The 112,492-nt window shown below is 69.2% G+C and carries 109 protein-coding genes and 3 tRNA genes (2 of these 112 cut by a window edge); 53 read left to right on the forward strand and 59 right to left on the reverse strand.

Translation table 11 applies throughout. The features are described from left to right. Positions 1-1,107 carry the beginning of an AfsR/SARP family transcriptional regulator gene (locus ASF30_RS17105; protein WP_055909464.1) on the reverse strand. The gene continues 1,629 nt to the left of window position 1, outside the view, so the window shows 1,107 of its 2,736 coding nt (coding positions 1-1,107); it begins with the start codon at positions 1,105-1,107; its stop codon lies off the left edge, out of view. Positions 1,108-1,360: 253 nt separating this feature from the next. On the opposite strand from ASF30_RS17105, the gene ASF30_RS17110 reads away from it, so the two are divergent. Both ASF30_RS17110 and ASF30_RS17115 read left to right on the forward strand, forming a co-directional pair. Further along, positions 1,361-1,432: transfer RNA gene (locus ASF30_RS17110), tRNA-Thr, on the forward strand. A 35-nt stretch (positions 1,433-1,467) separates the two neighbouring features. Next, positions 1,468-1,541, forward strand: a tRNA-Met gene (locus ASF30_RS17115). Positions 1,542-1,678: 137 nt separating this feature from the next. On the opposite strand, the gene ASF30_RS17120 is transcribed toward ASF30_RS17115, so the two are convergent. Together ASF30_RS17120 and ASF30_RS17125 are read right to left on the reverse strand one after the other, a co-directional pair. Continuing rightward, entirely contained in the window at positions 1,679-2,485 is an 807-nt protein-coding gene (locus tag ASF30_RS17120) for an anti-sigma factor (RefSeq protein WP_082467999.1), read from the reverse strand. Continuing rightward, positions 2,466-3,020 (reverse strand): sigma-70 family RNA polymerase sigma factor, encoded by a 555-nt coding sequence (locus tag ASF30_RS17125; protein ID WP_235480374.1) that lies wholly within the window; start codon positions 3,018-3,020, stop codon positions 2,466-2,468. The genes ASF30_RS17120 and ASF30_RS17125 overlap by 20 nt, the downstream gene beginning before the upstream one ends. A 382-nt stretch (positions 3,021-3,402) precedes the next feature. Here ASF30_RS17125 and ASF30_RS17130 point away from each other — a divergent pair, with 382 nt between their 5' ends. After that, entirely contained in the window at positions 3,403-4,002 is a 600-nt protein-coding gene (locus tag ASF30_RS17130; RefSeq protein ID WP_055909471.1) for a fasciclin domain-containing protein, read from the forward strand. Between the two features lie 86 nt (positions 4,003-4,088). Here ASF30_RS17130 and ASF30_RS17135 read toward each other — a convergent pair whose 3' ends face one another. The 4 genes from ASF30_RS17135 to ASF30_RS17150 all read right to left on the reverse strand — a co-directional run bounded on the left by ASF30_RS17135 (position 4,089) and on the right by ASF30_RS17150 (position 8,660). Then, positions 4,089-4,523 (reverse strand): DUF1801 domain-containing protein, encoded by a 435-nt coding sequence (locus ASF30_RS17135; RefSeq protein WP_055909474.1) that lies wholly within the window; start codon positions 4,521-4,523, stop codon positions 4,089-4,091. A gap of 7 nt (positions 4,524-4,530) precedes the next feature. Beyond that, entirely contained in the window at positions 4,531-5,802 is a 1,272-nt protein-coding gene (locus ASF30_RS17140; RefSeq protein ID WP_327063147.1) for an AI-2E family transporter, read from the reverse strand. Positions 5,803-5,856: 54 nt separating this feature from the next. Further along, positions 5,857-7,533, reverse strand: a complete 1,677-nt coding sequence (locus ASF30_RS17145) for an alpha-amylase family protein (protein ID WP_055909477.1) — start codon at positions 7,531-7,533, stop codon at positions 5,857-5,859. A gap of 83 nt (positions 7,534-7,616) precedes the next feature. Continuing rightward, positions 7,617-8,660 (reverse strand): NAD(P)-dependent alcohol dehydrogenase, encoded by a 1,044-nt coding sequence (locus ASF30_RS17150; protein WP_055909480.1) that lies wholly within the window; start codon positions 8,658-8,660, stop codon positions 7,617-7,619. A gap of 232 nt (positions 8,661-8,892) precedes the next feature. Between ASF30_RS17150 and ASF30_RS17155 the strand changes: the two genes are divergently transcribed. Further along, positions 8,893-9,897: an adenosine deaminase gene (locus tag ASF30_RS17155; RefSeq protein ID WP_082468000.1), complete on the forward strand. Its 1,005-nt coding sequence runs from the start codon at positions 8,893-8,895 to the stop codon at positions 9,895-9,897. Positions 9,898-10,178: 281 nt separating this feature from the next. Here the strand turns inward: ASF30_RS17155 and ASF30_RS17160 are convergent, their stop codons facing one another. Continuing rightward, complete coding sequence (locus ASF30_RS17160; RefSeq protein ID WP_055909486.1) at positions 10,179-11,633, reverse strand: phytoene desaturase family protein; 1,455 nt, start codon at positions 11,631-11,633, stop codon at positions 10,179-10,181. Beyond that, the gene (locus ASF30_RS17165; protein ID WP_055909488.1) at positions 11,630-12,109 is read right to left on the reverse strand and encodes an SRPBCC family protein; all 480 of its coding nucleotides are present in this window, start codon (positions 12,107-12,109) and stop codon (positions 11,630-11,632) included. The genes ASF30_RS17160 and ASF30_RS17165 overlap by 4 nt, the downstream gene beginning before the upstream one ends. A 130-nt stretch (positions 12,110-12,239) precedes the next feature. Here ASF30_RS17165 and ASF30_RS17170 point away from each other — a divergent pair, with 130 nt between their 5' ends. Next, entirely contained in the window at positions 12,240-13,112 is an 873-nt protein-coding gene (locus ASF30_RS17170; protein ID WP_055909492.1) for an LLM class flavin-dependent oxidoreductase, read from the forward strand. 130 nt (positions 13,113-13,242) lie between these two features. Beyond that, positions 13,243-16,533, forward strand: a complete 3,291-nt coding sequence (locus ASF30_RS17175) for an Ig-like domain-containing protein (RefSeq protein WP_055909494.1) — start codon at positions 13,243-13,245, stop codon at positions 16,531-16,533. Here ASF30_RS17175 and ASF30_RS17180 read toward each other — a convergent pair. Then, on the reverse strand, positions 16,497-17,462 hold the full coding sequence (locus ASF30_RS17180) for a LysR family transcriptional regulator (RefSeq protein ID WP_082468002.1): 966 nt from the start codon (positions 17,460-17,462) through the stop codon (positions 16,497-16,499). The two genes, ASF30_RS17175 and ASF30_RS17180, sit on opposite strands and share 37 nt — an antisense overlap. Before the next feature lie 120 nt (positions 17,463-17,582). Between ASF30_RS17180 and ASF30_RS17185 the strand changes: the two genes are divergently transcribed. Together ASF30_RS17185 and ASF30_RS17190 are read left to right on the forward strand one after the other, a co-directional pair. Continuing rightward, positions 17,583-18,992 (forward strand): MFS transporter, encoded by a 1,410-nt coding sequence (locus tag ASF30_RS17185; protein WP_055909498.1) that lies wholly within the window; start codon positions 17,583-17,585, stop codon positions 18,990-18,992. Further along, positions 18,985-19,746 carry a 3-hydroxybutyrate dehydrogenase gene (locus ASF30_RS17190; RefSeq protein ID WP_055909501.1) on the forward strand — a complete coding sequence of 254 codons (762 nt, stop codon included), beginning with the start codon at positions 18,985-18,987 and terminating at the stop codon, positions 19,744-19,746. Before ASF30_RS17185 ends, ASF30_RS17190 begins: the two co-directional genes overlap by 8 nt. Positions 19,747-19,780: 34 nt before the next feature. Here ASF30_RS17190 and ASF30_RS17195 read toward each other — a convergent pair whose 3' ends face one another. The 6 genes from ASF30_RS17195 to ASF30_RS17220 all read right to left on the reverse strand — a co-directional run bounded on the left by ASF30_RS17195 (position 19,781) and on the right by ASF30_RS17220 (position 23,981). Then, entirely contained in the window at positions 19,781-20,584 is an 804-nt protein-coding gene (locus tag ASF30_RS17195) for a YidC/Oxa1 family membrane protein insertase (protein WP_055909504.1), read from the reverse strand. Positions 20,585-20,656: 72 nt separating this feature from the next. After that, positions 20,657-20,968: a DUF6412 domain-containing protein gene (locus ASF30_RS17200; RefSeq protein ID WP_055909506.1), complete on the reverse strand. Its 312-nt coding sequence runs from the start codon at positions 20,966-20,968 to the stop codon at positions 20,657-20,659. A 19-nt stretch (positions 20,969-20,987) separates the two neighbouring features. Further along, positions 20,988-21,572 carry a hypothetical protein gene (locus ASF30_RS17205; RefSeq protein WP_055909509.1) on the reverse strand — a complete coding sequence of 195 codons (585 nt, stop codon included), beginning with the start codon at positions 21,570-21,572 and terminating at the stop codon, positions 20,988-20,990. Positions 21,573-21,683: 111 nt separating this feature from the next. After that, on the reverse strand, positions 21,684-22,040 hold the full coding sequence (locus tag ASF30_RS17210) for an iron chaperone (RefSeq protein ID WP_055909512.1): 357 nt from the start codon (positions 22,038-22,040) through the stop codon (positions 21,684-21,686). A 38-nt stretch (positions 22,041-22,078) separates the two neighbouring features. After that, complete coding sequence (locus tag ASF30_RS17215) at positions 22,079-22,996, reverse strand: PfkB family carbohydrate kinase (protein ID WP_055909514.1); 918 nt, start codon at positions 22,994-22,996, stop codon at positions 22,079-22,081. Then, positions 22,983-23,981, reverse strand: a complete 999-nt coding sequence (locus ASF30_RS17220) for a LacI family DNA-binding transcriptional regulator (RefSeq protein WP_055910437.1) — start codon at positions 23,979-23,981, stop codon at positions 22,983-22,985. The genes ASF30_RS17215 and ASF30_RS17220 overlap by 14 nt, the downstream gene beginning before the upstream one ends. Before the next feature lie 167 nt (positions 23,982-24,148). Here ASF30_RS17220 and ASF30_RS17225 point away from each other — a divergent pair, with 167 nt between their 5' ends. From ASF30_RS17225 to ASF30_RS17240, 4 genes are all read left to right on the forward strand, one after another. After that, entirely contained in the window at positions 24,149-25,243 is a 1,095-nt protein-coding gene (locus tag ASF30_RS17225; protein ID WP_055909516.1) for a substrate-binding domain-containing protein, read from the forward strand. 117 nt (positions 25,244-25,360) lie between these two features. Continuing rightward, positions 25,361-26,407 carry an ABC transporter permease gene (locus tag ASF30_RS17230; protein ID WP_055910441.1) on the forward strand — a complete coding sequence of 349 codons (1,047 nt, stop codon included), beginning with the start codon at positions 25,361-25,363 and terminating at the stop codon, positions 26,405-26,407. Next, positions 26,404-27,207, forward strand: a complete 804-nt coding sequence (locus tag ASF30_RS17235; protein WP_055909519.1) for an ATP-binding cassette domain-containing protein — start codon at positions 26,404-26,406, stop codon at positions 27,205-27,207. The genes ASF30_RS17230 and ASF30_RS17235 overlap by 4 nt, the downstream gene beginning before the upstream one ends. Then, on the forward strand, positions 27,204-27,524 hold the full coding sequence (locus ASF30_RS17240; protein ID WP_235480375.1) for a putative quinol monooxygenase: 321 nt from the start codon (positions 27,204-27,206) through the stop codon (positions 27,522-27,524). Before ASF30_RS17235 ends, ASF30_RS17240 begins: the two co-directional genes overlap by 4 nt. A 21-nt stretch (positions 27,525-27,545) precedes the next feature. On the opposite strand, the gene ASF30_RS17245 is transcribed toward ASF30_RS17240, so the two are convergent. Continuing rightward, entirely contained in the window at positions 27,546-29,129 is a 1,584-nt protein-coding gene (locus ASF30_RS17245) for a molybdopterin-dependent oxidoreductase (protein ID WP_055909522.1), read from the reverse strand. Between the two features lie 140 nt (positions 29,130-29,269). Continuing rightward, positions 29,270-29,623, reverse strand: coding sequence for a hypothetical protein (locus ASF30_RS17250; RefSeq protein WP_055909525.1), 354 nt, complete (start codon positions 29,621-29,623; stop codon positions 29,270-29,272). A gap of 131 nt (positions 29,624-29,754) precedes the next feature. On the opposite strand from ASF30_RS17250, the gene ASF30_RS17255 reads away from it, so the two are divergent. After that, complete coding sequence (locus ASF30_RS17255; protein ID WP_055909527.1) at positions 29,755-30,246, forward strand: FBP domain-containing protein; 492 nt, start codon at positions 29,755-29,757, stop codon at positions 30,244-30,246. A 73-nt stretch (positions 30,247-30,319) separates the two neighbouring features. On the opposite strand, the gene ASF30_RS17260 is transcribed toward ASF30_RS17255, so the two are convergent. Further along, on the reverse strand, positions 30,320-31,789 hold the full coding sequence (locus tag ASF30_RS17260; RefSeq protein ID WP_082468004.1) for an HNH endonuclease signature motif containing protein: 1,470 nt from the start codon (positions 31,787-31,789) through the stop codon (positions 30,320-30,322). A gap of 187 nt (positions 31,790-31,976) precedes the next feature. Then, positions 31,977-32,999, reverse strand: a complete 1,023-nt coding sequence (locus tag ASF30_RS17265; RefSeq protein WP_055909533.1) for a LacI family DNA-binding transcriptional regulator — start codon at positions 32,997-32,999, stop codon at positions 31,977-31,979. Between the two features lie 157 nt (positions 33,000-33,156). On the opposite strand from ASF30_RS17265, the gene ASF30_RS17270 reads away from it, so the two are divergent. The 6 genes from ASF30_RS17270 (at position 33,157) to ASF30_RS17295 (ending at position 41,806) form a co-directional block, all read left to right on the forward strand. After that, entirely contained in the window at positions 33,157-35,199 is a 2,043-nt protein-coding gene (locus tag ASF30_RS17270; RefSeq protein WP_055909536.1) for a beta-galactosidase, read from the forward strand. Then, complete coding sequence (locus ASF30_RS17275) at positions 35,196-36,098, forward strand: carbohydrate ABC transporter permease (protein WP_055909539.1); 903 nt, start codon at positions 35,196-35,198, stop codon at positions 36,096-36,098. The genes ASF30_RS17270 and ASF30_RS17275 overlap by 4 nt, the downstream gene beginning before the upstream one ends. Further along, positions 36,095-37,024, forward strand: a complete 930-nt coding sequence (locus ASF30_RS17280; protein WP_082468006.1) for a carbohydrate ABC transporter permease — start codon at positions 36,095-36,097, stop codon at positions 37,022-37,024. The genes ASF30_RS17275 and ASF30_RS17280 overlap by 4 nt, the downstream gene beginning before the upstream one ends. 93 nt (positions 37,025-37,117) lie before the next feature. Next, entirely contained in the window at positions 37,118-38,446 is a 1,329-nt protein-coding gene (locus ASF30_RS17285; protein ID WP_055909542.1) for an ABC transporter substrate-binding protein, read from the forward strand. 4 nt (positions 38,447-38,450) lie between these two features. Next, a complete protein-coding gene (locus ASF30_RS17290) occupies positions 38,451-40,571 on the forward strand; it encodes an alpha-galactosidase (protein WP_055909544.1) in 2,121 nt (706 codons plus the stop codon). Between the two features lie 62 nt (positions 40,572-40,633). After that, complete coding sequence (locus ASF30_RS17295; RefSeq protein WP_055909547.1) at positions 40,634-41,806, forward strand: hypothetical protein; 1,173 nt, start codon at positions 40,634-40,636, stop codon at positions 41,804-41,806. A gap of 57 nt (positions 41,807-41,863) precedes the next feature. Here ASF30_RS17295 and ASF30_RS17300 read toward each other — a convergent pair whose 3' ends face one another. Beyond that, positions 41,864-42,637, reverse strand: coding sequence for an SGNH/GDSL hydrolase family protein (locus ASF30_RS17300; protein ID WP_235480376.1), 774 nt, complete (start codon positions 42,635-42,637; stop codon positions 41,864-41,866). A gap of 131 nt (positions 42,638-42,768) precedes the next feature. Between ASF30_RS17300 and ASF30_RS17305 the strand changes: the two genes are divergently transcribed. From ASF30_RS17305 to ASF30_RS17315, 3 genes are read left to right on the forward strand one after another with little or no spacing between them, the layout of a single operon-like run. Next, positions 42,769-43,215, forward strand: a complete 447-nt coding sequence (locus ASF30_RS17305) for an FAS1-like dehydratase domain-containing protein (RefSeq protein ID WP_200918474.1) — start codon at positions 42,769-42,771, stop codon at positions 43,213-43,215. Beyond that, on the forward strand, positions 43,215-43,631 hold the full coding sequence (locus ASF30_RS17310; RefSeq protein ID WP_055909564.1) for a MaoC family dehydratase: 417 nt from the start codon (positions 43,215-43,217) through the stop codon (positions 43,629-43,631). The genes ASF30_RS17305 and ASF30_RS17310 overlap by 1 nt, the downstream gene beginning before the upstream one ends. Before the next feature lie 3 nt (positions 43,632-43,634). Beyond that, positions 43,635-44,813 carry a UDP-N-acetylmuramate dehydrogenase gene (locus ASF30_RS17315; RefSeq protein ID WP_055909567.1) on the forward strand — a complete coding sequence of 393 codons (1,179 nt, stop codon included), beginning with the start codon at positions 43,635-43,637 and terminating at the stop codon, positions 44,811-44,813. Positions 44,814-44,910: 97 nt separating this feature from the next. Here ASF30_RS17315 and ASF30_RS17320 read toward each other — a convergent pair whose 3' ends face one another. After that, positions 44,911-46,506: a PucR family transcriptional regulator gene (locus ASF30_RS17320; protein WP_055909572.1), complete on the reverse strand. Its 1,596-nt coding sequence runs from the start codon at positions 46,504-46,506 to the stop codon at positions 44,911-44,913. Between the two features lie 70 nt (positions 46,507-46,576). Between ASF30_RS17320 and gabT the strand changes: the two genes are divergently transcribed. The 8 genes from gabT to ASF30_RS17360 all read left to right on the forward strand — a co-directional run bounded on the left by gabT (position 46,577) and on the right by ASF30_RS17360 (position 57,943). Continuing rightward, positions 46,577-47,959 carry a 4-aminobutyrate--2-oxoglutarate transaminase gene (gene gabT, locus ASF30_RS17325; RefSeq protein WP_055909575.1) on the forward strand — a complete coding sequence of 461 codons (1,383 nt, stop codon included), beginning with the start codon at positions 46,577-46,579 and terminating at the stop codon, positions 47,957-47,959. Continuing rightward, complete coding sequence (locus tag ASF30_RS17330; RefSeq protein ID WP_055909579.1) at positions 47,956-49,434, forward strand: NAD-dependent succinate-semialdehyde dehydrogenase; 1,479 nt, start codon at positions 47,956-47,958, stop codon at positions 49,432-49,434. The genes gabT and ASF30_RS17330 overlap by 4 nt, the downstream gene beginning before the upstream one ends. 145 nt (positions 49,435-49,579) lie before the next feature. Then, entirely contained in the window at positions 49,580-50,938 is a 1,359-nt protein-coding gene (locus tag ASF30_RS17335) for a flavin monoamine oxidase family protein (protein ID WP_055909583.1), read from the forward strand. After that, positions 50,935-51,810 (forward strand): universal stress protein, encoded by an 876-nt coding sequence (locus ASF30_RS17340; protein WP_055909585.1) that lies wholly within the window; start codon positions 50,935-50,937, stop codon positions 51,808-51,810. The genes ASF30_RS17335 and ASF30_RS17340 overlap by 4 nt, the downstream gene beginning before the upstream one ends. An 11-nt stretch (positions 51,811-51,821) precedes the next feature. Next, a complete protein-coding gene (locus ASF30_RS17345) occupies positions 51,822-53,405 on the forward strand; it encodes an APC family permease (protein WP_082468008.1) in 1,584 nt (527 codons plus the stop codon). A gap of 189 nt (positions 53,406-53,594) precedes the next feature. After that, positions 53,595-54,608, forward strand: coding sequence for a LacI family DNA-binding transcriptional regulator (locus tag ASF30_RS17350; RefSeq protein WP_055909588.1), 1,014 nt, complete (start codon positions 53,595-53,597; stop codon positions 54,606-54,608). A gap of 213 nt (positions 54,609-54,821) precedes the next feature. Then, positions 54,822-56,312: an APC family permease gene (locus ASF30_RS17355; RefSeq protein ID WP_055909591.1), complete on the forward strand. Its 1,491-nt coding sequence runs from the start codon at positions 54,822-54,824 to the stop codon at positions 56,310-56,312. Next, complete coding sequence (locus ASF30_RS17360; protein WP_055909594.1) at positions 56,309-57,943, forward strand: amidohydrolase; 1,635 nt, start codon at positions 56,309-56,311, stop codon at positions 57,941-57,943. The genes ASF30_RS17355 and ASF30_RS17360 overlap by 4 nt, the downstream gene beginning before the upstream one ends. Before the next feature lie 114 nt (positions 57,944-58,057). Here the strand turns inward: ASF30_RS17360 and ASF30_RS17365 are convergent, their stop codons facing one another. Both ASF30_RS17365 and ASF30_RS17370 read right to left on the reverse strand, forming a co-directional pair. Then, positions 58,058-58,411: a hypothetical protein gene (locus tag ASF30_RS17365; protein ID WP_055909596.1), complete on the reverse strand. Its 354-nt coding sequence runs from the start codon at positions 58,409-58,411 to the stop codon at positions 58,058-58,060. Next, positions 58,408-60,150, reverse strand: a complete 1,743-nt coding sequence (locus tag ASF30_RS17370; protein ID WP_055909599.1) for a PspC domain-containing protein — start codon at positions 60,148-60,150, stop codon at positions 58,408-58,410. Before ASF30_RS17370 ends, ASF30_RS17365 begins: the two co-directional genes overlap by 4 nt. A 114-nt stretch (positions 60,151-60,264) precedes the next feature. Here ASF30_RS17370 and ASF30_RS17375 point away from each other — a divergent pair, with 114 nt between their 5' ends. From ASF30_RS17375 to ASF30_RS17385, 3 genes are all read left to right on the forward strand, one after another. Further along, positions 60,265-61,530: an ATP-binding protein gene (locus ASF30_RS17375; RefSeq protein ID WP_235480377.1), complete on the forward strand. Its 1,266-nt coding sequence runs from the start codon at positions 60,265-60,267 to the stop codon at positions 61,528-61,530. Continuing rightward, positions 61,523-62,188, forward strand: coding sequence for a LuxR C-terminal-related transcriptional regulator (locus tag ASF30_RS17380; protein WP_055909602.1), 666 nt, complete (start codon positions 61,523-61,525; stop codon positions 62,186-62,188). The genes ASF30_RS17375 and ASF30_RS17380 overlap by 8 nt, the downstream gene beginning before the upstream one ends. An 84-nt stretch (positions 62,189-62,272) precedes the next feature. Further along, complete coding sequence (locus ASF30_RS17385; protein ID WP_055909605.1) at positions 62,273-62,659, forward strand: DUF1304 domain-containing protein; 387 nt, start codon at positions 62,273-62,275, stop codon at positions 62,657-62,659. Positions 62,660-62,763: 104 nt separating this feature from the next. Here the strand turns inward: ASF30_RS17385 and ASF30_RS17390 are convergent, their stop codons facing one another. The 9 genes from ASF30_RS17390 to ASF30_RS17430 form a co-directional block, all read right to left on the reverse strand. After that, a complete protein-coding gene (locus tag ASF30_RS17390) occupies positions 62,764-63,678 on the reverse strand; it encodes an endonuclease domain-containing protein (protein ID WP_055909608.1) in 915 nt (304 codons plus the stop codon). A gap of 157 nt (positions 63,679-63,835) precedes the next feature. Beyond that, the gene (locus ASF30_RS17395; RefSeq protein WP_055909611.1) at positions 63,836-64,486 is read right to left on the reverse strand and encodes a response regulator; all 651 of its coding nucleotides are present in this window, start codon (positions 64,484-64,486) and stop codon (positions 63,836-63,838) included. After that, positions 64,483-65,820, reverse strand: a complete 1,338-nt coding sequence (locus ASF30_RS17400; RefSeq protein WP_055909614.1) for a sensor histidine kinase — start codon at positions 65,818-65,820, stop codon at positions 64,483-64,485. Before ASF30_RS17400 ends, ASF30_RS17395 begins: the two co-directional genes overlap by 4 nt. A 55-nt stretch (positions 65,821-65,875) precedes the next feature. Further along, on the reverse strand, positions 65,876-66,685 hold the full coding sequence (locus ASF30_RS17405) for an ABC transporter permease (RefSeq protein ID WP_055909615.1): 810 nt from the start codon (positions 66,683-66,685) through the stop codon (positions 65,876-65,878). Beyond that, positions 66,682-67,569: an ABC transporter ATP-binding protein gene (locus ASF30_RS17410; RefSeq protein WP_055909617.1), complete on the reverse strand. Its 888-nt coding sequence runs from the start codon at positions 67,567-67,569 to the stop codon at positions 66,682-66,684. The genes ASF30_RS17405 and ASF30_RS17410 overlap by 4 nt, the downstream gene beginning before the upstream one ends. 199 nt (positions 67,570-67,768) lie before the next feature. Beyond that, complete coding sequence (locus ASF30_RS17415; RefSeq protein ID WP_235480378.1) at positions 67,769-69,103, reverse strand: RNA polymerase sigma factor; 1,335 nt, start codon at positions 69,101-69,103, stop codon at positions 67,769-67,771. Further along, on the reverse strand, positions 69,100-69,447 hold the full coding sequence (locus tag ASF30_RS17420) for a YciI family protein (RefSeq protein ID WP_055909619.1): 348 nt from the start codon (positions 69,445-69,447) through the stop codon (positions 69,100-69,102). The genes ASF30_RS17415 and ASF30_RS17420 overlap by 4 nt, the downstream gene beginning before the upstream one ends. Then, positions 69,447-69,821 carry a YciI family protein gene (locus ASF30_RS17425; protein WP_327063149.1) on the reverse strand — a complete coding sequence of 125 codons (375 nt, stop codon included), beginning with the start codon at positions 69,819-69,821 and terminating at the stop codon, positions 69,447-69,449. The genes ASF30_RS17420 and ASF30_RS17425 overlap by 1 nt, the downstream gene beginning before the upstream one ends. An 87-nt stretch (positions 69,822-69,908) precedes the next feature. Continuing rightward, positions 69,909-70,649, reverse strand: a complete 741-nt coding sequence (locus ASF30_RS17430) for a LysE/ArgO family amino acid transporter (protein WP_082468100.1) — start codon at positions 70,647-70,649, stop codon at positions 69,909-69,911. Positions 70,650-70,679: 30 nt separating this feature from the next. Between ASF30_RS17430 and ASF30_RS17435 the strand changes: the two genes are divergently transcribed. Continuing rightward, positions 70,680-71,573, forward strand: coding sequence for a LysR family transcriptional regulator ArgP (locus ASF30_RS17435; protein WP_055909624.1), 894 nt, complete (start codon positions 70,680-70,682; stop codon positions 71,571-71,573). 147 nt (positions 71,574-71,720) lie between these two features. On the opposite strand, the gene ASF30_RS17440 is transcribed toward ASF30_RS17435, so the two are convergent. Continuing rightward, positions 71,721-72,434: a DUF4386 domain-containing protein gene (locus ASF30_RS17440; protein ID WP_055909627.1), complete on the reverse strand. Its 714-nt coding sequence runs from the start codon at positions 72,432-72,434 to the stop codon at positions 71,721-71,723. A gap of 89 nt (positions 72,435-72,523) precedes the next feature. Here ASF30_RS17440 and ASF30_RS17445 point away from each other — a divergent pair, with 89 nt between their 5' ends. Together ASF30_RS17445 and ASF30_RS23230 are read left to right on the forward strand one after the other, a co-directional pair. Next, complete coding sequence (locus tag ASF30_RS17445; RefSeq protein WP_055909630.1) at positions 72,524-73,213, forward strand: TetR/AcrR family transcriptional regulator; 690 nt, start codon at positions 72,524-72,526, stop codon at positions 73,211-73,213. A gap of 164 nt (positions 73,214-73,377) precedes the next feature. Beyond that, positions 73,378-75,177: a hypothetical protein gene (locus ASF30_RS23230; protein WP_055909633.1), complete on the forward strand. Its 1,800-nt coding sequence runs from the start codon at positions 73,378-73,380 to the stop codon at positions 75,175-75,177. Between the two features lie 107 nt (positions 75,178-75,284). Here ASF30_RS23230 and ASF30_RS17455 read toward each other — a convergent pair whose 3' ends face one another. From ASF30_RS17455 to ASF30_RS17485, 7 genes are all read right to left on the reverse strand, one after another. Continuing rightward, positions 75,285-76,484 (reverse strand): pyridoxal phosphate-dependent aminotransferase, encoded by a 1,200-nt coding sequence (locus ASF30_RS17455; protein WP_055909635.1) that lies wholly within the window; start codon positions 76,482-76,484, stop codon positions 75,285-75,287. A 48-nt stretch (positions 76,485-76,532) separates the two neighbouring features. Further along, positions 76,533-76,838 carry a hypothetical protein gene (locus tag ASF30_RS17460; RefSeq protein WP_055909638.1) on the reverse strand — a complete coding sequence of 102 codons (306 nt, stop codon included), beginning with the start codon at positions 76,836-76,838 and terminating at the stop codon, positions 76,533-76,535. 4 nt (positions 76,839-76,842) lie between these two features. Further along, a complete protein-coding gene (locus ASF30_RS17465; RefSeq protein WP_055909641.1) occupies positions 76,843-77,136 on the reverse strand; it encodes a hypothetical protein in 294 nt (97 codons plus the stop codon). Positions 77,137-77,331: 195 nt separating this feature from the next. Further along, positions 77,332-77,673, reverse strand: a complete 342-nt coding sequence (locus ASF30_RS17470) for a hypothetical protein (protein WP_055909644.1) — start codon at positions 77,671-77,673, stop codon at positions 77,332-77,334. Positions 77,674-77,678: 5 nt separating this feature from the next. Beyond that, positions 77,679-78,920: a hypothetical protein gene (locus ASF30_RS17475; protein WP_055909646.1), complete on the reverse strand. Its 1,242-nt coding sequence runs from the start codon at positions 78,918-78,920 to the stop codon at positions 77,679-77,681. Between the two features lie 2 nt (positions 78,921-78,922). Further along, positions 78,923-79,249: a hypothetical protein gene (locus ASF30_RS17480; RefSeq protein ID WP_055909649.1), complete on the reverse strand. Its 327-nt coding sequence runs from the start codon at positions 79,247-79,249 to the stop codon at positions 78,923-78,925. Further along, complete coding sequence (locus ASF30_RS17485; RefSeq protein WP_055909652.1) at positions 79,246-79,680, reverse strand: YbaB/EbfC family nucleoid-associated protein; 435 nt, start codon at positions 79,678-79,680, stop codon at positions 79,246-79,248. The genes ASF30_RS17480 and ASF30_RS17485 overlap by 4 nt, the downstream gene beginning before the upstream one ends. A gap of 166 nt (positions 79,681-79,846) precedes the next feature. Between ASF30_RS17485 and ASF30_RS17490 the strand changes: the two genes are divergently transcribed. The 7 genes from ASF30_RS17490 to ASF30_RS17520 all read left to right on the forward strand — a co-directional run bounded on the left by ASF30_RS17490 (position 79,847) and on the right by ASF30_RS17520 (position 83,472). Next, a tRNA-Trp gene (locus ASF30_RS17490) sits at positions 79,847-79,919 on the forward strand. Between the two features lie 43 nt (positions 79,920-79,962). Beyond that, positions 79,963-80,235 carry a preprotein translocase subunit SecE gene (gene secE, locus ASF30_RS17495; RefSeq protein ID WP_055909657.1) on the forward strand — a complete coding sequence of 91 codons (273 nt, stop codon included), beginning with the start codon at positions 79,963-79,965 and terminating at the stop codon, positions 80,233-80,235. An 88-nt stretch (positions 80,236-80,323) separates the two neighbouring features. Next, complete coding sequence (nusG, locus tag ASF30_RS17500; RefSeq protein WP_055909659.1) at positions 80,324-81,313, forward strand: transcription termination/antitermination protein NusG; 990 nt, start codon at positions 80,324-80,326, stop codon at positions 81,311-81,313. A gap of 129 nt (positions 81,314-81,442) precedes the next feature. Further along, entirely contained in the window at positions 81,443-81,871 is a 429-nt protein-coding gene (rplK, locus tag ASF30_RS17505) for a 50S ribosomal protein L11 (protein ID WP_055909661.1), read from the forward strand. 73 nt (positions 81,872-81,944) lie between these two features. Continuing rightward, positions 81,945-82,634, forward strand: coding sequence for a 50S ribosomal protein L1 (rplA, locus tag ASF30_RS17510; protein ID WP_055824575.1), 690 nt, complete (start codon positions 81,945-81,947; stop codon positions 82,632-82,634). 115 nt (positions 82,635-82,749) lie between these two features. Then, on the forward strand, positions 82,750-83,103 hold the full coding sequence (locus ASF30_RS17515; RefSeq protein ID WP_055909664.1) for an iron chaperone: 354 nt from the start codon (positions 82,750-82,752) through the stop codon (positions 83,101-83,103). A gap of 159 nt (positions 83,104-83,262) precedes the next feature. After that, positions 83,263-83,472, forward strand: a complete 210-nt coding sequence (locus tag ASF30_RS17520; RefSeq protein WP_055909667.1) for a hypothetical protein — start codon at positions 83,263-83,265, stop codon at positions 83,470-83,472. A 120-nt stretch (positions 83,473-83,592) separates the two neighbouring features. Here the strand turns inward: ASF30_RS17520 and ASF30_RS17525 are convergent, their stop codons facing one another. Beyond that, positions 83,593-85,098: an APC family permease gene (locus ASF30_RS17525; protein ID WP_055909670.1), complete on the reverse strand. Its 1,506-nt coding sequence runs from the start codon at positions 85,096-85,098 to the stop codon at positions 83,593-83,595. A 241-nt stretch (positions 85,099-85,339) separates the two neighbouring features. Here ASF30_RS17525 and ASF30_RS17530 point away from each other — a divergent pair, with 241 nt between their 5' ends. Genes ASF30_RS17530 through ASF30_RS17540 form a run of 3 tightly spaced genes read left to right on the forward strand, consistent with a single transcriptional unit; the run spans position 85,340 to position 87,597 of the window. Further along, positions 85,340-86,140 carry an amino acid ABC transporter substrate-binding protein gene (locus ASF30_RS17530; protein ID WP_055909673.1) on the forward strand — a complete coding sequence of 267 codons (801 nt, stop codon included), beginning with the start codon at positions 85,340-85,342 and terminating at the stop codon, positions 86,138-86,140. Between the two features lie 34 nt (positions 86,141-86,174). After that, on the forward strand, positions 86,175-86,840 hold the full coding sequence (locus ASF30_RS17535; RefSeq protein ID WP_055909676.1) for an amino acid ABC transporter permease: 666 nt from the start codon (positions 86,175-86,177) through the stop codon (positions 86,838-86,840). Then, complete coding sequence (locus ASF30_RS17540) at positions 86,827-87,597, forward strand: amino acid ABC transporter ATP-binding protein (RefSeq protein WP_055909679.1); 771 nt, start codon at positions 86,827-86,829, stop codon at positions 87,595-87,597. Before ASF30_RS17535 ends, ASF30_RS17540 begins: the two co-directional genes overlap by 14 nt. A 180-nt stretch (positions 87,598-87,777) precedes the next feature. Here ASF30_RS17540 and ASF30_RS17545 read toward each other — a convergent pair whose 3' ends face one another. From ASF30_RS17545 to ASF30_RS17555, 3 genes are all read right to left on the reverse strand, one after another. Further along, positions 87,778-89,145 (reverse strand): NAD-dependent succinate-semialdehyde dehydrogenase, encoded by a 1,368-nt coding sequence (locus ASF30_RS17545; protein ID WP_055909682.1) that lies wholly within the window; start codon positions 89,143-89,145, stop codon positions 87,778-87,780. 117 nt (positions 89,146-89,262) lie between these two features. Further along, complete coding sequence (locus tag ASF30_RS17550) at positions 89,263-89,997, reverse strand: cache domain-containing protein (protein ID WP_055909685.1); 735 nt, start codon at positions 89,995-89,997, stop codon at positions 89,263-89,265. Beyond that, positions 89,966-90,775, reverse strand: coding sequence for a FadR/GntR family transcriptional regulator (locus ASF30_RS17555; RefSeq protein ID WP_055910459.1), 810 nt, complete (start codon positions 90,773-90,775; stop codon positions 89,966-89,968). Before ASF30_RS17555 ends, ASF30_RS17550 begins: the two co-directional genes overlap by 32 nt. 89 nt (positions 90,776-90,864) lie before the next feature. On the opposite strand from ASF30_RS17555, the gene ASF30_RS17560 reads away from it, so the two are divergent. The 3 genes from ASF30_RS17560 to ASF30_RS17570 are packed head-to-tail and all read left to right on the forward strand — an operon-like array spanning position 90,865 to position 94,783. Continuing rightward, positions 90,865-92,127 (forward strand): CaiB/BaiF CoA transferase family protein, encoded by a 1,263-nt coding sequence (locus ASF30_RS17560; protein ID WP_082468010.1) that lies wholly within the window; start codon positions 90,865-90,867, stop codon positions 92,125-92,127. After that, positions 92,124-93,314, forward strand: a complete 1,191-nt coding sequence (locus tag ASF30_RS17565; protein ID WP_055909688.1) for an acyl-CoA dehydrogenase family protein — start codon at positions 92,124-92,126, stop codon at positions 93,312-93,314. Before ASF30_RS17560 ends, ASF30_RS17565 begins: the two co-directional genes overlap by 4 nt. After that, positions 93,311-94,783, forward strand: a complete 1,473-nt coding sequence (locus ASF30_RS17570) for an aldehyde dehydrogenase (NADP(+)) (protein ID WP_055909692.1) — start codon at positions 93,311-93,313, stop codon at positions 94,781-94,783. The genes ASF30_RS17565 and ASF30_RS17570 overlap by 4 nt, the downstream gene beginning before the upstream one ends. A gap of 298 nt (positions 94,784-95,081) precedes the next feature. Here ASF30_RS17570 and ASF30_RS17575 read toward each other — a convergent pair whose 3' ends face one another. The 3 genes from ASF30_RS17575 to ASF30_RS17585 form a co-directional block, all read right to left on the reverse strand. Then, on the reverse strand, positions 95,082-95,417 hold the full coding sequence (locus tag ASF30_RS17575; RefSeq protein WP_055909695.1) for a hypothetical protein: 336 nt from the start codon (positions 95,415-95,417) through the stop codon (positions 95,082-95,084). 124 nt (positions 95,418-95,541) lie between these two features. After that, complete coding sequence (locus ASF30_RS17580) at positions 95,542-96,954, reverse strand: aspartate aminotransferase family protein (protein WP_055909698.1); 1,413 nt, start codon at positions 96,952-96,954, stop codon at positions 95,542-95,544. 112 nt (positions 96,955-97,066) lie between these two features. Next, positions 97,067-98,551, reverse strand: coding sequence for a CoA-acylating methylmalonate-semialdehyde dehydrogenase (locus ASF30_RS17585; RefSeq protein ID WP_055909700.1), 1,485 nt, complete (start codon positions 98,549-98,551; stop codon positions 97,067-97,069). Between the two features lie 92 nt (positions 98,552-98,643). Here ASF30_RS17585 and ASF30_RS17590 point away from each other — a divergent pair, with 92 nt between their 5' ends. Further along, a complete protein-coding gene (locus ASF30_RS17590; protein WP_055909704.1) occupies positions 98,644-100,293 on the forward strand; it encodes a PucR family transcriptional regulator in 1,650 nt (549 codons plus the stop codon). A gap of 10 nt (positions 100,294-100,303) precedes the next feature. Here the strand turns inward: ASF30_RS17590 and ASF30_RS17595 are convergent, their stop codons facing one another. The 11 genes from ASF30_RS17595 to ASF30_RS17645 form a co-directional block, all read right to left on the reverse strand. Further along, complete coding sequence (locus ASF30_RS17595) at positions 100,304-100,654, reverse strand: cupin domain-containing protein (RefSeq protein WP_055909707.1); 351 nt, start codon at positions 100,652-100,654, stop codon at positions 100,304-100,306. Between the two features lie 2 nt (positions 100,655-100,656). Further along, positions 100,657-101,586 carry an ABC transporter permease gene (locus ASF30_RS22860; RefSeq protein ID WP_235480379.1) on the reverse strand — a complete coding sequence of 310 codons (930 nt, stop codon included), beginning with the start codon at positions 101,584-101,586 and terminating at the stop codon, positions 100,657-100,659. Then, positions 101,583-102,569, reverse strand: a complete 987-nt coding sequence (locus ASF30_RS22865; RefSeq protein ID WP_327063150.1) for an ABC transporter permease — start codon at positions 102,567-102,569, stop codon at positions 101,583-101,585. The genes ASF30_RS22860 and ASF30_RS22865 overlap by 4 nt, the downstream gene beginning before the upstream one ends. Continuing rightward, entirely contained in the window at positions 102,566-103,729 is a 1,164-nt protein-coding gene (locus ASF30_RS17610; protein ID WP_055909710.1) for a polyamine ABC transporter substrate-binding protein, read from the reverse strand. Before ASF30_RS17610 ends, ASF30_RS22865 begins: the two co-directional genes overlap by 4 nt. Continuing rightward, the gene (locus tag ASF30_RS17615; RefSeq protein WP_082468012.1) at positions 103,729-104,868 is read right to left on the reverse strand and encodes an ABC transporter ATP-binding protein; all 1,140 of its coding nucleotides are present in this window, start codon (positions 104,866-104,868) and stop codon (positions 103,729-103,731) included. Before ASF30_RS17615 ends, ASF30_RS17610 begins: the two co-directional genes overlap by 1 nt. Positions 104,869-104,911: 43 nt before the next feature. Further along, positions 104,912-106,345, reverse strand: coding sequence for an NAD(P)/FAD-dependent oxidoreductase (locus tag ASF30_RS17620; RefSeq protein WP_055909715.1), 1,434 nt, complete (start codon positions 106,343-106,345; stop codon positions 104,912-104,914). A gap of 129 nt (positions 106,346-106,474) precedes the next feature. Next, positions 106,475-107,959, reverse strand: coding sequence for a helix-turn-helix transcriptional regulator (locus tag ASF30_RS17625; protein ID WP_055909718.1), 1,485 nt, complete (start codon positions 107,957-107,959; stop codon positions 106,475-106,477). Positions 107,960-108,146: 187 nt separating this feature from the next. After that, a complete protein-coding gene (locus tag ASF30_RS17630; RefSeq protein ID WP_055909721.1) occupies positions 108,147-108,479 on the reverse strand; it encodes a hypothetical protein in 333 nt (110 codons plus the stop codon). A gap of 134 nt (positions 108,480-108,613) precedes the next feature. After that, complete coding sequence (locus ASF30_RS17635) at positions 108,614-109,159, reverse strand: cysteine hydrolase family protein (protein ID WP_055909724.1); 546 nt, start codon at positions 109,157-109,159, stop codon at positions 108,614-108,616. A 104-nt stretch (positions 109,160-109,263) separates the two neighbouring features. Next, on the reverse strand, positions 109,264-109,734 hold the full coding sequence (locus tag ASF30_RS17640) for an SRPBCC family protein (protein ID WP_055909727.1): 471 nt from the start codon (positions 109,732-109,734) through the stop codon (positions 109,264-109,266). 163 nt (positions 109,735-109,897) lie between these two features. Next, positions 109,898-110,143 (reverse strand): hypothetical protein, encoded by a 246-nt coding sequence (locus ASF30_RS17645; protein ID WP_055909730.1) that lies wholly within the window; start codon positions 110,141-110,143, stop codon positions 109,898-109,900. Between ASF30_RS17645 and ASF30_RS17650 the strand changes: the two genes are divergently transcribed. The 3 genes from ASF30_RS17650 to aceB form a co-directional block, all read left to right on the forward strand. Then, on the forward strand, positions 110,142-110,459 hold the full coding sequence (locus tag ASF30_RS17650; RefSeq protein WP_055909733.1) for a hypothetical protein: 318 nt from the start codon (positions 110,142-110,144) through the stop codon (positions 110,457-110,459). The genes ASF30_RS17645 and ASF30_RS17650 overlap by 2 nt on opposite strands. A gap of 174 nt (positions 110,460-110,633) precedes the next feature. Beyond that, a complete protein-coding gene (gene aceA, locus ASF30_RS17655; RefSeq protein ID WP_055909736.1) occupies positions 110,634-111,971 on the forward strand; it encodes an isocitrate lyase in 1,338 nt (445 codons plus the stop codon). A 141-nt stretch (positions 111,972-112,112) separates the two neighbouring features. Further along, positions 112,113-112,492 carry the beginning of a malate synthase A gene (gene aceB / locus ASF30_RS17660; protein ID WP_082468016.1) on the forward strand. 1,339 nt of this gene lie beyond the right edge of the window, so only the first 380 of its 1,719 coding nucleotides appear in the window; its start codon is at positions 112,113-112,115; its stop codon lies off the right edge, out of view.

Here is a 112,492-nt window from a genome sequence, read left to right on the forward strand (position 1 = left end):
GATGAGCGCGCGGGCCCGTGCTGCGCGCAGCAGCGGATCCCGCAGCACGCGACCGGACAGAGCCAGCGCCCACGGTGCGCTCCCCGGGGTGGCGAGAACGTCGGACTCCCTCCGTAGAAGTGCGGCGACGTCGTCGCAGCATCCGGAATCGTGAAGGGCAGCCAGTGCGCCGATGGTGTCGCCCTGGCCGGCGAGCAGGCTGGCCGTCGTCACGGCGAGTTCGTGGCGTTGCTCGGGTGGAAGGTGCCGCAGCAGGTGCCGCCTGAGGGCTTCGGGAAGACGCCGGTCGGCACCAGCCCGCTGGTCGGTCAGAATGGTGCCGTTCTCGACGGCGGCGATGAGCGCTGATGCCGCCTCGACGCCGGCGATGGCAGCGGCGTGGTCGAAGGTCAGGCTCGCCAGTGGGGCGCACCCGGATGCCGCCGCTCTCAGCGCCGGCGGCAGCTCGGAGGTCACCCGCGCGAGGTAGGTCTCGGCGAAGTCCCCGCCGATCGTGGCCAAGACGGCGTCATCGAGGCCGCCGGGTGCATACCCGTGGACCGTCGCGGCGAGCAGCCGCACGAGGGCCGGCCATCCGGCGGTCTCGGCCAGCACGGCACTCGCCTGCTCCAGCCCCAGGCGGCTGCCGTGGATCGAGTGGAAGAGTTCGGGGATCTCGTCGAGGCGCAGAGCGAGATCGCGTCCTGTGATGAACTCGGCGGCGCCGGCACGCGTCGTCGCGAAGTCAGCCGCCGTGCGCGTGCACACGACGACCGATGTGGCGCCTGCGGCGGCTCCGAGGAACCGGTCGATCGCCTGCTCGGCCGCCGTGCCGTCCACCAGCTGCGCGTCGTCGATGACGACTGTTGTGGGAGCCGCGGCGACAGCCACCCTCAGGGCATCGTCCAGCACCTCCGGTGACCGATGCGATGGGGTGAGGGTGAGCCATTCGACGGGTCGGGATGCCTGGGCCGCCCAGGCGCGAACCACTGCCGTCTTGCCTGTGCCCGCCGGACCTGTCACGAAGACGAGGGGGGCGGCGAGGCGATCGGCGAGGCGGCCGACGGCGCGAACGGCGGGCTGCTCCGAGTCGCGGCTCGGTGCGAGGTGATTCGAGTCCGGATCCATGGGGTGGGTTCCGTCGGTAGGGCGCTGAGTAGGGTCGTGGTGTGGCATTCGCGGTGCTCCGGCACGGGGGTTCGGGCGACGTGCGAGCAAGCTACAGCTCGATGGTATGCATCCGGTCTTCCCGGGGGATCCGTGACAGCACCCAATCCCGGGCGCATCCACGAGGGTGCCGCGCGGTCAGAGCGGGCCTCAGCGGATGCTATTCTCTACTGGTGCCAAAAACGTGGCGCGCCTTCCGGCGCCCCACACTTTGGCCCCCTTAGCTCATTGGTAGAGCACTTCCTTGGTAAGGAAGAGGTAGTGGGTCCGATTCCCACAGGGGGCTCAGACTCTGACGTACGTGAGTGCGTCGCAGTCCGCGGCGGGGTAGCTCAGGTGGTTAGAGCACACGGCTCATAATCGTGGTGTCGCGGGTTCAAGTCCCGCTCCCGCTACACAGAAATCGCGTTCGACCAGGGTTTCTTGTCCTCAATGAATGGCAAGGATTCGAGAGTTCGACGTGTGTCCACCACGTTGTCTGCGGCGGCCGTGCGCCCACCTGAAGAGGTGGACGTGGACTGCCTCGCACAGATCAGGGCTGGCGCAGCTGGCCGCGGACGATCGAGTCGCCGGAGTGCGCGGGGTTTCCGTCGGCCGGCTCTTCGGAGATGTCGACCACCGAGAACTGCTCGACGTCGATGCTGTTCGGCACCGTGAACCGCCCGCTCGATCCGGAGAGCTGGCCGAGGCTGACGAGCCCGTTGGTGGCCGGGTCCATCAGCCACACCTCGCGCAGAGCACTGCCGGTCGGCGCGTCGAGGTCGACGACGAGGTCGCGCGTTCCGGACTGACCGGCTTTCTCGAGCTGGGCAGTGCCTGAGGCGTCCCAGGTGGGGAACGGATCGAGTGCCGCTTCGGCGATCACGTCGGCCGAAGGCCCAGGCCACAGGACGGCTCCAGCGACGCCGGCCAGGATGCCGACGACGAGGGCTGCCGCGGCGTAGGGCCACCAGCGGGCGACCCGTGTCGAGGGCCGTCGCCGATCGGTGACGGATGCCGATGCCCGCCGCGTCGCGGCGGGAGCCGAGGGTGCGACATCAGGGTTCGAAGCCGAAGCCGACGTCGACGTCGGCGACGTCGACGGTGCCGCGGCCGACAGCCCGAGCTCAGCGCTGATGTTCTCCCATACCTGCCGTGGCGGGGTCAGCAGCTCGACGTCACGCGAGGATCGGGCGAGGCTCACGGTACGACGGAGGTCAGCCAGTTCGGCTGAGCACTCTGCGCAGGAGGCGAGGTGGTCGCGCTGGGCGGCGTCGAGCTCGGTGTCCAGGGCAGAGTCGAGTGGACCATCGCCGAGGGCGAGAAGAGCGAGCGTGTCGTCATCGAGATGCACTGTCATCCACCTCCATTCGTGTGCGCAGGCGCCCGAGACTTCGGCGGATGTGGCTTTTGACGGTTCCGAGCGGCAGGCCGGTGCTCTCGGCGATCTCGGTGTGCGTCATGTCACCGTAGAACGCGAGTGCCATGACCTCGCGCGGCACGGGGTCGAGTCGTGCGAGCTCATCGGCGATCATGAGGCGTTCGGCGACGTCGACCTCCACGGATTGTTCCTGAACGCGAGCCACGGATTCGCTGGACTCGACGATCCGCAGGCTCCGCGAACGCGCGGCGAGGGCGTCGGCGATGCGGTGGCGGGTGATGCCGACGATCCAGGCGGGCAACGGGCCGCGATCGGGATCGAAGTTGGCACGCCCCTGCCAGGCGGAGACGAACACCTGTTGCGTCACGTCCTCGGCGTCGGCCGCGATGCCGAGCGCCCGCACCGCCAGCGTGTAGACCAGTGACGACCAGCGCGTGTAGGCGGCAGCGATGCCCTGTTCGTCACCGGCGCTGAATGCCAGCGCGATGGCCGCGTCGTCATCGATGTCGAGCACAGTGGCGAGTCGTCCTCCGTGATGGGATCGCGTCCGCTCGACGCGCCGCACGGTTCCCGGCGCCGGAGGTGGCCGGTCTCCGGGAGCGATGCTGTGCCCCAGCATAGTCACGAGGGCGTCGCGGGGGAGGTCCGGCAGGGCCGCCGAGGAGGCATCCGGTGGCAGCCCTGCCGAGTCGTGGAGCAATGGGTTCCTTCTGCGGTGCGCGAAGGGTCCGCGCGGTGCTCTTCAGCTAGTACTTCCGACGGAACACGGCCTTCGGATGCAGCGGCGACGACTTTTCCCGACCCCTTGCCCTCACCCCCGAACAGGGGCATAGACTCCCCGACGGAGGCATCCACCAACCGGCACGTTCGTGCCCTCGAGGAAGAGGAATGCCCCCATGAAGAAGCTGATCGCGGTCACCGCCGCCTTCGCCGCAGCCGGAGCACTGGTGCTCACCGCTGTTGCCCCGGCCAACGCCGGCACCGCAACGCACACGTCACCAGGATCGATCGTCGACGTCGCCGTCGCCGCATCGGGTGGCGGAGCGCCGGACTCCAACCCCAATGACTACGACATCCTGATCCAGGCGCTCACCGTGACCGGTCTCGTGCCCGTGCTCGCCGACACGAGCACGAAATTCACCGTGTTCGCTCCGAACGACCGCGCTTTCGCGCGGCTCGTGACCGACCTCACCGGTGCGGCTCCGGCGAGCGAAGCCGCAGCCCTCACGACCATCACCGGTGCGTTCACGGTCGACCAGATCAAGAACATCCTGCTCTACCACGTGGTCGCGGGTAAGGCACTGAGCCCGCTCAGGGTCATCTTCGCCGGCAAGCTCACCATGGCCAACGGCGGAATCGTCAAGCCGCGCCTCACCACGCTTCGTGATGAGTCGCCGACGCTGACCGACCCGAAGCTGGTGCTCAAGGCGATCAACATCAAGGCATCGAACGGCGTCATCCACACGATCGACCGGGTGCTCGTTCCCGCCGGGTAGGAACGCGCGCTCGATGCATGGACGGCGCTGCGCGACAGGCACTGAGTGCGCAGCGCCGTCCCTGGTGCATCCGTTCGCGGAGGGCCTCAGGCGCCGGATGCCGCAGGCCCGGGCTGCCCGTCACGCGCACGCAACCTGTAGATGTCGCGGGTGAGCGTCTCGTACGACTCCGTGATGACCTGCTCGAGCACCGTCAGGTCGATCGCGGAGAGGTCGCGGATGTAAAGGCATCCGACGCCCGTCGTGTGCGGACCGAGCCGGGCGAGCTGCTCGGGATAGCGGGAGACTCCATCGACGAGGTAGATCGACATGGCCGCCTTGCGGGGTGAGAAGCCGGCGGCCGCGATGTCGCCGGAGCGCCCGCTGTCGTACTCGTAGTGGTAGCTGCCGAAGCCGATGATGGTGCCGTCGAGCACCGCAGGCTCGCCGGTCACCCTGGTGTAGAGCCCGAGGAGCGTCTCGGCATCCGCTCGCCGACGGGCGGACGGGACCGCGGCGATGAAATCCCCGACCTCGCTCATGCTGCGCTCAGCCGGCCTTCTCGATCTTCTCGGCCGGCGACGGCTCCGCGAACGGCGGAGCAGGCTCGTCCTCCGGGTTCCACGCCTTGACGATGGCCCAGGCGACGGCCGCGATGGGCACGGAGAGCACGGCGCCGACGATGCCGCCGAGGATGGTTCCCGCGGTCAGGGCGACGAGGATGACGAGCGGATGCAGCTTCAACGAGCGCGCCTGCACGACAGGCTGCAGGAAGTTGCCCTCGATCTGGTTGACGGCGATGACGATGCCGACCACGATGAGCGCGATGACCGGGCCGTTCGCGACGAGAGCGACGAGGGCGGCGAGGATTCCCGCCACAGTGGCGCCGACGATCGGGATGAACGCACCGATGAACACGATCACCGCGAGGGGCAGCGCCAACGGCACGCCCAGGATGGCGAGGCCGATGCCGACTCCAGCGGCGTCGACGAAGGCGATGATGGCCGTGCCGCGCACGTAGCCGCCGAGGGTCTTCACCGACGTGACGCCGATACGCTGTCCGCGTTCGAGGCTGCGGCCGCTGAACGGGCGGAGGAAGAACGCCCAGATCCTGTCGCCGTCCTTGAGGAAGAAGAACAGCACGACGACGGCCAGCAGGGCGCCGGTGACGAGTTCGGCGGCGACGGACACTCCGGCGATGGCCCCGGACCCGAACTGGCTGCTGGTGAAGAAGTCGGTGACGGTGTCCTTGAGGCCGTCGAGCTGGTCCTGGTCGATCGGCAGTGAGCCGCTCTTCAGGAAGTCGCCGACGGCGTCGATGCCCTTCGTGGCCGATCTGGAGAGTTCGTCCCACTGGCCGCGCACGGCGAACACGATGAGGGTCACGATGCCGCCGAAGACGACGATGCCGCCGATGAGGGCGATCCACGTCGCGACGATCGCCGGCAGGCCGCGGCGGCGCATCCAGCCGATGACGGGGGAGAGGGCCGCCGCGAGGATCAGCGCGATCAGCACGGGGATCACGACGAGCTTCAGTTGCACGAGGCCCCACACGAAGACCGCCGCCAGCGTCAGGGCCAGCAGGATCTGCCCGCTCCGGATGCCGACCTCGCCCAGGCCGTCGGTGAGGAGGACACGCAATTCGGGGCGACCTCGTCGGCGCTGCGTGACAGTCATTGCAACGGCATCAGTCGCCGTCGCCTCTGCTGACGGTGCCTCCGTCGAGGCGGCCGGTGGCGCGGTGAGGGCATCGGCGGTCGGCGCGGCCGGGGGCGCGGCTGCAGCGGGGTCCGGCTGGGGGTCGGGCCTGTCGTCGCTCATGGGTTCACGCTACTGCGCCCGAGCCGTCGCACCGCATCCCGGAGCCCCGGGCGCCTAGCCAAGACGCTTTCCCGTCGGACGGATGACGCGCAACCAGCGGTAGCCGTACGCATCGAGGGGGACTGTCACCGAACCGCCGTCATCGAGTTCCACCACCCGCCCATCGACCAAGAGGTCGACGAGCACGTCGCCAGGCTCGGCGTCGGCGACGGTGAAGGTCGCCACCGTCGGTTCCGTCCCGAAATTGTGGACGGCGATCATGCGGCCCTCGTCGCTGACGAGGGCGTGCACGAGCACGGTCGGAGATTTCTGGGGGACGATCTCGCAGGCACCCCACCCCATCTCGGCGGACGATCGGTAGCGGCGGATCAGTGCGCGCATGAACTGGAGCAGGGAGTCGGGGTCGTGGCGCTGATCCGAGGCGTTCACGTGCTCGGGGGAGTACCCGCCCGTGACGACGGCGCTGGCGAGCCGTCGCTTCTCCGCGTTGGAGAAGCCCCCGTTGACGCCGGCGGTCCACTGCATCGGCGTGCGGACGGCCGTCCGGTCGCCGACCGCCAGGTCCTCTCCCATGCCGATCTCCTCGCCGTAGAACAGCACCGGGGTCCCGGGGAGGGAGAACATGAGGCTGTACGCCATGCGGATGCGCCGGGGGTCGCCGTCGAGCATGGGCGGCAGGCGGCGGATGATGCCACGCCCGTAGACCTGCATCCGTTCCTCGGGTCCGAACGCCGCGAACACCTCGGCGCGTTCATCGTCGGTGAGCTTGTCGAGCGTGAGCTCGTCGTGGTTGCGGAGGAAGTTCGCCCACTGCGATTCGACAGCGGTGGGAGGCCTGGATTCGAGCGCCGCGACCAACGGTGCCGGATCCTGGCGGGCGAGCGAGAGGTAGACGTTCTGCATGGTGATGAAGTCGAACTGCATGGTGAGGCCGTCGCCGTCAGCGCCGCCGAAGTAGTCCTTCTGGTCGGGTCGCGGCAGGTTCGCCTCCCCGAGCATCATCGCGTCACCCGATCGGCGCCCGAGGAAGGCTCGCAACGACTTCAGGAAGTCGAGGGGATGCTCGAGGGCGCCCGTCGGTCGCTGCACGTCGCTCTCGTCGATCAGGAACGGCACGGCGTCCACCCGGAACCCCGAGACGCCCAGCTGCAGCCAGAAGCCCATGATCTTCGCCAGTTCGTCGCGCACCAACGGATTGGTGACGTTGAGGTCGGGCTGGAACCTGTAGAAGTTGTGCTGGTAGTACTGCTGGGTCTTCTCGTCGAACTCCCAGAGGCTGTCCTCGGCATCGGGGAACACCGGTTGTTGCTTCTTGCGTGGCGGATGATCGCGCCAGACGTAGTAGTCCCGGTACGGGTTGTCGCGCGAACTCCGCGCCTGCACGAACCACGGATGCGTGTCCGAGGTGTGGTTCACCACCAGATCGACGATGACCCTGATGCCGCGGTCCTTCGCCAGCCGGATCATCTCCACGAAGTCGCCGTGGTTGCCGAGCCTCGGGTCGATGCCGTAGAAGTCGGCGATGTCATAGCCGTCGTCCTTGCCGGGGGACGGGTAGAACGGCATGAGCCAGAGGCAGGTGATGCCGAGCTCATGGAGGTAGTCCATGCGATGGGCCAGGCCCGTGAAGTCACCCGTGCCGTCGTCGTTCCAGTCCATGAACTTCTCGACGTCGAGGCAGTACACGACCGCCGTCTTCCACCACAGGTCGCTGGTGTCACTGATCCTCATCGCCCCATCCCACGCCGACCCACGTCACCCCGCAAGGGGGTTGACGCGGGTCGGCCTCGCGGACGGCGGCGTGGAGGCGCCTGTCAGGCGATGGTGGACGCGTCGATGACGAAGCGGTAGCGCACGTCCGAGGAGAGCACGCGCTCGTAGGCCTCGTTGATGTCCTCGGCCGACACCAGCTCGGTCTCGGGGGCGATGCCGTGCTCGGCGCAGAAGTCGAGCATCTCCTGCGTCTCACGGATGCTGCCGATGCTTGAACCGGCGAAGGTGCGACGGTTGCCGAACAGCGTGAAGACGCGAACGGGCAGCGGCTCGCCCGGCGCGCCGACGCTCACGAGGGTGCCGTCCAGGCGCAGGAGCGCGAGGTAGGCATTGATGTCGATCGCCGCGCTCACGGTGTTGATGATGAGGTCGAAGCTGTTCTTCAGCTCGGTGAAGGTGGCGCTGTCGCCGGTGGCGAAGTAGTGATCGGCACCGAGACGCAGGCCGTCCTCCTTCTTGCCCAGCGTCTGCGAGAGGACCGTCACCTCGGCGCCCATGGCGTGCGCGATCTTGACTGCCATGTGGCCGAGTCCGCCCATGCCGACGACGGCGACGCGCTTGCCCGGACCGGCGTTCCAGTGCGACAACGGCGAATAGGTCGTGATCCCGGCGCAGAGCAGGGGAGCCGCCGCCTCGAACGGGATGGCCTCGGGAACCTTCAGCACGAAGTCCTCGACCACGACGATGTGGGTGGAGTATCCGCCCTGCGTGATCGTGCCATCGGTGTCGACGGCGGCGTAGGTGCCGGTGTTCCCCTTGAGGCAGTACTGCTCGGCGCCGGCGAGGCAGTTGTCGCACTCGCGGCAGGAGTTCACCATGCAGCCGACGCCGACGCGGTCCCCGACACTGTGCAGGGTCACGTCGGAGCCCACCTCCGTGACGAAGCCCACGATCTCGTGGCCGACGACCTGCGGGTAGCTGATCGGGCCCCAGTCGCCACGCACAGTGTGGATGTCGGAATGGCAGATCCCGGCGTAGGCGATCTCGATCAGCACGTCGTTCGGTCCCACGGCGCGACGCTCGATTGTGGTCTTGATGAGAGGTTCGGTGGCTGAGGGCGCTGCGTAGGCGTCGACTGTGAGCATGGAGGTCTCCTGGGTTCTTGAGGGGGAGTGCGCGGCCGGGGGAGTCATCGGCTGGAGCGCCGTGACCGCCCGCATCGTCACGGAGGCTCCTCCAGCCTAGGCGCGCCGCAGCGGGCACTGGGAGGGGCTGCGAGTACACCCCTCGCCCGCATGGGTCGGGGACGCCGGATGCCGCGGGCCGGCCTCCCCTCTTGTAGCCTGACGCGAGCACCCCGGCGTCTCGCCATGTTCGATGAACGGATCCACCATGCACCTCCCCATCGCCGAGCTCCACCTGCACCTCGAAGGCACCCTCGAACCCGAGTTCATCCTCGAAGCAGCCGCCCGCAACGGAGTCGAGCTGCCCTGGACGTCTCTGGCGGACCTGCGGAGCCGGTACGACTTCACCGACCTGCAGTCCTTCCTCGACCTGCTCTACACGAACCTCGAGGTGCTGCAGACGAGCCGCGACTTCGAGCAGATGACCCGCGATTACCTGCGGCGGGCGTCGGCAGGGGGCGTGCGTCATGCCGAGGTGTCGTTCGACGCTCAGGCGCACCTGCTGCGCGGCATCCCCCTCGAGGTCGTGCTCACCGGGATCCACGCCGCCCTCGATGCCGGCGAGTCGGAGTTCGGCATCACCTCGAAGCTCATCGTGTCGTTCTGGCGTGATCGCCCGGCATCCGAGGCCGTCGAGATCCTGCAGGGACTCATCGACTCCGATGCGCGCATCGACGGCATCGGTCTCGACTCCGCCGAGGTCGGCTACCCGCCGGCGCTCTTCGTCGAGCTGTACGACCTCGCCCGTTCGCATGGACTGCACGTCGTCGCCCACGCCGGAGAGGAGGGGCCGGCGCAGAACGTCGCGGACTCCCTCGACCTGCTGAAGGTGGAACGCATCGACCACGGCAACAACTGCCTCGACGACGAGCGGCTCGTGGCCCGCATGGTGGCCGAGAGGGTGCCGATGACAGTGTGCCCGCTCTCCAACGTGCGCCTGCGGACGATCGACACCCTGGCCCGGCATCCGTTGCCCGTGATGCTCGAGAAGGGGCTGTTCATCTCGATCAACTCCGACGACCCCGCCTACTTCGGCGGCTACGCGGATGCGAACGTCGCGGCCGTCACCGAGCAGTTCGCCCTCGACGATGCCACTCTGGAGCTGCTGGCGCGCAACTCTGTCGACGCGTCGTTCCTCGATGCGGCCGGCAAGGCGCGGTTGCACGGCGAGATCGACGACTGGGTGCGCTCGCGCTGACCGGCGCCCGGGCTGCCGGCACGTGGAGAGCGCAGCCCCTCGGCGCTCAGCGCTGAGGGGCCGCGGCGTCGGACGGGAGCATCAAGCCCGCACGTCTTTGTGCTCGACCCGGATCGCATCCGACGACTGCCAGCATGGCTGGTCTCTGAAGTAAGGATACGTCGGGTTTGACGGCGATCACGACGGCCTGCGGATTGGTGGCATTCCCTCAGGTTCTCGATCCCGACGACGTGCGGGCGCTGCCGTTGGCCGTCAGGCGGGCGGCCGCTCGGAAGCGACCCTCACGCCCCGATCGACAGGTCGGGAAGAGCGTCGATCCCGAAGCTGTGGCGCAATGCCGAGCGTGCGGCGTGCCAGCCGTTGAGGCCGTGCACGCCGGGCCCCGGCGAGGTCGAGGCCGAGCAGAGGTACACGCCGTCGAGTGCTGTTCGCCACGGATCCGGTGCGAGCACCGGGCGCTTCAGCAGCTGCACGATGCTCGCCGCGCCGGCGGCGATGTCGCCGCCGATGTAGTTGGGGTTGTAGGCCTGCAGGTCCATGGCCGTGCGACTCGATGAGGCGAGGACGGTGTCGCGGAACCCCGGGGCGAAACGCTCGATCTGCTCGGTGACGGCCTCCGTCTGGTCGATCGTCGATCCGGCTGGCACGTGCGTGTAGGCCCAGGCCGTGTGCTTGCCCTCTGGTGCCCGTGACGCGTCGACGACAGTCGGCTGCGAGATGAGCACGTAGGGCGCATCGCTGTGGCGCCCCGCGGCGACGGTGCGCTCGGCTGCGGCGATCTGGGCTCGGGTTCCGCCCAAGTGCACCGTGCCCGCGTGCCGCACCGCCGGGTTCGCCCACGGGATGGGGGCATCGAGGGCGAAGTCGACCTTCGCTGCGGCATTGCCGTACTCGAACGCCTCGAGGGCTCGCGTGTAGCCGGCCGGGAGGGCGTCGCCCGCGAGGTCGAGGAGTGCGCGCGGTGTGGTGTCGAGGAGCACCGCGGTGCTCGAGGGCAGCGTGCGCAGCGCGGTGATGTCGGCATCCGTCACGACTTCCCCGCCATGCGCGACGAGGTCGTCGATCATGGCGTCGACGATGGCCTGGGTGCCGCCGATCGGGATCGGCCAGCCGCGGGCATGCGCATGGGCGGTGAGGGCGAGGCCGGCGCCGGCCGTCGTCGGGCTCGGCATGGAGCGGATGGCATGAGCCGCGACGCCGCTCAGCATGGCCGGGGCGACGTCGTCGGAGAAGCGCAGGTTCCAGAGCGGCGATCCCTGCTCGAGCACGCGCAGCCCGAAGCGGGCCAGCAGCACCGGATGGTCGGGCAGTCGCAGCAGGGAGTCGCCGGTGATGGCGGCTACGCGGTCGGCCTGCGCGACGAGTGGGCGCATCAGTGTCGCGTACGCCCGGCCATCGCGGCCGATCTCCGCCGCGGTGAGGTCGAGGTCGCGATAGGCGATGCCGGCGCGGCCGTCGTCGAGCGGATGTGCGAACGACGCCCCCGGGAGCTGCAGGTCGATGCGACTCTCGAGCTGGAACTCGCGGAAGAAGGGCGAGGCGAGGGCGAGCGGATGCACAGCAGAGCACACGTCGTGATGGAAGCCGGGCAGCGTGAGCTCGGCGGTCCTGGCGCCGCCACCGGGCGTCGAGTTGCGCTCGTAGACCACCACGCGCAGGCCGGCACGGGCGAGGGTGACGGCGGCGGCGAGGCCGTTCGGACCCGCCCCGACGACGACGGCGTCATACTCGGTCATGCGGTGGGGGCGATCTGCGCGTGCGCCCCGTGGAACGTTGTGGGCAGCCGCCCCTCGGCGACGTAGGCGAGGCGGCGCAGGGTCTCGCGATTGCGCAGGTACAGCATCGGCTCGGTGAGAAGGCGCGGCACCCAGTCGCCGGGGCCGGCGATCGGATGCTCCTGGATGCGTACGAGGCATCCGTCGCCCCAGGGCTTCACGTCGATGGTCACGCGCGCCTCGCCGATCGGCCATCCCTTCGCGCGCATCACGGCGCGATGCGGCGGCGCCCACTCCTCGCTCACAGTCTCGTCATCGATCAGCGCCGGCCACACGCCGACGGAGTGCGCCAGCGCGCTGTCCGTCAGCGGCCAGGCCTCGTCGACGTCGCGCATGCGTGATGCCCCGACCACCCACACCGGGTAGAGCCAGCCGTCGGCGAGCACGTCGAACACGGCCGAGGGTGGGCACGACATGCGCCTGACGTTGCGGGACATGGTGGTTCTCCTCCGCTCGCCGCCTCGGCGACGCCCATGGATCGCGACTGCGACCTGATCTCGACAGTACGGGGCGGCATCCGTCGCGGGCAGTGGTTGACATGTCGGCGGGTCGTTGTACCGTCGGCCCATGAAGTACGGGTTCATCTTCACCGGCAGCGACCCGGCGCTCGCCGTCGAGTTGGCGGCACTCGCCGAGCAGAGCGGCTGGGACGGCTTCTTCGTCTGGGAGGGCATCTGGGCCGTCGACCCGTGGTCGACTCTCGCGGCCGCGGCCGTCGCGACCGAGCGCATCCGTCTCGGCACCATGCTCACCCCGGTTCCACGGCGCAGGCCGTGGGAGCTCGCCGGGCAGACCATGACGGTCGACAGGCTCTCGGGTGGTCGGGTCATCCTCTCGGCCGGCCTCGGTGTCCCAGAGGACGTGGAGTCGCGGTTCTGGATCTTCGAGAGCGACCCCGGCCGCAAGGCCCGCGCCGGGATGCTGGATGAGAGCCTCGAGCTGATGCAGGAGCTCTGGCGCGGCCAGCCGTTCGAGTACGCCGGCGAGCACTACAGGGCCGCGCGCACCACCGAGATGCTGCCGCCGGCCATCGTGCAGCAGCCGCGCATCCCCACGTGGGTCGTCGGCGTCTGGCCGAGGCTGCAGTCGATGAGGCGGGTGGCGCGCTACGACGGCTGGATCCCGAACTACGCGCCACCCGGAACGACCGGCGTCGCCGGCCCCGAGGCCCAACAGCGGCACTTCACGCCCGAGATCGCCGCTGAGGCCATCGCGTGGATCAGGGCCGAGCGCGAGGCGGCCGGGCTGGGCGATCGACCGTTCGACGTCATTCAGGAGGGAACGACGACGGGGACGGATGCAGCGGCCGACACCGCGCTGGTGCAGCCCTGGGCGAAGGCCGGGGCGACCTGGTGGCTCGACTCGAACTGGCAGGTGCCGGCCGAGGAGGTGGCGGCCTATGCGCGAGCCCGCGTGCTGGCCGGGCCGCCCCGGCGATGAGCGCGCTCTCTCACGAATGGCCGTGAATCCGCCGAGCTTCGCCCTCGCTGGGAAGCGATGGAGAAGTGTGGCGCGAGTGAGAGGGGACGACTAGCCTGACCGAACGCGCGAGCACGAGGGGAACCGAGGAATGATCGCTTTCGGGGTGTCGCGGTGGCCGCAACTCGTCGCGGCCGCCCTGCTCGCGTCCCTGTTGGCCCTTGCTCTCGCGGTCACCGCCAGGCCGCTCCCCGCGGGCGCCGCCGAGGCCAACACGTGGGCCGGAATCACGGTGAGCGGGTCGTCGGGTGCCTACACCGGCACCGTGGCGATGCCGGCGAACTTTCCGGTCACGACGTTCACCTCCACCAGTCGGCAGGCGACGGTCCCCACGGGCGCCTCGACCTGGCAGGCGGCGTCCACTCCCGTTGGGGCTGCATTCGGGTCGAGCCTCAACCGCCCGTACCTCAACCTGCGACCCGCAGCCGACAATGCGTCGTCGCCCGCCGTCACCACCTACACCTTCGCGACGCCGACACCGTCGCAGGGCTGGGCCTTCGTGCTCGGCGACATCGACGCCGACCAGGTGACACTGAGCGCGACGGGGGCGAACGGGGCCGCGGTTCTCGTCTCGGCCCTCGGCTTCCAGGGGTCGTTCAACTACTGCCATCGCTCCGGCGGCCCCTCCTGCGACTCGGCGAACCGCAACGATCTGCCCGTCTGGACCGTGAACGGCAATTCCGGCCTGCTGATCGGCAACTCGACCGCCACGGATTCCGAGGGGGCGGCAGCATGGTTCCGCCCGACCGAATCCCTCACGTCCATCACCATGAGCTTCCAGCAGCGCTCGGGACTGCCGGTCTACCAGACCTGGTTCGCCGCCAAGAGCTTCGCCGTCTCGGGTGTCGTCACCCTCGACGGAACGCCGCTACCCGGATCCGTCGTGACGGTCCGTGACGAGAACGACCAGGTGGTCGGAACCGCCACGGCCGACTCCGTGGGGGCATGGAGTCTTCCGGCGCTCATGGCTTCCGGTCCCTATCGGGCCGAGGTCGCCGCGCCGTCCGGTATCGCAGAACTGGCGCCTCGAGAGTTCTCCCTGGTGGGGGCGGATGCCGCCGGCGTCGACTTCCCTTTCGTGACGCCGCCTCCTCCTGCTGCCGTGGATGACTCCGACACGACGACACAGGGAGCGGCGATCTCGGTCGACCTGGGCGCGAACGACAGTGCCGGGTCCGCAGACTTCCCGTTGGTGATCTCGAGCATGAAGCTGGCGCTGCCGTCGGGGGCGGCATCCGGAACCGTGCTCGCTGCCGACGGACGCACCCTCACCATTCCGGGCGAAGGGCAGTTCGTGCTCTCGGCAGCCGGGGTGGTGCAGTTCACGCCCGAGCCCGCGTTCTCGGGCGCGGCATCGGTCGTTCCCTACTCCGTGACGGATGCGCGGGGCGCGACTGCCTCCTCTACCCTCGTCATCACCGTCACCCCGGTCACTCCGGTGGCTTTGCCGAACGATCTGGCGACGCAGCGGGGCGTGGCGACCACGGCGACCCTGCTCAACAACGACGCTCCCGGACTGCCGAGCGTGCCGCTCGTTCCGTCGAGCGTGACGCTGCAGCTCCCCGTCTCGCCGCCCCCGGGATCGACGGTGTCGGCCGACGGCAAGATCCTCACGATTGCAGGCGAGGGCACATACACAGTGCTCGCCAGCGGCTCGGTCGACTACCAGCCAGACCCCGACTTCACCGGCACTGCCACGACCGTGCCCTACACCGTGGCCGACGCCAACGGCACTCTCGCGACGTCGACGCTCACTGTCGTGGTGAGCGCGCTGCCGGTTCCGATCGCGAGTCCGAACGAGATCTCCATACGTCAGGGTGTCCCGTTCACTGGCAACCCACTCGGCAATGACGTGCCTAGTTCGCCGTCGGCGTCGTTCGTGCCGTCGTCGATGACGCTGGTGCTACCGGCGGGAGCTCCTGCAGGCTCGACGATCTCGGACGACGGACGCACTCTCACCATCGCCGGTGAGGGTGTGTACGTCGTGAATCCGGCCACCGGCGACATCACGTTCACCCCCGATCCGTCGTTCACCGGTGATGCCACGCCGATCGACTACACCATCGCCGACACCACCGGGGAGTCGGCGACAGCGGCGATCATCGTGACGGTGATACCCGTGACGCCAACGGCCGCACCCGACTCCGCCACCACGAGGCAGGGGCAGCCCGTGGGTCTGACTCCGCTCGACAACGACGTCGCCGGCAATCCGGCCGTCGCGCTCGTTCCGGCGACTCTGCGCCTGCAGCTGCCACCCGACGGCCCGGCAGGGTCCTCCCTCTCGGCTGATGGCACGAGCCTCACGATTCCGGGGGAGGGCTCCTACGTCGTCGATTCCTCGGGCGGGGTGGTCTTCTCGCCGGAGCTCGCCTTCACCGGTGAGGCGACTGCCGTTCCGTACTCGGTGACGGATGCCAACGGCACCGTCGCGGCGTCCGTCATCGCAATCACCGTGGGAGCCGTCGTCCCTGTTGCAGCATCGGATGCCGCCGGCACCCTCCAGGCCGTTCCGGTGGTGGTCGACACTGTCGGCAATGACCTGCCGGGAGATGACACGGCGCCGCTCGACGCGACCACGGTCAGGCTCGCCCTGCCGACCGGAGCGCCGGCGGGGACAGTACTTGCTTCCGACGGTCGCACCCTGACGATCCCGGGAGCGGGCGTCTTCACCGTGGGCGCGGCCACGGGTTCCGTGACCTTCACGCCCGACAAGACCTTCACCGGTGCAGTGAGCGTCGTGCCGTACTCGATCTCCGACGCCAATGGCACCACGGCGTCGGCGGAGATCTCCGTGTCGGTCGAGCCGGTCACCCCGGCGGCCAATGCCGACGAGGTGGCGACGGCCTCCGGCACTCCGGTGGTCATCGATCTCCTCGCCAACGACCTGGCGGGCGGCCCGTCAGCCGCTCTCGACCCCACCACCGTGACCTTGCAGGCGCCAGCCGTCGCTGGGGCCGAGCTCTCCGACGATGGCATCACGCTCACGATCCCGGGGGTCGGGGTGTTCACGCTCGACCCCTCGACCGGGCGGGTCACCTTCGTGCCGGCGGCCGGCTTCAGCGGCCGTACTCCTGACGTGCCGTACACCGTGGCCGATGCGAACGGAACCACGGCGGCGTCGGTGCTCTTCGTCCAGGTGGCGGAGCCGGAACAGACACCGATCCCCACCCCCACCCCCACCCCGACCCCGACGCCCGGTGGAAGCGCTCCCTCCATACCGGGTCCATCCGGAACCGCCGGCTCGAGCTTGGCCGCCACCGGGTCGGACCCCGCACCAGGCGTCATGATCGCCCTCGCGCTCATCGCGCTCGGGCTCGTGGGTTCTCTTCAGAGGCGGCGTCGGCTTCAGGCCCAGCCGCGGCCCGACAGCTCCCGCTCGTAGCCGGCAGTCTGCGCCCGCAGGGCATCGGCCACCGCGGCGACAGCAGGCAGCCGCAATGAGTCCGGCCGCAGCACCATCCAGTACGGCAGCCGCTCGGCGAAGCGCCCGGGCAGCAGTCGAACCAGATCCGGGTGTCGATCGGCCATGAAGCAGGGCAGGAAGCCGATGCCCGCTCCGGCGCGAGTCGCCTCGACGTGCACGAACACGTTCGTCGAGCTGATGGAGTCGCGCATCGTCGGCACCAGGCGGCGCGGGGCGTCGAGGTCGTCGACGAGCAGCATCGAGTCGACGAAGTAGACCAGCGGATGCCGCGTCAGTTCCTCGACGGACGCCGGCGTCCCGTGCTCCGCGAGGTAGTCGCGTGACGCGTACATTCCGAGGACGTACTCACCGAGGAGGAAGGCGGAGGCTCGGTGCACCTGCGGTTCGCCCACGACGACCTCGATGTCGAGGCCGGAGCGGTACTGCCGCACCCGGCGCGTGACGGTCTCGATCTCGACCGCGAGATGCGGATGCCGCCGCTGCAGGGCCGCCACCGCCGGCGAGGCGATGTAGGCGCTGAAGCCGTCGGTCGCCGACATCCTCACGACTCCGGTGAGCTCGTGATCGGCGGCGTCAGTGCCGCCCGAGAGCCCCGCGATGGCCTGCTCGATCCCCTCGGCGGCTCGGGCGGCCCGACGACCGAGCTCGGTGAGCTCCCAACCGCCGACCGCCTTGGCCAGGAGCCGGCCGCCGAGCGACTGCTCGAGAGCGGCGACGCGGCGCGAGACGGTGGTGTGATTGACCCCGAGGCCCTCGGCTGCCGTCGTGAATCGGCCCGTGCGGGCGACGGCGAGGAGGATGAGCAGGTCGTCGGCCTGAGACTCTGCGGGGTTCGGCTGCGTTGCCACAACTGCAATTATGCACATGCCGGTCGCGGGATTGGTCATTGATGCAGCATCCGTCGGCAGTGCACACTCGACGAGTCCGCCGCACACGGTCGAGGCATCGCGTTTGGCACGGCCATCCGCTTTTCAGGGTCAATGACGACACCGAAGGAGACGCAGCACATGAGCGTTCAGAACCAGCAGGCCGGGGCGGCAGTCCCCACGGCCGGTACAGCGGGAGCGGGTGACGGAACGCCGCTCTCAGGCCTCAAGAAGATCGTCGCGGCATCCATGGTCGGGACCGTCGTCGAGTGGTACGAGTTCTTCCTCTACGCCACCGCGGCATCCCTGGTGTTCGGCACCTTCTTCTTCCCGGCGGCCGGCACGCAGCTCGACGGCATCATCGCCGCCTTCCTCACCTACGCCGTCGGCTTCATCGCCCGGCCGCTCGGCGGCATCGTGTTCGGACAGATCGGCGACAAGTTCGGGCGCAAGCACACCCTGCAGGCGACGATCATCCTGGTCGGCGTCGCGACCTTCCTCATGGGCTGCCTGCCCGGCTTCGACACCATCGGCTACTGGGCCCCGGCGCTGCTCGTGGCCCTGCGCTTCATCCAGGGCTTCGCCGTCGGCGGGGAGTGGGGCGGCGCCGTGCTCCTCGTCGCCGAGCACAGCCCCGACAGGTCGCGCGGATTCTGGTCGAGCTGGCCGCAGGCCGCTGTGCCCGTCGGCAACCTGCTCGCCACCCTCGTGCTCCTCACGATGTCGTGGATCCTTCCGGAGGACCAGTTCCTCAGTTGGGGCTGGCGCGTCGCGTTCTGGCTCTCGGCCGTGATCGTCATCATCGGGTACTACATCCGCACCCACGTGACCGATGCCCCGATCTTCCTCGAGGCCAAGGCCGAGCAGGAGAAGCAGAAGGCTGCGAGCTACGGCGTCGGTGCCGTCATCAAGCGCTACCCGGTGAAGATCCTCCAGGCCATGGGGCTCCGGTTCGCGGAGAACATCCTGTACTACATCATCGTCAGCTTCTCGATCGTCTACCTGTCGACAGTCGTCGAGTACAACACCAGCGAGCTGCTGCTGGCACTGCTGATCGCCCACGTCGTGCACTTCCTCGCGATCCCGCAGGTCGGGCGTCTCTCGGACCGCATCGGCCGCAAGCCCGTCTACTTCACCGGTGCGGTGCTCGGTGCCACCTGGGCGTTCTTCGCCTTCCCGCTGTTCGACACGGCGAGCCCCGTGCTCATCGTGCTGGCCATCACCATCGGGCTGGTGTTCCACGCTTTCATGTACGCCGGGCAGCCCGCCGTGATGAGCGAGATGTTCCCGACCCGGATGCGCTACTCCGGCGTATCGCTCGGCTACCAGGTCACCTCGATCATCGCCGGCTCGCTGGCGCCGATCATCGCCGTCGCCCTGCTGCAGGCCTACGACTCCTGGGTGCCCGTCGCGATCTACATCGTCATAGCCTGCGTGATCACGGCCGTCACGGTGCTGACCCTGACGGAGACGCGCGGCGAGTCCCTCCGCGAGGTCGACGCCGTCGACGAGCAGAAGTACGGGGCGGCTCCGGCCGCGCGCCATGCCTGAGTTCGCTGCGGCCGGGATCGAGGGCCGGCGCGCCCTGGTGACCGGCGGGGCGAGCGGCATCGGCGCAGCCTGCGTCCGATCGCTGGCGGCATCCGGTGCCCACGTGGTGGTGGCAGATGTCGACGCCGACGGAGCCGCTGCGCTCGCCGCGGAGGTCGGCGGCTCGAGTTGGGGCGTCGACCTGCTCGAGGTCGCCGAGCTGGAGACGCTCACCCTCGACGTCGACATCCTGGTGAACAACGCCGGAATCCAGAGGGTGAGCCCGCTGGAGGAGTTCGATCCGGCCGCGTTCCGCAGCATCCTGACGCTCATGCTCGAGGCTCCGTTCCTGCTCGTGCGGGCGGCGCTGCCGCACATGTACGAGAACGGGTTCGGGCGCATCATCAACGTGTCGTCGGTGCACGGCCTGCGTGCGTCTCCGTTCAAGGCCGCCTACGTCGCGGCGAAGCACGGGCTCGAAGGGCTGTCGAAGGTGGCGGCACTCGAGGGCGGGCCGCACGGGGTTACGAGCAACTGCGTGAATCCCGGCTACGTGCGCACGCCACTGGTGGAGAGGCAGATCGCCGACCAGGCCGAGGCGCACGGCATCCCCGAGGACGAGGTGCTCGCGACCGTGATGCTCGCCGAGAGCGCCATCAAGCGCCTCGTCGAGCCCGAGGAGGTCGGTGCGCTGGTGGCGTGGCTGGCCTCCCCGCACTCGGCCATGGTGACTGGCGCGAGCTACACGATGGACGGCGGCTGGTCGGCCCGGTGACCGTTCCGGCTACTCGGAGCGGTGACCGTTCCGGCTACTCGGAGCGCGGGGCGAGCGCTCGGCGCAGCCACGCGCGTTCGGCGAGAGTCCACGCCGTGGTGACCGCGAGGTACAGCGTGGCGGCCAACGGCACGAAGGCGGCGAAGGCGACCGTGATGAACGGCAGCCAGCTGAGTGCCGATGGCAGCCACGCCGGAGGGTTGGGCAGGGGCGGTGCTGCGGATGCCGCCGCTCCGGATGCCTTCGTCGTCGGTGCCGGGGGCAGCGGCGGGTTGTCGGCTGCCACCCTCAGCGCGTGACGCCGCGACATCCAGGCCGTCGCCGCGATCGCCAGCAGCAGGCCGGCGAACACCAGCAGGCCGAGCGGCGGCATCCCGGCCCCGAGGAAGGCGACGAGAGAGGTGCCGAGCGGCACGCCGAACAGGTGCATTCCGAGCAGGGCATTCGCGTGGCCGTTGATCACGGCGAGGACGAAGAGCGCGTAGACCAGGGAGAGCACCGGCGCCTGCGCCAGTGCCGGCAGGATGCCGGCGAACGGCGACGCCTTCTCGGCGGCGTACAGCTCCATGGTCTTGCGTTGCAGCACCTCGGGCTTGCCGCGGTACCGCTGCTGGAGTGCTCGCAGCTGGGGAGCGAGCCGGCGGCGTGTGTACTCGGCGCGCACCTGGGAGCGGCCGACGGGGATGAGCACGGAGCGGATGACGAGCGTGAGCGCCACGATGGCGATGGCGGCGCTCAGCTCGCCGGCGAACGGCTCGATGAACGAGGCGAAGCCGAGGAGTAGTCGATAGGCGGAGTCGAGGATGGCCGCGATGGGGCCGAAGGCGTAGAGGTTCACGAAAGAAGTCCTTTGTCGAAGGGGTGAGGGTGGTCGCGATGGGTGGTCGCGAGACCCTCGTTCGACGAAGGACTACGCGGCCGTCTCCAGGGGAGACGGCGCGCGGGTGCGGGGGCGGCCCGCCGTGTTCGGATGCCCGGGTGCGGCCATGCTCGAGAGCACCTCGCGGTGCTGGTGCGAGCGGGAACCGACGGTGAGTTCTGGAGCCACCGCCTGGAGGGCCACGTGCACGGCGACGAGCAGGGCTGCCGTCGCTATGACGGCGGCGCCTGCCGCGAGGGTGCTCGACGCTCCGGGCTGGGCGATGGCGAGCAGGAGGACGGCGGCGCTCAGCAGTGTCGTCGCGCGCAGGAACACGACGGCCTTGAGCAGCGTGTCGGGCATGGGTCCTCCTGCCACGAGCCTACGCCCGCGGCGACTCCGTGGCGGCCTCGGAGCCGAGGCCGACGTCGTCGGCATTGACGTGCTGGGACGCCGGGGTGGGGGGAGCGCCGTCGAACGTGGGGGTCGGCCCTGTCGACGGGACGACGTGGATGGCGCCCGTCGCCGTCGGCACCGAGCGTGCATGGCCCGCTGCGGGGGGAGCGGCATCCGTCGTCGAGCCGCTCTCGGCGAAGGCACCGCCGCGCTGCAGCGTCTCGATGAGCTGGACGTTCTGGTTGTGCAGGTCGACCGTGATGTTCGTGATGGCCGTGGTGAAGTTCTCGGCCGCCTGCAGTGAGGTCTCGGTGGCGCGGCGGGTGAGATCAGCACTCTCGGTGGTGGCCTTGAGCGCGATGGTGATGCCGTAGTACGCGGCGGCGATCGACACGATCGGTGCGATGACCGAGGCCGTGATCGCCAGGACATCGGTGAGCGCCGGCCTCTCGAATCCATCGGGCAGCGGCCCCATCAGCAGGTAGACGCCCGAGACGGCGACGACGGCGAGCAGCACGATCGCGAGGATCGCGACCAGGGCGGGCTTCGGTGTTGCATCCTGTGCAGCCATTGCACTCCAATCAGCGGGAGCTTGCCATTATTCTCTGCGCGGTATGCGACGCAACAGGGGTTGTGGTGAACCCGGGTTCGGGCCACGATGTGCCGGCGTCACAGGGCGGCGTCACGGGGCGGCGTGCAGTTCGGAGACGAATGCCGCCACCCGACCGATCAGTTCATAGGGGATCGGGCGGTTGTAGGGGAAGGTCAGCGAGTCCTTGCCGGAGCGGTACGGCGCGATGTCGGCTTCGAGCTCGTCTCCCGCCGTGGCGACGGGGTAGATGCCGATGTGCTTCTTCCAGGCGGCGTAGTGCAGGGCATAACGTCCGCCGAGCATGACTGCCGGCATGTCGTAGCGCACCTTCTCCTCGTCGCTCGGGACCGCCTCGAGGATGGTCGCGCGCACCTTCCTCAGGATCTCCTGGATCTCGTCGGGGTAGCGGGAGATGTACTCCTCGACGGTGACATTCTCACCGGCCATGCGTCGTCCTCCTCTCAGTGGTCACTCGTGATGGGCACTCACTCGGGCACCCGCAACAGCGCACCCTCGGCCCGGCAGGTGGCGGCGGCGATGAGCATGGCGTCGGCGAGAAGCTCCGACCACTCCTCGACGGAGGTCGGGAGGCCGGACTGCGCGATGTCGCGGACCGTGGCCGAGAGGGTGGCGTCGCCCGCACCCATCGTGTCGATGACGGCTCCGGGGAGCGACGCGATGCCGGCAGTGATCTCCCGGCCGTCGGGCAGGCGGACGGCGGCGCCCTTCGATCCTGCCGTGGCCAGCACGGATGCCGCCCCGGCGTCGAGCAGGCGGCTCGCGAACTCGTCGACGCTGTCGCCGAGAAGCAGCTCGGCGTCTTCGTCGCCGACCTTCGACAACAGGCTGTCGGCGGCGACGCGCACGAAGTTCGACAGGAACGCGTCGCGATCGCTCATCATGCCCGAGCGCGGATTCGGGTCGACGATGAGGCGACGCTCACCCGTCGACAGCGCTGTGAGGAGGGCATCCGTCTGGGCGGTGTCGTCGAAGGGGAAGCAGCTGACCACCACGAGCGGGGCTGCGTCGATGGCCGCTCGAGCGTCGCCGTCGAGCGGGAAGCGCCGCGACTTCGCCGCGGCGTTGAAGGCGTAGCGCGGCTCGCCGTCCGTGCGGTCGGAGACGGCACGAGCGCTGCCGAGCGGGGCCGGCGAGGTGATGAGCTCGACGCCGAACGCGGCGAGGTGGTCGCGGATGAGCCGACCCGATTCGTCGTCACCGACCATCGCCAGCAGCGTGGTCGGAACGCCGAGCACCGAGAGGCCGACGGCCACGTTGAGGGCGGCGCCGCCGACGTAGTCACGCGAGCCCGAGGCGTCGCGCAGCTCGTCGATGAGGGCATCGCCGATGACGACGACGCGGGGCGTGTCCTGGGCGGCCTCGGTTCGTTCAGGTTCTGGCATCGATCTCTCCGCTTCCTCGCACGATGAGGCGGGTGGGCACGATGTGCCTGGCGCCGGGGGTGGTGTCGCCGTCGAGTCGTGCGAAGACGCGCTCGGCGGCGAGCTGGCCGATGCGCTGCGGATTCTGCGCGACGACCGTGACGCCGGGTTCGAGCAGGTCGGCGAGTGGCACGTCGTCGAAACCGACGAGGGCGACGCTGTGATGCAGATCGCGGGCGCGGAGGGCGCGGATGGCGCCGATGGTGACCAGGTTCTGGGCGCTGAACACAGCGGTGGGCGGGTCGTCGGAGGACAGCAGGCCGAGCAGGGCGTCGAAGGTGGTCGCCTCATCGTGCAGGTCATCGACGACCGGGATGCTCGACGTCGCGACACCGGCGCGGCCGAGCTCCTCGAGGAAGCCGCGGCGGCGTTCCCGAGCTGTCTGGATGTCACCGCGGTCTCCGAGATAGGCGATGCGCCTGTGACCATGGCCGAGAAGGTGCCTCACGGCGAGGGAGGCCCCCGCCGCGTTGTCGCTCACGACGGAATCCGCGGTGACCCCCGACGGCTCGCGGTCGACGAAGACCACGGGAGTGCCGCGGCGGATCTCGGACGAGAGGTAGCCCTGGCTCGGTGAGATCGTCGTGAGGATGAGGCCGTCGACGCGACGGCGGAGGAACGCCGACACGCTCTGCTCCTCGCGGGTCGGGTCGTCGTCCAGGCTGGAGGCGAAGACGGCCACGCCGCGCTCGAGTGCGGCCTCCTCGACGGCCCGGTGCACCGCTCCGGAGAAGGGGTTGCTCACGCTGCCGACGAGGAGGCCCAGAGTGCGGCTTCGTCCGTCGGCCCGCCGCAGGTTGCCGGCGTGGAGGTCGGGTTGGTAGTCGAGCGCGCGAGCCGCATCCGTCACCTTCGCGATGGTGGCCGCCGACACGTTCGGCTCGCCGTTGATCACGCGCGACACGGTCTTGATGCCGACGCCGGCGAGCGCGGCGACCTGCTTCATGGTCGGTCGCGCTGTGGCGGCGACGGATTCAGCCGTGGATGCTGACAACGATGTCACGGTTCTCGCTCCAATGTGGGGATTGAGTTGACTATAGCTCAGAACTGGTCTAGAACAGTCCATGACATCGTTGTCAATCGACAGCGTCCCATCACCAAGGAGATTCACCGATGAATCGCACAGCCCGCCGTTCCCTCACTCGGCGCCTCATCGCAGCCGGCTCCATCGCAGCCCTCGCAACGCTCTCATTCACCGCCTGTTCGTCGGGATCGGGAGGTGGCTCGTCGGCATCCGGAGACGACATCGGCGTCTCCCTCATCGTCAAGACGACGACGAATCCGTTCTTCGTCGCCATGGAGAACGGCGCCAAGGCCGCTGCCGACAAGCTCGGCGTGACCCTCACCCTCGCGGCTGGCAAGGAGGACGGCGACGAGGACACCCAGATCCAGGCCGTCGAGAACGCCATCTCCAAGGGCGACGCCGGAATCCTCATCACGCCGAACGGCCCCGGGGTGGAGGACGCCCTCGTGAAGGCCCGCGACGCCGGTCTCTACGTCATCGCACTCGACACGCCGCCGTCGGACCCCGACGCCGTCGACATCACCTTCGCCACAGACAACTACCTCGCGGGCCAGGACATCGGCAAGTGGACTGCCGCCAAGCTCGGCGGCGAGAAGGCCACCATCGCGCTCATCGACCTGTTCGACGACAAGGTCGTCTCGGTCGACTACAACCGCGATCAGGGCTTCCTCGACGGCATGGGCATCGACACCGCCGACAAGGAGAAGAACGGCGACGAGGCCAAGACCGGCACCTACAGCGGTGGCGATTACGAGATCGTCGGCAACGAGGCCTCCCAGGGCGCCGAGGACGGCGGACGCACGGCGGCCGAGACCCTGCTCAGCAAGAACCCCGACATCAACGTGGTCTACACGATCAACGAGCCTGCGGCATCCGGTGCCTATGAGGCATTCAAGGCCGCCGGAAGCGAGAAGGACCTGATCATGGTGTCGGTCGACGGCGGGTGCGCCGGAGTCCAGCAGATCGTGGACGGCACCTTGGGCGCCACCAGCCAGCAGTACCCGGTGAAGATGGCGCAACTCGGAGTGCAGGCGATCTTCGACCTCGTGAAGACCGACAAGAAGCCCGAGGTCACCGATGGACTCGACTTCTACAACACCGGTGTCGCCCTCGTGACCGACGACCCGCAGGACGGAGTCGACTCGATCAGCACCGACAAGGCCGCAGACATCTGCTGGGGCTGAGACGCCCACCCATCCAACGCTGAGGGCAGAGCCCACAGCTGAGGACCACTGCCGGGCGGGTCGCGTCACCGATGGCGCGGCCCACCCGGCACCCCGCACCGACCAATGGAGTTCACCGTGAGTCATCCCAAGACCGAGCCGGCCCCATCCACGGGAGCCCTCGACCTGGCCGAGGAGTTCCTCGACAGGACGACGCCGCTCACCCGCATCCGCGGAGCCCTGCATCGCTATCCCGCCCTGAGCCCGGCCATCGTGCTCGTGCTCTCGGTCATAGTGTTCGGCTTCCTCAACGACCGCTTCCTCAACCCGGCCAACCTGTCGCTGATCACCCAGCAGGTGGCCGTGGTCGGAACCCTGGCCATCGCCCAGACACTCATCATCCTCACCGCCGGCATCGACCTCTCGGTGGGCGCCGTCATGGTGCTGTCCTCGATGGTGATCGCGCAGTCCACCGTGCAGGCCGGAGTGCCAGCCATCATCGGGCTCCTGCTCGGCCTCCTCGTCGGCCTCGCGGCCGGAGCCTTCAACGGCTGGCTCGTCACCAGGTTCAAGCTGCCACCGTTCATCGTCACGCTGGGAACCCTCAACGTGTTCGTCGCCCTCACCCTGCTGTACTCGAGTGGCGCGACGGTGCGCGGCTCGGACATGCCGGCCCTGCTCACCTGGACCGGCGAGACCTTCAACATCGGCGGCGTCAACTTCACCGTCGGCGTGGTCATGATGCTGGTGCTCTACATCGCCATCTCGTTCATCCTGAGCAAGACGGCGTGGGGTCGACACGTGTACGCGGTCGGCGACGACAAGGAATCGGCCAGGCTCGCCGGCATCCGGGTGAATCGAGTGCTGATGAGCGTCTACCTCGCCGCCGGCGCCATCCTGGCCGTCGGTGCCTGGATCCAGATCGGGCGTACCAACGCCGCGTCGCCGAATGCCGGAGTCGACCTCAACCTCGACTCCATCACAGCCGTCGTGATCGGCGGCACCAGCCTCTTCGGCGGTCGCGGCACGGTCTGGGGAACCCTCCTGGGTGCCCTCATCGTCGGCGTCTTCCGCAACGGGCTCTCGCTCGCCGGGCTCGACGTGCTCTGGCAGACCTTCGCCGTCGGCGTGCTCATCATCGTCGCCGTCGCCGTCGACCAGTGGATCCGAAAGGTACGCAAATGACCATCGCAGAAGACACCGCGGCAGCTCCGGCGCCGGCGGAGACGCGCAAGCCCATCCTCGAGGCCAAGCGCCTGGTGAAGACCTTCGGGCGGGTCGTCGGCCTCGACGGAGTGAGCCTGCAGCTCTACCCCGGCGAGGTGCTCGCCATCATCGGCGACAACGGCGCTGGCAAGTCCACCCTCGTCAAGTGCCTCACCGGAGCCGAGATCCCCGACGAGGGTCAGCTGTTCCTCGACGGCGAGCCCGTGTCGTTCAAGCGCCCGCAGGATGCGAGGGCGGCCGGCATCGAGACCGTGTACCAGAACCTCGCCGTGTCGCCGGCCCTCGACGTGGCCTCGAACCTGTTCCTCGGCCGCGAGGTGCGCAAGAAGGGCATCCTCGGGTCGCTGTTCCGGGTGGTCGATTCGAAGGGCATGCGCAAGATGGCCAGGGACGAGCTCACCGAGCTCGGCATCAGCACCCTGCAGGACGTGACGGTCCCGGTCGAGAACCTCTCGGGCGGGCAGCGGCAGGCTGTCGCCGTGGCCCGGGCCGCGGCCTTCGGATCCAAGGTGGTCGTGCTCGACGAACCGACGGCAGCACTCGGCGTGCGCGAGTCAGGTCAGGTGCTGCAGCTGGTCAAGAACCTGCGCGACAAGGGCATCCCCGTGATCCTGATCAGCCACAACATGCCGCAGGTGTTCGATGTGGCCGACCGCATCCACATCCAGCGCCTCGGCAAGCGCGCGGCGACGATCACCCCGCAGTCGCATTCGATGACGGATGCCGTGGCCATCATGACCGGCGCCAGTACAGCGTGAACGAGGTCGCATCCGATGCGGCGGAGAAGGTGGCGTTGATCGCCACCTTCACCGCCGTTCCCGGCGCGGCCGACGAGGTCGAGCGGCTGCTGCTCGGCCTCACCGCGCAGGTGCGCGAGGAATCCGGCAACCTCGTTTTCGACCCGTCGCGCAGTGCCGATCGTCCCGACAGGTTCACCGTGTACGAGGTGTACAGAGACTGCGCCGCGTTCGAGGCGCACATCGCGGCCGACTACGGCGCCGTGTTCAACGCCGCACTGGCTCCGCTCATCGTCGAGGACGGGTCGCAGCTGGAGTTCCTCCGGTTGCTGGGGTGAGCAGGGTCCCTGCCGGCGAGGTCAGGAGACGTTGACCGTCACGGTGTGCCACCCCGTCGCCCCGTCGGGTGCCGGCGGCGCCTGCTTCTGCGTCTGGGTGTAGCCGGAGGCATCCGTGGCCCTCACCTCGATGCGATGGTCTCCGCCCGAGGCCTCCCACTCGTAGACCCACTGCCGCCACGTGTCGGCTGAGGCCGAGTCGGCGAGCTTCGCCTTCTGCCACGCGCCGTCGTCGATGCGCACCTCGACGCCGTCGATTCCGGTGTGCGGGGCCCAGGCGACGCCGGCGACGGCGACGGTTCCCGGCTTGACCGTGCTTCCTCCGCGCGGGGTGTCGATGCGCGACTCGGTCTTGATCGGGCCCTTCTCCGACCAGCCCTTGTCGCTCCAGTAGCCGAAGTCGTCGGCGAAGGTGGTGACCTTGAGCTCGGTGACCCACTTGGTGGCCGAGACGTAACCGTAGAGGCCAGGAACGACCATGCGCACCGGGAAGCCGTGGTCGATGGGCAGGGGCTCGCCGTTCATGCCGACGGCGAGCAGGGCCTCGGTTCCGGCATCCTGCAGCACATCGAGAGGGGTGCCGGCGGTCCAGCCGTCGGCGCTGCGCGAGAGCACCATGTCGGCGCCGGCCGTGGGCTTGGCGCGGGCCAGCAGCTCACGGATGGGGTAGCCCAGCCAGAGCGCGTTGCCGATCAGGCCGCCGCCGACCTCGTTCGAGACGCAGCTGAGCGTGGCGACGTGCTCCGTCAAGGGCAGGGCGAGCAACTCGTCCCAACTGATCTCGACCTCGTTCTCGACCATGCCGATGATGCGCAGCTTCCAGGTGGTCGGGTCGACGGCGGGCACCTGGAGTGCGGTGTCGATGCGGTAGAACTCGGCGTTCGGCGTGACGTAACTGCTCAGGTCTGGGATGCCGAGCTCGGCTCCGGTGGGAACGGGCGGGGCGGGGGTCGCCGCGGCCGGCAGGGTGAGGGCCGTGCGCACCGAGGAGACCGCGGCCGAGCCCGCGTTCGCCATCCGCGCCCCGAAACCGACGATGGCGGCACCGACGGCTGCCACCGACGCGTAGACGACGAAGGATCGGCGGTCGAGTGCTGCCGTGCCGGAGACCGCGGCGGACACCGGACGCGTACGGTCGCGCCAACGGTGCAGGCGTGCAGTCAGGGCGCGCAGCACCACGACGCCGCCGATCATGCCGATCACCGTCGACAGCGCCAGGATGCCGCTGGCGTCGGGCCTGGTGACGACGGCCAGCGCGGCGACGCCGGAGACGGCGATGAGGATGACCATGCCCCACGGCGGACGGCGATACTCCAGGATGCCGGCGATGCCGGCGAGTACGAGGACGAGAAGCGTGAGCGTGATGAGGAGCACGGCCTTGTCGGCGGTGCCGAAGAGGTCGATGATCAGCGTCTTGAACCACCCGGGCACGAGGTCGATGACCCAGGCGCCGACAGCGAAGATCGGGCTGCTGCCTGCTCCGACGAAGACGGCCACGAGTTCGGCGATGCCGAGGGTGACACCGGCGGCGATGACGCCGACGAGGGCGGAGAGCCAGAAGGTGCCGCGAGCTGACGTGCCGGGCCGTCCGTGTTGGCCGGGCATCGTCGTTCCGGGCGCTTGCCGGTCGTTCCCGGCGCCGGGCGCGCTGGAACCAGTCACAGGAGCACCGGGTGTCGACACGCCTCAAGCGTATGACCGTGGCGACGTGCAGTGGCGATTTCGGGCGGCTGCTCAGTGAGTCGTCAGGTGATCGTCGCCTGCGGGCCGATGGCTGCGGCGTCGGGGGCGCCGGCAGCGACGCCCTTCAACTCGACGAAGATCGTGTGCGTCGGCGTCTCCCCGACGTTCCGACCCGCGTGCCGCTGGGCGGGCAGCCAGGTCGCGATCCCGGCGGGGAGCGCGACCTCGCGTTCGGCGTCGCCCGACTGGAGCAGTCGGTGGAAGGCGGTGAGCGTGATCATCACGCTGTTCGGATGCTCGTGCGGGCTCGTCTCATCACCGGGGGCGTCGAGGTAGTCGAGGACGCGCACGAACTCGTTCTCGAACAGGAGGCTGTAGCGGTCGGGATTCGTCACGAGGGGGTCTTCGCTGACCATGGCGCGAGCCTACGCCTGCCCACGCTCGCCGGCATCCGCTCGTCCGCATCCGCTCGCCCTGAATCGTCCCGAATGCCATGACCGCCCCTGCCTAGACTGGAAGGGATGGCGAACACACCCGGGGGAGGCTCATGCGCCCGCTGACCGATGACGAGATCCGCGCGTCACTGGTGAATGCCTCGGTCGACGAGGTGGAGACGTTGAGTCTTCCGATCGACTACCTGCTCATCGAGTGGGAGCACATCGACTTCCTTGGCTGGCGTGACCCGAAGGCGCCGCGCCGCGGCTACATCGTGGTGGAGCAGCACGGCGAGCCCGTCGGGGTCGTGCTGCGGGCATCCGAGTCGACGATGTCGCACCACCGCCCCGCCTACTGCAATCTGTGCCACACCCTGCAGCCGGCCGACCAGGTGTCGATGTTCACGGCTCGACGGGCCGGAGAGGCCGGGGAGCGCGGCGATTCCGTCGGAACGTACATCTGCGCCGACCTGTCCTGCACCGAGAACGTGCGGCTCGGGGCGCCCCTGACGCCGCACGAGGTGGTGCCGGCAGGTCACCCGGAGGCGCGCATCTCGGGGCTGGTCGAGCGCACGAACGGGTTCATCGGGCGAGTGCTGGCGTAACCCGGCCACTCCTGCGCGGTCGCCCTCGGGCACGTCGAGCGCACTCATCACTGTTGTCGGCGCATGCGTTGTCTCACTGTTGTCGGCGCATGCGTTGTCGGAGTGCGTCGGATTGTCGTACTCGGGATTGTCGTGCTGGTCGCCAGATGGGTGGTCCGAGTTCGGGTGGGGGCATGATCTGGGGGCTGCCGTCGATCATGCGCACCTTCCACCCGCCGCGGGTGTCGATGGTGCGGTGGTGGAACCAGCACAGGAGTACCCCGTTGTTCACATGCGTGCGGTGCTCGATAGCCCAGGGCACCACGTGGTGGGCTTCGGTCTCGACGGCGGGCCGGCCGCAGATGACGCAGCCGCCGTCGCGGGCGTCCAGCGCCCGGCGTTGGGCGCGGTTGAAGCATCGTTCGGTCGTGCCGAGGGCGAGGATCTTCCCGTTCGCGGCCAGATCGACGGGTTGGATGCCGTTCGCGCAGCACAGTTGTTGCACGGCGATCATCGGGATGGGGATGTCGAGGCCGTCGACGTGTCCGACGCCGTGCCCGGAGGCGTGGTCGTCGGCATGCACGGTGACGACCATCGTCGGGGCTGCCCCGCCCAGGGTGGGGAGTTCTCCGGATCGGGCGGCAATGTTGAACACCGTCGCCAACGCGTCATGTTGGCGTTGGCTGCGGGTGCGGGGGTCTGTCAGTTGCATCGGGTCCAGGCCCGCCTGCTCCGCTTGCTCGAGTTGTTCCTCGAGGACGGCACGGTCGTCGTCACTGAGGAACTTCAGTGATTGGCGGGGGTTCGTCACGGCCGTGAATACCGCTTGCACGGCACCGGCGACCTCGGGGAGGGCGAGACCGCCGAAGGGGATCATGCCGTTGCGGGCGGGCTTGAACCAGAACCCGCGCGAGGCGAAGCCCTTCTCGGTCGGTTCGGCCCCGTCGGGGTTCAGGTACGCCGCCCACGTCGTCGCGTGGATCTCGGTGACAGACGGCGGCACCGGCGGTTCGGCCACAGCACCCGGCTCGACGGGTTCCCCGATGGCCGCACACACCAGTTCATGCTCAGCGGGCACGAACCTGGAGCACGTGTCCGTCGGGGCACCCACCTTCGCCTGACCGAGGATGCGGGTGATGGTGCGCGCCGAATCGAGACCCAACCGGCCACAGGCCAGGCCCGCCCTGACGGCGTCGAACTCCGCCGGCACCACCTCACCGGAGAGCGTGGTGTCCTGCCGGGTCTGCGCGCCCAGGCGCAACCGTGCGCGGGCGGTGGGCAGACCCACCCGGGTGACGTGCTCCAGCAGTTCCGGTGCTGTGGGGAATCCCATCTGCTTCGCCAACGACTCCGACCCCAGGATCGGACGCGACCGGTGGCCGACCTCCCCCGCCGCCAACACCCGCACCGCGTCGATGGCCCGGCCGGAGTCTTCGGACACGGCGGCGACGAGCAGCAGATCCTCCTCCGACACAGCATCCAGCACCCCGGCCGCGGCGACCTCGGCGAGCAGGGCACGGTTCGCCGCCACGGCCTCCAGCATCCGTCGCCTGAGTGATTCCATACCCTCACGCTACGGACACCCACCGACACTCGAACCCCTGAATACACCGATTGATCAGGAAATTCTCATCCACAGTCTGGGGAAACCGGAGCAGAGGAGACACCCTGTGGAGGAGGGCCGAAAAGGAGCGCGCAACATGGGTGATTTCGGTACGCGTCCCACTTCGGCGGCCCACAGAGCACGCGGCCTACGCCGAGTCGCGCCAGACGATCGGGGTCTCGAGGATGATGCCGCCGGCCGGTTGCTCCTCGCCCCGCAACTGCGAGAGCACGCTCTCGGCGACGGCGCGCCCGAGGCCCTCGGCTGGCTGGTGCACGGTCGAGAGCGCCGGATGCGCGCGCACGGCCCAGGCGCTGTCGTCGAAGCCCACGACGCCCACGTCGCGGGGAACGCTGCGGCCGGCTTCGCGGAGCGCATCGAGCACGCCGGCGGCGACGGCATCCGACGCCGCGAACACGCCATCGATGTCGGGCTCGCGCTCCAGCAGAGCGTGCATGCCCGCCCGCCCGGCGGCGTAGGAGTACAGCGGAACGCTCTCCACGAGGGCCGGATCGAAGCTGTCGCCCAGGGCATCGGTGAAGCCGGCGAGGCGGTCGGCGCCGGAGTCGCGGTCGAGTGCCGCGGCGATCATGCCAACGCGGGTGCGGCCGGTGGCGAGGAGGCGTTCGGTGATGCTGCGCGCCGAACCCCGATTGTCGATGCCGACGAACGGGGCCTTCGCGAGGTCGGGGGGATGGCCGACGAAGGCCGAGGGGATCTCGAGGCGTTCGACGACGCGGGTGATCGGGTCGTTCTTGCGGGCGGAGACGATGATGACGCCGTCGACGAAGCCGCCGCTGAGGTAGCGCGCGACGCGGTCGGTGTCGCGCTCGGAGTCCACGATGAGGCAGGCCATCTGGTAGTCGGCATCCGAGAGGGCGGTGTTGGCGCCGAGCAGGATCTCGCCGATGTTCGGGTCTTCCAGGAACAGCGAGTGCGGTTCATGCACGATGAAGCCGATGGCCTGGGTGCGCTGCATCACCAGGTTGCGGGCGGCGTTGTTCGGAACGTAGCCGACCTTGACGATGGCCGCCTCGATGGCCACCCGGGCCTCGTCCGAGACGTATCTCTCGCCATTGACCACCCGGCTCACGGTGCCGCGCGAGACCCCGGCCTCGACGGCGACGTCATGCACTGTTGCGCGCTTGCGACGGACGGGCGGGTTGGACACGAGACCACTGTATTGGCTGCTGCAGTCGCGGCCGGTGTTGACATCCGTTGAATCGTCTGGTTAGTCTGTGCACGTTCACAGAAAATCCCCCCAGTCTTCTTCGGGTCGAATCTGTGCACGTTCACAGAACGCTAGCAATGACGCTGAAAGGGAGTCGATGTCGCGAGCAGCGCACGAGAAGCCACGGGTAGCCGCCCGGGCCTTCGCTCACGACGGGATCGCATTCGGATGCGACTACAACCCCGAGCAGTGGGACCCTGCCATCTGGACCGAAGACGTCGAGCTGATGCGCGCTGCTGGCGTCGACCTCGTGGCCATCAACATCTTCGGCTGGTCGCAGATCAACCCCGGTCTGGGCCTCTTCGACTTCAGCGCCCTCGACACCGTGATCGGGCTGCTGCATGCCGGCGGCATCCGGATCAATCTCGGCACGGCCACCTCATCGCCGCCCCCGTGGCTCACCACCCTGCACCCCGAGATCCTTCCGGTGGCGGATGACGGAACCACCCGCTTCCCGGGCGGTCGTCAGGCCTGGTGCCCGAGCTCGCCGGTGTTCCGTCGCTATGCCCTCGCCCTGGTCGAGCAGGTGGCGCAGCGCTACGGGTCGCATCCGGCGGTCGAACTCTGGCACGTTTCCAATGAGCTGGGCTGCCACAACGCGCTCTGCTACTGCGCCGAGAGCACGACGGCGTTCCGCCGCTGGCTCGAGAACCGCTACGGCACCATCGAGGAACTCAACCGGGCGTGGGGTACCAGCTTCTGGAGCCAGCGTTACAGCGACTTCGCCGAGATCCTGCCGCCGCTGCAGACGCTCTCCAGCCGCAACCCCGGCCAGATGCTCGACTTCCACAGGTTCAGCTCCGACGAACTGCTCGACTACTACCGCTCCGAGGCAGCCGTCATCAGGCGCCACAGCGAGGTCGCCATCACCACGAACTTCATGGTGACCAGCCACATCCGCAATCTCGACTACTGGAGCTGGGCTCCCGAGGTCGACATCGTCGCCAACGACCACTACCTCGACCACCGCCTCGAGGAGCCGACGGCCGAACTCGCCTTCGCCGCCGACTTCACGCGCGGCCTGGCCGGCGGTGAGTCATGGCTGCTCATGGAGACGGCCACGAGCGCCGTGAACTGGCAGCCGCACAACATCGCCAAGACGCCGGGGGAGCTCACCCGCAACGCGCTCGCCCACGTCGCACGCGGCGCCGACGGCATCTGCTTCTTCCAGTGGCGGGCCTCGGCGCAGGGATCGGAGAAGTTCCACTCCGCCCTCGTGCCGCACGCCGGAACCGACTCCGCCGTCTGGCGCGAGGTCGTCGAACTCGGGGGAGTCATCGACCGGCTGGGCGATGTCGCCGGCAGCCGGGTCGTCGCCGAGACCGCCGTGGTCTTCAGCTGGGACGCCTGGTGGGCCGGCGACGGCGAGAACCGGCCGAGCCATTCCGTCGCCTACCTCGATCAGGTGCACGCCGCCTACAACGCCCTCCACGACCTCGGCATCACCGTCGACATCGTTCCGCCCGACGCCGACCTCAGTGCCTACAAGCTCGTCGTACTGCCGGGTCTGCACCTGGTGACGGATGCCGATGCCGCCGGCATCGAGGCCTACGTCGCCGGCGGCGGCACTGTGCTCATCACCTTCTACAGCGGAATCGTCGACGAGGACGACAGGGTGCGCCTCGGCGGCTACCCCGGCGCCTTCCGCGATCTGCTCGGCATCCGAGTCGAGGAGTTCGCTCCGCTGCTCCCCGGCCAACAGGTCGGACTCACGTCGGGTGCCAGCGCGCGACTGTGGACCGAGAGACTGGAGGTCACGTCGGCCGAGGTGCTCGACGCCTTCGCCGATGGTCCGGCTGCCGGCATCCCCGCCGTCACCCGCAACAGCCACGGAGCAGGCTCAGCCTGGTACGTGGCCACCATGCTCGAGGCCGGAGCCTTCAAGGCCCTGCTCGGCGACATCGCCGGCTCGGCCGGCGTCGCTAGCCACGGCGGCGGCGAGGACATCGACGTCGTGCGCCGGGTCGGCGCGCACGGCAGCCACCTCTTCGTCATCAACCACACCGCTGACGACGTCGAGTTCGAGGCGACGGGCGACGAGATCGTGACGGGCGCAGCCGTCACCGGAACCCTGCGGGTGCCCGGCGGCAGCGTGCGCATCGTGCGCGAGAGCACCACCATCCAGGAGGGCACAGTATGACCACCTCGACCATCGCGGCACCGCGCCGACGGCGCCTGGTGCAGCACAAGAGGGCCATAGCCTTCTTCGTCCTGCCGTTCGGCGTGCTGTTCACGCTGTTCTACCTCATCCCCATCGGCTACGCGATCTACCAGTCGATGCTCGTGGTGGAGCGCGACGGCACCTTCGGCGAGGCGCACGAGGTGTTCGGCTGGTTCCAGCAGTACGTGCTGGTCTTCCAGAACGGCCCGTTCTGGAGGTCGGTTGCCCGAGTGCTGCTGTTCGGGGTCGTGCAGGTGCCGGTCATGCTCGGGCTCGCGCTGCTGTTCGCCCTGCTGCTGGACTCGCCGCTCGTGCGCGGCAAGAAGTTCTTCAGGCTCGCGTTCTTCGTGCCCTACGCCGTGCCCGGCGTCATCGCGGCCATCATGTGGGGCTTCCTGTTCTCGCCCAACCTGTCGCCGTTCACCGCTGTCACGAAGAACATCGACTTCCTCGGTGCCGACCTGGTGCTCTGGTCGATCGCGAACGTCGTCACGTGGGTGTTCGTCGGCTACAACATGCTCATCATCTACTCGTCGCTGCTGGCCATCCCCACCGAGATCTACGAGGCGGCCAGGCTCGACGGTGCGGGCCAGGCCCGGATCGCCTGGTCGATCAAGATCCCGCTGGTGCGTCCGGCGATAGTGCTCACGGCCATCTTCTCGATCATCGGAACGCTCCAGCTGCTCGCCGAGCCCCAGGTGTTCAGGTCGTTCAGCTCGGCCGTCACGAACACCTTCACCCCCAACATGACCGTCTACGCCACGGCATCCGTGCCCAATGCCTCACTGGCCGCAGCCTTCTCGGTGGTGCTGGCGCTGGCCACCTTCATCCTGTCGTTCACGTTCCTCAAGCTCACCCAGCGGAAGGCAGCCGAATGAGTTCCACGACGCTCGACCGCAAGACGCCGACGACGAAGCCGTTCAAGCCGTCGAAGGAGTCGGGGCCGTCGGCCTCGGCCGGCTCGCTCAAGGAGAGCCTGCTCTCGCGCAGCGGCGCGATGCTCATCATGGGCATCTTCACGCTGTACTTCCTCATCCCGATCTGGTGGCTGTTCGTCGCGTCGACCAAGAGCCAGGGGCAGCTGCTCACCACGAATGGGCTCTGGTTCGCGGACTTCAACCTGTTCCAGAACATCGGCGATTTGTTCGCCTACCGCGACGGGGTCTTCCTCCGGTGGATGGGCAACAGCGTGCTCTACGCCGGTCTCGGCGGCCTGGTCGCAACGATCATCGCCGGCATGTGCGGCTATGCGCTCGCGAAGTACAGGTTCCCGGGCCGCGAGGTGATCTTCAACGTGGTGCTCGGCGGAGTACTCGTGCCGGCGACGGCCCTGGCCCTCCCGCTGTTCCTGCTGTTCAGCCAGGCACAGCTCACGAACACCTTCTGGGCCGTCTTCCTCCCCAGCATCGTGAGTCCGTTCGGGGTGTACCTCACGCGCATCTTCGCCGCGCAGTCGGTTCCCGACGAACTCATCGAGGCCAGCCGCATCGACGGCGCGGGCGAGATCCGCACCTTCTTCACGGTGTCGGTACGGTTGATGGCTCCGGCCCTGGTGACGGTGTTCCTGTTCCAGTTCGTGGCCATCTGGAACAACTTCTTCCTGCCGCTCATCATGCTGCGCAGCGAGGAGCTGTTCCCCGTCACCTTCGGCCTCTACGCCTGGAACACCCAACTCAACCAGGTTCCGGAGCTGCGGCCGTTCGTGCTCATCGGCGCCCTGCTCTCGATCATCCCCCTGATCGTCACGTTCCTCCTGCTCCAGCGATTCTGGCGCTCCGGCCTCGGAACCGGATCGCTGAAGTAGGACCCCTTCGCTCGGCGACTTCACTGTCGCCCGGGCGGATGCCCCACCGAGTAGTACCCCCATCAATCACCCATCACCAGATAGAGGATCAGCATGCAGCACATGAAGAGAGCGGTCGGCGTAGTCCTGCTCGCAACGCTCGCACTGGCCGGTTGCTCGGCGACGGGCGGAGGCGACGGCACCGCAGCCGACGCCGACGCCTGCAAGCCGTCGACGGGCAAGGTCGATCTCGAGTTCACTTCGTGGATTCCCGGCATCGAGGATGCCGTGGCCCTGTGGAACTCCGAGAACCCCGACATCCAGGTCAAGGTTCAGACCGGGCCCAACGGCAACTCCGGCACGTACCAGAACTTCTTCAACCAGCTCAAGGCGGGCAACGCGCCCGACCTCGGCCAGATCGAGTACGACGCGCTGCCGAACTTCCGCGTGCAGGACGGCCTCGAGGACATCGGCGTCTGCTCCGAGGTCGCCGCGGCGAAGGACTCCTTCGTGCCGTGGACCTGGGGCCAGGTCACCCTCGGCACCGAGAACAGCGTCTACGGGGTTCCGCAGGACTCCGGTCCCATGGCCCTGTTCTACAGGTCCGACCTGTTCGAGGCGAACAACATCTCCGTGCCGACCACCTGGGCCGAGTACAAGGATGCCGCCAAGAAGGTGCGCGCCGCCGGCGGGTACATCACCAACTTCTCGCAGAGCGACATCAACCAGTTCGCCGGATTCGTCTGGCAGGCCGACGGCCAGTGGTTCCAGAACGACGGCGACGAGTGGACCGTCGACCTGACCAGTGACGCCTCCAAGCAGGTCGCCGACTACTGGCAGGACCTCATCGACGAGGACCTCGTCTCCACGGTTCCGGCCTGGACCGACGAGTGGAACAACGCCTACAACTCGGGCAACGTCTGGAGCTGGAACTCCGCGGTCTGGGGCGCCAACTCCATCGCGAGCGGTGCTCCCGACACAGCGGGCAAGTGGTCGGTCGCTCCGGCTCCGCAGTGGAACGCGGGCGAGGAGAAGGCCGGAAACTGGGGTGGGTCATCCGTCGCGGTCTTCAAGGGAACCGACCACCTCTACGAGGCGTCGAAGTTCGCACTGTGGCTGAACACCTCCGACGAGTCGCTCACGCTGCTCAACAAGTCGGCGAACATCTACCCCGCCACGACCGAGGGCCTCAAGCTCCCGTCGCTGCAGGAGGGTGTCGAGTTCTACGGCGGGCAGAAGATCTACGACGTCTTCGCGGATGCCGCGACCCAGGTGAACCCCGACTTCGTGTGGGGCCCCACCATGACGCAGACCTACGCCGACGTCTCCGACGGTTTCAAGGCCGCCGTGACCGGTGACGGTACCCTGTTCGATGCGCTCACCGATGGTCAGAAGTCGACCATCGACGCGATGAAGGCCCAGTCGATTCCGGTCAAGGGATAGTCATTTGATCCACCACCTCCGTGCCGCGGGCGTCAGTCTCCTCCTCGACTCCCGCGGCACGGGCGTGCCCGGCATCGTGCACTGGGGCCGCGACCTCGGCCCCCTCGCCGATGCCGACCTCGTCGCTCTCGCCGACGCGCTGGTTCCCGCCGTGTCCCCATCGTCGATCGACGTGCCGATCCGGTTGAGCCTGCTGCCCTCGTTCCGCGAGGGCTGGAGCGGGCGCCCGGCGCTGTCGGTGTTCCGCGACGCTCCGATCGACCTCGCTCTCGAGCTCGCCGGGGTGGAGATCGGCGCCGGATCGGGTGCCGTCGGAGCGTCGAACGTCGTCATCAGGCTCACGGATGCCGCCGCCGGCGTCACGGTCGACACCGAGGTGGAGCTCAGCGCCGAGGGCGTGCTGCGCCTGCGCCACACAGTCACGAACACCGGCGACTCGGCGCTCGGGTTGGCGGCGGCATCCGTCGTCGTCCCCGTGCCCGACCGTGCGGCGGAGGTGCTCGACTTCTCGGGTCTGTGGACCCACGAGCGGCGCCCGCAGCGCCAGATCCTCGGGCAGGGGGTGTGGTCGCGCGAGTCGCGTCACGGCAGGCCCGGTCACGACAACGCCTACCTGCTCGCCGCCGGAACCCCCGGCTTCGGCTTCCGTCACGGCGAGGTCTGGGCGGCGCACCTGGCCTGGAGCGGCGACGGCGTGGTCTGGGCCGAACGCTCGCCGCTCGGCCCCGGCACCATCGGCGTCGGCGAGTTGCTTGCAGCAGGCGAACTCTCGATCGCACCCGGAGGGCAGTACCGCTCCCCGTGGACCGTGCTGGTGTACTCGGACTCCGGCCTCGACGGCGTCTCGGACCGGCTGCATCCGTGGGTGCGGTCGTGGTCGACGATCGCCTCCCCGCGACCCGTCATCCTCAACACGTGGGAGGCCGTCTACTTCGATCACTCCCTCGAGCGCCTGACGCCGTTGGTCGACGCCGCGGCCGAGGTCGGCGTCGAGCGTTTCGTTCTCGACGACGGCTGGTTCACCGGCCGCAGCGACGACCGGCGGGCGTTGGGCGACTGGTTCGTCGATCCGGCCGCGTGGCCCGACGGGCTGCATCCGCTCATCGACAGGGTGACGGCGGCGGGCATGGACTTCGGCCTGTGGGTGGAACCCGAGATGGTCAACCGCGACTCCGATGTCGCCCGCGCGCACCCCGACTGGATTCTGGGGGCGACGGATGCCGTCACCTGGCGCTGGCAGAACGTGCTCGACCTCGCGAACCCCGACGCCTTCTCCTACGTGTTCGAGAGGCTCGACGCGCTTCTCACCGAGTACCCGATCGCGTACCTCAAGTGGGACCACAACCGCGACCTGCTCGGCGGCTCGGCCCACCGGCAGACGACGGCGCTGTACCGCCTGATCGACGCCGTGCGAGCGGCGCACCCCCGAGTCGAGATCGAGTCGTGCGCCTCGGGCGGAGGCCGGGTCGATCTCGGCATCCTGCAGCGCACCGATCGCGTGTGGGTGAGCGACACGAACGACCCGCTCGAGCGGCAGTCGATCCAGCGATACACCGCGCTGGTGGTGCCGCCCGAGTACCTCGGCGGACACCTCGGCATCGCCCGCGCCCACACCACCGGGCGCACGGCGACGCTGTCGTTCCGACTCGCGACTGCCCTGTTCGGGCACGCCGGCATCGAGTGGAACATCGCCGAGGCGACAGCGGCCGAACTGGCCGGTGTCGCCGAGTGGATCGCGCTCTACAAGCGCGAACGCGGCCTGCTGCACGGCGGACGTGTCGTGCGACCGGATGCGAGCGACGTCGCCCTCGTGTGCCACGGCGTCGTCGCGGTCGACGGCTCCCGCGCGCTGTTCAGCTACGCGGCACTGGCGGCCCCGTCGGCGGCCATCCCGGCTCCGCAGCGCTTCCCGGGCCTCGACCCGACGCGGCGCTACAGGGTGCGACCCCTCGAGCTCGGTGCCGACGTCTTCGCGCTGCAGGATGCCGCACCGGCCTGGTGGACCGCCGGCGAGGTCGTGCTGACCGGCGCCGTTCTGGGCGAGGTCGGGCTGCCGATGCCGCTGATCGCACCGGAGAACGCCGTGCTCGTCGAGTTCCACGCCGTGGACACTCCCGCTCACTAGGATCGGTCTCGAGCGGCCCGTCGCGGGCCCGTCAGCGCAGCAGTGACCGAGAGGGTGCCACCGTGAGCCAGCAGAAGTCGACCGAGCCGGCAGCCGTTCCGCGAGCGGCATCCGTCCCCACCCCGGCCACCTCGACGGCGGCGAACGTCGAGTCGCGCGCGCTGCTGTTCGCCATCGGCGGCTTCGTGGCCGCGGGCGTCATCGGGCTCATCCTGTTCGGCGGAAGCGACGTGCCCCTCGGCGGTGGCGACTCCCTCGGAACCGTCACGGCGGTTGTCAGCGCCGTGATCGGGCTGGTGGTCTTCATCGCCGGTTACGTGCTCTCGTACGCCGAGCCGTCGCGGGCCTGGCTGCGCACAGTGCCGCTCGGTCGGCAGATCCTCGACATCGGCGGCCTGGCGTTCGCCCACGCCGCCCTGTGCTTCCTCGCCTACGGATCGCTGTTCAGGCTCGTGCAGGACGCCTTCATCGGCGCGGTCGTCTACCCGTTCCCGGCCGCGATCCTGCTCGGCGCGGCCTGTGCGGCCAGCAGCTACTTCGTCTACCTCTCCGCCGTGCACATGACGACCTCCGGGGTGGCATCTACGATGGCGATCTTCCTCGTGCTCGGGCTGCTCACCAGCATGCTGACTGCAGCGGACCCGAACTGGTGGACCATGAACATCAGCGCTCTGGGCATGAACGACGACCTCTCGAGCTACGTGTTCAACTTCACCCTCGTAATAGCGGGAATCGTGCTGACCACCATGGCCAACTACATGACCGCCGAGCTCGAGAGCGGGCCGCTCACCCGCAACGACGCCTCGACGAGTGATGCCACGGCGCTGTCCCGTGCCCGGTACGTCAAGTGGTCGCTCGTGCTCATCGGCGTCTTCCTCGCGTGCGTGGGCATCTTCCACGTCGACGACTTCTTCTGGATCCACAACAGCGTGGCAACCGGCATGGCCGTGGTCTTCGCCCTGCTCGTGTTCCGACTGCCGAGCGTGGTACCCGGCCTGCCCCGCGCGTTCTTCGTGGTCGGCTTCATCTTCATCGCCGTCATCGCCACCGTCGCCGTGTTCTTCGCCACCGGCTACTACAACCTGACGGCTGTCGAGATCGTCGCCTTCGCGCTCATCTTCACCTGGCTGATCGTGCTCATCCGCATGGTCTCCGCCGCAGCGACGGATGCCGCGACGGATGCGGCAGCGGATGCCGCGGCGGATGCGGCCGCACCTCAGCCGGTGGCCGAGTAGGTCGCGCCTCGAACAGCGGACCCCGGCGCTGCCTCTGCCAGAGGGAGGGCGGGGAACCTACAGCTGCACAGGCTCCAACACGGCGCGCTTCGCCGCGCGGCCGTCGCCCGATGAGCGTCCGGTGAGGCGTCGGCCGATCCACGGCAGCACGAACTCGCGGTAGTACGCGGCGGTGTTGCGCGACTTCGGTCCGGCCGGGGCCGCGGCGACCTCCTCCACACCCCACTCGGTCGGGACGGGAACGCCCAGCCCGGTGAGAACGTTGCTCGCGACGCGGGCGTGGCCGAGGGCGTTCAGGTGCAGGCGGTCGGCGGACCAGTAGCGGATGTCGCGCAGTCCGACATCCGAGAAGTTGTCGACGAAGGTCACGCCGGGCAACTCGGCCAGGTCGTGCAGGGCCGTCGTCAGGTCGCGGCCGCGACGGTCGAAGGCCGAGCCGAGCGGCAGATGGTCGAGCGGGTTGGCACCGGACAGCATGAGCGCGTGGATGCCCTCACTCCGGATGCGCTCGATGGCGCCGCGGAAGCGCCCGGCTATGCGCTCGACATCCATGCGCGGCCGCAGGATGTCGTTGCCGCCGCCGTTGAAGCTGATGACCTCCGGACGCAGGTCGATGGCCGGCTGCAGCTGTTCATCGATGATCGGAACGAGCTTGCGGCCGCGGATGGCGAGGTTGGCGTACGTGATGGTGCTGCCCGGGGCTGATGCCGCAGCGTGCTGGGCGAGCCCGACCGCGACGAAGTCGGCCCAGCCGCGCACCGTGCCGTCGGGCTGCTCGTCACCGACGCCCTCGGTGAAACTGTCTCCGATGGCCACGTAACTGCTGAACACGCACACTCCCCGATCTCGTGCCGGCTCGGCCGGGCACCCGTCGAGCCTAGACCTGTCTCGTTCGCTGAGGCTTCCCGCTCTGTGGCTCTGCCAGCGGGGTGCCGCGAACGCAGCGTCGGTAGACTGGCCGGGTGCCTGTGAACCCCGAGCTGCTGGGACGCACGTTCCCGCCCGCGCCCCCCTACCTCGTCGGACGTGAGAAGGTGCGCGAGTTCTCGCGTGCGGTCTTCGCCACCAATCCGATCAACCTCGACGTCGATGCCGCCCGCGCCGCCGGTCACACCGACCTCGTCGCGCCGCCGACGTTCGCCATCGTCGTGCAGGAGATCACCCTCGCCCAGCTGCTGGCCGAGGCCGACTCGGGCATCGACTTCACCCGCGTCGTGCACGGCGACCAGCGCTTCACGACGACGCGCGCCATCGTCGCCGGTGACGAGCTCACGGCGCAGCTCGCAGTCACCAGCGTCAAGACGCTCGGCGGCCACTCGATGGTCACCGCCGAGTCCACCATCACCGATGCAGCCGGCGAGCACGTCGTCACCGCCATCTCCACCCTGGTCGTGCGAGGAGACGAGTGATGCCCGAGCTGACCGACCTGACCGTCGGCGACATCGTCGCCGAGCGCTCCGTCACCCTCACACGCGACTCCCTCGTGCGCTACGCCGGTGCATCCGGAGACTTCAACCCCATCCACTACCGCGACGACGTCGCGGCATCCGTGGGCCTGCCCGGCGTCCTCGCCCACGGCATGCTCACCATGGGCCTCGCCGTGCAGCCCGTCGTCGACTGGGCCGGCGACCCCGCCCGCGTCGTCGACTACCAGGTGCGCTTCACGCGTCCCGTGCTCGTCGACCCGCAGGACGGCGCCGTCGTGAGAATCGTCGCCAAGGTCGGCGCACTCGACGTCGAGGCATCGGTCGCCCGCATCGACCTGGCCGTGAGCTTCGACGACGCGACCGTGCTGGGCAAGGCCCAGGTGCGGGTGCGGCTCTAGCCCATGCCGGAGTCCTCGATCGTCGCCCTGCGCGAGCTCACCACCATGCGCGTCGGTGGGCTGCCTGAACGGATGCTCACCGTCACGACCCAGCGCGACCTGGTCGATGCCGTGCTCGCGGTCTGGGCCGACGGCGGCGACTGGCTGCTCCTCGGCGGCGGCTCGAACACCGTGGCGAGCGACGAGCCGTTCGATGGCACGGTCATCCGCATCGCGACCCAGGGCATCGAGGTGCTGCCGGAGTCCTCCGGTCCGGGGCTCGTGCGGCTGCGGGTGCAGGCCGGCGAACCCTGGGACGACCTCGTGGCCTACACGGTGCGGCACGGATGGTCGGGCATCGAGGCGCTCAGTGGCATCCCCGGACTGGCCGGGGCCGCACCGATCCAGAACATCGGCGCCTACGGCCAGGAGGTCTCCAGCGCGCTGACCGCCATCGAGTTCCTCGACTACGACAGTGGTGAGGTGGAGCGCGTCGCGGCGGCCGACCTCGAGCTGGGCTACCGCACCTCGGTGATCAAGCAGGGCCGGCAGGGCGTCGTCGTCTCGATCGAACTCGAGCTCCACGACACCGCGCACGAGCGCGACGTTCTCGGGGAGGAGCTCGGCCAGCCGATCGCCTATGCGCAGCTGGCCAGCACGCTCGGCGTGCAGCCAGGAGACAGGGTCTCGATCTCCCAGGTGCGGGCCGCTGTGCTCGCCCTGCGGGCATCGAAGGGCATGGTGCTGAACGCCGAGGACAACGACACCTGGAGCGCCGGCTCGTTCTTCACGAATCCGATCGTGCGCGAGAGCTTCGCCAGGACCCTGCCGGCCGACGCCCCGCGCTGGCCGATGGCCGCCGATGCGCCCGACGTCGTCGAGCCGCTGGACCGACCGGCCCTCGACCCGTGGGAGGCCGCCCAGCAGGCTCTCTCCGCACCGTCACCGTCGGCCGAGCCGGCCCCGCGCCTGGTCAAGCTCTCTGCGGCGTGGCTCATCGAGCACTCCGGCATCCGCCGCGGTTTCGCCCTGCCGGGAACCCAGGCCGCCATCTCGGGCAAGCACACCCTCGCCATCACCAACCGGGGCGAGGCAACGGGCGAGGAGATCGCCCAGCTCGCGCGCTACGTGCAGCAGCGGGTGCAGGCCGAGTTCGGCATCATCCTGCAGCCCGAGCCCGTGATCGTGGGGCTGGAGATCTAGGGCCACCCCGCTCGCTTCCCATTCGCTTCCCGCTCGCCTCCGGGCGCTGGTCGATCAGCGGAGGTGCGGAACGGACTACTCGATCAGCGAGAGGCGATCAGCGGGAGGCGACCAGCGCCGCCCACAGCTCGGCGCGTGCCGGGAAGGTCGAGAGGTCGCGGCCGAGCACCCGCTCGGCTGCGGCGATGCGGTTGCGCACGGTGTGCCGGTGCACGCCGAGAGCCTGGGCCGCCGCGTCGAACTGCGCGTCGTTCTCCAGCCAGCTACGCAGCGTCGCGATGAGCGCGGTGCCGTTCTCGGCGTCGTGGAGCGCCAGCGGTGCGAGGGTGGCGCGGGCGATCTCGGCGGCATCCGTCGCTCCGAGCGAGGCGAGAACGCCCCCGGCCGCGACGGTCTCGAAGTCGACGACGGCCCCACCCGATCCCTCGGCGACGGATGCCGCCCCCAGCGCGCCCTGTGCCTGGGCCCGGGCCCGTGGCAGCTCGGCGAGGGCGGCAGGCGCCGACAGCCCGACTCGAGCATCGAAGGTCGCCGCGAGCCGGCGCAGCAGCGGGAGCGCGGCCGGAGTCGCGATGACCAAAAGCTCGCCGTCGACTGCACCGAAGAACGCGGAGGAGGCGTTGCGTCGCGCCTCGATCTCGAGCACCTCCTCGAGGGCGCCGCGGCGGTCGGGATCGACGGCGATGACAGCGACCCTCACCTCGCCGGCCGGCATCCCGCCCCACAGCTCGGTGCCGGCGATGCTCGCCAGCTCGACCTCGCCGCCGAGCAGCAGCCGGAGCAGCCCCGTGCGCAGCCGCGACCGTGACGCGTCGAGCTCGTGGTTCTGCTCGAGGGCGAGACTCGCGAGTCCGACGACCGAAGCCACGACTTCGCGCGCCGACTGGTCGAGCGACGTGCCGCCGCCCACGGCGAGAACGCCGCGCAACCGGCCACGTCGGCCGAGGGTGTGCAGGGTGAGGGTGTCATCGCCGGCTGCAGAGGTAGCACTCGCGCGCGTGCCTCGGGCGAGCAGGAGCGTCGCGTCCTGACGCACACCGCGCAGCGCCGTCGGGTCGATCGCGTCTGCCGGGAACACCCTGTCGACGGCTCCAGTCGCGTCGAAGAGGGCGACGCCCTGCCCGAGGCTGCGAGCGAGTTCCGCGAGGGCAGCACGCAGCCCATCGGGGCGGAGCGCCGCGAGCGAGATGGCGCGCTGCGCATCCAGCGCCCACGAGTGCCTGGCGTAAGCATCCTCGGCGATGAGGTCCGCGGTAGCCCGGGCTATGGCGATGAAGGGCACACGGTAGGGCACCTCGAAGAGGGGAAGGCCGTAGCGTCGACAGGCCTCGACGAGGGAGACCGGGGTTCCGTCGCGCACCACCTCGGTGCCGAAGCCGAGGCCCACGACACCGCGGTCGACCAGCCGGGCGACGTAGGCGTCGGCATCCGTCGGACTGTCGCCGAACTGGGTCCCCGTGGTGAGCAGCACCTGGTCGTCGACGAGGAAGGGCGTCGGGTCGGACAGGTCGGTGCTGTGCGCCCACTGCACCCCGCGGTCGAGCGCCCCCGACGGCAGCGTATCGACGTCGCTCAGCAGGGTGAGGGCGAGCTCGGGCCTGCGCAGCAGCGTCGCGAGAGTGGGGAGCACGGCCGCCTCCGAGCGATAGACGTGGTGGACAATAGGGAGCTTCACAGTGTACGCCGCGGCCATCGGCCTCCATGACGTTCGGGTCTAGCATCGCCACATCGCACGTCACCCTCGCAGCATCTGGAGACCGCTCATGACCCTCGTCGAATCCGCGCCAACGTCCGCCGTCACCGGCGGCCCGAGCCTGCCGCAGGAACGCCGCCTCGTCACAGCCATCCCGGGGCCGAAGTCGATCGAGCTGATGAGCCGCAAGACCGAGGCCGTCGCCGCCGGAGTCGGCGCCACCATCCCGATCTTCACCGCTGCTGCCGGCGGGGGAGTCGTCGTCGACGTCGACGGCAACTCGCTCATCGACCTCGGCAGCGGCATCGCCGTCACCGGCGTCGGCAACTCCAACCCGCGCGTCGTGGCGGCCGTCGCCGAGCAGCTCGAGCGCTTCACGCACACCTGCTTCACCGTGGCCCCCTACGACTCCTACGTCGAGGTCGCGGAGGCGCTCAACCGACTCACGCCCGGAGACTTCGCCAAGCGCAGCGCCCTGTTCAACTCCGGTGCCGAGGCCGTGGAGAACGCGGTGAAGATCGCCCGCCACTACACGCGGAAGCAGGCCGTGGTGGCCTTCGACCACGCCTACCACGGGCGCACCAACCTCACGATGGGCCTCACCGCCAAGAACCAGCCGTACAAGAACGGCTTCGGCCCCTTCGCGCCCGAGATCTACCGCGCACCGCTGTCGTACCCGTTCCGCGACGGCGGCCTCGACGGCGTCGAAGCCGCGGAGCGCGCCATCCTGCAGATCGAGAAGCAGATCGGCGTCGAGAACCTCGCCGCGCTCATCATCGAGCCCATCCAGGGCGAGGGCGGCTTCATCGTTCCCGCCGACGGCTTCCTGCCCACCCTGCTCGCCTGGACCCGCGCCAATGGCGTGGTGTTCATCGCCGACGAAGTGCAGACCGGCTTCGGTCGCACGGGCCAGTGGTTCGCCAGCGACGCCGAGGGGATCGTCCCCGACATCATCGTGACGGCCAAGGGCATCGCCGGCGGACTTCCGCTGTCGGCCGTCACCGGTCGCGCCGAGATCATGGACGCCGCCCAGGTCGGCGGCCTCGGCGGAACCTACGCCGGCAGCCCGCTCGCCTGCGCAGCGGCCCTCGCCACCATCGACGCCTACGAGAACGACGGGCTCATCGAGCGCGCGGCCGCCATCGGCGAGGTGCTGCTCGGTCGCCTCGGCGAGCTCGCGGCATCCGACCCCCGCATCGGAGACGTGCGCGGTCGCGGTGCCATGGTCGCCATCGAGCTGGTCGACCCGGCGACGGGAGCTCCGGATGCCGCCCTCACCGGCCGCGTCGCCGGCGCTGCGCACAAGGCCGGCGTCATCGTGCTCACCTGTGGCACCTACGGCAACGTCATCAGGTTCCTGCCACCACTCACGATCGGCGACGACCTGCTGCTCGAGGGCCTCGGCGTCATCGCCGACGCGCTCGCAGCCGACGCCGGGGCGGTCGCAGCATGAGCGCCCTCGTGACGGCATCGCGTGAGGCCGAGCTGCTCGCATCCGTTCCCCACCAGCTCTTCATCGGCGGCGAGTGGACGGATGCCGCCGGCAGCGCGACGCTCGACGTGCGCGACCCGGCCACCGGCGCCGTCATCGCGACCATCTCCGACGCCTCGGTGGAGGACGGCACCCGCGCCCTCGACGCGGCTGTCGCAGCCCAGGCCGACTGGGCGGCCACGGCACCGCGCGTGCGCGGCGAGATCCTGCGGAAGGCCTTCGACCTGCTGCAGGAGCGCAAGGAGGACTTCGCCCTCCTCATGACTCTCGAGATGGGCAAGCCCCTCGCCGAGGCGCGCGGAGAGGTCGCCTACGGTGGCGAGTTCCTGCGCTGGTTCAGCGAGGAGGCCGTGCGCATCAGCGGTCGCTACGGGCTCAACCCCGAGGGCACGGGCCACATGCTGGTGTCCCAGCAGCCCGTCGGGCCCTGCTTCCTCATCACGCCGTGGAACTTCCCGCTGGCCATGGCGACGCGCAAGATCGCTCCGGCGCTCGCCGCCGGGTGCACCGTGGTCGTGAAGCCGGCAGAACTCACGCCGCTCACGACCCTGGCGTTCGTCGCGCTGCTGGTCGAGGCCGGCCTGCCCGCCGGAGTCGTCAACGTGATCACCACGTCGACGTCGTCGGCCGTCTCGGCTCCGATCATCGCCGACCCGCGCCTGCGCAAGCTGTCGTTCACGGGTTCGACCGGCGTCGGCCGCAAGCTCATCGAGCAGGCTGCCACGGGCATCCTCCGCACCTCGATGGAGCTCGGCGGCAACGCCCCGTTCGTCGTCTTCGAGGACGCCGACCTCGACAAGGCCGTCGACGGCGCGATGCTGGCGAAGTTCCGCAACATCGGCCAGGCCTGCACGGCCGCCAACCGCTTCATCGTGCACGAGGCCGTGGCTGCGGAGTTCGCCGCCAAGGTCGCCGAGCGCGTGAAGGCCATGGCGGTCGGTCGTGGCACCGAGGACGGCGTGACCATCGGCCCGCTCATCAACGACGCAGCGGTCTCGACTTCGCTGGAACTGGTGACGGATGCAGTCTCTCGCGGCGCATCCGTTCTCACCGGCGGCAGTGCCGTCGACGGCGAGGGCAGCTTCTTCGAGCCCACGGTGCTGGCCGACGTCCCCGCCGACAGCCGCATGCTCCGTGAGGAGATCTTCGGCCCGGTGCTGGGCATCACGACGTTCAGCGACGAGGATGAAGCTGTGCGCCTCGCGAACGGAACGGAGTACGGCCTGGTGTCGTACGTCTTCACGGAGAGCCTGGCGCGCGGACACCGCATGATCGAGCGCCTCGAGACCGGGATGATGGGCCTCAACGTGGGCGTCGTCTCCAACGCGGCCGCGCCGTTCGGCGGGGTCAAGCAGTCGGGCATCGGCCGCGAGGGCGGGCTCGAGGGCATCCACGAGTACCTCTCGACGAAGTACACGCTCATCCCCGTCTCCTAGCCGTCGCTGGTCGAGTAGGCCGCGAGCGAAGCGAGCAGCCGTATCGAGACCACATCGACAGACCCGCACATCCCCAGTTGATCTCGATACGTGTCCGGCTTCGCCGGGCACTACTCGATCAGCGAAACGAAGGAACACACGCACCATGCAGAAGATCGAACGCGACGTCGTCGTGATCGGAGCCGGAGCATCCGGACTCACCGCCGCCAGCGAGCTCCGGAAGGCCGGCCTCACCGTCGCCGTCCTCGAGGCGCGCGACCGCGTCGGTGGCCGCCTCTGGACCGATGACATCGACGGCGCCACGCTCGAGATCGGCGGCCAGTGGGTCTCGCCCGACCAGGACGCGCTGATCGAGACTCTCGAGGACCTCGGGCTCGAGACCTACGAGCGCTATCGCGAGGGGTTGAACGTCTACATCGGCCCGACGGGCGAGAAGCGCACCTTCGAGGGCGAGATCTTCCCCGTCGCCGAGCAGACCGAGCAGGAGATCCTCACGCTCATCGAGAAGCTCGACGCCCTCGTGGCCGAGATCGACCCCGATGCGCCCTGGGCGCATCCGCTCGCCAAGGACCTGGACGAGGTCTCCTTCTCCCGCTGGCTCGAGACGCAGACCGATGATGAAGAAGCGCGCGAGAACATCGGCATGTTCATCGCCGGCGCCATGCTCACCAAGCCGGCGCACGCCTTCTCCGCCCTGCAGGCCCTGCTGATGGCGGCATCCGCCGGCAGCTTCTCCAATCTCGTCGACGCCGACTTCATCCTCGACAAGCGCGTGGTGGGCGGCCTGCAGCAGGTTCCGCTGCTGCTCGCCGAGCGGTTGGGGGACGACGTGCACCTGGACTCCCCGGTGCGCACGCTGCGCTGGGGCGCCGATGGCGTGACGGCCGTCACGGAGAACCTCGAGGTGAGCGCCCGCTTCGCGATCCTCGCCGTGCCGCCCATCCTGATCAGCCGCATCTCCTACGAGCCGCCGCTCCCGCGACGCCAGCAGCAGCTGCACCAGCACCTCTCGATGGGCTTCGTCATCAAGGTGCACGCCGTGTACTCCACGCCGTTCTGGCGCGACAACGGCCTCTCCGGCACAGCCTTCAGCCCCTACGAACTGGTGCACGAGGCCTACGACAACAGCTACCACGGCGACCCGCGCGGCACCCTCGTCGGCTTCGTGGCCGACGAGGCGGCCGACGGCGTCTTCGCGCTCGACGAGGCGGACCGCAAGACCGCCATCCTCGAGTCGCTGTCGCACTACTACGGCGACGAGGCCCTCACCCCCGAGGTGTTCTACCTGAGCGACTGGGGCAGCGAGGAGTGGACCCGCGGCGCCTACGCCGCGAGCTTCGACATGGGCGGACTGGCGCGCTACGGCTCGGACCTGCGCACCCCTGTCGGCCCCATCCACTTCTCCTGCAGCGACCTGGCGGGCAAGGGCTACCAACACGTCGACGGTGCCATCCGCATGGGCATCGAGACCGCAGCGGCAATCGTGGAGCGAGCGGGCGCATGAGCGCCGCGCCCCGCATCGTCGCCGGCTACACGGCCGACGACTCCGGGGCTGACGCGCTGGCCCTGGCCGCACGACTGGCCCGCGCGAGCGGTGCCGTGCTCGAGGTGGTGATGGTGCTGCCCAGCGAGGCCCGCAACGCCTCGGTGCCGACGGATGCCGGATACGAGCGATTCCTCAAGGAGCAGTCGCAGTCCTGGCTCGCCGCCGCATCGCGGCGCCTGGGTGACGGCGTCGAACGCGCGCTGCACATCCGGTACGCGGAGTCCTTCGCCGAGGGGCTGATCCTCGCGGCCCACGAGTTCGGTGCCAGGCTGATCGTCGTCGGGGCGGCCCGTGGCGGGCTGTTCGGCCGCTCCAGGATCGGCTCCGTGGCCGACGAGCTGCTGCACTCCTCCGACGTGCCCGTGGCGCTCGCCCCGGCCGGAGCGCGCGAGACGCCCGTGGACCTCGGCGTCACGCGGGTCACGACGATGATCGGCACCCGCCCCGGAGCTGAAACGCTGCTGGAGGCATCAGTTCGGCTGGCCCGCCAGACCGAGAGCCCGCTGCGCCTGCTCTCGCTGGCGTCGATCGACCTGCCCGCCGGACTCGACGAGCACCTGGCCGCACTCACCGGTAGCGCGCACGCCGACGAGGTCCTCGAGGAGGCCCGCCGCGCCCTCCCCGATGGCATAGCGGCGTCGGCGGCCACGGCGACGGGCTCGAGCATCGAGGATGCCGTGCGCGCCCTCGACTGGGAGCCCGGCGAGATGGTGCTCGTGGGCTCGAGCCGCCTCGCGGCACCACGACACCTCTTCCTCGGTTCGACGGCGGCCAAGATGCTGCGCGAACTCCCAGTACCCATGATCGTGGTGCCTCGCACCACAGCCTGAAAGAGGCAGCAATGACGCACTCCTCAGACCCGAAGGCGCCGCTCACAGCGGCCAGTGCCGCCATCCCCGGCACAGCAGGCAGCGAGACCGTGAAGAAGGGCAAGGGGCTCAGCGCTGGCTCGGTCGGCCTCATCGGCGCCATCGTCATCGGCATCTCGTGCATCGCCCCGGCCTACACCCTGACGGCGGCCCTCGGTCCGACGGTCTCCGAGGTCGGCGTCCAGGTGCCTGCCATCATCCTCGTCGGCTTCATCCCGATGCTGCTGGTGGCGTTCGGCTATCGCGAGCTGAATCGACGGATGCCGGACTCCGGCACCTCGTTCACCTGGGCGACCCGCGCCTTCGGCCCGTGGGTGGGCTGGATGGCCGGCTGGGGGCTGGTCGCCGCGACCATCCTGGTGCTCTCGAACCTCGCCGGCATCGCCGTCGACTTCCTCTTCCTGCTGATCTCGCAGGTGGCCGGAAACCCCGACATCGCCGACCTCGCCGCGAACCCGTTCATCAACGTGGGAACCTGCCTGCTGTTCATGCTCGGCGCGACGCTGATCTCCTACCGCGACATGCAGACCACCCAGAAGCTGCAGTACTGGCTCGTCGGATTCCAGGTGCTGGTGCTCGTGCTGTTCTCCGTCGCCGCCCTGGTGCAGGTGGCGAACGGCAACGCCTTCGACGCGACGCCCATCGAGTTGGCGTGGTTCAACCCGTTCGCCGTGGAGTCGTTCAGCTCCTTCGCCGCCGGCCTCTCGCTCTCGATCTTCATCTTCTGGGGCTGGGACGTCACCCTGACGATGAACGAGGAGACCAAGGGCTCGTCGAAGACGCCGGGCCAGGCCGCCACCATCACCGTCGTCACGATCGTGATCCTCTACCTGCTCATCGCCGTCTCGCTCATCGCCTTCGCCGGCGTCGGCGACGGCGAGTTCGGCCTCGGGAACCCCGACATCCAGGACAACGTCTTCTTCCACCTCGCCGGCCCCATCCTCGGCCCGCTCGCCGTGCTGGTCTCGCTGGCCGTGCTCACCAGTTCGGCGTCGAGCCTGCAGTCCACCTTCGTCTCGCCGGCGCGCACGCTGCTGGCCATGGGCCACTACGGCGCGCTCCCCGAGAAGTTCGCGTCGGTCAGCCCCCGGTTCTTCACCCCCGGCTACGCCACGGTCGTGTCGGCCGTCGTGGCCTCGGTGTTCTACACGGTCATGCGCTTCCTCAGCGAGAACGTGCTCTGGGACACCATCACGGCTCTCGGCATGATGATCTGCTTCTACTACGGCATCACGGCGTTCGCCTGCGTCTGGTTCTTCCGCGACCAGTGGTTCCGTTCGGTGCGCAACGTCTTCTTCACGCTGCTGTTCCCGCTCATCGGCGGCGCCATCCTCGCCGTGCTGTTCTTCACGACGCTCATCGACAGCATGGACCCCGAGTACGGCAGCGGATCCCACGTGTTCGGCATCGGCCTGGTCTTCGTGCTCGGCATGGTCGTCATCCTGAGCGGCGTCGTGATCATGCTGTGGCAGTGGCACAAGCGCCCGGCCTTCTTCCGCGGGGAGACCCTCACGGCGGCGGAGGCCGAGACGGCCGAGGAGCCCGCCGGTCGCTAGCGCCGGGCGCACGGCCGTATCCGCTCGCCACATATGGCCGCTTCCGACGGCGCCGAGCGGCCATAACCGGCGCGGGGGCGGTCGGCGGGCGGCCACAACCGGCGAGCGGACGCCACAGGCACGTCGATCTCGAACGGCCCGGCCCGTCGTGCGCACATCGACGGCCGGGGCGCTGCCTAGACTGACGAGGTGCAGCCAGCCACCGACGTCATCACCCTCCAACATGTCGCCGAACGGGCCGGGGTCTCCCGGGCGACCGCCTCGCTCGCGCTGAGCGGCAAAGGGCGCATGGCCGCGGCGACACGGCAGCGGGTGAAGGATGCCGCCGACGAACTCGACTACGTCGTCAACGTGACTGCGCGCAACCTCCGCAGCTCGCGCTCGGGGGCCGTCGGGCTCTACGTCCCCGACCACACCCTGAGCTTCCGGTACTACATGGACGTCGCGTTCGGTGCCGTCGAGGAGGCGCAGGCCTCAGACCTGCTCGTCACCCTCATGCCGACGGCGTTCGCACCGCGTTCCGGCATCACCGAGCAGCTCGACGGCTTCATCATGATCGATCCGATCGACGACGACCCGATCGTGCGTCGCCTGCTCGCCGGGCGCAGTCCCGTCGTCAGCGGCGAGGATGCGCCGGCGGACGCCGAGGACCCGTACGGCGTGGTCTACGGCGACCACCGTCGCGGCATCCGTCTGCTGCTGGATCATCTCTGGGAGAACGGATGCCGCCGGCCCGCCTGCCTGCTGCCCGACCGTTCCATCGCCTGGGGCCGCGGCATGCAGGACGGCTACAGGCAGTGGTGCGCGGAGAAGGGCGTCGAGGAGCTGATGCTCGTGGGCGACTTCCAGTCGACGACCGAGCAGGTGCGCGGGCTCCTGGACGGGCTGCTGGCCGATCTCGACGGTGTCGACGGGATCATCACGGCACCCGAGGGCACGGCGTTGATCGCCGCCGACGCCATCCGTTCCGCGGGTCTCGAGATCGGTCGCGACCTGTTGCTCGCCAGCTACGTCGACAGCGACTCCCTCGCCCTCACCGAGCCGTCGATCACAGCACTCGATCTGCAGGCCCGCGAGTTCGGGCGGCAGTGCATGCAACTCCTCGCGGACGCCCTCGGACCGGCTTCCCGTCGCGGCGAGCGCGTCGAGGTTGCGATTTCGGTCATCGAGCGCGGCTCCACCCGACGGATTCCGCAGCGCTGACTCGTCGAAGAGTGCGGAATTCGTTGTGCAAAATCGGTTATGCATCACGGAATCAATAGTGCATAATCGATTTACTTCACGTAATCGGTTGATTCTCGTGACGTGCTCGAAACATCTGACTCCTACCGTCGACACCATCGCAATCGCCTATCGAGCCGTCATCACCGATCGAGATATCGCTGACACGAACGACTCGAGCAAGGGAGCTCAGCCATGGAACTCATCGACACATCACCCGCACCGGAGCAGGATGCATCCGTGACCGCATCACCGGACTCGCAGTCCCTGCGCCGGAACGCGCTCGGGACAGGCGGCATCGTCTTCATGGTGATCTCGGCGGCGGCACCGCTGACGATCATCGCCGGAGTGGCGCCGCTCGCCATCCTCATCGGCGGCGTCTCGGCGCCGCTGGCCTACACCGTGGCCGGAATCATCCTGGGCATCTTCGCCATCGCCTTCATGGCCATGACGCGCTACGTGAAGGCGCTCGGCGGTTTCTACACCTACATCACGCAGTCTCTCGGAAAGGCCGTCGGCCTCGGTTCCTCCTTCGTGGCGCTGGTGTCGTACAACGCCCTGCAGATCGGCCTCTACGGCCTCATGGGCACGCAGGGCCACGAGATGCTGAAGAACGAGTTCGGCATCGACGTGCCGTGGTGGGTCATCGCCGGCATCGGAATCGCGGCGGTCTTCCTCGTCGCCTGGCGCGGAATCGACGTCGGAGCGAAGGTGCTCGGCGTGCTGCTCGCCCTCGAGGCCCTCATCCTCGTCGTGCTGGCGGTGGTGATCCTGGCCCAGGGCGGCGCCGATGGCATCACCTTCGGAACCTTCGACGCGGGCAACCTGTTCAACCCCGGCATGTTCGCCATCCTCGGCGTCGGCTTCGCCGCCTTCATGGGCTTCGAGTCCACCGCCCTCTACCGCGAGGAGGCCCGTGATCCGGAGAAGACCATCCCGCGTGCCACCTACATCTCGGTCATCTTCATGGCCGTGTTCTACGGCTTCATCCTGTGGGCGATCATCATCGGTCTCGGGGAGTCGCAGGCCGTCGCGGCCGCCGGGGAAAACCCGGCCGGCCTGGTCTTCGCCGAGGCCGGGCACTACCTCGGCGCCTGGGCCGAGCTCGTGATGTACCTGCTCATCCTCACCAGCGTCTACGCCTCGCAGCTCGCCTTCCACAACGCCATCAACCGGTACACCTTCTCGCTGGCGCGGGACGGCGTGCTGCCGAAGGCCCTGCACCGGGTCGATGCCGCAACAGGATCTCCCGTCGTCTCCGGTCTGGTGCAGACAGTGCTGGCTGTCATCGTGGTCGGCGCGTTCGCCGTCTTCGGCCTCGACCCGTACCTGCAGCTGCTGCTGTGGGTGAACAGTCCCGGTGTGATCGGCATCATCGCGCTCCAGGTGCTCACCTGCGTCGCCGTCGTCGTCTTCTTCGTGCGCAACCGCGAGCTCGCGCGCAAGTGGTACGTGATTCCCGCCGCCATCGTCTCCGGTGTGCTGCAGCTCGGCATCCTCTACGTTCTGTGCTCGTCATTCGACCTGCTCACGGCCGCAGGGCCGGCCGTCAACGCCATCCTCATCGCGATCACTCCGGTCACCTTCCTCGTCGGCATCGTGCTGGCCCTCGTCTGGAAGCGCACGCGGCCCGACGTGTACGCCCGCATCGGCGGGGCGAGCGAGTTCGCGGAGGCGACCCGATGAGCGCCACCTGCGAACTGCTCGTGCTCGGCGGCGCCGTGCTCACGCCCGAGGTGCTCGGGGCAGGAACCGTGTCCGGAGCCGCCGCGGCAGCAGCCGGCTACGTCGCGATCAGCGGCGGCGTCATCGTCGGCGTCGGACCGGCAGCGGATGCCGCCGACTGGAGCGCGGAGCGGATCATCGACCTCGGCGACGCGACGATCGCCTCCGGATTCATCGACGCCCACATCCACCCGATCATGGGGCTCCAGATGACGCGCGGCGTCGACCTGTCCGGCCTCATGGAGTGGGACCAGGTGCGTGCGGCGCTCGCCGAGCACATCAGCGGATGCGACGACCCGTGGGTCTTCGGTTGGGGGCTCGACCCGAACGCGTTCGGCTCCGGAGAGGCCTCCTTCACCCTGTTCGACGGCATCGACTGCGGGCGTCCTGTGTACGTGACGCTGTTCGACGGACACTCGGCCGTCGTCTCACGAGAGGCTCTGCGCATCGCCGGGATCACCGGGCGCGAGATCTTCGCGGATGCCTCGAGCGTGGTCGTCGACTCCCTCGGCGCTCCCACGGGCCTGCTCCTCGAGCTGAGCGCGCAGGCGCTGCTGTGGCCGCACCTGCCCGAGCAGACCTTCGCCGATCGCGTCGATGCGCTCGAGGCGCTGTTCCGCGGCATGGCCGAGTCCGGCCTGGTCGCCGGCCAGATGCTCGACCTCTCGGCTCCGGACTCGTTCGAGCTGTTGGAGGCGGTCGAGGCGCGGGCGGAGCTCGGCATCCGTCTGCGCATCTCGCCCTTCGTCATGCCCGGGTTCACGGATGCCGACCTCGACCAGGTCGTGGATCTGCAGAGCACCGGCGGCCGGCGCTGGCAGGTGAAGGGCGTGAAGCTCATGATCGACGGCACCATCGACAACGGCACTGCATGGCTGTTCGAGCCCGATGCCCGCGGCGAGTCGACCGATTCGCTGTGGCTCGACGAGGGCGAGTACAGGCGCGCCGTGGCGTACCTCCACGATCGCGGCATCCCGACCACCACGCACGCGATCGGCGACAAGGGCATAGCGTTCGTCGCCGAGACGCTGGCGGCCCTGGACGGGAACGGCACGCAGCACCGCATCGAGCACATCGAGACCCTGCCCGACGAGGTGCTCGACACCATCGCGAACGCCGGCATCGCGGCGAGCATGCAGCCGACGCACTGCACGCACTACTCGAAGGCCGATCACAGCGACAACTGGTCGACGCGCCTCGGCGACGAGCGTGCAGACCGCGCCTGGCGCATCGGCGACCTGCGCCGTCGCGGTGTGATCGTGACGCTCGGCTCGGACTGGCCGATCGCCCCGTACGACCCGCGTGCCAGCCTCGGCTCTGCAGTGCTGCGGCGCCCGACGGGCCGCCTCGAGGTCGAGCCCGTGCTGCCTGAGCAGGCGATCTCGGCCGCCGCGGCCGTCGAGGGCTACACCAGCGAGTACTGGCGCTCCGTCGGCGAGGACGGCGGCCGCATCGAGGTCGGGCAGCGCGCAGACCTCACGGTGTTCGCCGACAACCCGTTGACGACGCATCCCGACGTCTTCGCCGAGTCGCCGGTGCTGCTGACCGTGATCGACGGCGAGGTCGTGGTGGACCGGGTGGCGGTGCGCTGAGGACTGCTCCGGCAGGTCCGGCTAGCCGAGCTCGCTGCGCGCCTCACCCTTCGCCGCTTGTGGCCGCTCCCTCTCGTTCGGAGCGGCCACAACCGGCGAGCGGGTGGGACGGGCTCAGCCGCGCGGGCGCGTCGTCCGCCGCAGGATGCCGGCGACGCCAGCGACCAACAGCAGCGCGCCCAGCGCCAGCACCGCGTAGAGCACGAAGGTGCCCGGCGTGAGGGTCTCCAGCCACGTCGAGACGTCGTCGCGACGGGTGACGTCGGTGACGATCCACAGCAGCACCGCCGCGAGCGCGGAGAAGGCGAGGCCCCAGACGACGGCGGCCCAGCGGATGACGGGGCCGGTGGGAGCGGGTGACGTCGTCGAGGGCTCGGGCGTCGGGCTGGCGGCATCCGGAGCAGCGGCATCCGTCACCGGGGTCTGGATGTTCTCGTAGGGCGTCGTAGGGGTGGTGTCTGCGCTCATGGTCGGTTCTCCTCGTGGATGGTGACCTGGATGCCCCCGGTCAGGCCGTGGACTGTGATGACGGCGTCAGGTGCGCCTGTGGTCGTGCCGGATGCACCGCCGACAGTTCCGACGAGATGCATGTCGCCATCGCCGTCGGTCACGCGGCTGAGCTCCTGGCCGTCGGAGTACTCGCCGTTCTCGTCGACGGTCCACACCGACGAGTAGCCGGAGGCGAACTCGGCGTCGATCTTCACCGTGACCCCGTCGTAGACGTCGAGGTAGACGTTGCCGGCTCCCATGGTGATGTCGATCCGCGGGGTACCGTCGACGGCCGCCGTGCTCGCCCCTGCGGTGATGTACGCGGTGCCGGCCGGCAGGAGGTAGCTCTGCGATCCGGTGAGCGGGATGGAGGTGTCGCCCAGCACCATCCGGTCGGTGCGCGGCACCGCCGCTGAGCCGAAGGCCAGCACGAGGGCCGAGATGGTGACGAAGGCGAGGAAGCCGCTGCGCCGGCGCAGGAGACCGGCCACGACCATCGAGAGCGCCGAGACCAGCGCGGCCACGGCGAGCCCGATCGTCACGGCGTAGGCGCTGTTCGTCGCGCTGCCGAGGGCGGCGATGGCTGCGATGGAGCCAGCCACCAGGCCGGCGCCGACAGTCGCCACGATGTAGGCGAAGCTCGTGCGCGGTCGCGTGAGCTTGCGCAGGCGTCTGGCCTCATCTGCACGAGCCGTGAAGGCCGCGGCGCGCGCCTTGTTCTCGGCCGCGAGCCGTGCCCTGGCCTCGCGGCTGGCGTCGGCCTGCGACTGCCGCCACGCCTCGTGGTCGAGGCGCCAGGCCGCGTGCTGCGCCTTCCAGGCCTCGTACTCGTCGGTGCCGGGGTCGACGGCGGTCGGTTGCGCTGGGGCGACCGGCTCGGCCGCGACTGGAGCGGCATCCGTCGTCGTGCTCTGGATCGTGTCAGGGCCGACGGATGCCGCGGCCACGGTCGACGTTGCCGCTCCAGTCGCCGGCACCGCCGTACCCGCAGTCGTCGTGCGCCCTGCAGCCTCGGACTCGTACTGCGCGAACGCGGCTTCCGGAGAGGTCGATGCGTTGACCCGCTCCGAGGTGCGGTTGCGGCGCACCAGCCAGATGATGAGGGCGGTGATGGCGCCGATGAGAGCGACGGTCCAGAGGAACCTGATGGCGTAGACCCACGGGCTGGAGGTCCAGAAGCCGCCGTACTGCACGGCGTCCCAGGTGTCGTCGATGAACGGGTTGCCGCCGAATGCGAACGGGGAGAGGCCGAGCAGCACCAGGATCGCGATGCCGACCAGAGCCTTGTCCCAGACGCCGCGGAGCAGCTGCTCGAGGTGGATGCGCCCAGTGGTGTCGGGCAGCAGCAGCCAGGCGAGGCCGTAGAGGAGGAAGACGGGAACGCCGAACAGGGCGCACACGACGAGCACGCCGCGCACGATGACGGGGTCGATCGAGAGCCTGGCGCTCACGCCGGCCGCCACACCGCCGAGCCAGCCCGGAAGGCGCGGAACGCCGAGCGAGCGCATCCATCCGAAGAAGCCGGTGTCGGGCTCGACGGGCGGGATGCGGCCGGCGGACTCGCCCCCCAGCGATCCGCCGGCCGTGCTCCCCGTCGATGCGGATGCATCCGTGGGGATCGTGGCAGTCGACTCCGCATCCGTCGAGCCGTCTCCGATGTCCGGTGCCGCGGACTCCGAGGGAGCCGATTCGTCTGGTGGGGTCTGTTTCTCTGCCATGACTCGATGGTGCCGCCCCGGCCACTCGGCTCGCTATCAGGTACGACCCTGACCGGACCCTGATTCCTCATGGCCCGCCTCCCGGGGTCGACCGACGCGTGATTGGATTCAGGGGTGTCCACAGCATCCGCCCGCCGTCAGGCCCCGCGCCCCGGGGTGGCTGCGCGCGGGCACGGCCGCCCCTCGGGCGCGCCGGCTCCGGCACTCGACCGCGACCGCGACTGCCAGATCGCCGGCGTCGCCGGGGGATTGGCCAGGCACCTGGGCTGGCCGCCGGTCCTCGTGCGGGCGCTGTTCGTCGTGACGGCGCTCCTGGGTGGCGCCGGTGTGCTGCTCTACCTCTGGCTCTGGGCCTTCACGCCGTGGGCCGAGCCTGCCGGGCCCGACGAGGCGCGCATCACCCGTCGCGCGCCTGTGGCATGGATCCTCATCACGATCGCCCTCGTCGAGGTCGCCATCGCCATCGCCCAGGCCCTCTCCGACGGCGTGGTCGCCGGCGCTCTCGGCATCCTGCCCGGCTGGCTCACCCCCGTCGTCGGAGCCGTCGTGTTCTCGGCCGCGGCCGGTGCGTGGGTGAGCTTCATCGACCGCCGAGACCCCGGGCGCGGCATCCGGACCGAGCGCGCCATCCGCATCGTCGCGACAGCAGCTCTCGCCCTCCTCGCCCTCGTGCTCCTGCTCAGCCCCCGGGCCAACGAGAGCCCGACCCAGGTGGCCGTGGCAGCCCTCGTCGTCGTGCTGGGCATCGGACTCGTCTACGCCCCGTCGCTCGTGACTCTGTGGAACGACCTCACCAGGGAGCGGGTCGCCCGCATCAGGGACGAGCAGCGCAGCGAGATCGCCGCGCACCTGCACGACTCCGTGCTGCAGACTCTCGCCCTCATCCAGAACCGGGCCGGCGCGTCGAGCGAGGCCGGTCGACTGGCCAGGGCGCAGGAGCGCGAGCTGCGCAGCTGGCTGTTCGAGGGTGACTCCCCGGCCGACAGCGACCTCGCCACGGACCTGCGCGACTTCGCCTCGGCGCTCGAGCTCGACTACTCGGTGCGCATCGAGGTCGTCGCCGTCGGGTCATCCACCGAGCGGGCGAGCGGCGAGCTGGCCGCGGCCGCCCGTGAGGCCATGCTGAACGCCGCCAGGCACGCCGGCGGCGACGTCTCGGTCTACATCGAGGGATCGGCGACCGCCGTCGACGTCTTCGTCAGGGACCGCGGACCGGGGTTCGACCCCGCATCCGTCGCCTCCGACCGTCTCGGCGTTCGCGAGTCGATCATCGGGCGGATGCGTCGGGCCGGCGGTCGCGGGACGGTGTCCGCCGGCGCCGGCGGCGTGGGCACCGAGGTGCACCTGCGCTTCGAGACCGGGGAGGCGTCCCGTGGCTGAGCCGATCACCGTGGTCGTCGTCGACGACCACTCCATCTTCCGCTCGGGACTGCGAGCAGACCTCGACGAGTCGGTTCTCGTGGTCGGGGAGGCCGATGACGTCGACTCGGCCATCGCCGTGATCACGGCGATGGCCCCCACGGTCGTCCTCCTCGATGTGCACCTGCCCGGAGGAGCCGATGCCGCATCCTCCGGCGGCGCCGAGGTGATCCGTCGCACCGCAGCCCTCGTTCCCGGTACCCGCTTCCTGGCGCTGAGCGTCTCCGACTCGGCCGAGGACGTCGTGGGCGTCATCCGCGCCGGCGCCCGCGGCTACATCACGAAGGGCAGCTCCGGATCCGACGTCAGCCGTGCCGTCCACGCCGTCGCCGGCGGCGACGCCGTGTTCTCCCCGCGGCTGGCCGGCTTCGTGCTCGACGCCTTCGGGGCGGCCGGAGGCGAGATCGCGTCGACGGATGAGGAGCTCGATCGCCTGTCGGCGCGCGAGCAGGAGGTGATGCGCCTCATCGCCCGCGGCTACGCCTACAAGGAGGTGGCGGCGACCCTGTTCATCTCGACGAAGACGGTCGAGACCCACGTCTCCTCGGTGCTGCGGAAGCTCCAGCTGTCGTCGCGGCACGAGCTGACGGCCTGGGCGACGGCGCGCAAGCTGCTGTAGGGGCGCTGTTGGCGTTGCTGCTGTAGCCGCTGTAGCCGCTGTGGCCGCTGTAGCTGCGGCTCCGTCCGCGCCATAGGGTGGAGCATGCTCATCGCCAGCCTGCTGCTCCTCGGCATCGCCGCCCTGATCCACGTGTACATCTTCGTGCTGGAGTCAGTGCGCTGGACCGCGCCGTCGACTCGCCGCACCTTCGGGACCACGGCCGAGACCGCCGAGATCACCAGGGGGCTCGCCTTCAACCAGGGCTTCTACAACCTGTTCCTGGCGATCATCCTCGCGATCGGCATCGGATTCCTCGCCGCAGGGTCGCTGGAGATCGGCGCTGCCCTCGCCTTCGCGAGCGCCGGCTCGATGGTGGCCGCGGCGCTCGTGCTCATCCTCTCGGACCACACGAAGGGGCGCGCGGCCGCCGTGCAGGCGACCGCGCCCCTCATCGGCCTGATCCTGCTGCTCGTCGCGGTGCTCGTCTAGGGAGCCGACCGCCCCGGTCGGCGTCTCGCCTCCGGCCACGGTCGACCTGGCAGTTTCGGTTGCCTGCCGCATCCGGCAGCCAGCCGAAACTGCGACGTCGAGGATCAACGACGCCACCCTCGCGTCAGCAGCTGCCGTTCGATGCGACGGATGAGGCCCGCCACGTCGACGAGATCGTCGGCGTTCACCCTGATCACCGTGTAGCCGAGCGACTCGATCTCGGCGATCCGCGTCATGTCCCGCCTCCACTGCGCCTTGTCGCGATGGTGATCGCCCTCGTACTCCAGCACGATCGGGTACTCGGCGAACAGCAGGTCGACGCGAGCGACGAAGCGTCCGTTCTCGTCGACGATGTCGACGTTCGCCAGTAGCGACGGAAGGCCGGCTGTCGTGAGGACAACGCGGAGAACGGACTCCGGCGGCGATTCCGATCGGTCGCTCAGCAGCGGCAACGCTCGCTCGAGCAGCGCGCGCCCACGCCGTCGCCCGAACGCGTCCACGGCGCCGGCCAGGACGGCCCGGGTGCACGTCGGACTTCGACGCCGGATCAGATGATCGCCGACAGCGACGAGGTCGGGGAGCTCGAGCATCGGCGAGAGATCGCACCAGGTGCGTGCGGCTGAGGTGAGCCGCACCGTTCCGATGCTGACGAGCTCGGCCCGATCGATGCTGATCTGGCGACCGCGGATGCCGTTCCGTCGCGGCGCGGCCCGAGGCGGTGTCACGGCGACGTCGAGGGCGGTCTCGACCTGGGCCGCCACGGCGTGCGGCAGCGGCATCCGCCACAGCAGCGCGGCGGTCGCACCGATCATGAACGCGCCCTCGGGCAGGATCCGCATCGCCAGTTCGCTGCGGGCGAGGAGATCGAGCTGGACCCGCGCCGGTATACGAGTGCCGTGGAAGGGCGAGACGAGGTCGCTCGGCCGCAGGCGGGCCCGCGACAATCCCTCCGTCGCCGCCTCCTTCACGGTGAAGCCGCGCCACTCGAAGGAGTTCGGAAGCGGTGAGGGCCGAGGCATGCGCCGAGTGTCGCAGCGGCACGGCGTGCGAGGGGAGCGCTGTCCACAGCGCGCCCCGACTTGGCAGTTTCGGCTGCCTCGAGAACAGCTCAGGCAGCCACAACTGCAAAGTCGAGGAACGGCGACGGGAGGCGGAGGAAGGCGGAGGGAGCGCCGCTCAGAGCAGGCCGAGCTCCATCGCGCGCGTCACGGCGCGGGTGCGATCGCTCACGGCGAGCTTCTCGAAGACGTGCAAGAGGTGCGTCTTCACCGTCGCCTCGCCGATGAACAGGGTCGCGGCGATCTGCGGATTGCTGTGGCCCGCCGCCACCAGCGTCAGCACCTGCACCTCCCGGGCCGAGAGCCGTGGTGCGGCTGCGGCATCCGGGGCCGTCGTTCCCGTGCGCACCCGCTGCACCAGCATGGCCGCGATGGTCGGGGCGAGCACGGTCTGGCCGCCGGCGACGGCGCGCACGCCCTCGATGATCTCGTCCTGGGGTGCCGCCTTCAGCAGGTAGCCGCTGGCTCCGGCCTCGATGGCGCCGATGATGTCGTCGTCGGTCTCGTAGGTCGTGAGCACCAGCACCCGTGTCGGGCTCCCGGATGCCGCCCCGTCGGCCAGGATGCCGGCCGTGGCCGTGACGCCGCCCACCCCCGGCATGCGCAGGTCCATGAGCACGAGGTCGGGTCGCAGCTCGGCGGTCAGTCGCCGGGCATCCTCGCCGCTCGAGGCCTCGCCGACGACCTCGATGTCGTCGGCTGCCGCGAGCAGGCCGACGATTCCGGAACGCACGATCGGGTGGTCGTCGGCGACGACGACCCGGATCACGGAGCGACTCCGGAGCGCCAGCTCGGAAGGCCCTGGTGCCGGCCATCGGATGCCGCGACGCCGGGGGCGGCATCCGTCGCCGGATCGGCGGCACCGTCACCGGCACCCTCAACGGCATCGGCCTGCACCGGCGGCACGGGCACCGTGATGGTGAGGGTCGTCCCACCGCCCGGGGTCTCGCCGACGGCGAGCCGCCCGCCGACCAGGCCGACGCGCTCGCGCATGCCGGCGAGGCCGAACCCGCCCGGGCCGGAGCCGCCGGGCCCCGAACTGCCGGACCCAGACCTGCCGGGCCCGGAGCCCGACCCGTCCCCGGACCCGGCCGAGAGTCCGGATCCGTCATCGCTGATGGTGAGCACGATGAGCCCGTCACCCTGCTCGACGCGCACAGTGGCCGTTGCAGCGCGGGCGTGCTTGCGCACGTTCGCGAGCCCCTCCTGGGTGCAGCGCAGCAGCACGACCTCGCGCTCGCGGTCGATGGCGCCGATGTCGACGGATGTCGTGACCTGCACGCCCGTCTCACGTTGGAAGCGGTCGGCGAGTCGCTCGAGCGCTTCGGCGAGGCTGGAGCCCGCCGGCATCGCCGCCATCGATGCGACGAGCGAGCGCGCCTCGGTCAGTGACTCACGGGCCAGCGCTTCGATCATCTCGACGCTCTCGACAGCCTTCTCCGACCCATCGAGCGCCGCCACCTCGCCGCGGGCGCGCTGCGCCACCATGACGAGCCCGGTGAGGCTCTGCGCGATGGTGTCGTGGATCTCGCGGGCCAGGCGCTCGCGTTCGCTGGCCACGCCGGACTCCCGCGACAGGGCTGCGAGCTCGCCCTGCGCGGCCTGCAGGTCGGCGAGCAGCTGCGCGCGTTCCTCGCCGTACTCGGCAATGCGCGTGATCCAGAGGCCGAGAGCGAGCGAGAACACGACCGAGAGTGCTGCGATCGCGATGCCGTTGGCGAGGCCGGCCATGCCGTAGCGGGCCGTGTAGCCGATGACGACGGCGGAGCCTATGAGCAGGTTGGCGAGGACGGCGCCCCTGGTGTTCGTGGCGATCGACCAGGCGAACGGATAGAGGAAGGTCTGCAGGATGGCGAACGACGGCTCGAAGGCCACGCCCACTGCGAGGATGACGGCGAACCCCACCACGGCGATGGTGTCGTGCGGGCTCGGCGGCGACATGATGCGCCACCGGCCGTAGCCGAAGTAGAACGCGAGGAACGCCGCGACGCAGGCCCAGTCGCCCCAGTCCGATGCGCCGAACGGGGGCACCATCGCCGTGATGGCCGCCACCACGAGGGCGACAGCCACGGCGGCAACGTCCCACCAGCGTCGATTCTGCACGGGTCTACTCTGTCACCAGCCTCGGCGCCAGGTCATGGGCCCACCCGGCTTCGGGTCAGGCATCCTTGCGGATCCAGCGGAAGGTGAGCCGGCTGAGCACGAGCCCGATGACGAGCCAGACGAGCAGGGCGATGGCCACGGCACCGAGGTCCCAGGATCCGCCCACCTCGAGGGCGGCGAAGTCGTCGGGCAAGAACACGGCCCGCATGCCCTGGGCCATCCACTTGAGCGGGAAGATGCTCGCTATGTTCTGCATCCACTCGGGCAGCAGGTAGAACTGCAGGTACACGCCCGAGATGAACTGCAGGATGAGCACGATCGGGATGACGACGGCCGTGGCGCTGCGGCCCGAGCGGGGCAGTGCCGAGAGGGCGATCCCGAGGAATGCCGAGGTGATGATGCCGAGCACGAACACCCAGGCGAAGGTCGCCCACTTGGACGGCTCGGTCGGCAGGGCGATTCCGAAGACGGTCCCGGCGACGAGCAGGAGGAGTGCGGCCTGCAGCACGCCGGTCACGAAGACCTGGCCGATCTTGCCGAGGAAGTAGCTCACCGGGGAGAGCGGGGTGCCGCCCAGCCGTTTCAGCGTGCCGTCGCCCTTCTCCCCGGCGATGTCGACGGCGAGGTTCTGCACCCCGGAGAGCAGCATGCCGGCAGCCAGCATGCCGGGCAGGTAGTAGGCCCCGACGCTGATGGACGTCGTGCCGGGGCCGGCGCTGACATCGCCGGACGAGCTGAACGCCGCCGTGAAGATGCCGAGCATGATGAGCGGGAACAGGAAGGTGAAGAACACCGCGTCGGGCGATCGGAAGTAGCCGACGGTCTCGTAGCGCACGCGGGAGGCGCCGAGGGCGACGAGGCTCATGCGTGCACCTCCTCATCCAGCTCATCCAGCTGCGCCTGGGACTCGGCGACGAGGCGCAGGTAGATGTCCTCGAGGCTCGGCCTGATGACCTCGAGCTCGGGCGGTTCATGACCGAACTCCGCACACAGAGCGGCGACGAGAGCGCCGGGCTCCGTGGTGCGCCGCTCGCGCAGGCCGTCGCGGTCGCGCCAGCGCACGCGCGGAATCCGGGCGTCATCGCCGCCGATCTCGTCGAGGCGTCCGATGTCGATGAGCTTGCCGCTCGCGATGACACCGGCACGGTCGCTGAGCTGGGCGGCCTCGTCGAGGTAGTGAGTGGTGAGCAGGATCGTCGTCCCCTCCGATTTCAGCTGACGGATGAGGGTCCAGAAGTCGCGCCTGGCCTCGGGGTCGAATCCCGTGGTCGGCTCGTCGAGGAACAGCAGCTCGGGGCGGCCGACGATGCCGAGGGCGACGTCGACCCGACGACGCTGTCCGCCCGAGAGTCTGGAGATGCGCGTCTTCGCCTTGTCCTGCAGGCCGACTGCGGCGATGACCTCGTCGACGCTGCGCGGGTTCGGGTAGAGGCCGGCGAAGTGGCGCAGCTGCTCGGAGACGGTCATGACGCCGGACTCACCACCCGACTGCAGCACGATGCCGAGCCTCGCCTTCCAGGCCAGGCCGCCCCTGCCCGGATCGACGCCGAGCACGCTCACCTCGCCGCCCGTGCGGTCGCGATAGCCCTCGAGGATCTCGATCGTCGTGGACTTGCCGGCGCCGTTGGGCCCGAGCAGCGCGAAGGTCTCGCCGCGATGGATGTCGAAGCTCACGCCGTCGACGGCGTGGTGCTGCCCGTAGTGCTTCCGCAGGTCGCGCACGCGCACGACGGCTTCAGGTTCGCTCATGCTCTCAGCGTGGCAGCGACTGCAGGCATCCGGCAGCCCCCCGACGGATGACCCGACGCATCCACCGACTGGTTGATGCACTCGCCCCCCCGGTGTCGCCGAGTCGCCCGCATTCGTCGGCATGAAGGGGTCGCGGTTCCGTCATTGCGACGAAGATGGGCGACTGGGCGACTGGGCGCGGCCCGGCCGGGGGAAGGGGCTAGCCGGTCGGCCGCGCGGACAGCGCAGCACGACGCCGCTCGAGGTATCGGCGCTCGGGGCCGGGCTGCGCCAGCGCGATGGCGGCGTCGTAGCGTTCGGCGGCGGCCTCCGTTCGGCGCAGTCGGCGCAGGAAATCGGCCTGGGCGGCCGGTAGTAGGTAGTAGCCGTCGAGGGCTCCGGATGCCGCCACACCGTCGACGGCAGCGAGCCCGGCCTCGGCGCCGTCGGCCATGCCCCGCGCTATGGCGGCGTTGAGCGCGACGATCGGCGACGCATCGGCGGCGGCCAGGCCGGCGTAGAGCGAGGCGATGCGCGCGTAGTCGGTGGCGTCGGCCGTCGGGGCCGTCGCATGGCAGGCCGCGATGCTGGCGAGCGCCTGGTAACGGTCCGGCACGGGTTCCAGCCTGTAGGAGGCGTCGAGGGCGTCGAGTCCGCGCCGGATCACAGCCGTGTCCCACTGAGTGCGGTCCTGGTCCTCGAGGGAGACGAGTTCGCCGTCGGCATCGGTGCGGCCGGCGCGGCGGGCGTGCTGCAGCAGCATCAGCGCGAGCAGCGCGTGCGCCGATGCCGAGCGCGGCAGCGACTCGGTGAGCACGACTCCCACCCGGATCGCCTCGACCGAGAGCGCCTCGTCGTGGGCGGCGTCATCCGTCAGCGTGTAGCCGGCGTTGAAGACGAGGTACAGCACCGCCAGGACCCCGGCGAGGCGCTCGTCGAGGAGCTCGGCCGGCGGCACGCGGTAGGGGATGCCGGCGTTCTGGATCTTGCGCTTCGCCCGCACCAGGCGCTGGGCCATCGTCGCCTCTGGCACCAGGAAGGCGCGGGCGATCTCGGGGGTCGTGAGTCCGGCGACGGTGCGCAGGGTCAGGGCCACGCGTGCCTCGATCGCGAGAGCCGGATGGCAGCAGGTGAAGATGAGGCGCAGGCGGTCGTCGTCGATGTCGTATCCCGAGTCGTACTCCCTGTCGGGCCGGTCGAGTTCGTCCATCATCGCCACCTCCCTCAGTTTCAGCGCCTCATTCGCGGAGCGACGGATGCGGTCGAGCGCGCCGTTCCGCGCCACCGTCGTGATCCACGCGCCGGGGTTGCGCGGAACGCCCTCCCTCGGCCAGCGTTCGATCGCCTTGGTGAAGGCGTCCTGCGCCGCATCCTCAGCCAGCGACCAGTCGCCGGTCACGCGGATGAGGCTCGCCACTATGCGCGACCACTCCTCGGCATGAGCGGCCGTGACCGCAGCCGTGACCGGGATCGCGGCCGCGACAGCATCCGTGACCGCATCCGTCACCGCATCCGGATCCGGGGAGCCGTGCGAGACAGCACCGTCGTCCCTCACTCGAGCGGGTCCCCGTTCGCCTGGGCCAGGGGGCGCAGTTCGATGCGTCCGAAGCGGGCCATCGAGTGGGTGCGGGCGATGCCGATGGCCTCGTCGAGGTCGGCGCACTCCAGCAGGGCGAAGCCGGCGATCCACTCCTTCGACTCCGTGAACGGGCCGTCGCTGATGATCAGCTCGCCGCCGCGCACCTTCAGCGTCGTGGCCTCGTCGGCCGGTCGCAGCCGGCGCTTGTCGAACAGCACGCCACGCCGCTCGAGGGCGGCGTCCCACTCCGCGTAGTCGTCCTCGGCGGCGACATAGGGTTCGGCATCCGGATCCACCACCACGAACATGGCGTACTGCATCAGGACTCCGAACCGAGCCCGAGGGTCCAGAACTCGCGCACCTCGATACGTCCGAAGCGGGCCATCGGATGCCGCCCGGCGATGGCGACGGCCTCGTCGAGGTCGGCGCACTCGATGATGTCGAAGCCGGCGATCCATTCCTTCGACTCGGTGAACGGGCCGTCGGTGACCAGCAGTTCGCCGTCACGCACGCGCACGGTCCTGGCATCCTGGGGCTCCCGCAGCCTGTCGCCGAGCACGCCGATCCCGCTTCCGTAGACCTCGCCCACCCACTGCTGGATGGTGTCGTGCTCGGCGTCGTAGGGCTCGGCCTCGGGGTCGGTCGCCACGAACAGCATGTATCGCATCTGGTTCTCCTGGTCTGTCGTCGTCATCGCGCGACTTCTCGTCACGCTACGTCAGTACGACGAACAGGGGAACGGTGGAATCGACAGCCAGCATCGAATCCTGCGTCCGATGGGTCAGAACGGCAGCAGGAGCATGACTCCGAGCGCGACCATCACGGCGGCGATCACGCCGTCGAGGATGCGCCAGGATCGCGGCGACCGCAGTACGCGGCCGAGGTGCCTGGCGCCGATGCCGAGCGCCGAGAACCAGATGACGCTGGCGGCCATGGCGCCGACGGCGAACCACCAGCGGTCGTCGGCGTAGCTGTTGGCCACGGATCCGAGCAGGAACAGGGTGTCGAGGTAGACGTGGGGGTTCAGCCAGGTGAGGGCGAGGGTGGTCGCGGCGACGGCGGTGACGGATGCCGCGACCCGCGGTGCGCGCGTGGCCGTGGCGACGCCGGCGGTCGGCGCCGAGCGTGTCTCGTCGCCCTCGTCAGCTGCGGCATCCGCCCCCTCCTCCGAGGCGTCGACGAGCCCGCCCTCGCCGCTCCACGCCCGCCGCGCCGCCAGGATGCCGTAGGTGATGAGGAAGGCGGCGCCGGCCCAGCGCACGACGACCACGAGCCACGGCACGTGCTGCAGCGCGGCGCCGATGCCACTGACGCCCACCGCTATGAGCACGGCATCGGAGAGGGCGCAGATCGCGATGACGACCAGCACGTGCTCGCGTCGCATGCCCTGCCGCAGCACGTAGAGGTTCTGCGCTCCGATGGCGATGATGAGCGAGAAGCCGACGCCGAGACCGGCGAGCAGGGGCACGAGGGGGAGCATGCTCACGACGTTACGGGCATCCGCATCATCAATCCAGCTCATCATTCTGACGGTGCATTAGCGTTGCTTCACATGGAGATCCCGCTCGATCTGGCCCGCACGCTCCTCGCCGTCGTCGACGCCGGCACCCTCGACGCCGCCGCCCGCGAGCTGCGCCTGACCCCGTCGGCCGTGAGCCAGCGGATCAAGGCCCTCGAGCAACGACTCGGCCGCGTGCTGCTGGTGCGGTCGAAGCCGGTCCGGGCGACGGATGCCGGAGCCGCCGTCGTGCGCCTCGCTCGCCAGACCGCCCTCCTCGAGCACGACGCCCTCGTCGCCGTGGGGCTCGAGGAGGAGCAGGCGACGCGGATGCCTCTCGCCGTGAACGCCGACAGCCTCGCCACGTGGATCCTGCCGGCCCTGGCCACGGTGGCGGCATCGGCCCCCGTGGTGTTCGACCTGCACCGCGAAGACCAGGACTACACCGCGGAACTGCTCGAGACCGGTGCCGTCATGGCGGCGGTCACCTCGCGGGAGGCGCCGGTGGCCGGCTGCACATCGAGCCGACTCGGGGCGATGCGCTACCTGGCCGTCGCCTCGCCGGAGTACCGCGATCGCTGGCTGCCGAGTCACGCCGGACCACCGGATGCCGCGCACTACGCTGCGGCTCCCAGCGTGTACTTCGACCGGCGCGACGACCTGCAGGCGCTGGCGCTGCGGGAGTACGGCGTGCTCACGGATCCGCCGCTGCACTACGTGCCGGCATCCGCCGACTTCGCCCGAGCCGTGTTCCTCGGCATGGGGTGGGGGATGCTGCCCGAGGCGCAGTGTGCCGGGGCACTCGCCGCCGGGGAGCTGGTGCGGCTGGAGCCGCACCGCTCCATCGACGTTCCGCTGTACTGGCAGCAGTGGAACCTGCGGTCCGAGCTGCTCTCGGCCGTCGCCGACGCCGTGGCGGATGCCGCCCGGGAGGCGCTGCGCCCCTGACGGAGCTCGAATGCAGGATGAGGCGCGACACGGCCGCATATCGCAGCCGTGGCGAGCCTCATCCTGCATCCGTGACCGCTGCGAGGCGGTGATGGCGTGGACGCGCAGCCGTGCAGGACGCGACGCGACCTGGCTGCGATCTCCCGCCTAGGAGGCGAGGACGTGCGTCGGCAGAGCGGCGGATGCCGTGCGCCTGCCGCGCCTCAGGAAGACGACGCCCAGCAGCACGAGCCAGACGCTCCACAGCACGTAGCCGATGAAGTTCGCCGCGTCGGTTCCCGGCACGTCGAAGGGGATGAGGTCGCCGGTGAGGATGAGGGCGGCGGACGCGAAACCGAGGGCGGCGAGCAGGCGGCCGATCACGGCGCTGCGGCGCAGCACGATGACCACCAGGACGGTCCAGGCGGCCGTGAACAGGTAGCCGAAGGTCTCGCCGATCATCTGGCCGAGAATCGTGTTGAGCGTCGTGAACCGAGCGGCGATGTCGAGCTGCTGCGATGCTGACGCCCCGTCCATCGCCGTCGCGAGGAACGGCACGATCAACGGCCAGCGCAGGAGGCCGACGACCTGCACGACGGCTGCTGTCACGCCGACGGATGTCGCAGCGATGCCGAGGCGGCTGGCCGGCACCTGCCGCGCGATGCGGATGGCGATGGGCGCCATCATGGCCGCACCGGCGGCGAGGAGGGTGAAGCCGGCACCGATGACGATCGGGTCGGCGGCGAAGCGCGCCAGCGCCTCGACCGCGGGCCGCTGCAGGATGTCGGGATAGTCGAACGCCGTGCCCAGGAGCGCGAACGCCGCGTTGACGACGACGGCGCTGATGATGAGCAGGAGCCCCGTCACTGTGGTCTTCTTCATGATGTCGAACCTATCTCTGTACGGTGTTCAGTAATGCGGATGCGCTAAGACTGCACGGTGTACAGTGATCTTGTCAAGAGGAGATTCTCGTGGGGCATGTGAAGCGACGGCCGGGCCCGGAGCGGGCTTTCACCGATGCGCAGGTCGTGACTGTCGCGCTGGAGCTGCTCGATGAGAGCGGGGCGGATGCCGTCTCCATCCGTCGCATCGCCGCGCGCATGGGCGTCGCGCCGAACGCGATCTACACCTACTTCCCCGACAAGGCCGCGCTGCTGCGCGCCGTCGTCGACAGGCTCATCGGCGAGAACGACACCGCTGTGCTCGGCTCGGGGGACCTGACCTGGCGCGAGCGCTTCCGTGCCGTCGCCCTCGACATCCGCAGCACCCTGCTGGCGCATCCGGGGTCCGCGGCACTGCTGATGAGCTCGCCGATCGACGGACCGAACTCCCTCGCTCTCGGCGAGGCCATGCTGGCGCTCCTCGGCGACGCGGGCCTGGCGCAGGACGACGCGGCGCGGGCGTCCTACGCGATCATCGTCTACGTGCTCGGCGCCGTCGCCCTCGAGGCTGCCGAGGTCGACCAGACCGCCCCGGTTCCGTCGGAGGACGAACGGATCTCCTCACGCCGCGCGAGCTTCGAGGCGGTGCCTGCCGAGTACTTCCCGCTGTCTGCGGCCAGCGCCGACATCATGGCGCGCTACATCGGCACGGAGCAGTTCATCTGGGGGCTCGACAGGCTGCTCGACGGCTTCGAGGCGCTGGCGTCGCCGAGGGCGTAGCCCGGTCGCTGGACCCATTTTCGGACCGAAGTCGGGACCACGCGTGCTGTACCCCAATTCGGGTGTGAAGTCCCCCATTTGGTCATCGGGCGTACCCCGAGATGCTTAGTATGCGTGTGCATACATGCCCGGGTTCGGGCATTCACGAACGAAGGACTGCCCCCGTGCCAACCCACCCCACATCGCGGCGTCGCGCCGCACGCTTCGGCGCCGCTGCCGTCGCCCTCATGCTCGCCGGAGGAGCCAGCCTCGTGGCATCGGTCTCCGCTGCGACGGCCGATGCCGGCCCCGTCTACGTCACCTCGATCGCACCGGACGAGAACGCGGACACCTACACCAGCTGGCACCGCGGCTCCGGCGGCGACTCCACGTACAGCCTCACCGTGAACGGCCTCAAGCTGCTCCCGGGCGTGCAGGGCACCCAGATCATCAACGGCCTGTCGACCCGCCTCGACAAGGCGGCATTCGAGTCCCTCCTCGCCGAGGGCATCAGCTGGACCTCGGAGGGCGACCAGGCCAACTTCCAGATCGCCATCCTCGACGGCGACGGCAGGTTCGCGACCATCGTCCCGATGGCCGGCGTCGCCGAGGACACCACGAACACCGTCGCGCTCGACGGCGACATCCAGTGGGCCTTCACGAAGAACATCAGCGGCGTTCCCCAATGGGAGAACCACGACCTCTCCTACCTCCTGGACAAGGCCCGCACCTACACCGTCATCGCCTACGGCGTGCAGGCCAACCCCGGCGAGTTCCCCACGGTCAGTGAGATCGACTGGGGCACCCAGGAGACCCACTTCGACGCGGCTCCGACCGCGCCCGTTCAGGTCAGCACGGTCGAGGGCACTGAGTCAGACTCGACCTACGACACCTGGCACCTCGGCTCCAACCCTGCGACGTCGAGCTTCGCGCTGACGGATGCCGGACTGCAGCTCAAGCCCGGCACCGCCGGCACGCAGGTCATCAAGGGCATCTACGCCGACAAGCTCGACGCCTCGCAGTTCGAGGCCGTTCTCGACCGCGGCATCAGCTGGACCGCCACCGGCGGCATCGCCAACTTCCAGATCGCGATCCTCGCCGACGGCAAGACCTTCGCCACCATCGTCCCGATGGCCGGAGTCGCCGAGGGCACCAACGTCGTCGGCCCCGCCGGTGTCGACACCTGGGCCTTCTCCAAGCCGATCGCCGGCATCCCCGCGTGGGAGGGCCACACCCTGGCCGAGATCCTGGCTGCTGCAGGCGACTACAAGGTCATCGCCTTCGGCGTTCAGGCCAACGTGGGCGACACCCCGACCGTGACGAGCATCACGTGGGGTCCGCAGGTCTACCGCTTCGACACCCCGGCCACGAGCACGCCGGAGCCGACGACTCCTCCGACGAGCACGCCGGAGCCGACGACTCCTCCGACGAGCACGCCGGAGCCGACGACTCCTCCGACGAGGCCGGAGCCGACGACCCCTCCGACGAGCACGCCCGACCCGACGGACGCGCCGACCGACGTTCCCGCCACCTCTGACGGGCTCGAGGACTTCCTCGGCGTCGACAGCCTCGACGACCTGAAGTCAGTGGATGCACCGCTCTCCCCGGGCGAGGACGCGACGGTCATCGTCGACGTCGACATCGACAAGAAGAAGGCCCCTGAAGGATCCGAGTTCGATGCCGGCATCTACTCGACCCGCACCGAGGTTCCGGGAACGTTCACCCTGGAAGGTGGTCGTGTCACCGTGCACATCCCCGCAGCGGTGGTCGATTCCCTCGGAGCCGGCACCCACACGCTGGTCCTGTCCCTCTCGAGCGACCCCAGCGTCAACACGGCCGTCCGGATCGAGGTGCAGGCTGCTGAAATCACCAGCGCCCAGCTCGCCTCCACCGGTGTGAACCCCGTCGTCCCCGGCGTCATCGGCGCACTGCTGATGATCCTCGGTGCCGGAGCTCTCGTGATGCGACGCCGCGTGCGCGCCTAGTATCCTCCGCTGGCATCAGGCCGCATCCGTCATCTCGACGGATGCGGCCTGCTGCATTCTCCGCGCGTGACGTGGCCTGCCGTGCCCGGGGCGTGCCGGGGCGGTGACTACGCGAACAGCCGCTGAAGGCGCTGCACGCCCTCGAGCAACGGCTCGTCGCCGAGGGCGTAGCTGAGGCGCAGGAAGCCGCTCGGCCCGAAGGCCTCGCCGGGAACCACGGCCACCTCGGCCTTCTCGAGGATGAGGTCGGCCAGCTCGAGCGAGGTCGTCGGCGTGACGCCGTGCCACTCGCGGCCGAGCAGGCCGGAGACGTCGGGGTAGACGTAGAAAGCTCCCTCGGGGGTCGGCGTGACGATGCCGGGGATCTTGTCGAGCTCGGCGACGATCGTCTTGCGTCGACGGTCGAAGGCCTGGCGCATCACCTCGACGGTGTCCTGCGGGCCGGTGAGGGCGGCGATCGCAGCGCGCTGCGAGATGTTCGACACGTTGCTCGACAGGTGCGACTGCAGGTTGGCGGCTCCCTTGATGGCGTCGACGGGGCCGACCATCCATCCCACACGCCATCCGGTCATGGCATAGGTCTTGGCGACGCCGTTCACCAGGATGGTGCGGTCGGCGAGGGCGGGAACGGCCTCCACGATGGAGACGGCCTTCACGCCGTCGTAGACCAGGTTCTGGTAGATCTCGTCGGTGATGACCCAGAGGCCGTTGGCCTCGGCCCACTCGCCGATGGCCTTCGTCTGCTCGGGGGAGTAGACGGCGCCGGTGGGGTTGGAGGGCGACACGAACAGCAACGCCTTGGTGCGCTCGGTGCGCGCGGCCTCGAGCTGCTCGACGGTGACGAGGTAGCCCTGCTCGCTTCCGGCGAAGACGTCGACCTGCACGCCGTCGGCGAGCTTGATGGCCTCGGGGTAGGTGGTCCAGTATGGCGTGGGGACCAGCACCTCGTCGCCCGGGTCGAGCAGGGTCTGGAACGCCTGGTAGACGGCCTGCTTGCCGCCGTTGGTGACGACGATCTGGCTGGGGGAGACCTCGAGTCCGGAGTCGCGCAGGGTCTTCGCGGCGATGGCCTCGCGCAGCTCGGGAAGGCCGGCGGCGGGGGTGTACCGGTAGTTCTTGGGGTCGTGCACGGCCGCGAGGGCCGCCTCGACGATGTGCGCCGGAGTCGCGAAGTCGGGCTCGCCCGCGGCGTAGCTGATCACCGGACGCCCGGCGGCCTGCAGGGCCTTCGCCTTGGCATCGACTTTGAGGGTCGCCGATTCGGCGATCGCGGAGATTTTGGAGGAGATTCGACGCTGTTCAGCCACGGTCCAATCCTAGCCACGGGCCTCGCCCGCGACGGCGGATGCCGCCGGTCAGAAGGTCTGCAGATAGGCCCATCGCCAGGACAGAGCGTGCAGTGCGCGTTCGTCGAGGGCTGGCTCGAGGAGCAGCATCCGTTCGGCGAAGACCGGGTAGAGGCTGCCATCGACCGCCTCGCTCCAGTCCGCTTCGACGGTGTCGGATGCCGCGACCACACGCCGCACCTCGGCGAGCAGAGCCTCGCCCGCCGAGCCCGGGGCGAGCGCCAGCGCAGCCTCGGCGTCTGCGGCCGGCGTGCGCTGCACTCCGTGCCCCGTGTACGCGACGATGCCGTCTGTGAGCCCGATCTGACAGCCCACCGAGCTACCTCCGAACGCCGTAGATACGACGCGCCTCCGCAATCTCGTTGTGGACGTACGAGTAGGCGTCCTCCAGCGAGCGGCCTAGGAAAGGGCGCCCGAGGGCAACCATGGCAAGGGAGTACCCACCTCGCCCATCGGGCTCGTAGATGACGAATTCACCCGCTGATCTCTCGACGACGTTGTACGGAGCTCCGGTAAGAGAATCCGGGTCGGCAGCCACGAAGATCTGATTGAGCGCTTGCGGCTCGGAGTACCCCAGCTTCGTCATCTTCTCGATGAATTCCTGCTTCGTCATCCAACGACCTCGTCGAACAGGTTGAAATACGCCAATCCCTCATCGGCGATGACACGTCGCACGTCGCTCGGGTTCGTCATCTGACCTCCTTGAGGATGCCCAGCGCTTCAAGCTGCCTCACCGGCACGGGCGTACCTCGTCTCTCTCGTGTCGTCCGACGTGACCGATCGGTGCGGTGCGACGGGGCGGCCCCGATCAGACGGGGGTGCTGGGCTGGTGCGACTCGTCGAAGGCCTCGAGGTACTTGTCGGTCAGGCGCAGTCGGCAGTACTCGTCTGCGAGACGGAAGTTGGCGAGGATCGATTCGCGGTCGGAGTCCAGCGTGAACTTCTTCCCGAGGAGAGCGACGCTGAACTTGTCCGTCGAGTACTCGTACCCCGCCGTCGATGTGCCGTGCGGTCCATCGACTCCGAACCGGAACGGGAAGGCGTCGTACAGCAGGCACGACACTGCAGGCGCATCGAAGATATAGGCGGCGTTCGAGGCCTTCTGGCCCCAGAAGTCATCGAACAGGTCGAAGAAGTCGTTGCTGTCCATCGCGGTCATCGTCTCCGGGGGTGTGCGGTCATGGTCGTGGGATCGAATCGGTAGCCGTGCTCGGTCAAGTACAAGAGCTCTTGACCCAGGAAGCCCTGGTCGTTCTGGGGATCGTGCGAGAAGTGGACAGGCTTGCCGTCGGCCATGGCCTCATCGAGGAAGCGCGTGTTGTAGACGTCGAACATCTCCTGGTTTGAGAGGCCCTGCTGGGCCTTGATCGCGTCCCAGTCCTTGCCGAGGTCGAAGTAGGTGTAGTCGCCGCCGGCTTGGTTGATGTAGCTGGACGGGCCGCCGTCGTCGTACTTGCCCAGCATCACCGAGTCTGCATCCGCGTTGTGCATGCTCCGATTGAAGGTGTCGGTCACGTCGGCGGAGTCGAGGTAGCGATCGGTACCGGGAACCCGGAACGGCGACGGATCGGGGGCCCCAGGAGAGCGAGGTACGCCGGGCAGGTCGGGGCTCTTGCTGCCGGGGAGGGCGGGGGTCTTGCTGCCGGGGAGCATCCGGCTGGCTGCGGCGTCGAACTTCTTGAAGAGGGTGGCGAGCTGGTCGATGAGCTTGGTGAGCTGCTTCGCAGACTCGAGGAGGCGGGTGACGGTCTTTCCGATGCGGGCGCTGAGGGAGGCGACGCGGCTGCTGGCCTGAGAGATGATCAGCGGGGTTGCCGCGCCCAGGGTGAGGACGAGGGTGGCCGCGTAGGAGACGACGGAGCCGACGATCTGGGCGATGGCGTCACGGGTGAGGTCGTGCACGATCTTGACGATGGTGGCGGCGATGTTCATCCCCACCCCGATGGCGTCGGCCCAACTGCCGGCGGCGCGGAGGTGCTCAGCGGTCTCCTGCTGGAAGCGACGGTAGGCGTCGATCGCGTCGCCCTCCGAGGCGTCGAGGTCGCCGAGCACGCGTACGAGGTTGTCACCGGATGCGGCCAGGGACGCTCCGATGTTGGCCCAGGTCGCGGCGAATCCTGCGACTTCTCCGGCGTCGCCGGTGAGGTCGTTCAGCCAGCCCTTGAGTGGCTCGAGGTGTTCCATCAGCCAGCCGAGGCCGGCCGCGATGAGGGATCCGAGCGGGTCGATGGCGGCGGCGACGGTGTCGGCGATGGCGGAGAACGCGGCGAGCCCTCCGGAGACCCAGTCGCCGGACTGGATGGCCTGCACCAGCGCTTCGCCGTCTTCGAGCAGGAACGTGCCCGAGAACGGGGTCGACATGTCGACCGGGCCGGCGACGAGGGCGTTCGCAGCCATCCTCAGCGAACCTGATCCACGGCGGACAGGAGGGGTTCGATCTCTTCGCGGATGTGGTTCTCGAGAGCCGTGAAGTCGGCTCCGACACCGCGGATCTCGCGCGCGCTGCGCTCGACGAGAGCACCGGCCGATCCGATCATGCTGCCTGCGACCCCCGTGATCATGGAGGCCGGTGCCACCAGGAAACCGCACATGAGTCCGAAGGCGCCCCCGCCCAGGTTCATGGAACCGGCGGCGTCCTTCGCGTTGCGCACGTCGGCGGCCACGCTGCCCACCCTCGTGGCGTGCTGCTGGATGCGGTCGAAGTCGATAGAGATGCGCTCGCTCATCGGTACCCCAGCGTCGTGTCGTCGGTGGCCGGCGGCATCCGTTCCTCGACCTCTGCTCGCAGGTGCGCCGTCACCTCGGACTCCTCGCCGAACGCGTCGGCCGCGATGGCCACGGCCTGGTCGCCCGCCTGTCGTTGGGCGGATGCCGCAGCCTTCAGCACGGCCTGCGACAGCGCCTCCGACCTGAGGCTCCGTGCGGCGGCATCGAACACGATGTCGGTGAGCCTGCCCGTGGCGTCGACCTCGACGCTCACCTCCCCTCCCGGGGATGTGGCGCGCGCACGCAGAGCGTCGACATCACGGCGCACGCCTTCGGCTCGCTCGGCTCGTTCCGCCGCTTCGGCGATCTGGGCGTTGACCCGCGCGATTGCCGCGTCGGGATCCCCCCAGATACTGCCCCCGCTGGCGCCGTCAGGATCGATGAACGTCATTCAGCGATGATAACCACGGTGACGGCATCCGTCGCGGTTTTACTCTCCCCGTCCGGTCGCGTACACTTGTCCGTGTTGTGAATTCAGCAAGATTCTCTGCGCCCTTTTTCGGGGTCGTTCGGGATTCGAGCGGGGCTCGCGATCTACGGCGTCCGACGGATGCCATAGGGCGGTGGCTCAATTGGTAGAGCAGCGGTCTCCAAAACCGCAGGTTGCAGGTTCAAGTCCTGTCCGCCCTGCAAGTCGGTGCTGACGTACCGGCCCACGAAAGGTGTAACTGAGGTGGCCCGAAAAGTTATCGACGAGCCGAGCGAAGATGTCGTCGCCAACGCCAAGCGCGACCGCGATTCCAAGCGCGGTCCGTTCGCCCGCATGGCGCTGTTCGTCCGCCAGGTCATCGGGGAACTGAAGAAGGTCGTCACCCCGACCCGCAAGGAACTGTTCAGCTACACGGGTGTCGTGCTGGTCTTCGTGGTCATCATGATGGCGCTCGTCTTCGCACTGGACTGGGTGTTCGCACTCGTGGTCGCCTACGTGTTCGGAACCCCTCAGTAACGAGCAGAAGAGTACGACGCAGCTGCCGCCGAGGCGGCACGGGTGGGTATCGCACGGATGCCCGCACACAACGTAAGGATTGAGACAAGTGGCTAAGACTGAGCACGACGACGTCGACTGGGCAACGGCTGCAGAGCAGTCGTCCGAGGACGACGAGGCGCAGGAGGGCAACACCCTCGCGCACGACGAGGACTCCGTGGAGGCCGCAGAGCACACCGCCATCCACATCGAGGACGACGCCGACAGCGTCGAGATCGACCTGGATGCCGCGCTCGACGCCATCGCCGACAGCAACGACCCCGAGGCTGACGCCGTCGTCGACGACGCCCTCGAGATCGACTCCGCCGACGAGGCCGAGGCCGCCCTGGAGGCGACCGAGGATGCCGCCGAGGTCTTCGCCGAGGAGGACGCCGCCGAGGCCGAGGCCGAGGCCGAGTCCGAGTCCGAGCCGACCGACGTCGACCCGTACGAGGAATTCCGCCAGGAGCTGCGCTTCCAGCCCGGCAAGTGGTACGTCATCCACTCCTACGCCGGCTTCGAGCGCCGCGTGAAGCAGAACATCGAGAACCGTCGCCAGTCGATGGCCATGGAGGACTACGTCTTCCAGGTCGAGGTTCCGATGGAGGACGTCGTCGAGATCAAGAACGGCCAGCGCAAGATGGTCACCCGCGTGCGCATCCCCGGCTACGTGCTCGTGCGCATGGACCTCAACGAGGACAGCTGGTCCGTCGTGCGTCACACGCCCGGCGTCACCGGCTTCGTCGGCAACTCGCACAACCCGACGCCGCTCCGCTTCGAGGAGGCCTTCGGCATGCTGAAGAGCCTCGTCCAGATCGTCGAGGCCCCTGCGGCCAAGGGCGGCTCGTCGCGCGGCGGTGCGACCCAGGCTCGCGTCATCGCGGCCGAGGTCGACTTCGAGATCGGCGAGACCATCACGATCAAGGAAGGCTCGTTCGCGGGCCTCCCCGGTTCGATCAGCGAGATCAAGCCCGAGAGCGGAAAGCTCACCGTGCTCGTCTCCCTGTTCGAGCGCGAGACCCCGGTCGAGCTCAGCTTCGATCAGGTCACCAAGCTCTAGGCAATTTCGCAGGGCGATCTCGATAGAATCGAAGGTCGCGTTCGCGCAGACAGATCACCGCCGTCCAGATCGGGCGCGCGGGAGAGTGCTCCGGCATGCGGAGTATTCGTTCAAGAAAGAGAGAAAACAATGGCACCGAAGAAGAAGGTCACTGGTCTGATCAAGCTTCAGATCAAGGCCGGCGCAGCCAACCCGGCCCCGCCCATCGGCCCGGCTCTGGGTCAGCACGGCGTGAACATCATGGAGTTCTGCAAGGCTTACAACGCGGCGACCGAGTCGCAGCGCGGCAATGTCGTCCCCGTCGAGATCACCGTCTACGAGGACCGCTCGTTCACGTTCATCCTGAAGACCCCGCCCGCCGCTGAGCTCATCAAGAAGGCCGCCGGCGTCGCCAAGGGTTCCGGAACCCCGCACACCGTCAAGGTCGCGAAGCTCTCGCAGGCCCAGGTGCGCGAGATCGCCGAGGCCAAGATGGTCGACCTGAACGCCAACGACCTCGACGCTGCGTCGAAGATCATCGCCGGCACCGCTCGCTCGATGGGCATCACGGTCGAGTAATCGACCTCCACAAGACATTTCGTGGCAGCGCCCGCCAGGCGCAGACGACCACACTCTCTCAAGGAGAAACAACATGGCACAGAAGTCAAAGGCCTACCGCGCCGCGGCCGAGAAGATCGAAGACGGCAAGTTCTACACCCCCACCGAGGCAGTGACGCTCGCTCGCGAGACCGGCTCCGCCAAGTTCAACTCGACCGTCGAGGTCGCGCTGAAGCTCGGTGTCGACCCGCGCAAGGCCGACCAGATGGTGCGCGGCACCGTCATCCTCCCGCACGGAACCGGCAAGACCGCCCGCGTCATCGTGTTCGCGACCGGTCCCGCCGCTGAGGCTGCCATCGCAGCCGGCGCTGACGAGGTCGGCGGCGCCGAGCTCATCCAGAAGGTCGCCGACGGCTACACCTCCTTCGACTCGGCGGTCTCGACCCCCGAGCTCATGGGCCAGGTCGGCCGTCTCGGAAAGGTGCTCGGCCCCCGCGGCCTCATGCCCAACCCGAAGACCGGAACCGTGACGCCGGACGTGGCCAAGGCCGTCTCCGACATCAAGGGCGGAAAGATCGAGTTCCGCGTCGACAAGCACGCCAACGTGCACTTCGTCGTGGGCAAGGCCGGCTTCACCGCCGAGCAGCTCGACGAGAACATCAAGACCGCTCTCGAGGAGATCGTCCGCCTCAAGCCGTCGAGCGCCAAGGGCCGCTACATCCAGAAGGGCGCCGTGTCGACCACGTTCGGCCCCGGCATCCCGCTGGACATCAACGCTCTGTAAGCATTCGCTGCTCGCAGCACAGAAGGGCCCGCCGGTTTCGGCGGGCCCTTTCTGCTTCCCTCCCGGATGCGGATCGGACTGTCGTACCCCACCGCTGCGCTGGCAGTATGGCCGCATGGGCGAGCTCGACGACTACCTGGCCACACTCGACGGGGCGGATCGCGACGTGCTGAGCGGCATCCGTGATCGCACCATCGAGATCGTCCCGGATGCCGAACAGGGCATGAGCTACGGCATGGCGGCGCTGCGCTACCGCGGGCGTCCGCTGATCAGCGTGCGCGCGACGGCGAAGCACCTGTCGGTCTTCCCGTTCAGCCCTGAGGTCGTCGATTCCGTCGCCGGCGCCCTCGCCGGGTACTCCCTGTCGAAGGGCACGATCCGCTTCAGCGCAGAGAAGCCGCTGCCGGACGACGTGGTGACGCGCATCGTCGTCGCCCGCCGCGATGAGATCGACGCTGCATTGGGCTGAGACCGCTGGTCTCTGAGCCCCCTGGAGGAGCGGGCACGACGTCCCGTTCGACGTGGTCGAAGCGGTTCTCGTGCCCCTGTCAATCCCCTGCGGGCTGATGCCTCGACTGGGTAGCGTCGATGGTGAGAGACGGCATCCGTCTCACGAGAGGAGGTCGACATGAGCGACCCCACGACAGCGGACGAGCCCGACGTGCTCGAGCAGCCCGACGAGACCGTGAACGCCGACGGGACGGCACAGCCCGGCAGGTCCGAGAAGGAACCCGTCGAGGCCGACTGGCGCCAGACCGAGCCCGATGACACCCTCGGGCTCACGGCCAAGGACGGCGACCCGATGGACGAGACCACCCCGGTCGACAACCTCGAATAGACGTCCGGACGGTCCGCCATCCCGTCGGTCCGTCCGGTCGCTGGAGCGCCCGAGCACTCCGGCATGATGCCCCCGACAGTTCAGGGTCGGGGGCATCACCTTGTCTGGATCGGGCTGACCTCAGCGCACTGCGGTGCCGTGCGCCCGCAGCTTCTCCGCCACCACGATCGCATCGCCGGCTGGAGCCGTCGACTTGCGGTCGGGGCGGGCGATGAACAGGTAGAGCAGGCCGGTGATCAGCACCACGCCCAGGCCGATGAGCACGACGTAGTCGGTGAAGAAGTCCCCGGAGGTTCCCGGGATGGCCAGCAGGACCATGGCGAAGATGCCGTAGGCCAGCGCCACGATGTTCACCACGAAGCCGAACCCGCCGAGGGAGAACGGACCGGCCGGCCTCCAGCCCTTGAACCGCTGCCTGAGGGCGGCGAGCACGACCATCTGGAACGCGACGTAGATGCCGAGCACGGCGAACGACGTGACCGGGACGAGCAGGTCGGCGTTGATCCACACCAGCACCGCGATGAGAGCCGGGATGGTGCAGGCGACGATGAGCGCGTTCGTGGGCACCTTGGCACCGGCCGAGACCTTCGAGAGCCAGGCGTGCCCGGGGATCATGCCGTCGCGGGCGAAGGAGAACAGCAACCGGCTGGCCGCCGCCTGCAGGCTGAGCACGCAGGACAGGAACGCGGTGATGGCGATCACGAGGAAGATCTTCGCTCCCACGACGCCGAGGGAGGCCTCGAGGATGCCGGGGATGGGGTCGGCATCCTCTCCGGAGACGATCGATGCCAGGTCGGGTGCCGCGAGAACGTAGCCGCCGAAGGCGAACAGCGCCGAGACCCCGCCGACCAGGATGGTCATGATCATCGCCACCGGGATGCGCTTGGCCGGGTTCTCGACCTCCTCGGCCACGTCGCCGCAGGCCTCGAAGCCGTAGAACAGGAACAGGCCGGCGAGGGCGGCACCGAGGAACGCCGCTCCGTAGCTGCCGTCTCCCTCGACCCCCATGGTGTCGAAGAACACTCCGAAGTCCTGGTGGCGCTGGAAGATGAGCAGGTAGAGGCCGACGCCGATCACGCCGATGAGCTCGGCGGCGAGGCCGATGCGTGCGACGCGGGCGAGGGACTTGGTGCCCGTGAAGTTGATCGCGAGAGCCACGATGAGGAACGCGAGGGTGATCAGCAGGGTCGAGGTCGGGTTCGACTCGATGCCGAACAGGCTGGCCGCGAACCCGGAGCCGAACTCAGCGACCGCGGTGATCGTCACGATCATCGCCCAGATGTAGACCCACGCCGCCATCCAGGCGTAGCGCCGGCCCCAGAGCCTGCGCGTCCACGGGTAGATGCCGCCGTGGATGGGGTACTGCGAAACCACCTCGCCGAACACCAGCGACACGAGCAGCTGGCCCGTTCCCACGATGATGATCCACCAGATGGACGGCGGACCGCCGACGCTCAGTGCCAGCGCGAACAGCGAGTAGACGCCGACCAGGGGCGAGAGGTACGTGAAGCCGAGGGCGAAGTTCGCCCACAGTGACATCGACCGGTTGAAGGAGTCCTCGTAGCCGAGCACGTTGAGGTGCTCCTGGTCGGTGATCGCCTCGCGCGGTTGCGGTTCTACTGACATCGTGACCTTTCGGTGAAAGCCGAGAGGAGCCGCGGATGCCACCGGCATCCGTCACCACCTCACTGTGTGTGCCGCAACGATAGCGAATCATCCGGTCGCAAAGCTATAGCGCCGGATGATTGATTCGCGCAACCGGCCGTCATGAGATTCGCGCAGGAGGGAATGCCCGTGCTGGACTGGAGGTTTCCTTCGGGGGCGCGGTACTCGCGCCCCCAGCTCCACAGATCGGAATGCTCCTCTCATGCGTCGCACCCCCCTCGCCGTTCTCGCCGCCGCCGCGGCCGTCGCCCTCGCCCTCACCGGATGCGCCTCCGGGTCCTCCGACGGGTCGGATGCCGGCAACGAGTACGGCCTGGCCAAGGCCGGGGTGCTGACGGTGGCGACCGAGGGAACCTACCGCCCGTTCAGCTTCCACGAGGACGGCACCGGCGACCTGACCGGCTACGACGTCGACATCATCAACGCCGTCGCGAAGAAGCTCGACCTGAAGGTCGACTTCCAGGAGACCCAGTGGGACGCCATCTTCGCCGGCCTCGACTCCGGTCGCACCGACGTCATCGCCAACCAGGTGTCGATCAACCCGGAGCGTGAGGAGAAGTACCTCTTCAGCACGCCGTACACCTCATCGCCCGGCGTACTCGTGGTCAAGGACAGCACGAAGGACATCAACGACTTCGCCGACCTCGACGGCAAGAAGTCGGCCCAGTCGCTCACCAGCAACTGGTACGCCATCGCCGAGCAGAACGGCGCCGACGTCGAGGCCGTCGAAGGCTGGGCCCAGGCCGTCGCGCTGCTGGAGCAGGGTCGCGTCGACGCCACCATCAACGACAAGCTCACGTACCTCGACTACGTGAACACCAAGGGCGACAGCGGCATCCGTGTCGCAGCCGAGACCGACGACCCGTCGCTGAGCGCCTTCGCCTTCGCGAAGGACAAGACCGCCCTGGTGAAGGCCGTCGACGGCGCCCTCGACGAGCTCACCGCCGACGGCACCATCGCGAAGATCGGCGAGAAGTACTTCGGCGCCGACGTCTCGAAGTAGTGGTGGCGGAGTCGCCACGCTGTAGCCTGCGCTGATGGACGACCGCTTACAGCTGCTGCTCGATTCGTTCTGGCCGCTGGTCTGGGGCGCCATCACGGGCACCATCCCGTTGGCGCTCATCTCGTTCGTGCTCGGTCTCGCGATAGCGCTCGCGGTCGCGCTCATGCGGCTCTCGAGGAATCGCGTGATCTCGGGCATCGCCCGCGTCTACATCTCGATCATCCGCGGCACGCCGCTGCTCGTCCAGCTGTTCGTGATCTTCTTCGGACTGCCCTCGATCGGTTGGGTCATCGACCCGTGGCCGAGCGCCGTCATAGCGTTCTCGCTCAACGTCGGCGGCTACGCGGCCGAGATCATCCGTGCCGCCATCCTCAGTGTTCCCAGGGGGCAGTGGGAGGCCGGCTACACGATCGGCATGTCGAGCAGGCTGACCCTGCGCCGGGTGATCCTGCCGCAGGCGGCCCGCGTGGCCGTGCCACCGCTTTCGAACACCTTCATCTCACTGGTGAAGGACACGTCACTGGCCTCGATCATCCTCGTCACCGAGATGTTCCGGGTGGCGCAGAAGATCGCCGCCTTCAGCAGCGAGTTCCTGCTGATCTACATGGAGGCCGGGCTCGTGTACTGGCTGATCTGCCTGGTGCTCTCGAGTGGCCAGAATCGGCTGGAGAAGAGATTGGACCGCTATGTCGCGCACTGAGGTTCCCCTGCTCGCGGTCTCGGGGCTGCGCAAGAGTTTCGGCGAGACCGAGGTCCTCCGCTCCATCGACCTCGAGGTGACCCGCGGTGAGGTGGTCGTGCTCATCGGTCCGAGCGGATCGGGCAAGACCACGGTTCTGCGCTCGTTGAACGGCCTCGAGACTCCGGATGCCGGAGTCGTGTCGTTCGAGCCCGGCCCGTCGATCGACTTCTCCCAGCCCGTGTCGAAGGCGTCGCGAGACGCCCTGCGGAACCGGTCGGCCATGGTGTTCCAGCAGCACAACCTCTTCCCGCACCGCACAGTGCTCGAGAACGTCATCGAGGGCCCGGTGCAGGTGCAGCGGGTGCGCAAGGCCGAGGCCATCGCCGAGGCCGAGGCCCTGCTCGCGCGGGTGGGCCTCGCGGAGAAGCGCGACGCCTACCCGCACGAGCTGTCGGGCGGGCAGCAGCAACGCGTCGGCATCGTGCGCGCGTTGGCGTTGAAGCCCGACCTGCTGCTCTTCGACGAGCCGACGAGTGCGCTCGACCCCGAGTTGGTCGGCGACGTGCTCGGGGTCATGAAGGGGCTCGCCGATGAGGGCTGGACCATGGTGGTCGTCACCCACGAGCTGAGCTTCGCGCGGCAGGTGGCCGACGAGGTCCTGTTCATGGACGGCGGCGTCATCGTGGAGCGCGGAGCGCCGGAGCAACTGTTCACGGCGCCGACGCACGAGCGCACACGGAAGTTCCTGGACCGCATCCTGCGGCCCCTCGACTGATCGCGATACGCCTCCTCACTGCGCGGGCTTTTCGATCAGCGGGACGAGTTGCCGTTGGTCGAAGGGTGCCCGAGCGCAGCGAGGCCGCGTATCGAGACCAGTGCCGAGTCGGACGGGGCGTTGGAGTGATCTCGATACGCCTGCTCGCTGCGCGCGCGGGCTACTCGATCAGCGGAGGGGTCAGCCGACGCGGATGAGCTTCTTGTTGACGAACTCGTCGGCACCCAGGCGGCCCATCTCACGGCCGGTGCCTGAACGCTTCACGCCGCCGAACGGCAGTTCGACGCCGTCGGCGAGCACGAGGTTCACGAAGACCATCCCGGCCTCGATGCGGTCGGCGACCCGCGCAGCCTGATCGGCATCCGTCGTGTAGACGTAGGAACCGAGACCGAACGGGGTGTCGTTGGCCAGCGTCACCGCGGCCTCTTCGGACTCGACGCGGTAGACGGATGCCACCGGGCCGAAGAACTCCTCGTGGTAGGCGTCCGCCTCAGGCGAGATGTCGGTCAGCACGACCGGGGCGAAGTAGTTGCCATTGCGCTCGCCGGTCGCGTGCACCGTGACACCCTGTGCTGCGGCCCGGTCGAGCTGGTCCTGCAGGCGGTCGGCGGCCGTCGCCGACGAGAGCGGGCCGAGCTTGCTCTCCTCGGAGGTGGGGTCGCTCGGCTGGGTGGCGGCGAAGCTGGCCGTGAGCTTGGCGACGAAGTCCTCGTAGAGGTCGTCGATGACGATGAACCGCTTGGCCGCGTTGCAGGACTGGCCGGTGTTGTCGAGGCGTGCCGCGGCAGCATCCTCAACGACCTTGTCGAGGTCGTCGGTGCTGAGCAGCACGAACGGGTCGGACCCGCCGAGCTCGAGGACGACCTTCTTGAGGTTGCGGCCCGCGATCTCGGCGACGGCGGCACCGGCGCGCTCCGATCCGGTGAGCGAGACGCCCTGCACACGGCGGTCGCCGATGACCTTCTCGATCTGCTCGTTGGTGGCGTAGATGTTGACGTAGGCGCCCTCGGGGAAGCCGGCATCCGCGAAGATCTGCTCGATGGCCGCGGCCGATTCGGGGCACTGCGGAGCGTGCTTCAGCAGGATCGTGTTGCCGATGATGAGGTTGGGTCCGGCGAAACGGGCGACCTGGTAGTACGGGAAGTTCCACGGCATGATGCCGAGCAGCACGCCGAGCGAGCTGCGGCGGATGACGGCGCTGCCCTCTCCGGCGAGCAGCTTGACCGGCTCGTCGGCGAGCACGTCGGGGGAGATGTCGGCGTAGTAGCCGTAGATGTCGGCGGCGAAGTCGACCTCGCCGAGGGCCTGCTCGATCGGCTTGCCCATCTCGCGCACGATGATCCTGGCGAGCTCCTCGCGGCGCTCGGTGTGCAGTTCGCCCACGCGACGGATGAGCGCTGCGCGATCGGCGGGGCTGGTGGAGCGCGACCAGCCGGAGTGAGCCGCATCCGCGGAGGCGATCGCGGCCGTCAGGGCCTCATCGGTGATCGTGGGGTAGCTCTGGACGGTCTCCCCGGTTGCCGGATCGATCACTGCGTAGTCGGTCATGCCAGTCCCTTCGTGACGTGAACGTGCTGGATGCGGATCGACGGTGGCGCCGCGTCACTGCTGCACGAGGATCAGCCTAAATCACCGGCCGCCAGAAAACATCCGGTTTGCAATGATTCAGCTCAGGCGATCGATCGCGAGGGGGGTGCCCGCGCAGACGAACTGTGCGGCGGGGGTGCCGACGAGAGCTCCGGGCTGGGCGGTCGGGTCCGTCGAGATGATGACGCGTCCGGCGGCGTTCACCAGTGCGAGCGGTTCGTCGATGAGCAGGAGGAGTGGGAGCAGCTCCTGCTCGAGGCGGCGCACGGCGATGTCGGCTCCGACGACCCCGAGCATCCGCTTCCCGTCGCCGTCGGCCGCTGTCACGGGCATCGTCACGGTGAGGATGTAGTCGCAGGTGCAGAGATGGTCGACGTAGGGACCCGTCACATGGGTGGCGTGGGTGGAGGCCGGGGTCGCGTACCACTCGAGGTCGCGCACGTCGCGCAGGTACTCGGCGTGCGAGCGTGTGGTGAGATCGAGGCGAGTGGGCTCGGTGGTGCTCCCGAACAGCGGCCCGGCGTCGAGTGGTCCGAGCCACCAGGCGAAGTGCACGTCGCGTCCGGCGACGATGCCCGGAGCCGCTATGAAGCCGGCGCCGACGAGCAGCGGGTCGACGCGGGTCAGCTCAGGCAGTACCCGAGACGAGACGAGGTCGTCGACGGATGCGGCCGACGCGGTCCCACCGGGATCGGCGACGGCGCCCACGATCTCCTCGCGCCAGCCGGCGAGCTGGGCGAACACGTCGGCGAACAGATCGCTGACGGCACCGGCGCAGTGCTCAGGCGACGTCGTCGGCAGCGTCGCGGTCACGGCGCACCTCCTCGCGGTGCAGGCGGGTCTTGGCCGTGAGCAGGCCCTCGGCGAGGGACTGCACCATGGTCGACACGAGCTCCCGGGCGACGGCCGGGGCATGGGCGCCCACGGCGGCGGCGATGGCGGTGCTCGTGCCGAGCACGGCGACGCGGGTGTCGTCGTCGTCGAGGGCGAGCAGCAGCAGCGGGCCGAACTCGGCCTGCACCCGGATCTGCTCGCGCACCAGGCGCGCCGACTGGCTGAGCACGGCGAGTTCGAGGAACAGTCCGCCGATGTCGAAGCGGGCGGCGGCCGGGGTGGTGACGTCGATGCCGGAGACCTGGGCGGCGAGGCGCTCGGCCTCGGCATCGGTGGCGCGCACGGCCGCCCGCTCGGCGCAGCCGGCGAGTATCGTGGCGAAGTAGACCGCCATGTCGGAGAGCTCGACCTGGGTGAGGGCGTGCAGGCGGGCGTCGAGCAGACCACCGTGCTCGGCGTCTCCGGTGACGAAGCTTCCGCCCTCGCGGCCGCGACGCGTCTCGACCAGGCCGGCGTCGCGCAGAATGCCGAGGCCCTCGCGCACCGTGATGAGGGCGACGCCGAAGCGACGGGACAGGTCGGGCTCGCTGGGCAGGCGTTCACCGGGGGCGAGAACGCCCAGGATGATGGCGTCGGTCAGGCGCTGGGCGACCTGCTCCGAGCGTCCGGTGTCGGCCAGCTGCGCGAAGATCGCCTCGCGTGCGGCCGATCCGACCCGCGGCGTCGACGCCTCGGCCCTCGCCTGTGATTCGCCCATGGGCATCACCCTAACCGAACCGGGGGCTGGCTCTCAGAAAATCATTCGGTCTAGGATGAATCGCATTCGGGACATGCGAAGGCGGATGGATGACGAGCGACGACGGGGCACGGCGCGGAGCACTCTCCGGCGTGCGCGTCGCAGACTTCTCGCGGGTGCTCGCCGGCCCGTACGCCACGATGATGCTCGCCGACTTCGGCGCCGACGTCGTGAAGATCGAGTCGCCGACCGGCGATGACACCCGGTCGTGGGCTCCGCCGGTCGATGCATCCGGTGCCTCCACCTACTTCGCCGGGGTGAACCGGAACAAGCGCTCGGTGGTGCTGGACCTGTCGACGGATGCCGGCCTCGCCGAGGCGCGACGGCTGGCGTTCTCGGCCGATGTCGTGGTGGAGAACTTCCGCCCCGGCGTCATGGAGCGGTTCGGACTGGACTTCACCGCCGTCAGCGCGGCCAATCCCGGTGTCGTGTACTGCTCCATCACGGGCTTCGGCGCGGGGGAGGGCGCCGGCCTGCCGGGCTACGACCTGTTGGTGCAGGCCGTCGGCGGGCTCATGAGCGTGACCGGCGCCCCCGACGGCGATCCGACGAAGGCGGGGGTGGCTCTCGTCGACGTGCTGACGGGGCTCAACGCCCTCTCCGGCATCCTGCTGGCTCTTCGGGCCCGGGATGCGGCTGCAGGGTCGACCGGCCCAGGCACGGCGGCACCCGGCTCGCTGGTGCAGGTCGACCTGCTCTCCAGCCTGCTCTCGGGTCTCGTCAACCAGGCGTCGAGCACCCTCGCCACCGGCGTCGCGCCCCGGAGGATGGGGAACGCGCACCCGAGCATCGCCCCCTACGAGTCCTTCCGGGCGGCGGACCGCGACCTGGTGATCGCCGTGGGCAACGACAGGCAGTTCCTCGCGTTGGCCGGAGTGTTGGATGACCCGGCACTCGGCGACCCCCGCCTCGCCACCAACCCGCTGCGGGTTGCGCACCGCGCCGAACTGCGCGCGCTCATCGAGGGTCGCCTCGCCTCGGCTCCGGCGGCCGACTGGGTCTCGCGCCTCAACGGCGTCGGCGTGCCCGCCGGCCTCGTCAACGACGTCGGCGAGGCCATCGCCTTCGCCGAGTCCCTGGGCCTCGCACCTGTCGTCGACGTCGACGACAGCCGCTCCATCGCCAACCCGATCCACCTCGCGAGCGGACCCGCCGCCTACAGCTCGCGCGCGCCCCGGCTCGGCGAGCACGCCGGCGCCGACTGGCTCGACTCACCCGCCGGGCCGGCCCCGGTTCCGGCATCCGGAAGCCCGATGGCACCGGCATCCGTCAGCGACCAGCTTCTCGATCCCAGCACCGAAGGAACAGCATGAGCACAGACACCGCACTGATCGTCGACACAGTGTTCGACCTCGACTCCCTGCTGACGGAGGAGGAGCGCGACTGGCAGCGGAGGGCACGCGCCTTCGCGACCGAGCGCATCCTGCCGGTCATCGAGGACGACTTCGAGAACAAGCATTTCCGCCGTGAACTGGTGGCCGAGCTCGGGGCGGCGGGCTTCCTCGGCATGCACCTGCAGGGCTACGGCTGCGCTGGTGCCGGTGCCGTCGCGTACGGCCTGGTCTGCCTCGAACTGGAGTCGGCAGACAGCGGCTGGCGCACCTTCGTGTCGGTGCAGGGGTCGCTCGCGATGTCGGCCATCTACAAGCACGGCAGCGAGGAGCAGAAGCAGCACTGGCTTCCACGCATGGCGAGGGGTGAGGCCATCGGATGCTTCGGGCTCACGGAGCCGAGTGGCGGCAGCGACCCCGCGGCCATGACCACGACGGCCCGCCGCGACGGCGATGACTGGGTGCTCGACGGAGCCAAGCGCTGGATCGGCCTGGCCAGCATCGCCGACGTCGCCGTCATCTGGGCGAGGGCGACTGACGCCGACGGCTCGACGGCCGTGCGCGGTTTCGTCGTGCCGACGGACACCGCCGGATTCACCGCGACGCCCATCGACGGCAAGCTCTCGATGCGCGCCTCGATCCAGTGCGACGTGACGCTGGAGGGCGTGCGGCTGCCCGCCGATGCGATGCTGCCCGGTGCTCGCGGGCTGTCGGGCCCGTTCTCCTGCCTGAACGAGGCACGCTACGGAATCGTCTGGGGCGCGATGGGCGCAGCGCGCAGCTGTCTGGAGGCGGCCCTCGGCCGGGCCCGCACCCGCGAGGTCTTCGGCGAGCCGATCGGAGCTCGGCAGCTCGTACAGGGCAAGCTGGCCGACATGTTCGTCGAATACGAGAAGGGCGTGCTGCTCGCCCTGCACCTGGGTCGACTCAAGGAGCGCGGCGCTCTCACGCCGGCGCAGATCAGCGTCGGCAAGCTCAACAGCGTGCGTGAGGCTCTGCACATCGCGCACGAGGCGCGCTCGATCCTGGCGGGCGACGGCATCACCAACGCCTTCCCGGTGATGCGGCACATGGCCAATCTCGAGTCGGTGCGCACCTACGAGGGCACCGATGAGATCCACCAACTCGTGCTCGGCCGCGAGCTCACCGGAATCGCGGCCTTCGCATGAGCGAGACGACGCCTGACACCATCGACGCGATCGTCGCCGCAGCAGCGGCATCCGAGTTCTCCCTGACCGACAGGGCCGCCCGTGCGCTCTGGCTGCACGCTCTCGCCGACGCCCTCGACGCCGACCGTGCCGAGCTGCTGGCCATAGCCCGCATCGAGACCCACCTCTCCGAGGGCAGGCTCGACGGCGAGATCACCCGCACGGTGAACCAGCTGCGCTTCTTCGCCGGGGTCGCCATCGAGGGGAGCTACCTCGAGGCCACGATCGACTCGGCCGACGGTTCCCTGCTGCCTCCTCGTCCGTCGCTGCGACGGATGCTGCGACCGATCGGGGTGGTCGCCGTGTTCGCGGCCTCCAACTTCCCGTTCGCCTTCTCGGTGCTCGGCAACGACACGGCGTCGGCCTTCGCCGCGGGCTGCCCCGTGGTGGTCAAGGCGCATCCGGGGCATCCCGAGCTGTCGCGTCGGGTCGCGTCCCTCGCCGAGCGGGTGCTCGACGAGTCGGGGGCGCCGGCAGGATGCTTCGGGATGGTCGAGGGCGTCGATGCCGGGATCGCGTTGGTGCAGCATCCGCTGGTCTCGGCCGTCGGCTTCACGGGCTCGACCCGGGGCGGACGCGCTCTGTTCGACCTCGCCTGCGCCCGGCCGGCACCCATCCCGTTCTACGGTGAGCTGGGGTCGATCAACCCCGTCGTCATCACTCCGACCGCGGCCGCCACCCCCGACGGCGTCGCCTCCATCGCCGCCGGACTCGCGGCCTCGTTCACCCGCGACGGCGGGCAGTACTGCACCAAGCCGGGCCTGGTGTTCGTTCCGGCCGAGACCGGGTTCGAGTCGGTGCTCTCTGCCGCACTCTCCGGTGTTCCGAGCCACCGGCTGCTCACCGACGGGATGGAGACGGCGTTCGCGCGCGGTTCCGAGGCCCTGCTCGAGCGCAGCGACGTCGAGGTGGTCTTCGACGGCGGATCGGGTGCCGACGCCGCATCGCCCCTGGTCGTTGCCGTGACCCTCGAGTCGTTCGCCGCGGCGCCGGAGGTGTTCCTCGAGGAGCACTTCGGTCCGCTCACCGTGCTTGTGCGTTACACGGATGCGGACCCCGCAGCCCTCGGCGCGGCGCTCGCCCTGCTCGACGGTTCGCTCACGGCCAGCATCCACCACGCTCCCGATGAAGACGTGCCGGCGCTCGCCGCGGCGTTGTCGCGCATCGCGGGCCGCGTGATCTTCAACGGCTGGCCGACCGGCGTGGCCATAGCGTGGGGCCAGCAGCACGGCGGCCCGTGGCCCGCCACGACGGCCTCGGTGCACTCCTCGGTGGGGGCGTCGGCCATGCGCCGGTTCCTGCAGCCGATCGCCTACCAGGACGCTCCGGCGTCGGTGCTCCCGGCGGAGCTGGCCGACGGTAACCCGCTCGGAATCCCGCGGCGGGAGGACGGGGTGCTGGTGGTGCCTGCCGCCGCTGCCGCCGAGTGAATGCATGCCCCGCCGTGTGAAGGCATGGCCGCATCCGTGTGAAGGCACGCGTTCCGCCGTGTGAAGGCAGGGCCGCCGCCGTGTGAAGGCACGCGCCTGACGGAGACCCCGGTATCGCGCGGGTCCGACGGCCGATGCCTTCATACGGAGGCCGGATCGCCTTCACACGGAGGGGAGGGCGCCTTCACACGGAGGGGAGGGCGCCTTCATACGAGGGGAGGGCGCCTTCACACGGCGGCGGGATCGCCTTCACACGGCGGCGCGGATGCGGCAGACGGCGGGTGAGCGCGCGGCGCCGCTAGTTGACGCCGGGGATGACGAGCCAGTGCTGCACCAGCACGATCCAGACGAGCAGCAGGATGATGGCGGCGACGGTGAGACCGATGCCCGCGCGCTTGCGTCCGCCGCGCAGCACCAACTGCACGATCAGCACGATGAGGGTCACGACGGCCAGCACGAGCGAACCGAACGGGATGCCCGGCAGGAACAGCGAGAGCAGGAACAGGGCCGCCGCGATGATCTCGATGATCGCCAGGACGGCGGTGCCGCGCCCGCGAGCACGCTGCACGCCGTCGATCAGGGCGATGACGCCGCCGAGCAGGCCGATCAGCAGCAGGATGGAGAACGTGACCATGGGTGAGGTGTCCTTGTCGTCAGAAAGCTCGACCCCCGGGTCAGGGGTCGAGCGTCCGTCAGCCTAGCGTTCGGAACGCGCGCGGCGTCCTGATGGCCGGCACCCCTTGCGGGAGGGGCGCGCTTCAGGCTACGTAGCCGTCGGCCACGTCGAGCGCCTGATCGATGATCGCCAGGCCGCGCACCAGCTCGTCCTCGGTGATCACCAGCGGGGGAGCGACGTGCACCCTGTTGAAGTGCGTGAAAGGCCAGAGCCCGGCGGCCTTGCAGGCAGCGGCGAACTCGGCCATCGGAGCGGCATCCGCCCCCGCGGCATTGAAGGGAACCAGCGGCTCGCGGGTCTCCGGGTCGCGCACGAGCTCGATGGCCCAGAACAGGCCGACTCCGCGCACTTCTCCGACCGACGGATGCCGCTCGGCCATCGCCTGGAGGGCCGGTTCGACGACGCGCGATCCGAGGTCGCGCACGTGCTCCAGGATGGCGTCGCGCTCGAAGACCTCGAACGTGGCGACCCCGGCCGCGCAGGCGAGCGGGTGGCCGGAGTAGGTCAGGCCGCCGGCGAAGGCGACGTCGTCGAAGTGCGCGGCGATCCGCTCGGAGATGACGACGCCGCCGAGCGGCACGTATCCGGAGTTCACGCCCTTCGCGAAGGTGATGAGGTCGGGCGTGACGCCGAAGTGGTTCACGGCGAACCACTCGCCGATGCGGCCGAAGCCCACCATGACCTCGTCGGCGATGTAGACGATGCCGTACTTGTCGCAGAGGGCGCGCACGCCGGGCAGGTAGCCGGCTGGCGGAACGAGCACGCCGTTGGTGCCGACGATGGTCTCGATGATGATCGCGGCCACCGTCGACGCGCCCTCGAGCACGATGAGGTTCTCGAGGTGCTCCAGCGCGCGCTGCGTCTCTTCGGCCTCGGTCGTCGAGTGGAATGCGGAGCGGTAGGCGTACGGGCCGAAGAAGTGGGCGACGGACCCGTCGCTCGGCTCGTTCGCCCAGCGGCGCGGGTCGCCGGTGAGCGAGATCGCCGTCGCCGTGCCGCCGTGGTAGCTGCGGTACATCGAGAGCACCTTGCGGCGACCGGTCACGGCGCGCGCCATGCGCACGGCGTACTCGTTCGCATCCGCCCCGCCGTTCGTGAAGAACACCTTGTCGAGGTCTCCGGGGGCGACCTCGGCGATGCGACGGGCCAACTCTCCGCGCACGTCGTTGGCCATGATCGGCTGGATCGTCGCGAGCCGCCCGGCCTGCTGCTGGATGGCGGCGACCAGATCGGGGTGCTGGTGCCCGAGGTTGAGGTTGACCAGCTGCGAGGAGAAGTCGAGGTAGGCGTTGCCCTGGTAGTCCCAGAACGTCGAGCCCTCGCCCGCCGCGATCGGCAGCGGGTCGATCTTCGCCTGCGCGCTCCAGGAGTGGAACACGTGGCCGCGGTCGTCGGAGCGCACCCGCGCGTCGGCTGCCGCATCCGGCAGCTGAAGGGTCTCGCCGTGGCGGTCGGTGTACGCGGCGGTGGTGGCGGGGGCGAGGGTGTCGGTCATGCTGGCTCTCTTGTTCGGTCTGCGGTCTCGCGAGTTGCCCACTTCCGCCAGTGCTGGCGCTGGCCCACTGGCGGAAGTGGGCAACTCGGGGGTGCGAGTGGGGTCAGTGGGGTCAGTGGTTGCTCGGGAAGCCGAGGTCGACCTGGGACTCGGATGCGTCGGGCCAGCGTGTCGTGACCACCTTGCTCCGGGTGTAGAAGTGCACCGACTCCGGGCCGTAGATGTGCGAGTCGCCGAACAGCGAGTCCTTCCAGCCGCCGAAGGAGTACGCGCCGACGGGCACGGGGATCGGCACGTTGACTCCCACCATGCCGACCTCGACCTCGAACTCGAACTGGCGGGCCGTTCCGCCGTCGCGGGTGAAGATGGCGACGCCATTGCCGAAGCGGTTGGCGTTGATGAGGGCCACGGCCTCGTCGTAGTTCGCCACCCGAACGACGGAGAGCACGGGGCCGAAGATCTCGTCGGTGTACGCCCGCATCGAGGTGCTGACGTTGTCGAGCAGGCTCACGCCGACGAAGAAGCCGTCGGTGTCGAAGCGCTGCAGGGTGCCGTCCACGACGACTGTCGCTCCCTCCGCGGCGGCCCCGGTCACGTAGGACGCGACCTTGTCGCGGTGCTCGCGGGTGATGAGCGGGCCCATCTCGGATGCCGCGTCGGTGCCGTCGCCGATGACGAGGGCTCCCATGCGCGAGCGCACGGCCTCGACGAGGTCGTCGGCGACGTCGCCGACGGCGACCAGCACGGAGACGGCCATGCAGCGCTCGCCGGCCGAGCCGTAGGCGGCCGAGACGGCGGCATCGGCCGCGGCGTCGAGGTCGGCATCCGGCATGACGACCATGTGGTTCTTGGCGCCGCCGAGAGCCTGGACGCGCTTGCCGTTCTCGCTGGCGCGACGGTAGATCGACTGGGCGATGGGGGTGGAGCCGACGAACGACACCGCGGCGACGTCGGGGCTGTCGAGGATCGTGTCGACGGCCACCTTGTCGCCGTTGACGACGTTGAGTACGCCGTCGGGCAGGCCGGCTTCCTGGAATAGCTTCGCCAGGAAGAGCGACGCCGATGGGTCCTTCTCGCTGGGCTTCAGCACGACGGTGTTGCCGCAGGCGATGGCGCTCGCGACCATCCAGAGCGGAACCATGACGGGGAAGTTGAACGGGGTGATGGCCCCGACCACGCCGACGGGCTGCTTGACCGAGTGAACGTCGACGCCGCTCGAGACCTGCTCGCTGCGTTCGCCCTTGAGCAGGTGCACGAGGCCGGAGGCGAACTCGACATTCTCGAGTCCGCGCGAGATCTCACCGGCGGCATCCGAGAGCACCTTGCCGTGCTCGCTGGTGACGATGGCGGCGAGCTCGGGGGTGCGCTCGCGCAGCAGGTGGCGCAGGCGGAAGAACACGTCGGCGCGCTTGATCAGGCTGGTGGCCCGCCAGGCCGGAAGGGCGGCCTTCGCCGCGGCGATCGCCTGCTCGACGTCGGCGACGGAGGCGTACACCACCTCGTGCTGCTGCTGGCCGGTCGCCGGGTTGAACACCGGGCCCGTGCGGTCGGGCGTGCCAGTGGCCACGCCGTTGATGAAGTGCTGGACGAGCGCCATGGCAGTCTCGCTTTCTGATCCGTCGAACGATCTGCCCGACACCGGCTTATGCTGGATTTCCCCATGATCACAGAGCGCTGAGGGTGATATCCATGCCAGAACGTCGCAGTTCACAGACGGATGCGACAGATCGTCCGGACTCCGTCGACCGTCAGGCCGACCGGATCGGCGCGACCCTGCCCACTGTTCTCGACATCGTGCGCCTGCCCGTGCTGCAGGACGGCGATCCCGAGGTCGTGGCCGGCCTCGGAGCACTCGACAGGCCCGTGCGCTGGGTGCACGTGAGCGACAACCTCGACGCCGCCGACCTGCTCGACGGAGGCGAACTCCTGCTCACAACGGGAGCCGGGTGGTCGGACGATCCGGCCGAGCTGGTGGCCTTCGTCGATCGGCTGGTGCAGGTCGGGGTCGCCGGACTCGTTCTCGAGCTCGGGGGTCGACTCGATGCCGTGCCCGAGGCTCTCGCCACGGCCTGCGAGTCGGGCGGACTGCCGCTCGTCGTGCTGCGGCGCATCGTCAAGTTCGTGGCCGTGACCGAGGCGGTGCACAGCAGCATCATCCTCGAGCAGGCCGATGCCCTGCGGGAACGCGACAGGCTGCACGAGCTGTTCATCGGGCTCAGCCTGCGGGGGAGCACGGCCGAGTACATCGTCGGGCGGCTCGCCACGGTGCTGCGGTGTCCCGTCGTGCTCGAGGACGTGAACCACCAGGTGGTGGCGGCCGAGATGCTCGACGCCGGCGACGAGGCCCTCGCGGGCTGGGAGGCGACGTCGCGGTCGCTGCACCGGGGGTCGGCGACGGATGCCGCAGGCTGGGACACCGTCGCCGTCGAGGCCCGCGGCATCCGCTGGGGTTCCCTCGTGGCCCTTCCCGGTGAACCGCACACGGCCGGCCGTACCCAGGTCATGGAGCAGGCGGCTGTGGCGCTCGCCATCGGACGGCTCGCCGAGGGAGACGCCGACGAGTGGACCAGGCTCGGCAACGAGCAGCTCCTCGCCGACCTGCTGGGTGCGCGCTACACCTCGGACGCCGGTATCGCTGCGCGCTTCGAGGCCGCGGGGATGCCCGTGCGCGACAGGTTGCTGGTGGGTGTTGCCGTGCAGGGCGGCGACCTCGGCAGCCTCGACCCGCAGTCCGCAGCCGAGGTGCTCGGGGGCCCGGTGATCGTCGCGTCGCAGTCCGAACGTCCCGGGCAGGTGCTGGCGCTCTCGGTTCCGGTCGGGGCTCGGTTGACGGATGCCGTGTTCGAGGAGTTCGCTCGGCGCTCGGCGCGCGGCGGCCGCGGCGGTCGCGGCGTCGGTGGGAGTGCCGGCCTCGTGGTCGCTGTCGGCGCCGTGGCGCGCGATCTCGGCGGCCTGATCGCCTCGATCGAGGAGGCGCAGGAGCTGCTGCGCTCGCCGCGGGAGGAGAAGTCCCGCGGGATCACGGTGCTGCGCGCTGAGAACCGCCCGCTGCTGCGGCTCGTCGCCGCCTTCGCGGGCGACCCGCGCTTGCAGGCCCACAGCGAGCAGATGCTGCGGCCGCTCATCGAGTACGACCTCGAGGTCGACGGCGACCTCCTCGCCGTGCTGCTCGCCTACGTGTCGCATCCGGGCAACCGCACGAAGGCCGCGGCGGCGAGCCATCTGTCGCGCTCGGTGTTCTACCAGCGCATCGCCCTCATCGAGGACCTGCTCGACGTCGACCTCGACGACGGCGAGACCGTCAGTGCCCTGCACGCGGCGCTGTTGGCGCGGCGGTGAGTTCCGCCGCTCAGCGAGCGGGCGGAGTGATGTACACCTTCCGGATGCGATCGGCCACGCGCCAGATCGTGCGCTGGCCGGCGTGCAGCCGCCCGATGTCGCCGACGCCATAGGCGACCTTCTCGCCGGTGTCGACGAATTCCACCTCGGCCGAACCGGCGATGACGATGAACAGCTCATCGACCTCGGTGTCGCTCATCGCGCCCGCTGTCATCTCCCAGACGCCGACCTCGCCGGCGCCGAGGGGCTCCAGCTCGGCGTAGCCGGTCTGCGGCGTTCCGTCGACGACCTGCTCGGTGGCGACGGGGTCGAACGTCAGCTGGAGCGCGAGCGCCGCGGTCCTCAGGGTCGAGTCGATCATGGCTACCCCGCCGCCAGGGTCTTCGCGATGTCCTCGGCGCTCTGGTCGCCACGGCGCAGCACGTAGGCGACAACGGCCAGGGCGAACAGCGTGAGCAGGAACATCACCGTCGAGACCGCCGCGATCTCCGGCCGGAGACCAACGCGCAGCGACGCGAAGATGTACACGGGCCACGGCGTGGAGCCCGGCACCTGCACGAAGCTCGACACGATGGTGTTGTCGAGGCTCAGCGTGAACGACATCAGGGCGCCGGCCCAGATCGCGGGGCTCGCCACGGGCAGCGTGATCTGGGTGAAGCGGCGCCATGGCGTGGCGTAGAGGTCGGCGGCCGCTTCCTCGAGGGAGGCGTCGAGGCCGGCCATCCGTGCCCTGATGATGAAGGTCACGACGGCGACGGACAGCACGGCGTGGGCGACGACGAGGCGCACCAGGCCGTTGTTGAACACGCCGATGCCGGCATCGGTTCCGAGGCTCACGAACCACGGCAGCATCGACACGGCGTCGACGATCTCCGGGGTGAAGAGCGTGATCGCGAGGATGCCCGTCGCCAGCACCACGCTGAGCGAACTCGCTCGCGAGCGTGCCAGCGCGATGCCGCCGAGGGTTCCGAGCACTGTCGAGACCAGGGCGGCACCGACGGCTGCCGTCAGCGAGGTGATCACGGAACCCACGATCACGGGGTTCGCCAGGGCGGAGGTGTAGGCCGTGAACCCGAAGCCCTGCCAGGAGGCGAGCAGCCGACCCGTGTTGAACGAGTACACGAACATCACGATGATCGGCAGGAACAGGAAGGCGAACACGGCGACGCCCCAGACCGTGAGCGTGACGCTCACCCCGTCGATGCGACGGCGTCGACGGGGGACCGTCGCCGCCCGGCGCACGCGGGCCGGGTCCGAGGCGGCGACGGCCGCCGTTGCGGTGTCAGCGCTCATGAGGCACCTCCTGGGCGAGTGGCGGAACGATCGGCGGGCAGGTCGACGGCGACCTCGACCCGGCGGGCGCGGCGCACCAGCGCGCGCACGATGAGCGCGGCGCCGCCGAAGACCGCCACGGCACCGGCGATGAAGATCATCAGCAGCACGGCCATGGCCGAGCCGAGAGCCCAGTTCTGGGCCGTGTTGAACTGGCTGGCCACGAGCTGGCCGATCATGTTGCCCTGCGCCCCGCCGAGCACCGATGCGGTGATGTAGTCGCCCATCAGCGGGATGAACACGAGGAGGCATCCTGAAGCGATGCCCGGCGCCGCCAGCGGGAGCGTCACGGTCCAGAGGGTCTTCCAGCGGTTGGCGCCGAGATCCGCGCTGGCCTCACGGAGCGCCGGCCCGGCCCGGTCGATGGCCACGTAGAGCGGCAGGATCATCAGCGGCAGGTAGTTGTAGACCACACCGAGCTGCACGGCACCGGCCGTGTAGAGCACGTCGAGCCTGCCGTCGATGAGGCCGAGGTTCTGGAGCGCATCGGAGACGAAGCCGCGCGGCGACAGGATGATCTGCCAGCCGAGGGTGCGCACCAGGAAGTTGGTCCAGAACGGCACGAGCACCAGGGCCAGTGCGAGCGGTCGCCACTTCGGAGCGAGCTTCACGGCCAGCCAGTAGGCGAAGGGCACCGAGATGAGCAGGCAGATCAGCGTGCCGACGACGCCGATGCGCAGCGTGTTCCAGAAGGTGCCGATGAAGGTGGCGTCGAGGGCCTCGACGTAGCGGTCGAAGCTGAGCACGTCATTGGCGTGCGCGGAGAACAAGTCGGGCTTGTAGCCGAACGAGTACCACAGCACCAGTCCGAGCGGCACGACGAAGAAGAACACCACGTAGGCCCAGGTGGGGAAGCCGAGGGCCTCGTAGCCCGAGATCCGGCGGCGGGAGCGCCGTCGGACCGGCGGTGTCGTCGTGGGTGCAGCGGCATCCGTCGTCATCATGAACCCGCCTTCGCCATCATGCGGTTGAGCGTCTTCACGAGCGCCTCGGCCCCGTCGTTCAACTCGGCCGGAGTGAGGCGCTGGATGACCTCGGCCGACGGGAAGACGAGGTCGGGGAAGTCGAAGTCGTTGTCGGCCGCCATCTGGTCGATGCCCTTCACCCCGGTGCTGTAGCCGATGTAGTCGACCTCGCGGTAGGACACGTCGGGTTCGAGCATGTAGTCGATGAACGCGTAGGCGGCGTCCATGTTCTGCGCACCCACCGCTATGGCCCAGGTGTCCATCCAGAGGTTGGCCGTCGGCGTCGGGTAGACGAACTTCCAGTTGTCCGGGTCGTCGGCGACCAGCAGGCCCTGGCGGGCGTCGCCGTTGAAGGCCTGCATGAGGGTGAAGGTCTCCTCGGGGATGCCGCTCGTCACGGCCGTGGAGTTGAACGCCTTCACGTGCGGTGCCAGCGTGTTCACCAGGTAGTCGTCGGCGGCGGCGAGGTCGGCCTTCTTGGTGGTGTTCGGGTCGATGCCGTTGGCGGCGAAGTAGATGCTGGCCACCTCCCACGGGTCCTCGAGCAGGGCGACGTTGCCGCTCGCCGTTCCCGTCGCGGCCTCGAGGAAGTCGGCCCACGAGGTGAGCTCTCCCGTGATGGCGCGGGTGTCGTAGGCGAACCCCGTCGTGCCCCAGTCCTTGCACACCGAATAGGTGTTGCCGGGGTCCCAGCTCTGGTCGAGGTAGAGCGGGTCGATGTTGCCGATGTTCTTCAGGCGGCTGTGGTCGAGCTTCTCGAGCAGGCCGTTCGCCGCCATCATCGGGATGTAGCTGCCCGTCGGCACGATCACGTCGTAGCCGCTAGTACCGCGGGTGGCGCCGAGTTTGGCGATGAGTTCCTCGTTCGAGCCGTAGCTGTCGAACTGCACGCTCGTTCCGGTCTTCTCGAAGGCCTTGATGTTCGCCGGATCGTCGTAGTCGCCCCAGCTGTACACGTTGAGGTGGCTCTCCACGACGCCGTCGGCCGGCTTCGACGGCGCGAAGGCGGTGCTCTTCGAGCAGGCGGCCAGCACGCTGGTGGCTCCCACGACGATGAACCCCGAGAGCAGTGCTCGACGGCTGATCTGGGCGGATGCCGCCCTCGGCACAAGGGCGCGGATGTCGGGACGGGCCGCCATCAGGCGGCCTCGAACACGCGCAGCTCGGCGGTCTCCCACGAGCACCACACGGCGTCGCCGGTACTGAGTGGCTCGGCCCTGTCCGGTGCCGCCCTCGCGATCAGTTCGGCGCCTGATGCCGTGACGACGACGTACTGGATCGCGTCGCCGAGGAAGGAGATGCCCGCGAGGGTGCCCTCGAGGCCGCCGCCGGCCGGGCGCTGGGACGACACGTGCACGGCCTCGGCGCGGATCGCCGCCCGCACCTCGCTGCCGTCGCGGGCACCGTTCGGCAGGCCCGAGACGGCGAAGGTGCCGTCTGCGGCGATCAGGGCATCCGTTCCCGACACCGTCGCGTCGATGAAGTTCTGCTTGCCGATGAATCCGGCCACGAAGGCGTTCGCCGGCTTGAGGTAGACGTCTTCGGTGCTGCCGACCTGCTGCACCCGGCCGCTCTGCATGACCACGACCCTGTCGCTCATCGAGAGCGCCTCCTGCTGGTCGTGCGTGACGAAGATGAAGGTGATGCCGAGCTCCTTCTGCAGCAGCTTCAGCTCGATCTGCATCTCCTCGCGCAGCTTGCGGTCGAGGGCGCTCATGGGCTCGTCGAGCAGCAGCACCTTGGGGCGGTTCACCAGAGCACGGGCGAGGGCCACGCGCTGCTGCTGTCCGCCCGAGAGCGTCGACGGCTTGCGGTCGGCGAAGCCGAGCATCTGGGCCAGCTGCAGCGAGTCCCTGACGCGCTCGGCGATCTCGCTCTTCTGCACCCGCTTCTGGCGGAGGCCGTAGCCCACGTTCTCGGCCACGGTCATGTGGGGGAACAGCGCGTAGGACTGGAAGACCGTGTTCACGGGGCGCCTGTGCGGGGGCAGGTCGACGACGGACTGGCCGCCCACCACGATGTCGCCGGCATCCGGTTGCTCGAATCCGGCGATCATCCGCAGCAGCGTGGTCTTGCCGCAGCCCGATGGTCCGAGCAGGGAGATGAATTCGCCGGAGCGCACCTCGAGGTCGATGCCGTCGACGGCCGTGGCCGATCCGAAGATCTTGGTGATGCCGCGCAGGCTCACCGACCCCGTGTCGTCATTCGCCCCTGCCGCCGGGCGATCGCCCGCCGGCTGGTTCGCTGGTGCTGTCAGGTTGCCGGATGCAGTGCTCATGTCGGCAGGTCCTCTCATCTGGTGTGGGGCTGGGGGCGGACGGTCAGGAGTCGAAGCCGAGGCCGACGGCGTCGAGGGTCTTCAGGATGAGGTTGCGCTCGCCGCGGTTGTGGTCGGCGCGGTCGAGCGACCAGCGGGTGGCCTGGATGCCGATGGACGCCACCGGCTCGGGCGGGAACGGCAGCGGGCGCGACTTCACCATCTCGAGCTCGGTGCGCTCCGTGGTGCGCCCGGCGAGCAGGTCGAGCATCACCTTGGCGCCGAAGTGGGTGGCCGCGACGCCGAGGCCGGTGTAGCCGGTCGCGTAGGCGATGCGCCCGCCGCGGGCCGCGCCGAAGAAGGCGCAGAACCGGCTGCAGGTGTCGATGGGTCCGGCCCACTTGTGGCTGAAGCGCAGGCCCTCGAGCTGCGGGAAGGTCGTGAAGAAGTGGTTGCCGAGCGTCTGGAAGGTCGCGGGACGGTTCTCGTACTCCTCGCGGATGCGGCCGCCGTAGTGGTAGATCGCGTCGTAGCCGCCGAACAGGATGCGGTTGTCGCGGCTCAGGCGGTAGTAGTGGAACTGGTTCGACGAGTCGCCGAGACCCTGTCGGTTCGACCAACCGATGGCATCGAGCTGGTCGGCGCTGAGCGGCTCGGTCATCAGTGCGTAGTCGTACACCGGAACCGTCTGCAGGGCGTTGCGCTTCAGCAGGCTCGGGAACACGTTGGTGGCCAGCGCCGTGCGCACGGCGCGGACTGTGCCGGTCTGCGTGCGCACGTCGGTTCCCTGGGCCACGCTCAGCCCGGCCGTGTCGAGGCCGAGCACCCGCGAGTGCTCGAAGATCTCGACGCCGGCGGCGGCCGCGGCCCGCGCCAGGCCGAAGGCGAGCTTCGCCGGGTGCACCAGCGCGGAGGTGCGGGTGTGCCAGACGCCGGCGAGGTAGGTGGGGGAGTTCACCTGGGCGCGTACGGCGGTCTCGTCGAGGAACAGCGCGTGCTCGCCGTCGGCGCTCTCGCGCATCCACTCCACCTGATGCGGCTCGACGGCGAGGTCGATGGCGCCGTTGCGCTCGAACTCCGCGTCGATGCCGAGTTCGGCGAGGGTGGACTCGATCTCGTCCAGGTTCGCCAGCCCGAGCTCCTGCAGCCTGTCGAACTCCTGCGGGAAGCGGCTGATGCCGTTCTCGTCGCCGTGGGTGAGGCTGGCCTCGCAGAAGCCGCCGTTGCGGCCGGACGCCGCCCAGCCGATGGTCTTGGCCTCGAGCAGCACGACGCGCGCCTCCGGCCGCTCGCGCTTGGCGAGCAGTGCCGTCCACAGCCCGGTGTAGCCGCCGCCGACGACGACGAGGTCGGCGACCAGATCGCCGGTCAGCTTCGGGTAGGTGGGGGTCGCGCCGGCCTGGTCGTCCATCCAGAACGAGGCCTGCCTGGTGCCGCTGAGCGCGTGATTGACGACGGATGCCGCGGGCCGAGCCCGCTCGAAGACGGTGGTGTGCACTATCGATCACGCTCTCTGGAGGATGGAGCCGGACGGAACCTGCAAGTCGCCGTCGACGCGTTCCTGACATTCTGCCAACCCGTGAACGGGTGGCACGATCGAAAACGTTCGGGATTGCATCCGTTCCGGTCAGATCGTCCGGGGGGCGTGGCGCTCGAGGAACTCGTAGACCTCGGTCTGGTCGACCCCCGGGAAGGTGCCCGTCGGCAGCGCCGCGAGCAGGCTCGTGGGGGTGCGGGCCGCAGGCCACGACTGGTCGGCCCAGCGGTCGGCGAGGCCGGTCGGAGCCCGTCGGCAACACGATTCGTCCGGGCAGTGGCTCACGGCACGGTTGCCGGTCTCGCGGCCGCGGAACCACTTCACGTGCTCGAACGGCACGCCCACGCTCACCGAGTATTCGCCCTCCTTCGCCTTCTCGATGCGCGAGGTGCACCAGAAGGTTCCGGTGGAGGTATCGGTGTACTGGTACCACGGGCTGAAGCGGTCCTCGACGTCGAACACCGTGCGCGCTGTCCAGTTGCGGCAGACCGTCGTGCCCTCGACGGCGCCGAGGGCGTCGCTCGGGAAGCGCACGGAGTCGTTCTCGTAGGCCTTGATGATGGTGCCGGACTCGTGCACCTTCATGAAGTGCACGGGGATGCCGAGCCGGGCCGTCGCGAGATTGGTGAAGCGGTGGGCCGCCGTCTCGTAGGAGACGGCGAAGGCGTCGCGCAGGTCCTCCATGGAGATGCGGCGCAGGTTCTTGGCCTCGGTGAGCACCTTCACGGCGTCGCTCTCCGGCAGCAGGATGGCGGCGGTCAGGTAGTTGGTCTCGACCCGCTGCCGCAGAAAGTCCGCGTAGTTTCTCGGCTCGTCGTGACCGCACAGATGGGTCGCGAAGGCCTGCAGGATCGGCGATCGGGAGTCCCGCGACGCCGATTGCTCCGTGGGCAGGTAGATGCGGCCGTTGCGCTTGTCGGTCACCGAGCGGGTGGAGTGCGGGAGGTCGCCGACGTAGTGCAGCGAGTAGCCGAGGTGGTTCGCCATGTCGGCGACGACCTGCTGCGACACCGGGCCGCCGTTGTGCCCGACGGCCGTGAGAAGCTCCGTCGCCAGGGCTTCGAGTTCGGCGAAGTAGTTGTCGCGGGCACGCATGGTGGCGCGCAGTTCCACGTTGGCGCGGCGGGCCTCCTCCGGGGTGGCCGCTCGCTCGCGGTGCAGCCGGGAGATCTCGTTGTGCAGCGACAGGATCGCCTGCAGCGTCTCGTCGCTCTGGCCCTTGCTGACGCGGATGCGGGAGATTCCGAGCGCCTCGAACACAGGCCCGCGCTGTGCGCGTTCCACGGCGATCTCGAGGGCGTCGCGCGGATCGGTTGCCGCATCCGTTCGCAACAGGTCGTCGACCGTGGTGCCCAGCGCCAGGGCGATGGCGCGCAGCATCGAGAGCCGCGGCTCGCGCTTGCCGTTCTCGATCATCGACACCTGCGACGGCGCCCGATCGACCGCCGTGGCCAGTTGCTCCAGCGTCAGGTGGCTGGCCATGCGGCGGGCCCGGATGCGCCGGCCGAGCGTGAGCGCGTCGATGCCGGACTCCTCGTCGAGGGTCTCTGAAGCGAGTTCATCCGCGCTGATCATGCTCCGATGGTGTCACGGGCATGCGGATGCGGCAAACAGAACAATCGGTGTTCTTCTGCCAGCAACGCGTCAAGCGCCTTGGACGCCCGGCCCAGCGGCTCCACGACTCGCGGCCCGCCGAGCACGATCGGGATGACGTCGGCCGAGGGGTTCTACCCCGAATCCTCGCCGGAGCGGGGGAGCCCGTTCACTCTTCTGCCGACCCCGACGCCGGGTCTGCGGTCACGTACTTCTCCGCCCGCTCGAACACGTCGGCAAGTGACGGGCGCTCGATGATCATCTCGGCCTTCCTGTCGGTCACCGGCTCCGCGTTGATCCTGTCGCGGACCTTCGCGTGCAGGTCGCAGTTGTGCCAGAGGTCGCCTTCATTCGCCTCGTACCGGGCGTACTCGAGGTCGTCGTCCTTCACGGTGAGGCTGACGATGTCGACCTCACCGGCTTCGACGAAGTCCCATCGGCCGGTCTCGCCACGGACTAATGGGATGCGCACGACGATCTCGCCGACGACGTTCTGGTTCACAACAGGTCCGTTCTCTTCGAGGGAGTGTTCGGGGGAGATGCGGGGTTCGGAGTGGTACCACGCGGGGGTCTGGGGAGGGCACTCGCCACCACTGCGGCCGGGCGCTACCCACCGTCAGCGCTGGGTGCGCCGCCTCAGCGCGCCAGCAGCTCGCTCACTGTCGTCACGCTCGCGTAGCTGTCGGCCAGCGCGGCCATGAAGGAGCCGTGCACCTGGGCCGCCGGGATCACGGCGCCGTCGAACTCGAGGTCGGGCGCCGCGCAGGCGTCATGGGCGACGGTCACCGTGAAGTCGAGGTCGGCGGCGGCGCGCACCGTGGAGTCGACGCACATGCTGCTCATCATTCCGACCACGACGAGCTGGTCGGGCTCGAAGGCGCACAGCCGCTCGAGCAGGTCGGTGTCGAGGAAGGAGTTCGGCGACGCCTTCTGAACAACGGGCTCGCCCTCCTGCGGTGCGACGAGCTCGTGGATCTCGACGCCGGCGGTTCCCGGGCGCATGAAGGTGGCATCCGCTCCATCCCAGACGTGCTGCACGTGGATGACGGGGTCGCCGGCCGCCCGGAACGCCGCCAGCAGTTCGGCAGCGCGCCCCGCCGCAGCCTCGGGCTCGACGAGCGGGAACGCCCCACCCGGGAAGTAGTCGTTCTGGATGTCGATGATGAGCAGCAGACGAGACACGGGAGCCCTTTCGAAACGGATGCGGCCCCCATCCTGACACTCCGACGGCGCTGATGCCCGCGCGTGAGGGAGCAGCGTGGCGGAGCAGGACAGGCGCGATGGCCTCAGCGAGCCTGGCGGGCCGACTCCGACACGAGGTCCTCGAAGCGCTCGAGGCTGCGGTCGAGGGCGCGCTGGAGGGCTCCGCCGATCAGAGGGCGCAGCAGACGCTCGATGCGGCTGCTCGGACGCGACGTCGTGGTGAGGACGACACGCACGCCCCCGTCGAACGACTCGATGCGACGCTCGCCGTCGGCATCGGTTCCGGAGGTCGTCGCCCAGGAGAAGGCGACGCCGGGATCGACCCGACTGATGATCGCCGTGTTCGTCATGCGCTGGCCGAGCATGCGGAACTCCTCGACGGTGCTGGTGCCGTTCCGCACCGTACCCGGGGTGTTCTGGCCCATGGCCTCGACGCCCTCGCGCCAGAGCGGGTCGTAGCGATAGTCGGCGAGCACCTGCCAGACGGCGTCTGCGGCGGCGGGGATGAGGCGCTCGGCGCGCACAGTGATGAGTCTGGAGCTTCGGGTGGGCATGGGGTCAGACGCTAATCGCGTCATCGGTCGCATCCATCGGGGGCAGCACCCCTTTCGCGGATGCGGCATCCGGAAGCATCCGCCGTCTGCCACTGGCAGCCCGGTGTCCCCTGACATAGGGTCGGCAGTAGCGCAGGTCGAAGTGATCAGGGGGATTCGTGGGCTATCGCAGTGTCATCGCCGTCGTCGTCGTGTCGGGGGCGCTCATGCTCACCGGATGCTCCGGATCGGCCCAGCCGTCGTCATCACCCACCTCGACGCGCTCGGCGACTCCCACGCCGAGCAGCACGGCCGGCGCCGCGGGAACGGCGACACCGGCACCCACCGACGGTGCGTCCGCGACGCCCGATCCGGCGGCCAGCGTGCCGGCCGCAGCCGCGCAGACCGTCGAGGAGGCCTGCGCGATCATGACCGACGCCGTCGACTCGCTCTCCAGCCTCGACACCGACGACAACATGGCGATGCTCGGCACCGATCCGGCCGCAGCCCAGGCCGCCATCGACGACGCGAGCGCCGACCTCACGGCGGCGGCCGGGAAGGTCTCGAACGCCGACGTCAAGCCCGCGGCCGACGCTCTGGTGGCCTCGAGCCAGTCCTACTTCGACTACCTCATCGCGTTCTCGAGCGACCCGGACTCGATCGATGTCGACGCCTTCGGCGACCAGCTCACGGCATTCTCCGACAGCATCGTGACGGTGCAGGAGCTCTGCGGCGCCGCCGAGTGATGTTCGGTCGGGTGCCTGCACGGCCGCTCTGACGCCAGGTTCTTCTCCCCGGCAGAAGACCGGGCGTATTTCTGCGCACTCATCCGGATCGACGGATGCCGCCTGCCCGCAGTGTTGGTGCAACACACCAGCGCCGCAGCTCGTTGACGGCGCCTGATCCGAAAGGCACACCCCATGAGCACCTCGCCCCGCCCCACGCAGAGCCGCCCGGGCGACCAGACGCAGAGCGCCGCAGAACTCGAACTCGAGTGGCAGGCCGATTCCCGCTGGGACGGCATCCGTCGCGACTACACGGCGGCCGATGTGATCGAGCTCCGCGGGCCCGTCCGCGAGGAGCGCACCCTGGCCCGCCGAGGATCCGAGAAGCTCTGGGAGCTCATCCAGCGCACCGAGGGCACCGCCTTCGCCCCCGAGGAGGACCCCACCTGGGTCGCGGCCCTCGGCGCCCTCACCGGCAACCAGGCCGTGCAGCAGGTGCGCGCCGGGCTCGAGGCCATCTACCTCTCGGGCTGGCAGGTCGCCGCCGACGCCAACCTCTCGGGGCAGACCTACCCCGACCAGTCGCTCTACCCGGCGAACTCGGTTCCCGCCGTTGTGCGGCGCATCAACAACGCGCTGCTGCGGGCCGGCCAGATCGACGCGTCGGGCGCTCCGAACGGCGACTGGATGGCCCCGATCGTGGCGGATGCCGAGGCCGGCTTCGGCGGACCGCTCAACGCCTATGAGCTCATGCAGGGCATGATCGAGGCCGGCGCGGCCGGGGTGCACTGGGAGGACCAGCTCGCCAGCGAGAAGAAGTGCGGGCACATGGGCGGCAAGGTGCTCGTCCCGACCGGGCAGCACATCCGCACGCTCAACGCCGCACGTCTGGCAGCCGACGTCTCCGACGTGCCGACCATCATCATCGCCCGCACGGATTCGCTCGCGGCGACGCTGCTCACCAGCGACCACGACGAGCGCGACCGCCGCTTCCTCACGGGGGAGCGAACCGCCGAGGGCTTCTACGAGGTGCAGAACGGCATCGAGCCGGTCATCGCCCGCGGACTCGCCTACGCCGAGTACGCCGACCTGCTCTGGGTCGAGTCGGCCGAGCCCGACCTCGACCTGGCCCGCCGCTTCGCCGAGGCCATCCACGAGAAGTTCCCCGGGAAGAAGCTCAGCTACAACTGCTCGCCGTCGTTCAACTGGAAGCGCCACCTCGACGACGGCCAGATCGCGACCTTCCAGCGCGAGCTCGCCTCGATGGGCTACGCATTCCAGTTCATCACCCTCGCGGGCTTCCACGCCCTCAATCACTCGATGTTCGAGCTCGCCCGTGGCTACAACGATCGCCACATGAGCGCCTACGTCGAACTGCAGGAGGCCGAGTTCGCCTCCGAGAAGAACGGCTACACCGCCACCCGCCACCAGCAGGAGGTCGGCACCGGCTACTTCGACCGCATCGCCACGGCGCTCAACCCATCGAGCGCCACCCTCGCCCTCGTCGGATCGACCGAGGAACACCAGTTCTAGAACCCTCGCTGCTCTCGTCTCCACCGTGTGAAGGCATCCCGCTCGCGCATGTCCCGGATCTTCGGGCCTCGCGTGTCCGGTGCCTTCACACGGAGGGACGGATGCCTTCACACGGCGGTAGACACGACAGGAGACACGACCATGAACACCACACCCACCAGCACCCTGGAACGCGAGACGACCCGGGCATCCGAGACGACGCGGGAGCCGGCCGCCACGACCGGGAGCTTCGCGACCACGCGGCCGTGGATCGAGGTGACGGCGCCCCTCGGCGACCGCTACTCCGAGATCCTCACGCCGGAGGCGCTCGCGTTCCTCGCCGAACTGCATGACAGGTTCGCCGGCATCCGTCACGACCTGCTCGCAGCACGACTGCAGACCCGCGTCGCCTCGGCGAACGGACGCGACCCTCGCTTCCTTCCCGAGACGGCATCGGTGCGAGCGGATGCGACCTGGCGGGTCGCCGGGGCCGGTCCGGGCCTCGAGGACCGCCGAGTCGAGATCACGGGTCCGACCGACCG

Source organism: Leifsonia sp. Leaf264, from assembly GCF_001422325.1.
Classification (GTDB): Bacteria; Actinomycetota; Actinomycetes; order Actinomycetales; family Microbacteriaceae; genus Orlajensenia.

Bases quoted from the DNA above. Each gene is read 5' to 3' on its own strand.
- ASF30_RS17120 (WP_082467999.1), bottom strand. From the start codon at position 2,485: ATGACAGTGCATCTCGATGACGACACGCTCGCTCTTCTCGCCCTCGGC.
- ASF30_RS17130 (WP_055909471.1), top strand. From the start codon at position 3,403: ATGAAGAAGCTGATCGCGGTCACCGCCGCCTTCGCCGCAGCCGGAGCA.
- ASF30_RS17135 (WP_055909474.1), bottom strand. From the start codon at position 4,523: ATGAGCGAGGTCGGGGATTTCATCGCCGCGGTCCCGTCCGCCCGTCGG.
- ASF30_RS17140 (WP_327063147.1), bottom strand. From the start codon at position 5,802: ATGAGCGACGACAGGCCCGACCCCCAGCCGGACCCCGCTGCAGCCGCG.
- ASF30_RS17145 (WP_055909477.1), bottom strand. From the start codon at position 7,533: ATGAGGATCAGTGACACCAGCGACCTGTGGTGGAAGACGGCGGTCGTG.
- ASF30_RS17150 (WP_055909480.1), bottom strand. From the start codon at position 8,660: ATGCTCACAGTCGACGCCTACGCAGCGCCCTCAGCCACCGAACCTCTC.
- ASF30_RS17155 (WP_082468000.1), top strand. From the start codon at position 8,893: ATGAACGGATCCACCATGCACCTCCCCATCGCCGAGCTCCACCTGCAC.
- ASF30_RS17160 (WP_055909486.1), bottom strand. From the start codon at position 11,633: ATGACCGAGTATGACGCCGTCGTCGTCGGGGCGGGTCCGAACGGCCTC.
- ASF30_RS17165 (WP_055909488.1), bottom strand. From the start codon at position 12,109: ATGTCCCGCAACGTCAGGCGCATGTCGTGCCCACCCTCGGCCGTGTTC.
- ASF30_RS17170 (WP_055909492.1), top strand. From the start codon at position 12,240: ATGAAGTACGGGTTCATCTTCACCGGCAGCGACCCGGCGCTCGCCGTC.
- ASF30_RS17175 (WP_055909494.1), top strand. From the start codon at position 13,243: ATGATCGCTTTCGGGGTGTCGCGGTGGCCGCAACTCGTCGCGGCCGCC.
- ASF30_RS17180 (WP_082468002.1), bottom strand. From the start codon at position 17,462: ATGACCAATCCCGCGACCGGCATGTGCATAATTGCAGTTGTGGCAACG.
- ASF30_RS17185 (WP_055909498.1), top strand. From the start codon at position 17,583: ATGAGCGTTCAGAACCAGCAGGCCGGGGCGGCAGTCCCCACGGCCGGT.
- ASF30_RS17190 (WP_055909501.1), top strand. From the start codon at position 18,985: ATGCCTGAGTTCGCTGCGGCCGGGATCGAGGGCCGGCGCGCCCTGGTG.
- ASF30_RS17200 (WP_055909506.1), bottom strand. From the start codon at position 20,968: ATGCCCGACACGCTGCTCAAGGCCGTCGTGTTCCTGCGCGCGACGACA.
- ASF30_RS17205 (WP_055909509.1), bottom strand. From the start codon at position 21,572: ATGGCTGCACAGGATGCAACACCGAAGCCCGCCCTGGTCGCGATCCTC.
- ASF30_RS17210 (WP_055909512.1), bottom strand. From the start codon at position 22,040: ATGGCCGGTGAGAATGTCACCGTCGAGGAGTACATCTCCCGCTACCCC.
- ASF30_RS17215 (WP_055909514.1), bottom strand. From the start codon at position 22,996: ATGCCAGAACCTGAACGAACCGAGGCCGCCCAGGACACGCCCCGCGTC.
- ASF30_RS17220 (WP_055910437.1), bottom strand. From the start codon at position 23,981: ATGAAGCAGGTCGCCGCGCTCGCCGGCGTCGGCATCAAGACCGTGTCG.
- ASF30_RS17225 (WP_055909516.1), top strand. From the start codon at position 24,149: ATGAATCGCACAGCCCGCCGTTCCCTCACTCGGCGCCTCATCGCAGCC.
- ASF30_RS17235 (WP_055909519.1), top strand. From the start codon at position 26,404: ATGACCATCGCAGAAGACACCGCGGCAGCTCCGGCGCCGGCGGAGACG.
- ASF30_RS17245 (WP_055909522.1), bottom strand. From the start codon at position 29,129: ATGCCCGGCCAACACGGACGGCCCGGCACGTCAGCTCGCGGCACCTTC.
- ASF30_RS17250 (WP_055909525.1), bottom strand. From the start codon at position 29,623: ATGGTCAGCGAAGACCCCCTCGTGACGAATCCCGACCGCTACAGCCTC.
- ASF30_RS17255 (WP_055909527.1), top strand. From the start codon at position 29,755: ATGCGCCCGCTGACCGATGACGAGATCCGCGCGTCACTGGTGAATGCC.
- ASF30_RS17260 (WP_082468004.1), bottom strand. From the start codon at position 31,789: ATGGAATCACTCAGGCGACGGATGCTGGAGGCCGTGGCGGCGAACCGT.
- ASF30_RS17270 (WP_055909536.1), top strand. From the start codon at position 33,157: ATGTCGCGAGCAGCGCACGAGAAGCCACGGGTAGCCGCCCGGGCCTTC.
- ASF30_RS17275 (WP_055909539.1), top strand. From the start codon at position 35,196: ATGACCACCTCGACCATCGCGGCACCGCGCCGACGGCGCCTGGTGCAG.
- ASF30_RS17280 (WP_082468006.1), top strand. From the start codon at position 36,095: ATGAGTTCCACGACGCTCGACCGCAAGACGCCGACGACGAAGCCGTTC.
- ASF30_RS17285 (WP_055909542.1), top strand. From the start codon at position 37,118: ATGCAGCACATGAAGAGAGCGGTCGGCGTAGTCCTGCTCGCAACGCTC.
- ASF30_RS17310 (WP_055909564.1), top strand. From the start codon at position 43,215: ATGCCCGAGCTGACCGACCTGACCGTCGGCGACATCGTCGCCGAGCGC.
- ASF30_RS17315 (WP_055909567.1), top strand. From the start codon at position 43,635: ATGCCGGAGTCCTCGATCGTCGCCCTGCGCGAGCTCACCACCATGCGC.
- ASF30_RS17320 (WP_055909572.1), bottom strand. From the start codon at position 46,506: ATGGCCGCGGCGTACACTGTGAAGCTCCCTATTGTCCACCACGTCTAT.
- gabT (WP_055909575.1), top strand. From the start codon at position 46,577: ATGACCCTCGTCGAATCCGCGCCAACGTCCGCCGTCACCGGCGGCCCG.
- ASF30_RS17330 (WP_055909579.1), top strand. From the start codon at position 47,956: ATGAGCGCCCTCGTGACGGCATCGCGTGAGGCCGAGCTGCTCGCATCC.
- ASF30_RS17335 (WP_055909583.1), top strand. From the start codon at position 49,580: ATGCAGAAGATCGAACGCGACGTCGTCGTGATCGGAGCCGGAGCATCC.
- ASF30_RS17340 (WP_055909585.1), top strand. From the start codon at position 50,935: ATGAGCGCCGCGCCCCGCATCGTCGCCGGCTACACGGCCGACGACTCC.
- ASF30_RS17345 (WP_082468008.1), top strand. From the start codon at position 51,822: ATGACGCACTCCTCAGACCCGAAGGCGCCGCTCACAGCGGCCAGTGCC.
- ASF30_RS17355 (WP_055909591.1), top strand. From the start codon at position 54,822: ATGGAACTCATCGACACATCACCCGCACCGGAGCAGGATGCATCCGTG.
- ASF30_RS17360 (WP_055909594.1), top strand. From the start codon at position 56,309: ATGAGCGCCACCTGCGAACTGCTCGTGCTCGGCGGCGCCGTGCTCACG.
- ASF30_RS17365 (WP_055909596.1), bottom strand. From the start codon at position 58,411: ATGAGCGCAGACACCACCCCTACGACGCCCTACGAGAACATCCAGACC.
- ASF30_RS17370 (WP_055909599.1), bottom strand. From the start codon at position 60,150: ATGGCAGAGAAACAGACCCCACCAGACGAATCGGCTCCCTCGGAGTCC.
- ASF30_RS17385 (WP_055909605.1), top strand. From the start codon at position 62,273: ATGCTCATCGCCAGCCTGCTGCTCCTCGGCATCGCCGCCCTGATCCAC.
- ASF30_RS17390 (WP_055909608.1), bottom strand. From the start codon at position 63,678: ATGCCTCGGCCCTCACCGCTTCCGAACTCCTTCGAGTGGCGCGGCTTC.
- ASF30_RS17405 (WP_055909615.1), bottom strand. From the start codon at position 66,685: ATGAGCCTCGTCGCCCTCGGCGCCTCCCGCGTGCGCTACGAGACCGTC.
- ASF30_RS17410 (WP_055909617.1), bottom strand. From the start codon at position 67,569: ATGAGCGAACCTGAAGCCGTCGTGCGCGTGCGCGACCTGCGGAAGCAC.
- ASF30_RS17420 (WP_055909619.1), bottom strand. From the start codon at position 69,447: ATGCAGTACGCCATGTTCGTGGTGGTGGATCCGGATGCCGAACCCTAT.
- ASF30_RS17425 (WP_327063149.1), bottom strand. From the start codon at position 69,821: ATGACGACGACAGACCAGGAGAACCAGATGCGATACATGCTGTTCGTG.
- ASF30_RS17430 (WP_082468100.1), bottom strand. From the start codon at position 70,649: ATGAGCTGGATTGATGATGCGGATGCCCGTAACGTCGTGAGCATGCTC.
- ASF30_RS17435 (WP_055909624.1), top strand. From the start codon at position 70,680: ATGGAGATCCCGCTCGATCTGGCCCGCACGCTCCTCGCCGTCGTCGAC.
- ASF30_RS17440 (WP_055909627.1), bottom strand. From the start codon at position 72,434: ATGAAGAAGACCACAGTGACGGGGCTCCTGCTCATCATCAGCGCCGTC.
- ASF30_RS17465 (WP_055909641.1), bottom strand. From the start codon at position 77,136: ATGACGAAGCAGGAATTCATCGAGAAGATGACGAAGCTGGGGTACTCC.
- ASF30_RS17470 (WP_055909644.1), bottom strand. From the start codon at position 77,673: ATGGACAGCAACGACTTCTTCGACCTGTTCGATGACTTCTGGGGCCAG.
- ASF30_RS17475 (WP_055909646.1), bottom strand. From the start codon at position 78,920: ATGGCTGCGAACGCCCTCGTCGCCGGCCCGGTCGACATGTCGACCCCG.
- ASF30_RS17480 (WP_055909649.1), bottom strand. From the start codon at position 79,249: ATGAGCGAGCGCATCTCTATCGACTTCGACCGCATCCAGCAGCACGCC.
- ASF30_RS17485 (WP_055909652.1), bottom strand. From the start codon at position 79,680: ATGACGTTCATCGATCCTGACGGCGCCAGCGGGGGCAGTATCTGGGGG.
- rplK (WP_055909661.1), top strand. From the start codon at position 81,443: ATGGCACCGAAGAAGAAGGTCACTGGTCTGATCAAGCTTCAGATCAAG.
- rplA (WP_055824575.1), top strand. From the start codon at position 81,945: ATGGCACAGAAGTCAAAGGCCTACCGCGCCGCGGCCGAGAAGATCGAA.
- ASF30_RS17515 (WP_055909664.1), top strand. From the start codon at position 82,750: ATGGGCGAGCTCGACGACTACCTGGCCACACTCGACGGGGCGGATCGC.
- ASF30_RS17520 (WP_055909667.1), top strand. From the start codon at position 83,263: ATGAGCGACCCCACGACAGCGGACGAGCCCGACGTGCTCGAGCAGCCC.
- ASF30_RS17525 (WP_055909670.1), bottom strand. From the start codon at position 85,098: ATGTCAGTAGAACCGCAACCGCGCGAGGCGATCACCGACCAGGAGCAC.
- ASF30_RS17530 (WP_055909673.1), top strand. From the start codon at position 85,340: ATGCGTCGCACCCCCCTCGCCGTTCTCGCCGCCGCCGCGGCCGTCGCC.
- ASF30_RS17535 (WP_055909676.1), top strand. From the start codon at position 86,175: ATGGACGACCGCTTACAGCTGCTGCTCGATTCGTTCTGGCCGCTGGTC.
- ASF30_RS17540 (WP_055909679.1), top strand. From the start codon at position 86,827: ATGTCGCGCACTGAGGTTCCCCTGCTCGCGGTCTCGGGGCTGCGCAAG.
- ASF30_RS17545 (WP_055909682.1), bottom strand. From the start codon at position 89,145: ATGACCGACTACGCAGTGATCGATCCGGCAACCGGGGAGACCGTCCAG.
- ASF30_RS17555 (WP_055910459.1), bottom strand. From the start codon at position 90,775: ATGGGCGAATCACAGGCGAGGGCCGAGGCGTCGACGCCGCGGGTCGGA.
- ASF30_RS17560 (WP_082468010.1), top strand. From the start codon at position 90,865: ATGACGAGCGACGACGGGGCACGGCGCGGAGCACTCTCCGGCGTGCGC.
- ASF30_RS17565 (WP_055909688.1), top strand. From the start codon at position 92,124: ATGAGCACAGACACCGCACTGATCGTCGACACAGTGTTCGACCTCGAC.
- ASF30_RS17570 (WP_055909692.1), top strand. From the start codon at position 93,311: ATGAGCGAGACGACGCCTGACACCATCGACGCGATCGTCGCCGCAGCA.
- ASF30_RS17575 (WP_055909695.1), bottom strand. From the start codon at position 95,417: ATGGTCACGTTCTCCATCCTGCTGCTGATCGGCCTGCTCGGCGGCGTC.
- ASF30_RS17580 (WP_055909698.1), bottom strand. From the start codon at position 96,954: ATGACCGACACCCTCGCCCCCGCCACCACCGCCGCGTACACCGACCGC.
- ASF30_RS17585 (WP_055909700.1), bottom strand. From the start codon at position 98,551: ATGGCGCTCGTCCAGCACTTCATCAACGGCGTGGCCACTGGCACGCCC.
- ASF30_RS17590 (WP_055909704.1), top strand. From the start codon at position 98,644: ATGCCAGAACGTCGCAGTTCACAGACGGATGCGACAGATCGTCCGGAC.
- ASF30_RS17595 (WP_055909707.1), bottom strand. From the start codon at position 100,654: ATGATCGACTCGACCCTGAGGACCGCGGCGCTCGCGCTCCAGCTGACG.
- ASF30_RS22860 (WP_235480379.1), bottom strand. From the start codon at position 101,586: ATGAGCGCTGACACCGCAACGGCGGCCGTCGCCGCCTCGGACCCGGCC.
- ASF30_RS22865 (WP_327063150.1), bottom strand. From the start codon at position 102,569: ATGATGACGACGGATGCCGCTGCACCCACGACGACACCGCCGGTCCGA.
- ASF30_RS17610 (WP_055909710.1), bottom strand. From the start codon at position 103,729: ATGGCGGCCCGTCCCGACATCCGCGCCCTTGTGCCGAGGGCGGCATCC.
- ASF30_RS17615 (WP_082468012.1), bottom strand. From the start codon at position 104,868: ATGAGCACTGCATCCGGCAACCTGACAGCACCAGCGAACCAGCCGGCG.
- ASF30_RS17625 (WP_055909718.1), bottom strand. From the start codon at position 107,959: ATGATCAGCGCGGATGAACTCGCTTCAGAGACCCTCGACGAGGAGTCC.
- ASF30_RS17640 (WP_055909727.1), bottom strand. From the start codon at position 109,734: ATGCCCACCCGAAGCTCCAGACTCATCACTGTGCGCGCCGAGCGCCTC.
- ASF30_RS17650 (WP_055909733.1), top strand. From the start codon at position 110,142: ATGACCGACGCCGTCGACTCGCTCTCCAGCCTCGACACCGACGACAAC.
- ASF30_RS17645 (WP_055909730.1), bottom strand. From the start codon at position 110,143: ATGATCGCGCAGGCCTCCTCGACGGTCTGCGCGGCTGCGGCCGGCACG.
- aceA (WP_055909736.1), top strand. From the start codon at position 110,634: ATGAGCACCTCGCCCCGCCCCACGCAGAGCCGCCCGGGCGACCAGACG.